The organism is Lagierella massiliensis, from assembly GCF_001407835.1.
Lineage (GTDB): Bacteria > Bacillota > Clostridia > Tissierellales > Peptoniphilaceae > Mediannikoviicoccus > Mediannikoviicoccus massiliensis.
Genome location: NZ_CYUO01000004.1, coordinates 1 through 115,343 on the forward strand (window position 1 = coordinate 1; position 115,343 = coordinate 115,343).

Genomic DNA, 115,343 nt, shown 5'->3' on the forward strand with positions numbered 1-115,343 from the left:
ATCCTTCCGAAGATGTCATTTCGAGGTTCATCGTTCGACTTGCATGTGTTAAGCACGCCGCCAGCGTTCGTCCTGAGCCAGGATCAAACTCTCTATTAAATGTTTGATCAGCTCTTTCGCTGACTTTATTATTTTTTCACCGAATTATTGTTTGGTTGTACTTACTCAAAAGTTTTTTACACTTTTTACTTGTTTAGGTTCTCTTTGCACTCTTCTTGAGTGACAACTATTTTATATTACCATTGTTAAAATATATTGTCAAGTACTTTTTAAAACTTTTTTGAAGACTCGCTTCTTTTCAAGCATTTAAAAAGGCACTTCCCTTGAGTGCCTAATTATAATATCAAGTTATTTTACTTTTGTCAAATGTTTTTTTATTTTATTTTAATCTTCTTATATTTCTTGTTCCTACTTATATATAAGGCTATTTTAATTTAAAGTCGAATCCCTGTTCTTTAATTGTATTTAATATTAGGGTTCTCTTTTGTAATGTGTTTTCAAATCTTTGTATTAATTGTTCACTAAAGGAGTCCAATGGTTTGTCTTTTTGTCTAAGGTCATAATAGGTTTTCATCTCTTCATCATAATCTTTTATTTCTTGTTGATAATTGTCGAAAATTTTGTATTCGTCTTCAAAAAATCTTAAATCCATATCCATTCTTGGTTTTAGCATTGGTTCTTGGTCTGGATATCCAAATGCAACTCCGAGAACAGGGAATGTGTATTTCGGAAGTTTTAAAATATTTATTATCTCTTTACTATCATTTAAAATGGATCCTAAAAACACTCCGCCCATATCTTTTGATTCTATGGCATTCATTAAATTTTGCGAAGCAAGGGCCGCGTCTGTAAAGCCTTGGAAGAATTTTTCCATGTCGTATGCCTGTTCGTAGCTTTTTCCTGTCTTCTCTTTTACAATTTCATTGTTTCTATAGCAGTCCACAATAAAAATAAATAGTTCTGGTGATATTTCTACGTAGTCTTGCTTACAAACTTCTGCTATCCTCTTCCTCTTCTCTTTGTCTACTACTCTTATTACTGAATATGATTGTACTCCAGTGCTTGTAGCTGTCCTTTGTATCACTTCTTTAAAGGTATCTAAATCTTCTTTTGAAACTTCTTGGTCTTTAAATTCTCTTATGCTCCTATGTTTAAGTTGATGTTTAATTGTTTCGTTCACTATATCACTTCTCCTGTTATTATAACTGGTAGGCTTACTTTTTCGTCAAAATCTTCGCCTTTAAAGTTTCCATATATTTTTATGTTTTTAAAGCCCACTTTCCGCATTATGCTAACTATTTCGTCTTTTAAAAGCGGAAATAGCATTTCATTATTTTCTATTATAATGTCATTTACTATTAATTTGGTGTTAAATCTTATATGGTCTTTTTCTTTAAAATAGCTTCTATAGAATGTGAATTCATCTTTTTTTATTTGTGGTAGGTCTCCCAAATATCCATCTGTATCTTCGTTCTTCAAGAATTTTTCAAAGTTTATAAATTGTATTACAATTCTTCCATTTGAATTTATTCTTTCATAGGACTTTTCTAAAAATTTTCTAATTTCATCGTAGTCTTTTAGATGGGCGATTGAGTTTCCAACACAATATAGCAAGTCAAATTTTTCTTTTATCTCATCAAGTTCTAACATATTTAATTTTTTAACATCAAGATTTTTTTCCTTTGCCATCTCTACAAATGTTTCATCTAAGTCAATTCCTGAAACTTTTATGCCTTCGTCTTGAAGCGCCTTCATTGTCTCTCCTGTTGCGCAGGCAATGTCAAGGGCAGTTTTCGGATTACCCTTCATTAAAAATTTTACTTTTACAGGACCAACGGGAAATATTTCCTCATAGTAGTTTGCTATTGAAGTATAAAATTTACTCACAGTATCACCTCTACTTCTTTATACCCATTCACAAATAAAAAAGTAGTCTCGGAATTTCCGAAACTACTCACTTGTTATTGTAATGATTGTGCTGCAGTTATTAGGGCAATTTTATATATGTCTTCTTCTACACATCCTCTTGAAAGGTCTGATATTGGTTTGTTTAGTCCTTGTAAAATTGGTCCAATAGCTTCGTATCCTCCAAGTCTTTGTGCAATCTTGTATCCGATATTTCCAGCTTGTAGGTCTGGGAATATAAATACGTTGGCTTTTCCTGCAACTTCTGAGCCTGGTGCTTTTTTCTTAGCAACTACTGGTGAGATTGCAGCATCAAATTGCATTTCTCCATCTACTACTAAGTCTTTGTCAAGTTCTTTTGCAATCTTTGTAGCTTCTGCCATCTTTGTTGCAAGGTCGTGCTTAGCAGATCCTTTTGTTGAGAATGAAAGCATTGCAACTTTTGGATCTATTCCAAATATTTTTGCGGTTTTCGCTGAACAAACAGCAACTTCTGCAAGTTGTGAAGCCTCAAGTTCTATATTGATTGCAATGTCTGCAAACACATATAGTTCTTCATTTGGTCCAAGCATAAGCATTGCCCCACTGGTTCTTGAAATTCCTGGCTTTGTCTTTATGATTTGAAGAGCTGGTCTAACTGTATCTCCCGTTGAATTTACAGCTCCACTTACAAGTCCAGAGGCCTTTCCTGTGTGAACGAGCATTGTTCCAAAGTAGTTTGGAATCTTAAGCATATCTTCACATTCTTCTTTTGTATTCTTACCCGCTCTTCTTTCTTCAAGGGAACTTAATAATAAGTCTTTTTCAGCATAATTTTCCATGTCTAATATTTCAAGTTTTGAAATATCCAATCCATTTTCACTTGCAACTTTTTTTATTTCAGCTACATCTCCAAGTAGTATTGGGTGAATGATACCTTCTTCTTGTAGTCTAATTGTCGCATTTAATATTCTTAAATCTTCCCCTTCAGGAAATACTATCTTTATATCTTTTCCCTTGATTTGTTCTTTTACATTTGTAATTATGTCCAATTTAATCTCCTTTATTTTAAAGCCATTTCCAAAGCGGCTTTTTCCTCTTCTGATAAATCTTCAGAAACTTTTCCCTTTTCTACAACTTTTGAAAAACTCACGGAATTGTCTCTTCCATAAATACTTGTTAGTATAACTCCATTGTCATTTCCGTCTAAAAGAGCAAGTGAGAAAGAAAGCTTGTTCCTAAGTTCAGGAAATGCGTCATATCTAACATATCCAACTTTTTGTACAGTTTTATTTATAACCGATTCTAAAGCGTCCTGTCTTTGTTTTATCTGTTCTTGCGATATGATAACTTTATCTAAGTCCTCTGAGTGGGACAATAATATCTCTTCAAGGTTAAGCTCTCCTCTTCCTCTTAATATGTTGTCATATCGTCTTTTAAGTCTATTAATTTTTTTATTGAGCTTAAATATATTCGTGAAGGCTACAAACATAAGTAGTGCCAGCAATATGAATAAAAAGAAGCTTCCTGTCTGTACTATTGTCTTAAATGTTTCCACTTTTTACCTCGTCGGATATATTTTTTAGAGCCTGTATTCCCTTATCTATTTCTTCATTAGTATTAAAGGAAGAAAAGCTAAATCTTACAGCTCCTTTTTCTTCTGTTCCAATTGCCTTATGTGCAAGGGGAGCGCAGTGAAAACCTGCTCTTGTAGCAATTCCGTACTCTTGATCAAGTTTATATGCAAGGGCAGAAGAGTCAATCCCCTCTATATTTAAAGAAACTACTGGTCCTTGCCTTTCATCTAAAGGTCCATAAGTTTCAATGCCTTTAATATTTTTTATTCCGTCTACAAAACGAGCTCTATGCATATTCTCAATGTCTCTTATCTTTCCAAGCCCAATTTCATTAATATAATCTATCCCATATCCAAGGCCTACTATTGCAGGTCCATTTAGGGTACCTCCTTCAAGCTTATCTGGATATATGTTAGGCATATTCAGATTTTGTGAAAAGGAACCTGTTCCTCCCTCTTCAATGGTATTTAAAACTCTTTCTGTGTTGACATAAAGTCCTCCTGTTCCCATAGGTCCAAGAAGTGACTTGTGTCCAGGAAAGCAGACTATATCTATATTTTGTTTTTTTACATCTATATCTAAGTATCCTGCACATTGAGCGGCGTCTACAATAACAAAAATATCTTTTTCTTTAAGCACTTTGATTATTTCATCAAGGGGTGTAATACTTCCAACTAAGTTTGACATTCCAGTTATTACACAAAGATCTGTGTTATCCTTTATCGCCTTTTTAAAATCTTCTGGATTAAGCACACCATTTTTATCTGCATCAACTATTGTAAGCTCAATATGTCCCTCGTCCCTTAGATGAACCAGCGGTCTTAGTACAGAGTTATGTTCCATAGCAGAAGTTATCACATGGCTCTTTTCTCTATATGCGCCTTTAATAGCTATATTTAAAGCATCTGTGCAATTTTTTGTAAATATTAAGTTAAGAGGATTGTCTCCTCCAAAAAACTCAGCAACCTTTGCTCTGGCACTAAAAATTTCCCTGTCCATCTTTAAAGACATGGCATGACCACTTCGCCCAGGGTTTGCCCCGAACTCTTTCATTGCCTCCATTGTCTTTTGATAAACTATTTCAGGCTTAGGCCAAGAAGTAGCGGCGTTGTCAAAATAAATCATCTATTTCATCTCTTCCAATCTGGTATAACAGCTATTCATAAGCTCTTCATGAAGTTCTTTAAGTTGTCTTTGGTAGTCCTCAAGTCTTTTTACTACACTGTCTTTATATTCACCTGGATTAACTGATTTTAAGTTTATGATTACATTTAAAAGAACTGCTTCTCCACTGCCATAAAGAAGGGATGTTCCAGCACCTTGGTCAGTTATCGCCCAAATATTTCCATATTTCGCAAATGACTTTTGAAGCTTCATGCAATCCAATATCAATTCACAAGTTTTTAGAGGTACTTCAAGAGCTGTCTTATAACCTTCTTGCATCTTTTCATCCCTAATCTTCTTTTCTTCAGGAGTTTCCTTTGGTAATTTCATAGCGTCAAGAACTGCGTCAAAGGACTTAGCGTCAGCTTCAACCATAAGCTTAAGCTCTTCAATTTTATTTTCCATCTTAACATAGTCAGCTTTAACAAGTTCTTTTATTTCCTCATCAAGCTTTTCAAAGGACTTCTTTCCAAAACTTAGATTTGCAACCATAAGGGTAAGTGCTGCACCAAGTGCTCCAGTGTAAGCTACTACAGCTCCACCTCCCGGCATTTCAGGTCCCTTAACTTTTTCTAAAAAACTAACTAAATCCATGTCAATATACATTTAAATACCTCCCAAAATTTCTAATATCCTATCCAAATCCTCATTGTTCATATATAGGATTTCTATCTTCCCACCTTTTTTCTTAGGTTTCAAATTAACTTTGGTTCCAAAAAAATCTACAAGTCTCTCTTCGATTTCAATTTTGTAAATATCTTTTGGTCTTTTATTTGTTGTTCTCTTCTCCACTTCTCTGACAGAAGACTTGTTTAGTAGTAACTTTTCAAGCATTTTGAAACGCTCTTTCTCGTCCTTTATAGAAAGGAGAGTTCTCGCTTGAGTAGAAGTTATTTCCCCTTGTTTCAAATATTCTAATATCTTAGGGTCAAGCTTTAAAAGTCTAATGGTATTTGCAATATAAGACCTTGACTTACCAAGTCTTTTTGCAAGCTCTTCTTGAGTATAATTATAACTTCTTAAAAGTTCTTCATAGGCAGTTGCCTCTTCATAGGGATTTAAGTCTTCCCTTTGAATGTTTTCAATAACGGACATCTCCATAATTTCTTTGTCCGTGGCGTCAATTATCCTAACAGGAACCTTTTTTAAATTTGCCAATAGAGATGCTCTATATCTTCTCTCTCCTGCAACTATTTCATATTCTGAGTCGACTTTTCTAACTATAATCGGCTGAATTATACCAAACTCTTCTATTGACTCCTTTAGTTCAAATAAACTCTCCTCGTCAAATTCTTTTCTTGGCTGGTCGTGTCTTGGATATACCTTATCTATATCAAGCTCAAGAATTTCCGAACCTAAATCAGAATCCATCAGGGACTTTTCTATACTGTCTTGGGGAATAAGTGAACCTAAGCCTCTTCCTAAACCTTTTCTCTTAGTCATCTAATCACCTGTTATTATTTATTATCTCTTTAGTCAAATCTTTAAAAGCTGCTGCTCCAAGAGAATTTTTATCGTAAGTAAAAATCGATTCACCGAAACTTGGCGCCTCTGCAAGTCGTACATTTCTTGGAATAATCGTAGAAAATACCTTGTCTTTAAAGTACTTCTTAACTTCCTTTTCAACTTCAACGGCAAGGTTATTCCTTCCGTCATACATTGTCAAAAGCACTCCCTCAATCTCTAAAGAGCTGTTCAAAGACTTCTTAACAAGATTAATCGTTTCTATAATAAGGCTAAGTCCTTCAAGAGCATAGTACTCAGACTGAATCGGAATTATAACAGAGTCAGAAGCCACAAGGGCATTTATACTTAAAAGCCCCAAAGACGGTGGGCAGTCTATAAAAATAAAATCATATTCATCTTCCAAAGACTCTATTGCCTTTTTAACATAAAACTCCCTTTCTTCCATGCTGATAAGTTCGATTTCTACACCTGATAACTGAATATTTGAAGGTATTATATGAACATTTTCGCTTGATGTTTCATAAATCAAATCATTTATGTTATGAGTAGATGAAGAAAATAAATCATATATTGAATTGTCCAAATTGTTTTTATCCAATCCAAGTCCTGAAGTTGTGTTAGCTTGGGGATCCATATCTAAAACCAAAACCTTTTTTCCCCTTATCCCCATACCACAGGACAAGTTTACAACAGTAGTTGTTTTCCCAACTCCACCCTTTTGATTAAAAATACAAATTGTTTTCATAATACCTTCCTTTCTTAGTTTATTATAACATAGAAATAGTGGCTTTTTCAGCTTAAAAAATTGTGCATAAAAAATACCCACCTTCACAGTGGGTATGATAAATTATTTTAAATTATTTAAACTGAAATTTTCATCATAGGCCTTTTGAATTATCTCTGGTGAAAGCCCAGAAGACTTCAAAGCACTTTCATATATCTTTACAATGAGCTCGTAGGCTTTGTCTCCTTTTTTTAATGCTGCACTGCCTTGTTTCTTTTCTCCATTGTCGTACTCTTCAATGTTTATAGCAAGCTCTTCAGCATCTGTTGGAAAGTCAAAGTTAATTGATTTGTTTTTATGAATAAGAGTAGTGTATCCAATACATTTATAGTGGTTATCCACCTTTACTTTATCAAGTTCTTCAAATAATTCCTCTACATCATCTTCATGACCTTCATAGAAAAGGTTAAATCCAATATGGCCCTGTTCTGCACCAAGGAAATTTAATCTTAGTTCATCTTTTCTTATCTCATCTGTTGAGGTTTTAGAATCTGTATTATTTAAATCCTCTGTGGCACTTACTGAGCTTTTTGAATTCGAGGTATCAACTCTATTTACATCCTTGTTGCTACATGATGAAAAAATAAACATTGCTAAAACTAAAATACCTACACCAAGTCGTTTCATTTTATTCCTCCTTATACTTTTTAAAGAAAATAATCGTCTTAAACAAATCACCATCTATTTCCATATTGAAAACTCCACCCTGTCCTTCCACAAATGATGTGGCAATTGAAAGTCCAAGACCGTTCCCTTCGGTGTTTCGAGATTTGTCCGCCCTTATAAACCTCTGTTGCAATTCTTCTGGTGAGATATCCAGTTCGAACTTGGAAATATTTTTAAGGGTTATTCGAACCTTGTCTCCGCCGTCATCAAGGGTTATATAGACCCGAGTGTTCTCCTGTGCATATTTTAATATATTTGTGATCAAATTTTCAAAAACTCTATATGTCTTTTGTCCATCAAGCAGACAATATATTGGATATTCTGGTGTGTTTAGTATAAGCTTCATTCCCTTTTTATCAAAATCATCTCTAAACTCTCCAGTGACTTGATTGATAAATGCCACAATATCTATTTTTTCTTTATTAAATTGTATTGAGTTACTTGTGATTTTGCTAATTTGAAACAAATCTTCAATAAGATTATTTAACTTAGTCGCCTTTTCATAGATAATGTCAACATATTCTTCTTTCATCTCTTCAGGAGTTTCGTCTTCTTTAAGTAGCGCCGAATACGAAATTATAGATGTTAGTGGAGTCTTTAAGTCGTGACTTACATTCGCAATAAGGTCCGTCTTTAACCTCTCCGCCTTAACTTTTTCCTCTACGGATTTATTTATATTGTCTCCAATTGTGTTGAAGTTTTTTGCAATCACTTTGAAATGTGGCACGTCTTCATCTACTTTTTCATCGAAGTTGCCTTCTGCAATCAAACTGCTTTGATGGTTTATCTTTGAAATACTCTTTGACCATTTGTATATTTCTTTCCCTATAATATATGCTGTTATTGGAATTACAAGTCCTCCAATTCCAATATATTGTGCAAAGAGCATAATACATAGATAGATTAGGACTATCACTGAAATCTTACTTAATGAATACTCTCCAATATCACCTTGGAGGGTTTTAATTTTTTCATTTAATTTTTTTACTCCAACTTTTGAATAGTCCTTTGTTTTTGAAACTATATTAACAATTATTGAAGTCCCCAAAAAAGCATCTTTAAATCCATATCTATAGATTAATTTTGCTTCAAGTATAATTGAACGTTCAATCAATATAATTGCAAGGGAAAATAATATTAGTGATGCCATTGATGAAATGTAGCTTATGTTTATATAGTTTATATCTCCAAGCCTTACTGGATAATTTAACCCCACTCCTGATATGAAAATAAGCCCTATCCAAAATAGAATTTTTATTTCAATCGGCGTTTTTCTAAATGCCCTTACAACTGGAAGATTTTTATATCTGTCAAAATCAGAAAAAGAATCATAAATTAAAAACAGAAATGCCATAACTAAAAGCCCTGGTAAAAAACCATATGAGAACACAAGCTTAACAGGGTGTCGAATAATTGGATTGTTTTCATATTTATCCCTGGTCATTCCAATGTTAAAGCTTTCTAAATTCGCCGTTTTATATTTTGGAGTTATTATATTTACTCCAACCACTTCTTCCCCGTCATCTGCATAGATGTATTCAATTTCAGAATCTTTAGAATTATTTAACTCATTAAACTTCTTATCGTTAAAGTCGGGACTACTTTTAGGAATATATCTGGTTTGATTTTCATATATGGTATTTATCATATAGCTATTTACGATTGGGATGATAGCTTTTTTATATTCCTTATTCAATTTTTTGCCGTCAAAAATAAGTTTCCCATCTTCTATATGACCCTTGGACAAAAATACAAAGTCATTATCATTATAATAGGACTCAAATCCGTCGATGGTTTTTTCTTTAATATTACTTAGTACAGAGTAGTCTTCAGGCTTTGCATCTTCAAACATCTCTCCACTTTCATACTTCGTTTCAATAGGATGGCCCATTGAATCTGATGAAAAAAAGTCCCCATATTTAAAATAATAGTCTATAAACAAATCAGTATTATAATTGTTCATAAGCTTTTCGTTATATCCTTCACTATCAATATAACTTCCAAAACTGTTATTTAAATAGTATGGAATAACCTCATCTTCATCCAATTTCCCATATCTATTATAGAAAAAAACTCCTGTCCCACTCGATATGGCAAGGATTAATAGGGCTATAATAGTCCTTTTAATAACTAACCCTATATTAACTTTTAAATTTTTATCTTGATTGACTTTAACTTGCTTCAAATTTATAACCTACTCCCCACGCTACCTTTAAATACCTTGGATTTTTAGGATCAATCTCTATCTTCTCCCTAATTCTCCTAACATGTACAGAAACAGTCTTTGACTCTATTGCAGGTTCATTCCAAACCCTTTCGTAAATTTCATCCATTGAAAATATCCTCCCCGGGTTTGACATAAGTAACTTTAATATGTCAAATTCAAGGGAGGTGAGGTGAACTTCTCTACCGTTTATTTCAAGTATCTTTTTATTTACATCAAGGACTGCATCAGAAACTTTTATTTTATCATCACTACTTTCATCTTCAGTGTATCTATAAAATCTTCTTATTGCAGAGTTTACCCTTGCCACCAGCTCGTTTGCATTAAAAGGTTTTGTAATATAGTCATCCGCTCCAATATTAAGTCCGTTTACCATGTCCTCCTCTTCAGACTTCGCAGACAAAATTATAATTGGAACATAGGAGTCCTTTCTAAGTTCCTTTATGGCTTCTTCCCCACTCATCAAAGGCATCATCAAATCCATTAATATAAGATGAATAGTTTCCTCTTCAAAAATCTTTAGCGCTTCAATTCCATTTTCTGCATTAAAAACAGTGTATCCCTTGTTCTCCAAAAAAATCTTTATAGAGTTTCCAATACTCTTGTCATCTTCGCAAACTAAAATATTATAATTCTTCATAAAATCCTCTTTTCTTGTTGATACTTTAATTATACACAATCTCTATCCAAGAAAGATTCTTTTTTCCCTTTTCTCCAAAAACTTGTGAACTTTTATTAGGAGATGTTACATCAGAACTATTAACCTTGTTGTCCTTTCCCATGACTTTTGTGCTGTGTTTGTACTTACATACAAATCTTGAAACTATTTTATTGTTTTCAATTTTGTACTCCCAGTTTGAGACAAGAGATGCCATATCAAAATTACTCAAGTTCTTCTCAGGCTCACAGTCACTATTTGTAATAAGCTTTCCATTTTTTATATCTTTAACAATAAGTTTATCTCCAGGATTTAATTTAACATATGAAAAATATTCCTTGCCACTGTTATCAATCGCCTTCAAGCACCACTCATCCTTATCATCCAAATTTTTTAAATTAAAGTAGTAGTTCTTAGAATGATCAATTTTATTTTCTCTAACATCAGATAATATGCTCGCCCATGATCCATTATATAGCCCGATGTTTTGAAAATCGATATTCGTTCTGTTGTTTACAGTTAGGTTTGCATCCTTTGGAATATCTCCTTCATTCCCATATAGAAGGTAAGATCCCACCAATGTAGAACCAATTATAAGTAAAAGTAACAATGTTTTTTTCATAACTCTCTCCCCTTTATCATTACTTTATTTTTTAATTATCTTTGTCTCTACTATTAGTATACAACCCAATTATTTCAAAATTATTACATAACTATTACAAAATTCTTACAATTTGTAAAAAAGCAAAAAATTAATACAAAAAAACGAGGTCCCATGCACAAGCATAGAAACCTCGCTAAAATAATTATTAATTTTTATATTTTTATTCCGCCTTGTCAACATAATCTTTTAACTCAGACTTAACTAAAAGCCTCTGATAGTTATAAGGATATGGATGACAAGACATTAAATAAAGCTTTGCTTTATCCTTTTCTCTAACAAATCTACTCCAATCAGTTGAGTCAATAATTTCATATCCATATACTTCATAATATAAAATTTGATTTTCTGTAGTTATTTTAATCTTAGAGCCTTCCTTTAGTTTGTCAATATTCATAAAAGAAAAGTTGTCATTTCTTCCACCTCTATGACCAGATAAAACTGATATCGTATCCTCTTTATCAGATGGAACATCAGTGTCATCAAGAACTCCACATCCTTCCAATAAAGAATCTTCATCAGTATTACTAAAAATAGGCATCACAACATCAATATCATCAATTCTAATTACTCCAATCGCATTGCTGTCATCAATTCGATCTGCATCTTTTGCATATAAATTAGGTTTAGACTTATTTTCCTTGTCATGCTTATTCTCACCTTGAAGCTTACTTTCTAAAGCAATTGCTCTATTCTTTTTTGTTTCCAATCTATTGGAATTTATAAAGAGAAGTGCTAATGAAGATATCATTAGCACCGCTCCTAAACTAATCAGAAGAACTGATTTTTTCAATAATCTAATCCTCTTCTTTCCTTCTCTTAAGTCCAACCGCCATTAACACAGCTCCTGTTGCCAATAATATTACCGCATAAGTTGAAGCATTAAGTCCATCACCTGTCTTAGGCAATGTTTTTGGTTTGCTATCTCTTTCTGTGTTATTAGTGTTAGTTCTATTATTGTTTGCAGGTTTTGGTTGACCTTTTGCTTTGTATACATATGTTACATATTGGTTTCCCTTTACAACTTTTCCATTTGCTGGAGCTGAACCATCTAACATCTTTACAAATTCATATCCATCAAATTTCTTTTGGTTAGTTTTGTATTCTTCACCAACTTTAGCATCTTTCTTTACTATTTTTTCTTCAAGAACTTTGCCGTCTTCTGTAACGTATTTTACATATACATTTCCTTTTTCATCTTCATTAGGAGTATTAGGTTTTGGTTGTCCCTTTGCCTTGTATACATATGTTACATATTGGTCTCCCTTTACAACTTTTCCATTCGCTGGAGCTGAACCATCTAACATCTTTACAAATTCATATCCATCAAATTTCTTTTGGTTAGTTTTATATTCTTCACCAACTTTAGCATCTTTCTTTACTATTTTTTCTTCAAGAACTTTGCCGTCTTCTGTAACGTATTTTACATATACATTTCCTTTTTCTTCTACAGGTGGTGTTACTTGTTTTTTCTTGTATACGTAGGTTACGTGTTGAACGCCTTCTTTAACTTCTCCATTTGCTGGGGCTGAATTGTCATCCATTTTTACAAATTCATAGCCGTCAAATGTTTTTTTGTCTGTTGTATATTTTGTTCCAACTTCTGCGTTTACTAAGACTTCGCTTTCTGCTTCTAATACTGTTCCGTCTTCTGCTACGTATTTTACGTATACACTTCCTAATTCTGGTTGTGGGTCTTCGTTTGGTATGAATTCCCATACACCTACAAATTCTTGGTCTTTTCCTTCAATTGTTGCAGCTTTTTTGTCGTAGCCTTTGAATGTCCATGTTCCTTCTGCTGTTGTTACTTCTTTTTGTGTTGGTTCTGTTGGTACGACTGTATTGCCATCTACTTTTCCTGTTTGGCTTTCTGGCAATAATGCTTTTACTTCGTCTGGTAATTCTTTACCTGGTGTACCTGATTTGAATTCGTGGGTTACTTTGTATTCTGTTGCTGGGTCTGGTTTATTTTCTTCAAATACCCATGTTCCTACGAAGTGTTCGTTTGCTTTATCTATTGTTGCTTCTGCTTTATCGTAGTTTTTGAATACCCATTTTCCACCTTCTACAGGTACTTCTGTTTTTTCTGGTTGAGTTGGAGTTACTTTTTCTCCATCTTTTTTACCTTCTTGGTCTTTTGGCAATAATGCTTTTACTTCGTCTGGTAATTCTTTTCCAGTTGTTCCTGATTTGAATTCGTGGGTTACTTTGTATTCTGTTGGTTGTAGTTCTTCATCTTTTGTGAATTTCCATGTTCCTACTACGTGTTCGTTAGCTCCATCGATTGTTACGCTATCTTTATCCCACGCTTCGAATGTCCATGTTCCTTTGTTTTCTTCGTCTTTTACTGGAGTAAAGTTTGTTGGTGATGGAACTGCTGTACCATCTTTTAGGTTTCCTTTTGCTTCTGGAAGTTGTTTTAATACTCCTTCTGGAAGTGTTTCTGGTGATCCTTTTGATGGTTTGAATTCATAATCTACTTTGTATTCTTTTTCTACTGGTCTGTATACGTAGGTTACGTGTTGGTCACCTTTTTTAACTTCTCCATTTGCTGGGGCTGAATTATCATCCATTTTTACGAATTTGTATCCGTCAAATGTTTTTTGTTCTGTTGTATATGGTGTTCCAACTTCTGCGTTTACTAAGACTTCTTTTTCTTCTTCTAATACTGTTCCGTCTTCTGCTACGTATTTTACGTATACGCTTCCTGTTTCTGGTTTAGGGTCTTCTTTTGCTGTGAATTCCCATGTTCCTACAAAGTGTTCGTCTGCTCCGTTTATTGTTGCTTCTGTTCTGTCGTAGCCTTTGAATGTCCATGTTCCTTCTGCTGTTGTTACTTCTTTTTGTGTTGGTTCTGTTGGTACGACTGTGTTGCCATCTACTTTTCCTGTTTGGTTTTCTGGCAATAATGCTTTTACTTCGTCTGGTAATTCTTTACCTGGTGTACCTGATTTGAATTCGTGGGTTACTTTGTATTCTGTTGCTGGGTCTGGTTTATTTTCTTCAAATACCCATGTTCCTACGAAGTGTTCGTTTGCTTTATCTATTGTTGCTTCTGCTTTATCGTAGTTTTTGAATACCCATTTTCCACCTTCTACAGGTACTTCTGTTTTTTCTGGTTGAGTTGGAGTTACTTTTTCTCCGTCTTTTTTACCTTCTTGGTCTTTTGGCAATAATGCTAAGACTTCTTTTGGTAGGTCTTTATCTTTTGTTCCTGATTTGAATTCGTGAGTTACTTTGTATTCTGTTGGTTGTGGTTCTTCATCTTTTATGAATTCCCATGTTCCTACGAATTTTTCATCTGCTTTATCTATTGTTGCATCTGTTCTATCGTAGTTTTTGAATACCCATTTTCCACCTTCTACAGGTACTTCTGTTTTTTCTGGTTGAGTTGGAGTTACTTTTTCTCCATCTTTTTTACCTTCTTGGTCTTTTGGTAATAATGCTTTTACTTCGTCTGGTAATTCTTTTCCAGTTGTTCCTGATTTGAATTCGTGGGTTACTTTGTATTCTGTTGGTTGTGGTTCTTCATCTTTTGTGAATTTCCATGTTCCTACTACGTGTTCGTTAGCTCCATCGATTGTTACGCTATCTTTATCCCACGCTTCGAATGTCCATGTTCCTTTGTTTTCTTCGTCTTTTACTTGAAAGANCTTTTGGTGAGTCTACTTTTGCACCATCTTTTAGGTTTCCTTTTGCTTCTGGAAGTTGTTTTAATACTCCTTCTGGAAGTGTTTCTGGTGATCCTTTTGATGGTTTGAATTCATAATCTACTTTGTATTCTTTTGTTTCTACTGGTCTGTATACGTAGGTTACGTGTTGGTCGCCTTTTTTAACTTCTCCATTTGCTGGGGCTGAATTGTCATCCATTTTTACAAATTCATAGCCTCCAAATGTTTTTTGTTCTGTTTTGTATGGTGTTCCAACTTCTGCGTTTACTAAGACTTCTTTTTCTTCTTCTAATACTGTTCCGTCTTCTGCTACGTATTTTACGTATACGCTTCCTGTTTCTGGTTTAGGGTCTTCTTTTGCTGTGAATTCCCATGTTCCTACAAAGTGTTCGTCTGCTCCGTTTATTGTTGCTTCTGTTCTGTCGTAGCCTTTGAATGTCCATGTTCCTTCTGCTGTTGTTACTTCTTTTTGTGTTGGTTCTGTTGGTACGACTGTGTTGCCATCTACTTTTCCTGTTTGGTTTTCTGGCAATAATGCTTTTACTTCGTCTGGTAATTCTTTACCTGGTGTACCTGATTTGAATTCGTGGGTTACTTTGTATTCTGTTGGTTGTGGTTCTTCATCTTTTGTGAATTTCCATGTTCCTGTTACGTGTTCGTCTGCTCCATTGATTGTTGCAGTTTCTTTATCCCACGCTTCAAATGTCCATGTTCCACCGTTTTCTTCGTCTTTTACTGGAGTGAAGTTTGTTGGTGATGGAACTGCTGTACCATCTTTTAGGTTTCCTTTTGCTTCTGGAAGTTGTTTTAATACTCCTTCTGGAAGTGTTTCTGGTGATCCTTTTGATGGTTTGAATTCGTAGTCTACTTTGTATTCTGTTGGTTGTGGTTCTTCATCTTTTATGAATTCCCATGTTCCTACGAATTTTTCATCTGCTTTATCTATTGTTGCATCTGTTTTATCGTAGTTTTTGAATACCCATTTTCCACCTTCTACAGGTACTTCTGTTTTTTCTGGTTGAGTTGGAGTTACTTTTTCTCCATCTTTTTTACCTTCTTGGTCTTTTGGCAATAATGCTTTTACTTCGTCTGGTAATTCTTTATCAGCTGTTCCTGATTTGAATTCGTGAGTTACTTTGTATTCTGTTGGTTGTGGTTCTTCATCTTTTGTGAATTTCCATGTTCCTGTTACGTGTTCGTCTGCTCCATTGATTGTTGCAGTTTCTTTATCCCACGCTTCAAATGTCCATGTTCCACCGTTTACTTCGTCTCTTACTGGAATGAAGTCTTTTGGTGATTGAACTGCTGTACCATCTTTTAGGTTTTCTTTTGCTTCTGGAAGTTGTTTTAATACTTCTTGTGGAAGTGTTTTTGGTGTTCCTTCTGCTGTTGATGGTTTGAATTCGTAGTCTACTTTGTATTCTTTTGCTGGAACGATACCTGCATCTAAATTTCTAATTTCTCTATTTGGTTCTAATGTAATTACATCTGTTTTACCTGTTGCTGGATCTATATCTGAATTTGTATCAACAGTTCCTTGTCCCTTTGTTGTGAGAGTTTGTCCTTCATTTGGAACTACTTGAACTACGTATTCACCTGCTGGTAAGTTCTGAAATTTGTAATTACCATTTGCATCTGTCACTTGGTCTGGAACTTCGTTTCCGTTAAAGTCTTTTACCGGATTTCCTTCCTTATCAAGAAGTTTTACAGTTACTCCTTCAACTCCTTTTTCTCCAGCATCTTGTATTCCATTGGCATTATCATCTAACCAAACTTTATCTCCAATAGATGAAGTCTTTGGAAGTCTTAATGAAGCTCTAAATAAATCCCAGTTTTGATCACCGTTAAAAGATTGCCCTCCAATACGAACACTTTCAGGGTTTATTACGTTCATTCCATTGATTCCGTCTCCATGAGATGGATCTTGACCTGCATGATTTGCAAAATATGAAAAATGAGTCTTATATTCTGCTTGTGAGAACTTTGAATATGGTGTTGCTTGATGATATAACTTAAAAGTTACTTCATCAAATGTTCCCTTTAATTTAACACTTCCTGTTCCTGCTGGTGCAAGTGCAGGACTATTTACATTGTACTGTCTTCCATAAGCATCATAGAATTGAATCCAATTGTATCCACCATTATCTACTTCTGCTCTTGTATAAGTATTTCTGTCTTTTACTTGAATAATGTTATTATCCGCAGTTAGATTTGAGTTGGACGCTACATTTTCTAAAGTAATTCCTTCAGTTGCAAGATGTAGGTTTGTACTGTTAAATGATCCCATACCTACAAGAATCATTTGTCCATTGTAAACATATGAACCAACCCTACTTACATAGCCACCAAGTCCTGATAAATCTAATATTGGATCTGTAACTTTTCTATCAAATTTAAAAGTTACACTACCCACTTCAAATTCTCCATCAGCGTTGTATTTTGCCCATGATCCTAAAGGTCCGCCACATCCGTTACTTGCTTGTGTATTAATACCTAAAGCAGGAATAGATGCTGGATTCGGATTTCCATAAAGCATATTGGATTTTGCGCCATAAGATGATTGATTCTCTCCATTTGCAGATAAATACGATGCTCCATCATTTCTATCAGCTTGTTTAACAAATGTTGCTGTTACGGCTACATTTCCAATTGTAGCTTTCCCTGTAGAATAGGCTCCAGCACCATTCTTAACTGTAAAGTTAGTTGCTATGTTGTCTGACATAGTCCAACTTGTGTTTACGTCAAAATCTTCTGCTGATACTTCAGCATAAGCCTTGTTTAATCCCGTAAATCCTAAACTGGTTAAGATTATTGCAAAGGATAAAACTAAAGCTACGAGTCTTTTTCTTTTTGCCATCTCTTTTCTCCTTATTAAAATAAATTAACTAACTGCCAACCAAAAAAATTAATTCTTGACGCCACCTCCAAATATGAATTTAGATTTCCCATGTAAAAATAAATTTACCTATTCAGCAATTAAGCAAACTTTTCAACATTTTCGTATAAGATACATTACTTAATAGCGAAGAATTTTACGTAAGGAATCATAAATTATAAATTTTTACATTTTACTTCTACCTATATTATACTACATTTATTAGACTTTTTTTCGTTTATTTTTTTTTTTTTTATAAATCATACTTTACCATTTTTCTCAAAAAGTCATCTTCAAAATAATTCTTTATTCCCTATATTATTTTTATTTAATTTCTATGCCTTGAGTTAAATTTTACAAACTAAAAAGGCAATCCATCCCGTCAACCTATTTATGCTGTTTTAGTTGACATGTTTCTTATGTCATTTAGATTGATAAAACTGTTTAAATTTCAAAATTATTGTTCACTTTTTATGCTCCATACTTTTAAAAATTGTTCTTTATTGCCCTCACTTAGAAATTTTTTTAACACGCTATTTTTTACTTACCTAACTGCAATAGGCACTCCTTTAATCTCTCCAAAACGATAAAATATTTTTCCCAATTAAACTACATTAAAATTATTTTATTCTCTCAACCCTTGTAACTTCTCTTACTCACTAAACTTCATTACATAGTTTTTACTCCTTCCAATCCACTTAGTTTTTTTGCTTAATAATATTATTTTCAAAAGCCATCTTTCCTTGCACGCTACAAAGACAATCCATTCTGTCAACCTGTTTATATTATTTTAGTTGACAGGTTTGCCATGTCGTGGGAATATATAATAAAGAATTGAACTGTTGAACTAATTAAGATTTAACGAATAAAAAAATAAAACTGAGCTTAAAATAAAATTAATAGTTAAAGTGAAATGATTAGCAAAAATAACACAAAAGAACTACTACACTTAAGCTAAAACAAAATCGAGAAATAAAAAAATAGTAGATGAAAATGGAATTGAATTAGAAATTAAATTAAGATTGAAACAAAAGGTAAAACTATATTATAAAACAAAAGGTAAAACTATATTATAAAATGAAAGGTAAAACTATATTATAAAATGAAAGAAAGAAATAAGATGACTACAAAACAACATTAATCTTTCTGTTTTCAAAATTACGCCAAGGACTATGATATTTTTCATTTACATAAATACTGATAACAAGTTCTACCTTTGCATACTTAGCCTACCCACCCTGACAACTTGTTTGCAATATTTTGGTTGACATGTTCGCTGCGTCAAGGGATATATTAAAGAACTGAACGAAGAAACTAATCAAGATATAAAGAAATATAAATTAAGATTGAAACAAAAGGTAAAACTAAATTATAAAATGAAAGAAACAAAATAAGATGTCTATAAAACAACATTAATCTTTCCCTTTTCTAAAATCACGCAAACAACTATAGTATTTTTCATTTACATAAACATCTATAATAAGTTCTACCTTTGTATACTTCGCCTACCCACCCTGTCAACCTGTTTGCAATATTTTGGTTGACAGGTTTGCCATGTCGTTAGAATATATTATAAATGAGAGAGCTTTTGAACTAATTACTATGTAATGAAATACAAAATGAAAAATAGGAAAAAATTAGAAGTAATAGGAAAATTAGAAGTAATAAAAAAATTTAGAAGTAATAGAAAAATTAGAAGTAATAGGAAAATTAGAAGTAATAGGAAAATTTAGAAGTAATAGGAAAATTTAGAAGTAATAGGAAAATTAGAAGTAATAAAAAAAATTAGAAGTAATTGGAAAATTAGAAGTAATTGGAAAATTAGAAGTAATAGGAAATTAAAAGTAATAGAAAAATTAGAAGTAATAGGAAATTAAAAGTAATAGAAAAATTAGAAGTAATAAAAAAATTTAGAAGTAATTGGAAAATTAGAAGTAATAGAAAAATTAAAAGTAATAGGAAAATTAGAAGTAATAGGAAATTAAAAGTAATAGAAAAATTAGAAGTAATAGAAAAATTAGAAGTAATAGAAAATTAGAAGTAATAGAAAATTAGAAATAATAGAAAATTAGAAATAATAGAAAAATTAGAAGTAATTGGAAAATTAGAAGTAATTGGAAAATTAGAAGTAATAGAAAATTAGAAGTAATTGGAAAATTAGAAGTAATTGGAAAATGAAACTTATAAATTAAATGGAAAGAAAAGCTACTACAAATAATCTAAAACTAAATTCAATAACCAAAAATTATACTGGATGAAGTTGGGGGTTAAATTAAAATCAAAAAAAATTAAATAAAGATTGAAGCTATCCATGTCTAAATCAATTAGCAAATCACATACTAATTTTAAATGAAGATAAATTCTAAATGGCAAAAATACATAAAATGATTTTATTAAGGGGTGGGATTAAATGAATAAGTCAATGGACATTGCTTTAATGGGAATGTTGTTGGGAATTATGGTTATCTCCTCGTGGATATCCATACCAATGACTGTTCCTTTTACTCTACAGACTTTTGCAATCTTTCTAACTATTCTTCTCCTTGGAACATGGAGGGGATTTTTTGTAGTGCTTTCTTATATTGCCCTTGGACTTTTTGGTCTTCCAGTTTTTTCTGGTTTTAAGTCGGGGTTTGCAGCAATAGCAGGACCAACTGGTGGATACATCTTAGGATTTTTATTAACTGCAATCGTCACTGGAAAGCTTCTGGAGTTTTTGCCTGATAAAAAAATTTATAGATACCTTTCCATGTTTATTGGTCTTGTTGTATGCTACGCCTTTGGCACTTTTTGGTTTGTAAATATGTACACTAAAGCCGCCATAAGCTTTTCAAGGGCCCTGTCCCTTTGTGTAATTCCTTTTATAATTCCTGATGTTTTAAAGATTCTATTGGCTGATTATATTGCAAAGCTGTTAAAGAAAGTTGGTTAGATATGAAGGTAAGAGATGAAGTTTTTAAACTCTTAGAAAAAAATATAAATAATTTTATTCCAGGCACCAAGATGGCGCTGGAGCTTCAAGTTACAAGAAATGCCATTTGGAAGGCAATTGAAGAGCTTCGCAGGGAAGGCTTTGAAATAGAGGCAAAAAATCAATATGGCTATCGTCTTTTAAATAAGAGCAGGGAAAGTTTTAGGAAGGATATTTTATCTTTATGTGAAAATAAAATCTCTCTTGAATACTTGGAAGAGGTTTCTTCTACAAATGATTATTTGAAGGTGCTTGCTAATAAAAATCATCTTGAGTACTATACTGTTATTGCAAACAGTCAGTCTGGTGGTAAGGGCAGACAGGGCAAGTCCTTTTACTCACCTGGTTCTACGGGAGTATATTTATCTATGCTCCTTCGTCCAAAGTTTTCTATGGAGAAGGCATTGAACATTACAACTTCCGCTGCTGTTGCCGTTTCTAAAACCATTGAAGAGTTTAATAATAAGGACACCAAAATAAAATGGGTTAATGATATCTTTATTGATAATAAAAAAGTCTGTGGCATTTTAACGGAAGGCTCTATGGACTTTGAACAATTAAATCTGTCTTATGCAGTCCTTGGTATTGGGGTAAATCTTTTTAAGCCAAGGACTTTTCCAAACGATATTTCAAATATCGCAGGTTATGTGATTGAAGACTTTGATGAAGAATTAAAAGCAAAGTTTATTGCAAGGCTTATTGATAATGTAATCTACCATTATAAAAATATTGATTCTAAAGAATTTAATGAGTATTATAGAGAAAAGTCGTATCTTAAAGGTCGTACCGTTACTTTCGACTATGAAGGAAATCAAGAAATAGGCAAGGTACAGGATATTGATGAAAATTATTCTCTTGTTATTGATACAAAAGACAAAGTGATACATCTTAAAACTGGAAGCGTGGAACTTAAGGAGGACATATGTTAATTAAAAATGGTCATGTAATTGATCCTAAAAATAATGTGGATGAAGTGTTGGATATTAGAATTAGTGAGGGCAAGGTTGTAGAAATTGCCAAGGACTTAAGGGAAGATGGAGAAGAAGTTATTGATGCAAAGGGGCTTGTGGTTTCCCCCGGCCTTGTGGATGTGCATGTTCACTTTAGAGACCCTGGGTTTACTCATAAGGAAGATATATATACTGGCGCAAATGCAGCTGCAAGGGGCGGCTTTACCACAGTTGTTTGCATGGGAAACACCAATCCAACCATGGATAATGAAGACACATTAATGGATTTTATTGAGCGTTCAAAAAAATGTCCCATAAACGTTAAGACCATTGCCACCGTAAGCAAGAAGTTAAGTGGTAAGGAGTTTACAGACTTCGAAAAGCTAATTGAACTTGGTGCCGTTGGTCTTAGTGATGACGGTGTTGTAATTAAAGACGGAAAGTTTTTAAAAGAAGCACTGGACAGGGCATATAAATTAAATGTTCCAGTAAGTCTTCATGAAGAGGACTCAGATATGCTTGGCTCTCACGGAGTAAACGAGGGCGAAGTTGCAAAGGCTTTTAATGTAAAGGGTGCATCAAAGGCTTCGGAATATTCACAAATCGCAAAGGACCTGGCAATAGGACTAAGTACTAAGGGTCACATCCACATTCAACATATATCATGCAAGGAGTCGGTTGAAATAATAAAATTATTTAAAGAGCTTGGAGTAAATGCAACTTGCGAAGTGACACCAAACCACTTTAGTTTAAACGAGGAAGATGTTTTAAAATTTGGAACTCTGGCAAGAATAAATCCACCAATTAGAACAGAAGAAGATAGAATCGCTCTAATTGAAGGTTTAAAATACGGTACAATCGACATGATTGCAACGGATCACGCTCCCCATACCATGAAGGAAAAAGAAAGGGAATTTGAAAGGGCACCAAGTGGAATCCTTGGACTTGAAACTTCACTGTCCCTATCCATAACAAATCTTGTAAAAAAAGGACACCTAACACTTCAACAGCTTATTGAAAAGATGTCTTTAAATCCTGCAAAATTATTTAACTTTCCTGCAGGAGAAATAAAAAAAGATTTTCCTGCGGATATAACAATCTTTAATCCCGATGAAGAGATAATATATGATGAATTTGTTTCCAAATCAAAAAACTCCCCATATGTGGGAATGAAACTGCAAGGTGTTGTTAAGTACACCATCTGTGGTGGAAAGGTTGTTTATAAAGATTAAAATAACCCCCTTCGATTATGAAGGGGGGCATTTTTATTTAATACTTGAAGTACCACCAAGTATAATAATATTTTCAATCTTGTTATTGTTTAAGAATTCTTTTAGAGACGAAGGTGCTTCATCATACTTAGTTAGAAGTAGTGGTGTATTTGCTCTTTTTGTTACTGCACCGCCAACCAATGCGTCAATATAGTTTGAACCATTAGCTAAGAATACGCTGGTAGGGTTTGGATATGCATAATTTGAAACCTTTACCGCTGTTTCATAACGATCTTTCCCAGAAAGTCTTATGGCTTCAAGGCCAGTGTTTTCCACTTCTTCCTTTGCTGATTCCGATACAGAAGAACTTCCACCTATGATTATAACTTTCTTCACATTCCAAGTTTCAATTGCTTCCTTTGTCTTTGCATTAAGTTCATTTTTTCCTGTTAGCAAGATAGGAATTTCTTGTTTTCCTGAAATGTTATTAGCTGACAGTGAGTCCACCAAATTTTCTCCAGAAGATAAAACCACTTCAGAATTATTTCCTGTGTGCTTTCTTAACTCCTCGCCAAGTTTCACCGCTGTTTCATATCTATTGATACCTGAAATTCTTGTAACGTTGTATCCTCTATTGCTTAAATCCAACTGTACATCCATTGACAAAGTGCTGGTTCCTCCAACTAAAAGTATCTTAGATGCCTTTAGTCTTTCTATTTCTCCTAAAGTGATTTTAGGAATGCTTCCCTTGTTGGATAATAGTATTGGTGCATTTATCTTTGAAGCAAGAGGAGATACTGTTAGTGCATCAATAAATTCTTCTCCAGAAGCTACTATTACAGTTTCTGATTTTTCGAAATATTTTTTACTTATTTCTACTGCGGTTTCATATCTATTCTTGCCAGATATTCTGCTTGTTTTAAAATTACGATATATATCCCCAAAGGATTCAACTTTTTTATCCTCGCTATCATCAGATGGTTTTGTTTCATCTGGCACTGATGGCACTTCATCATTTGGAAGAGATGGTACTTCGTCCTCAGGTTTTGGATTTTCAGGCTCTGAAGGCGTTGGATCAACTGGTTTTGTGTCTTCATCTAATTTTTCAAAACCAAGTTTTTCCCTATATTCTCCCTTAATGCAAGAAACTCTAAGGGCTCCTTCTTTTACTCCATCTTCAAACCAGAATAGCTTTCTATTGCCATCCTTATCACTTTCTCCAATTGCAAATCCCTCAAGGTTTTTAACAGGTAAGTCTACTGGAGGTATCACATGAACAATAGTAGGCTCATCAGTTCCATTAAATTCCATTACAGCTCTCATGTTTCCATATCCATCATCAGCGCTTACCCAAAGAAGTCTTTCCTCTTCGTCATAGTCAAGGCTCATAGCTCCTCCTAATTTTGAATCAATATCAAAAATAAGACTTGAGCTTTCATCATCATTTAGAACAAATCCATATACATGTCCATTGTCTTCAAGGGCAACTGTAAAAATTCCACCTCCAATTGCATTTGGATATGAATTTAAATCTATGGGCTTGCCTGTATTTTTGTCTATTACCTTGCCTTCAATATGATCTCTTGGAATCCATTCAATGGCTTCAATTCCCATGTTGGCTGAAACTTGTGGAAGTAGACTGGTTAAATCCCATTCCTTTAGAGCAACTAAATCTCTATTTGAATCCCTAGGGTCAATCATCAATACGGAGTTAAAGTTTACTCCCTTGTCACTATTGTCCCTTTCTGAAGCAATATACACCATTCCACTTGAGTCAACTGCTATTCCTTCAGCATCCGGACCTTTAGCGTCTGGGTTTTCTGAATCCTTTTTAAATCTAACTCTCTTTTCAGTTAAAATGTTTAAGCTATTATCCTCTTTAACTTCGACTATCCAGAATATGCCCGTTCCGTTGTCAACTGCATAGAGTTTTCCATCACGGAAGTCAAGTCCTGATGAGTCTTCTAAGAATGTTTTTGTTTCATCCAGAATTTTTACAGGGCAAGTTTCCAATGCATCAAATACATCTGGAATTCCTGCGAATTTGTTTTTAGAACCCTTTGTCTCTTCCAAAGTGTTTCTATATTCAACGCCTTTTTCATCTGGATATAGTCCCCAAGTTGGATTTGTATGGCCATCCCAATTTGTGCTTTGAATAAGAAGGTCATTTTCAAAAATCCTAACCATATCTGATTTTCCAAGTCCAAATCCAAATTCATCCTCTGTTATTACTAAAAACCCATTTGGTTCGATAACAGTGCCTTCAGGGATTACATATGAATGCTTATAATCGTCATCCTTTATAACTAATCCTGATATGTCAAGGTCTTCGTCTGTTGGATTTGCAAGTTCTATCCAGTCCGGTCCCCCATTTGGATCTTTAGATTGAATTTCATTTAATACAACTGGGTTTTTCTTTATATTCGCCGCATTTTTAGTCGCTGTATCAAAATTTACAAATTCTCCAGTACCATCGGGAATTCTCGCATACACTCCATTTGCATGGCCAGTCCATGAATAGCTGTCAACTATAGCTCCCCCTGGAATGTGTAGTGTGGCAGAGTCTTCCTTGCCAAGTCCAAAACCAAAATGTGTATTTTGTTCAAATACAAAAAACTCTCCTGGATTTAAAACACTTCCCTTTGGTAGCCCTGTGTAGTCGGAAGCATGTCCCACTGGGTCGTTGTCCATAATGTACCATCCTGAAATATCCACAGGAGTTTTTCCTATATTTATTATTTCAACCCAATCATTAACATCACCATTGGATTCAATTTCATTTATCTTAACCTCTGGCTTGTACCACTCATTTGCCCTGCCCTTAGTCTCTGGCATAAGTACAAAGCCTCCAGTTCTATCCACATATCTACCAAGGGATGCCTTTGAAGCATCACCATCAACAGCCGCATGTTCAGTCCAACTATAGCTGTCAATTAGATTGCCATTTTTGTCATATAGTCTGATTGAATCTCCTGATCCAATTCCAATTGCGGATTCAAAAGTTCCAGGAACAAATTTATTTTCGCTTTGGTCGTAGACTAGTCCGTCAGTCTTTGCATCAATTACTAAAAAGTCATCCTTGTTTATGATTGTTCCATCTTTAAATCTCCATCTATGATCATCAGAATTATCCCTTATTTCATATCCGGAGATATCTATGGAGTCTCCACCATACATGGTTATTTCCACCCAGTCATCGGGAGCTGAATTTATTTCGTTTATTTGAACCACGATTTCTTCTTTAGTAACCACATTAGAAGATCCTAAACTTGGATCTATATCAATAAATTCTCCTGTTCCATCTGGATACCTTCCATAGGTTCCCGCCGCATGTCCTTCCCATGCAAAGCTATCTACAAGAGACTTACTATTGTCATATAGTTTTACTTCGTCATTTTTTCCAAGACCAAAATCAAACTCTACTCCTTCTGTTAAAACTATAAACTCTTTAGGATTTAAAACAGTTCCTTCAGGAAAAGGAGTTGTCTTGTTTTCTTCAAGCCTAGTATCCTTGTCATCTGTAATATACCATCTAGATATATCTACTGGCTCAGATCCCTTGTTATAAAGTTCAACTTGGTCTGGCCCTTTAGCCTGTGCGCTCGATTCAACTTCGTTTATTACCACATTATAACTAGCCGCTAAGCTGATATTTGGTATGGGTAATAAAGAAAATACTAACAATAGTGAAAGTAAAATTTTAAAAAAGTTTTTCTTCATCAAATCCTCCTAATTATCTTGATTAAGTCAAATTTTATCATCCCACTGTTAGTTAATTGTAAATTTTTTATTAAGGAAAAGTTATATGTTATTTAATTTTATCCAAAAAAATAGCACGGAGTGCTTCCGCGCCATTTATGTTATTAAGTTTTATTTCTTTTCAGATTCCTTTACTATCTTTTGTACACCTTCATCTTGTTCCATTTTTTCCACAAGTGTATTTAAATCTCTTCCACTTGAGCGTATAAAACTTCTATTACTTTTGATAAGATGTCCAAAGGAAGTTTTTCAACAAATTTATATCCCCTCGCATTTAAATCCAAAGTCTTTACATGTTCACACAAAATTACACCGGTTGTTTCTGTCCTATCATCTAAAGGTATATGCAATGGAAATTTATTATTGGTATTTGTTATTGGACATGCTATAACCAGATTGGTTTTTTGGTTGAAAAAATTATTACTCACAATCAAAGCTGGTCTATAGCCTGCTTGCTCATGACCTCTTTGTGGATTGAAATTAACCTTTATTATATCTCCTTGCTCTACCATATCTCTTCTCCAACAGCTTCACCCCAATTTACATCCACGCTTTTATAATCTCCATCAAAGCCTTCAAAGAGTTCTTTGATATTCTTTCTTTGCTCAATTTTTTCTATTAATATTTTGTTGTCTTCTACTTTTATTTCTAACTCATCTTTGTCGCTTATATTAAGTTCATCAAGAATGACTTTTGGTATTCTTATGCCTTGGCTATTGCCCCATTTTTGAATTTTTATTGTCACCTTAATCCCTCCTTGTATATACCAAGTATAAACTTCATTCAAAGTTTTTTCAATACTAAAAAAGAGTAATGATAAGAACTCACTATTAAAAGTTCATATTCTTTTCATTACTCTAATTTTTAAATTCTATTCAAAGATTTTAATGGTTCAAAAAACCATGGTCTATTAAATGTTCTATAAGTATCTTAAACCCAATAAAAATTAAAATACATCCACCAATAATTTCTGAACTCTTTTTAAACTTATCTCCAAATTTAAATCCGATGTAAACTGCCACAAAAGAAAATGCAAATGTGGTAAGTGCTATTATACTTGATGGTTTCAAAATATTTACCTCAAATGCAAGTAGGGAAAGTCCTACTGCCAAAGCGTCAATACTTGTTGCAACTGCAAGAACGAGCATCTCTTTCATATCGAATTTTACTTCCACTGGACATATATATTCTGTTTCTTTTTCAGATGTAAGGGATTCGTAAACCATTTTAGCTCCAATAAAGAACAAAAGTATAAATGCCATCCAGTGATCAATGTTTTTTATTAGGTCTATGAAAGCATAGCCTACATAGTATCCTAAAAAGGTCATCATCCCTTGAAAAAATCCAAATAGAATTGCAATTTTTGTGGCATATCCTCTATCAAATTGGTTTAGACAAAGCCCCTTGCATATTGAAACTGCAAATGCGTCTGCAGAGACGCCCACTCCCAAAAGTAACATATCTATTGTTGACATATCTTCTCCTAACTAAATTTAAAAGCCCACAAGGGTGGGCTCTATTATATTAAAATTAATGAAAGATTCTGTGAAAGTTTAAAGACGAGATTCTTAAGTTTCTTACGCTCCACTATTATGACAGACTAAGTAATTTTGTTGCACTTGAGTTGTAATACTCCTCGCCATGTCATTCTGAGCGAAAATTTTTGGAACAAAAATTGAAGTCGAAGAATCTCTCTTTTCTAACCTCTTACTTTTCACTTCTACTAAACTACATCTTTTCAGGTGCTTTTATTCCAAGTAGGTCGAGTCCTTTCTTTATTACATTCTTAACTGTGTAACAAAGTAAAAGTCTTGTATTCTTTAACTTTTCATCTTCGTCAAGAATTGGCACTCTATTGTAGAACTTGTTAAATTCTTTTGCAAGTTCTACTACATATCTTGTTATAAAGAAGGGTTCCATCTTCTCATGTGCATCTATTACGGTGTCTGTAAAGTTATATAGCACTCTAAGCACATTTATCTCTTCTTCTGTCTTTAAAAGTGATGGATCAAATTCCATATCCAAACTGAAGTCCCCTTTTTTTAGTAATGAACAGATTCTCGCATGTACATATTGTACATATGGTCCTGTTTCTCCTTCAAATGACAAGGTCTTATCCCATGAGAATACATAGTCTTTTATTCTTTGGTTGAATAGTTCTTGGAATTTAACTGCACCTATTCCTATTTCTCTTGCAAGCTCTTCTTTGTCTTCTATCTTTATACCCTTGTCTTCTTCTCTTTCGGTCAAAATGTCGTCAACCTTGTCAATAGCACGGTTAAGTACATCTTCAAGGTATACAACTCTACCCTTTCTTGTTGAAAGTGTTCCCTCTTCCAAAGACACCATTCCAAAAGGAACATGGGTAACTTCGTCATACCAATCATATCCCATTTCCTTTAGTACATATTTAAGTTGTTGGAAATGTAGATTTTGTTGTGACGCTACAACGTAAATATTTTTGTATGGTTTGTAGTTGTCATGACGATACTTTGCTGCAGCCACATCTCTTGTAATATAGATTGTAGATCCATCAGATTTTATAATAAGCGCAGGTGGTAGGTTATACTTTTCAAGATCGACTATCTTTGCCCCTTCAGAGTCCACAAGGATTCCCTTTTCTTCCATTCTCTCAACCTGTTCTGCCATCTTGTCAGAATAGAAGTGTTCTCCTTTGTATGAATCAAAGTCAATGTCTAACATTCTATAGACTCTTTTAAACTCTTCTAATGAAATATTTCTAATCCACTCCCACATTTTAACTGCTTCTGGATCTTTATTTTCAAGATCTACAAAGGCATCTCTACACTCTCTGTGAAGCTTTTCGTCATTTTCAATTTCTTCGTTTATCTTCACATAAAGTTTTAGTAATTCAGGAATAGGATTGTTTTCAATTTCTTTTAAATTACCCCATTTTTTTATTGCGACTATAAGCATACCAAATTGAGTTCCATAGTCTCCAAGGTGGTTATATCCAATTGCATTATATCCTAAGAATGAAAAAATTCTCTTTAAAGAGTCACCAATAATTGTTGTTCTTATATGTCCAATATGAAATGGCTTTGCAATATTCGGAGAAGAGTACTCAACGATTATATTTTTCCCTTCACCTATATCTACACGACCAAAGTCTTCTCCTTTTTCAATGGACTCCTCAATAACTGTTTGTGCCAGTTTTTCTTTGTTGATAAAGAAATTTAGGTAAGCTCCCTTGGTTTCAATCTTTTCAAACATATCTGATTCTATTGATTCCTTTAATTCTGTTGCTATTACAGCTGGATTTTTCCTAAATACCTTTGCTAATGGAAATGTTGGAAACGCAAAGTCTCCCATATCATAGCTTGGTGGAACTTCAATGTTTTGAAATATTTCATCTTTCGATATTTCACTTATCTTTTCATTTAACATCAAGGCTATTTCATTTTTAAAATCTATCATTATATTCTCCCTCTTAATTCACTGTTTTACTTGCGACAAGATACATTTATGTATCAATTCTATCATAACTTAGCCTATTGATTAAGCTTTTATAGATAAATCTCCTGTAAAGTTTAAAACCATTAAAACAGGGTAAATTAATATAAGATAGTAAATAATATTATAAGGAGATAAAATGATTAAAACAGTTACACTAAACCCCTCCTTAGACTACATTGTAAATGTTCCAAATTTTAAAGCTTCTGCTATCAATCGAAGCAATGAGGAAAGATTTCTACCTGGAGGAAAGGGGATAAATGTAAGTCAAGTCTTAACCAATTTAGGCTTACCAAATATTGCACTTGGGGTTGTTGGTGGCTTTACAGGAGATTACTTGGTAAAACTTTTAAAGGGAAAGAAAATCAATGAAGATCTAATTTTTCAAGAAGATGTTTTGACAAGAGTAAATGTTAAAATCCGTTCTAATAGTGAAACTGCAATCAATGGACAAGGTCCAGACATATCCGAAGATACAAAAAATAAATTACTTAACCAAATCAAAAGTCTAAACAAAGGTGACTACTTGGTTCTGGCGGGAAAAATCCCACCTTCTATGCCATCAAATTTTTATCTTGAAATAATGAAATCAATAAAAAACAAAGATATAGAGGTTGTAGTAGATGCAGAAAAAGAACAACTTAAAACATCTCTTTCCTATAGACCTTTTTTGATTAAACCTAATGAAGAAGAGTTAGGTTCAGTTTTTGATGTAGAAATCAATTCAAATAGTGATGTTATACATTATGCAAAAGAGTTACAAAAACTCGGTGCAAGAAATGTTTTAGTGTCTCTTGGCGAAAAGGGTGCTATACTAATTACTGAGGGTAATAAAGTTTACTTTGGAAATTCTCCTAAAGGAGAACTTATAAACTCAGTTGGTGCTGGCGACTCTATGGTGGCGGGTTTTTTATATGGCTATCTAAAAGAAAATTCTTTTGAAGAGGCTCTGAAATATGGACTCTCATGTGGAGCTGCATCGGCTTCTTCAGAGGAGCTTGCCACAAAAGACGATGTAATGAAACTCATTAAAAATATAACTATAAAAACTTTGGAGGAATGATTATGAAAATTACTGACTTACTAACTAAAGACAGTATTTTGATTGGTCAAAGTTTTGAAAATAAAACTGAGGCCATTGATACTGCAATTGATTTGATGAAAAATCTAAACAATTTATCAGATGTGGAAGAATTTAAGAAACAAGTTTTTATTAGAGAGGATTTGTTCTCTACTGGAGTTGGTAAAGGAGTTGCCATTCCCCATGGAAAGTCAAATTCTGTCACAAAACCTGGTCTTGCTGCAATCACAATCCCAAACGGATTGGAATTTGATTCTCTAAATGGAGAACCTGTTAAGTTAATCTTTTTAATTGCAGATCCTGAACATGACACAAATATACATCTTCAAATTCTTGCAAGACTTTCTACAATGCTTATGGATCAAAGTTTTATTGATGAACTTGTAGAAGCAAAGGACAAGGATGAATTTTTAGAAATAATAAATAGAACTGAAAAAGAAAAATTCAAAGACGAAGGCTTTTCCGAAGAAAAAAATAAAGAAATTTCTGGAGCAAAAAATGTAGTTGCAGTTACAGGCTGCCCTACTGGTATTGTACACACTTATATGGCTGCTGATGCTTTAGAAAAAAAGGCTAAAGAGCTTGGATATAATATTAAGGTTGAAACAAGAGGCTCTGCAGGTGCAAGAAATGAACTTACAAAAGAAGATATTGAAAAAGCATTTGGTGTAATCGTTGCATCTGACACTAAAATTCCTATGGAGAGATTCAAAGGTAAAAGACTTGTTGTGTGTAAAGTAACTGATGGAATTTCAAATCCAACTCGCCTTCTTGAAAAAGCTCTTTCCGAAGACACTTCCGTTTTTGATGGAAATGTTCCAAATGAAGATGAAAACGAAAAAAGTGGCAACTGGATATATAGACATCTTAAAGAAATTTTGAAAAAATAGACGTATTTTCTATTATTTAAATTAATTACTAAAGGAATAGCACTATCTTGGATTTGGATAGTGCTATTTATATAAAAGGTTGTTTGAAAACCTTATCATCTTGTCGCATGATAATATTAAACGGAGGAAGGATATGAAAATTACCGACTTACTTACAAAAGATAGCATTTCAATCGGGATAAGTCTACAAAATAAGAGTGATGCGATTGATACTGCAGTTAGTCTTATGGATAATTTAAACAATTTAAAAGACTTAGAAGTGTTTAAACGACAAGTTTATCTAAGAGAGGAAAAAGGCTCTACAGGAGTTGGAGAAGGGGTTGCCATCCCCCATGGTAAGTCAAGTGTTGTCACTAAGCCAGGGCTTGCAGCAATGACAATACCTGATGGTGTAGAGTTTGAATCCTTAGATGGAAATCCTGTAAATTTATTATTTTTAATTGCAGCACCGGACAATGATTCAAATGTTCACCTTGAAATTCTTGCTACACTTTCCAAATTGCTTATGGATGATAAATTTATAAAATCTCTTGTAGAAGCGAAGAGTAAGGAAGAATTTTTAGAAATAATCGACAATGCTGAAAGGAAAAAGTTTGAAGAAGAGGCTCCTGTAGTAACTAAAGAAGTTTCAAATGAAACTAAAAATATTGTTGCAGTTACAGGCTGCCCTACTGGTATTGCCCACACCTACATGGCGGCAGAAGCTCTTGAAAAAAAGGCGAAGGAACTGGGATATAATATAAAAGTTGAAACAAGGGGATCTGGTGGTGCCAAAAATATTTTAACTGACGAAGATATTGCAAAGGCAGATGGTGTAATAATTGCATCTGATACCAATGTTCCAATGGATAGATTTGCTGGTAAAAAAGTTATTGAAACTCAAGTTTCCGACGGAATTTCAAAACCAGATGTTTTAATTGAAAGGGTGCTTTCAGAAAATGCACCAATCTACAAGGCAAAAGGTGGAAATTCTGTAAAGGAAAACAAAGTTGAAAATGAAAGTGCAGGACATAGAGTATATAAACATTTGATGAATGGTGTGTCACATATGCTTCCATTTGTAGTTGGAGGAGGAATACTGATTGCCCTTGCATTCTTGGTTGACAGTTTATCTGTAGACCTTGGTTCACTTACAGTAGAACAAAGATCAAATCTTGGTACAATAACTGAAACTGCAAAGACACTTAAAACCATCGGTGGTCTTTCATTTTCATTTATGCTACCGGTACTTGCAGGTTTTATAGCTATGAGTATTGCGGATAGACCAGGTCTTGTGGCAGGTTTTATCGGTGGAGCCATAGCAGCTTCTGGAACTTCTGGATTCTTAGGAGCCTTAGCCGCAGGTTTTCTTGCAGGTTATATTGTAAAGGGTTTAATGAAGATAACAAATCCACTTCCTAAGAACTTAGACGGAATAAGAACAATTTTAATATACCCTGTGTTTGGTGTTTTATTTACAGGTCTTGTAATGACACTTGCCATCGAGCCTGTGGTTGGGAAGATAAATGTAGGACTAAACTCATGGTTAGCTGGACTTCAAGGAACAAGTAGCCTTGTACTTGGATTTATAGTTGCAGCTATGATGGCTGTAGATATGGGTGGACCTTTCAACAAGGCCTCCTATGTATTTGGTACTGCATCCATCGCTGCAGGTAACTACAATATTATGGCGGCGGTTATGATTGGTGGAATGGTACCTCCAATTGCAATAGCCCTTGCATCACTAATCTTTAAAAATAAATTTACAGAAGCACAAAGAAAGTCTGCGCCTGCAAATATAATAATGGGCCTTTCATTTATAACTGAAGGTGCAATTCCATTTGCAGCACAAGATCCTGCAAGGGTACTTCCTTCATGTATAATTGGATCTGGAGTTGCAGGAGCATTGTCCATGTTATTCAACTGTACTCTAATGGCTCCACATGGTGGAATATTTGTAGTTCCTGTAATTGGAAACCCTCTTATGTATCTACTTGCACTTGCAGTTGGTACTGCAATTTCCACAGTACTACTGGGAGTTTTAAAGAAAAATATTAAATAGCAATAAAAAAATGTTGAGGTGTATCATGCCCCAACATTTTTTATTCTTCTGTAATAAACTCCATGTTCCTGTAGAGTTTTCCATTTATAAAAAGTAAGATTATTGAAATCAATATGGCAATTACAGTTGTAAAATAAAATCCTATATCTTCAATATTTGAAAATACTTCTACCGCAGTTCCTATTCCTAAGCTGATTCCTGAAAGGATTATTCCAATTATTACAAAGGCAAACATTCCAAAAGTTCTTCCAAGACGAGATTCTAAGATTTTAATTATTCCCTTACCTAAATAATTGAAGATAAGTGAGATTGAATTAAACATTAGCACTGTTCCAAGTATTCTTACCACACCCTGTCCAGTTATTATAAAAAATGGAAGGAATAAACAAATTGAAACCACCAATGTTTTTATATTTCCTAAAAGACCTGAGTAAAAAACTTTTTTACCCATGGTATCTGGAATTAGATAAAATGAATAGTGGTTATATTCACCATCCACGGATAAAAATCTAAATGATATTAGGTTTATATATATTGAGATAGCTCCTAATACTGCAGAAAAGCCTCCGTCAAATTTTTCGTCACCAAAGATAAATACAAAAAATAACGAAGCTATAACCGCAAAACCTGGAAGTTTTATTTTATCCAATAGAGGAAGTTTTTTATATTCATTTACTTGCTTTTCAAAAATTGCCTTTGCGTAGTTTCCCTTAATGGTAAACTTAGCATTTTCTATAACCTTTTGTTTCTTTCCAACTCTATGGGATTTTCCAGTTTCCTTATTCTTTTTAACTGCAATTCTATAATCTTCTGAAAACTTTATTGCATCTTCATAGTACTCTCCAGTGGAGGTACATTTTTTTGCCAAAATTACCAAGATGATTGTAGTTACAAAACTTAAAATTGTAGAAACAAGCCTTGGTAAAGTGTATCCTTTTATAATTAATGAAACAACTCCTATTTCAAAACCATATATTGGTACAAACATAAGTGGGTCTGAGTTTAACATTTTTAAAATTCTTCCACTTACTGGCCCCGTTCCTCTAACCACAGTCTCTATCATATAAACTGCAACTGCTATTAACAGTCCATAGGCGACATAGCGAATGATACTTTTATGTTTTTCAGTTAAGTCCTCTGAAGCATATATAATCACTGCTATTGCAAAGTCTGAAGCAAGTGACACCGTAAGTTGTATCACAAATATTAAAAGCACCTGCCACAGTTTCAAATGAAACACGAAGTAGCCTCCAACTGCCATGGCAAGTTGTAATATTAGTCCATAAAAGGCATTTAGTGTAAAGCCCTTTAAAAGAATTTGTTTTGGTGTAAAAGGAGCTATAAAGTCAAAGTTTACATTCTCCTGTTTAAAAATTATTCCCCTTCTCTTTAAATAACTTAATGTTCCAGGGATTCCAAAGTAAATCATAAGAACTGCAAAAACTGCAACATAACCTTCCGGTGAGTCAAAGTTTATATTTTTAAAATTTTGCTGCAAAATAAATGGAAGATTTATAAAATAAAGTAGTATAAGAAGTTTCCCAATTACCTTTAGAGGTTTATATCTAAGCTGCTTTACTCTGTTTATTAAATTTCTCTTAATATAGTAGACACTTGAACTATACATCTTCATCACCGGTTACTTTGAAGAAGATTTCTTCCAAGTTCTTTCCTTCTGCCATGTCCTTATCAAATTGTCCCATTACTTTGCCATTTTTAAGTATAACTATGGTATCCCAAAGTCCCTCTACCATTTCAAGCATATGGGTTGATATAAGTATGGTTGTACCTCTGTCCTTAAGCTCTAAAATCATCTTCTTAAGCTCTCTAATTGCCTTTGGATCAAGACCAATCATCGGCTCATCAAGCATAAGTACCTTTGGCTCTATGATAATAGCGCAGCAGATTGAAACTTTCTGCATCATCCCCTTTGAAAGCTCATCTCCAAGTTTGTTTTCCTTGTCCTTAAGTTCAAAGGTGTTTAATAAATACTCTATTTTTTCTTCATCAATTGGAAGCCCATATGCCTTTAAAGTGTATATTATATGTTCTCTAACGGTTAAAAGGGGAAACATTGTAGGAATTTCTGGAACATATCCAAAGATTTTTTTCGCTTCTATGCTCCTGTTTTCAAAACCCTGTATACTTATTTCTCCAGTGTATCTTAAAAGCCCAGCGATAGATTTTATGGTAGTAGATTTTCCTGAACCATTTGGTCCCATAATAACACCAATCTCCCCATCGGGTATAAAGAAAGATACATCATCAATGGCTTTAACTTTATTATATTGTTTAGTGAGTCTCTTTACGTCTAACATAACTACCTCCTTAGTACAGTATAGCAGAGTAGTATTAAAAGGTAAAGATTATTTTTCATATTTTAATTCAACCAATACTAACTCAGGCTTGTTAAAAATTCTTATAGGAACTACTGAAGTTCCTATTCCAGAAGAGACTATCATCATACTATCTTTCTTTTTGAACGCACCCTTGTCATATGCTGGTAACACCCCTTGATTTGGAACAAAAAGTGCACCAAGAAATGGAATACGAACCTGTCCACCATGGGTATGTCCAGTGAAGATAATGTCGTAGCCTGCATTTACATACTCATCAAATATCTCTGGTCTATGAGATAAAAGGATATTTAAGTGTCCATCCAATTTCTTCTCTTTTAATACATCTCTAATAGTCCATATTGTCGTTATACTTGGATCATCCACGCCGACAATATTTATAAAAGAGTCACCCTTTCTAAGAAGAAACGATTCCTGTCTAAGAACTGTAACTCCAAGCTTTTTACAGTCATCAAGAAACTTTTCTATTCCCTTTACTCTACCCTCATGGTTTCCTAAAACATAATAAATTTTAGTAACTGGTATGAGTTCTTCTATTATATGAAGAGCATATTTAAAATCGGGCTTTCTTGAGTCAACAAAGTCTCCAGTTAAAAAAACTACATCTGGTCTTTCTGTTATAACCGTTTTTACAAAAAATTCTTTTCTGTGAAATTTCTTATTGTGAAAATCACTTATCTGAATTATTCTAAAGCCATCAAACTCCTCTGGAACCTTTGGGCTCTTGAACACCTTCTTATTTATGACTATATTAAAAAAGTTGTATACATTGTATATAACAAATACAAGTAAAAGTATTGCCAAAAGCAATTTAAATCTTCTTAACATAATTTTCCCTCTCAAGATTTAATAAAAAATTTTTATTATCCAATCCTATTTTAAAACCTCCAACCTCTCCACTCTTTTTTATAACCCTATGACATGGAATTAGAATTAGTATTGGATTTTTATTAAGCGCATTTCCCACAGCCCTTGCTCGAGAAATACTTCCTATACCTTTTGCTACTTCACTATAACTTACTCTGTTTCCATAGGAAATTTTTCTTACATATTCATAGACTTCCTTTTGAAATTTGGTTCCTCTTAACTTTATTGGAATGTCAAAATCGGTTCTCTTATGATTAAAATATTCTTCAATTTCAGCGATGGTTTTTGATATGACATCTGTTTTTCTTCTTTCACCGATTGGTTTTTCAAAAGAAATATCTATTACAAAACCATCTTCTTCTCCAATATATAGTGTTCCAATTGGACTTACAAATTCAAAAAAGTTTTTCACCCTCTAAGTCCTTCTACCCTGTTTACACTGATGGCAAAAGTTACTACCTTTTTATTTTCATCTGTGTTCATATCTTCATTAATTGCATCTACAATCTCATCTGTCGTTGCACATGGGCTGATGATTAACACTACTTCTTTTTCAGGTTCAACCACAAGTTCTAAAATAGGATTTCTCTTTTCATATCCCGAACCTTTTGCATTAAGTACAGTTGCACCAATACTTCCTGCCCTTTCAGATGCCAAGATAACATTGTCACTATATCCATGGTCAACTATTGCAAATATTGCATCGTAAAGAAAACCTTCTTCTCTTCTGTCTGTATTCATATCTTCTTCCTCAAATTTTTCTATATCAATATCGAAGGCAATTCCTCGTAAATCCTTACCAAGACCCATATCATTAATTAAAAAATCATACATAGCCTCTAAATTATCTTTTGAAACTATAAAAGACATAATATCTTTTTTAATATCGTAAAGCTTTAGCAGGTAATGTAGTCCACCAGAAGATGTTCCAGTGCCTTCAAGTAAAAATACATCTTTATATAAACTGTGATCAACACTTTCCAATATCTTCTTGCCATACTTGCTGCCCACGATGACTGTAAGAATTTTATACATAGCTCCTCCTTAACTAATATTTCTTAACTACATTGTAACAACAAAGGGCAATATTTTCCATATATTATTAAGTGGTTTTTTATCTTATTGGTAATTTGACTAAATTTCTACATAATGTTACATTATAGAGGATTGAAGAGATTATAAAAATACTTTTTACAGGAGAAAAAATGAAAATACTTCATATAATTGCCCAACTTCCTGCAAAAACTGGAAGTGGAGTTTACTTTTCAAATTTGATAAGAGAGTTTAAAAAACATGGAGAAAACTATGCCATATATGGATTTGATGAAAGCATAGGCTACCCATTTACAGAACTTCCAAAAGAAAATTGCTATCCAATACATTTTAAAAGCGATAAACTAAACTTTCCAATAGTTGGTATGTCCGATGTCATGCCCTATGATAGTACAAGGTATAAAGATATGACAACTGAAATGGTAGAGGATTGGAAATTTGCTTTTAAAGAACAAATACTAAAGGCATTTGATGAAATCAATCCAGATATAATCGTGTGTCACCACCTTTGGATGTTGACTTCATTTGTTCTTGATTTACTTTCAGATAAAGGCAAACAAATCGTTGGGATATGCCATGGAACAGACATTAGACAATGCGTTCAAAATAGTATTATGAAGGAAAAATATGTGCACAATTTAAATAGACTTGACCTTGTATTTGCCCTGTCTAAAAAACAAATAGACGAAATTACACAAACTTATGATATTGATAAAAATAAAATATATTACACTGGTGGAGGATACAATCAAGAACTTTTTTATCGTGACGATGAATATAAATATGAAGAACACAACAGCTTTATAAATGTGGTATTCGCTGGAAAGATAGACAACTCAAAGGGCGTCTACCAGATGATAGATGCATTTAAATCCCTTAACTATAACTCTGATGTAATATTGAATGTTATCGGCACGCCGGTTGGGGAAAATATAAAAAAAATCCATAGCGCCATTGAAGGAACAAAAAATATTAAACTATTCAACGCCAAAAACCAACGTTCCCTTGCAGATATGTTTAGATATTCAGATATCTTCATCCTTCCGTCTTACTATGAAGGCCTCGGTTTAGTTGCTATTGAAGCCCTTGCATCTGGATGCTTTATAGTCGCATCAGAACTAAAACCTCTTATAGAAGTACTTGGAGAAAAAGTAAATAACTCCATTGCAATAGAATATTGTCCACTTCCAAAATTAAAAAATTTGGACACACCTGTTGAAGACGAGATACCAACCTATGTAAATAACTTGGCAAAATGTATAGATACACAAGTTAAAAGAGTAAAACTTGGAAAAAGAATCCCAAAGGAAGTCTTTGATGAAGTTAAAGTTAATTCATGGGAAAATATAGCAAATAGAATGTTCGAAATAATAAATCAAATCTAAAATTATCTTAGAGAATTGAACAATTATGCAAACTCGGGAGGTGGATTTTGTTAAAAGTATTAAAAAAAGTATTAATTGCTATACTTATTATCGTATTATTGCTATCTATAGGTTTTTCAATTTTTATGGGAAAAGAAGTTTTTAAAGGCTTTACAAATATTATGCCTGTAGAAGAAACTATTAAAAACGCCAAAACATACCAGAAATATTTTGATGCCTTTGCAGAAGATAAGGTTGTGGAAGAATTAAATATTCCTTCAAGTAAATATGACCATAAAATACCTGCACTGCTTGTAAGAAAACCAGGAAATAAAAACATTGCCGTTTTAGTGCACGGCTTAGGTGGAACAAAGACATCCATGCCTCATATAATGCGTATATTTTTAAATTTAGGCTATGATGTAATTGCTATTGACCAAAGAAATTCTGGTGATAATAAAGCTCTATATAATACATTTGGAGTCTTAGAATCCTTTGACGTTTTAGATGCCATTAAGACCGCTAAAACTAAAATAGATGATGACGGAAAAATTGTCTTATGGGGAGAGTCCTATGGAGGCGCAACCGCTGCAATAGCTGCAGGACGAGATGACAGTGATATAGATTATCTCATTCTGGAATCTCCCGTATCTGACTTCAATGAAATGTTAGACTCTGAGCTTAAAGAAATTGAAAAATCACAAGGAATCCCTTTCTCCTATATGAAATGGACTGGCAATATCTATACAAAGTTTAAACTTCACTTTGCTTATAATGATATAAACGCCTGTGAATGGATAAAAGATGTTTCAGTTCCAGTTCTAATAACTAATTCTGATATAGATAAAGTTACCCCACCTCACATGGGAGAAGATTTATATAATGCCATATCTCACGACCGAAAAAAATTATTCACAGCAAAAGGATTTGAACATACAGAGTTTCCGAAAAAAGAAGAGGAAGAATACAAAAATTTAGTAAATAATTTTTTAGAAGCGTATAAATAAATTTATATTGTAATACTTATAATGGACCTCATGATTATTGTTAGTAAAAACTAATCATGAGGTTTTTATACACAAAATTTTACACAGTATATGAAAAAATGTATCAACCCTTACCCTTTTATCATGATTTAGGTTGATACACAAAATTATTTACATAACGAAAAAGGCAATGCGATTTCTCACATTGCCCTTCTTACACTAATTTAATTCACATTAGCAATACTACTGTCCCCACCTAAGATTATAGAGTCTTTTATCTTCTTTTCTCTTAGGTATTCTTTTACAGATACTGGTACGGTTTCTTTTTCTATCAAGATTATTGGTGCGTTTTCTTTCTTTGATAGGTATGATGCTATTAGTGCATCTGCGTAGGTTCTTCCGTTTGCAAAGATTACTTTTTCTGGGTTAGTGTTAACTCTCTCTGCTAATTTTAGTGCTGTTTCTACTCTTGTTCTTCCTGCTATTCTTTCTACTGATAGTCCATCTTTTTGTAGTTTTGAGATTACTCCTTCTGATACTTGTTGGTTTCCTCCTACTACGATAACATTTTTTATTCCCCATTCTTTGATGGCTTTTTCTGTAATGCTATTTAATGAACTGTCTCCTGTTAATAGTATTGGTATGTTCATCTTTGCTGCTAAGCTTCCTGCTGTTAATGCGTCTATGAAGTTGTAGCCGTTTGCAAGGATGATGTCTGTCTTGTTAGTAGAGTTTCTTCTTATTTCTTCTCCAAGTTTTACTGCTGTTTGGAATCTGTCTTTTCCTGCTGTTCTTTCTACTTCTACTCCCATTTGTTCTATTTGTTTTTGTACTTTTTCTGAAATTACTGAGTCTCCTCCTGCGATTATTATCTTCTTTGGTTGTAGTCTCTTTATTTCTCCAAGTACTTCTTGAAGTATTGTGTCTTTTTCTACAAATAGTGTTGGTGCGTTTATTGCTATTCCAAATGGTGATGAGGTAAGTGAGTCTATCATTTCGCTACTTGATGTTAATACTATAGTGTCTGCTTGTTTGTATAGTCTCTTGCTTACTTCTACTGCTGTTATTTGACGATTCTTTCCTGATATCCTTGTTGAGTTTATTTTTTCAAATACTTCTTTGAAGGTATCGGTGTTTTTGATTTCGTTATCTTTTTGTTCTGGTTCTGTTGGTGTTGGTTCGCTTGGTTCTGTTGGTTTTGTTGGTTCTGTTGGGTCTGTTTCTTCAACTTTTTCAACTACTACTGGAACTTCTACTATTCTCTTACTTCCATTAGGGAAGGTTACTTCAACTTTTCCTGTATATTCTCCAGCTACATTTGTATCTATATTTGGTTCTGTTATGTCTTTTACTTTTGAACCTTCTGGTAGATTTTTAATGTTGTCTGTTAGGTCTATCTCTTCTCCCTTTTTAACTACTTCTTTTTCGATGTCGGAAGCTTTTATTTCTGGAATTTCTTCTATTGGAGTTCCTGGAATTACTATCTTTTCAACTACTACCGGAACTTCTACTATTCTCTTAGTTCCATTAGGGAAGGTTACTTCTACTTTTCCTTTGTATTCTCCAGCTACATTTGTATCTATATTTGGTTGTGTTATGTCTTTTACTTTTGAACCTTTTGGTAGATTTTTAATGTTATCTGTTAGGTCTAGCTCTTCTCCCTTTTTAATTACTTCTTTTTCGATGTCGGAAGCTTTTATTTCTGGAATTTCTTCTATTGGAGTTCCTGGAATTACTATCTTTTCAACTACTACCGGAACTTCTACTATTCTCTTAGTTCCATTAGGGAAGGTTACTTCTACTTTTCCTTTGTATTCTCCAGCTACATTTGTATCTATCTTTGGTTCTGTTATATCTTTTACTTTTGAACCTTCTGGTAGATTTTTAATGTTGTCTGTTAGGTCTAAATCTTCTCCCTTTTTAACTACTTCTTTTTCGATATCTTCTTTCTTTATTTCGGGAATATTATCATCTTTAAATACAATAGCTATCTTTTCAACAATTATAGAATCTAAATCAAAAGATACTATATTTTTTGATTGGGTAAATTTTAATTCTTCTATTTCGTTATTCGGTTTAACTCTATAAACATGCTCAACTTCTTTTTCTGTAAGCATATCTCTATTTATTTTGAAATTACCTAAAGCTAATTTAGATATTTCGCATCTGAAAGGATTTATTACTTTTAATTGTAATGTTTGAACATCTTTATTTGCTAATTCATCTATTTTTTTTGTATCAAATATATTTGTATTAAGTTCAAGGTTTTTAAAGTTTAATCCTGTAACCTTTGTTCTTCCTGTACTACAAACTATTGTTGTATCATTCTTATGTTCTTGCCCTTTATCAACTAATTTAAATTCTACTACTTGATTGCAATTTGTATGATCAAAAGGGAATTTCCCTATTTTAGTTTCCCAATAAAATCCATCAGCAGGTTGCTTATCCTTTACTACTAAAGGAAATGATTCTATCGCATACTTATCGGATTCAACTATCACCATATAGGTAACATCCTCTATTAAATCTGTCTCAACAAAGCCTTGTTGATTACTTGTTAGTTCTAAAGTTTCAAAATCACTTACAAGTTTAAATTTTAAATTAGGTATAGTTTCTCCATTGTATTTGGCTGGAATTCTTATTGGGTGTCTATAAGAGATATTCTTTCCTTCTTTTTCGAAAACTGTTAAATAATTTATTTCCCCATTTTTAAAATCTTTAATTATTGAATTATCTTCATATTGCTTGATGTAAAGATTTTTCATATGATAAACATCATCTTTTAATGAAAGAATGTATTTATTTCCCTCTATTAATTCCAATTCTGGTAAATATTGTACTCCATTTTCATTTATTGATTTGAATTCTTTTACGAATTCTTGATTTGTTGAATCAAACAAAGAGAAATTAAGTGACTTTTCAGTTTTTAATTCTTCGTTATTTATTTGAGCTCTTATTGGAGTTTTCTTTGTTTTTACTATAATATCACTAAAAACACAAGTTCCATCTCCACAACCACTATCATGTCCTGGGTTTTCTTCTTCTGAAGTAATCAGCGATAAATTTAAAATTCCTCCAACAGGACATCCTACAAGTAATTCCATAGGATCTTCTTTAGATATGGATTCCGAAGCAAATGGTATAGATATCTCTATTTTGTTTTTTATCTTATCCTTAGGAATTGTTATTATTAAGTCTTCATTGTTAGAAGTTACCTTAATATTACTCTTATCTAATTTTTCAGCAGTTTCATTATAGATATTTACAAAATCTTTTATTTCTCTAAATGTTCCAAACAAACTGTTTAAGTCGTTTATCTCAAAAACTTCTTCGTTAAAGCTTAACCTTTTAGAAGAATCTATTCCTATTCTTTCTCCTCCAACAGAAAACATAGGATTTGCTATTTTATATTCAATAGTTTCATTATTTTCCTTAACTTCATTTGCAACTATCGCTTTATTGATTTTTTGATTAACTGCAACAAAAAGTCTAGGTGTTTCACTATCTATTTGTGCTTTTAAAGAAGAAAAATCAATAATATTATTATCTGAAAGTTCCATTTGTTCTATTAGACAATCTTGTAAAGAACTAACATCTTCTATATTATTATCTTTTCCTTTTAAATCATTTAAATTTGTTAAGGATTTGATAGGTCTTATATCTTTAACAAGGTTATTTGAAAAATCTATACCTTCAAGTTTATTTAGTGAGCTTAATGCACTTAAATTTTCAATTTTATTGAATGAAACATCTAAGTATTCTAAATTTAAAAGGTTCTTTAAAGCACTTATATCTTTAACAGAATTTTTGTGAATAGATAGAAAAGTTAACTTTTTAAGATTTGTTAAAGCACTTATATCCTCAATAGAGTTTTCTCTTAAAGTTAAATCAGTAAGCTGTGTGAGCCCTGATAGAGAATCTATATTTTGTATCTCATTATTATCTAAACTTAAATCTTCTAAGTTAGTAAGTTTTGAAAGAGGTCCAATATCTTTAATTTTGTTATTATTTAAATGAACTGTTGTTAAATTAATAAGTTTTGATAAGGGTTCAATGTTTTCAATATTATTTTCCCTAATATATAATTTTTTTAAGCTTACTAAATCTTTCAAAGAGCTTATATTCTTGATTTTATTATTATCTAAGTACATCACTTCTATATTATTTAATCCCTTAACTGAACTAATATCTTCTAAGTTTTTATCAGATACATTCAGCCTTTTTAAATTTTGAAGACTTTCTACTCCTTGTAAGCTAACTAACCCATTATTATAAGAAGAAACTTCTTCTAAGTTTTTTAAGTTATTTATTATATTAAGACTTTCTAAATTGAGTCCACTTAAATAAATTTTATTTAAATTTGTTAACCTACTTATAGCACTTAAGTCTTTGCTATTAACTCCTGATACCTGTAAATCTTCTAAATTTGTTGCACTTTCAATGCCTGATAAGTTTAATATTTCAACAGAATTATTTAATCCATCAGTAATACCTCTTAACGAAAGCTTCTTCAGATTTAGCATATCAGCCTTAGTTGGATTATAATTTGATTTAGTTTCTTTTGGTAAGACTTTACTCTTATCAAATAGATTGTTTTTACGTTTTAATTCACTTACAACTTGCATTCTTACATTGTCATCTCCAAAGACAACTTTGTCATCAACAGGATCTTCAGCAGCTTTAGAGACAGATACTCCTATTAAGCTAGGTAAAATCATTGCTAAACTTAATAGGATAGACAGTAATCTTTTTTTCATTCTATATGTTCCTCCTTTAAAATTAAATTTAACAGCTCCTCATACGGTATGTTTTTTTAATTATTATATATTTATGATAGAGCTATTTTATTACTCTTTTATTTTATCACCAAATACATTCGAATTCCAATTTAATGCAGATAATTCCACAATTTGCTAACTACATATCAAGTTATTATTTTATTCGTTAGAAAACTTAATTCCCTAAGGTCATTAATTTAATAATAATCCCACAGCATAGCCAGGGTTTCACATGCGTCCCAAAAAGCCTGCAATACAAGCCCCGCCTCAAAGGCGTTGGTCGTCTGCCACTTGCAGACTTTACTTGCTACCCTTAAAAAGGGTCAACTACATCAAATGTTAACTGCTCGCTTAATTGGTCTGTCTTAAGTTGATTTCTTATATATTCTTCTATTTTCTTTGCATTCTTTCCTGCTGTATCTACATAATATCCTCTACACCAAAATTGTCTTCCCCTGTATTTGTATTTTAAGTTTCCCCACCTTTCATATATCATTATGCTACTTTTCCCTTTCAAAAAACCCATGAAGCTTGATACTGATATTTTTGGTGGTATCTCCAATAACATATGAATATGATCGGGACAAACTTCTGCTTCTATGATATTTACTTCTTTCCAACTACATAATTCTCTTAATATTGCTCCTATTTCTAGTCTTTTTGATTCATAAAATTCTTTTCTTCTATATTTTGGTGCAAATACTACATGATATTTACAATTCCATTTAGTATGTGATAAACTATGAGTGTCATTTAACGATGTCATTCAATACCTCCTTGATTTTTTATTTTGCAGTTGGCAGACCGCAATTTTATTATATCACTGAGGTATTTTTGTTTGGTTATCATTGCTAAAGCTATACTGAACCCCCAGTCTAACTGGGGGTTTTCTTATACAATAAAAACCCACCAGTGAGGTGGGTTTTAAAATTCAAAAATACAAAGAAATTTAAAATAAGTAGAATGTCTTTCTTAGTTGTGGATTTGGTTCAATTATAAACTTTTTACAATTCATAAATCTCATTTGCAACTTCGTTCAAAAATTCTATATCATGGGAGACTACAAAAATCATTTTATCTTTATTTCTATATTTTTTGATTAATTCCGATATTTTTATCATATTTGAATAATCCATACCACTTGTAGGCTCGTCGAAATAGAGAAACTGAGAATCTTTACACATAACAGATGCTATTGCAAGTCTTTGCTTTTGCCCTCCCGATAAACTCATCGGATGTCTTTTGGTAAATTCATCTATACCTAAATCTTTTAATATGATTTTTGCCTTTTTCTCGTCAAAATTCTTTACTCCTAAGCTAAGCTCGTTGAATACTTCATCTGTAAATAATTGATGGTTTACGTCTTGCATAACAAGTGAAGAGTTTTTTAGTCTTTCTTTTTTAGATAGCTTCTCTCCCTTAAAATAAATTTCTTCTTTTGATTTTTTCTCAAGACCTATTAAACATCTTAAAAGCGTTGATTTTCCTTGTCCATTGAATCCTATTATGCCATATATTTTACCAAGTTTAAACGAAATGTCTTTTAAGCTTAAACACTCATCATCAGTAAATTTGTACCTAAGATTTTTTATCTGATACTCTCCGCCTTCTTTTAAATAAGGAACTTCTAATTTACTTAATTCTTTATCTCTTAAACTTAAAGCTTTCAATTCATTTTTATCAAACTTTAAAAATTCATTTATTGTATAAATTTTTTTAATCTTACCTTTGTCAATTATAAAGACACGATCAACTACGTCCATCAAATAATAAATTCTATGCTCAGCTGCAATTATGTTTATTCCTCTCTCTTTTAGAATTTTAAGCATCTTCGTCAAAACATCTATGCTTTTAATATCCAAATTTGATGAAGGTTCATCCATAACTATGATCTTTGTGCCTGCTATATAAGAAGCGGCAATGCAAAGTATTTGTTTCTCACCGCCGGATAGATTAAATATATTTCTGTTCAAAAGATTTTTTATCGGGAATATCTCAAGCATATCCTTCAAACGCCTGTCCATCTCTTCTCTTGCAAGACCAATATTTTCTAAATAGAACAATAATTCTAATGTCGTATTAACATTAAAGAAATATGTCTTAGGGTTTTGAAAAACAGTTGAGACAAGCATTGAGATTTGATAAAGCTCCAAATCTTTTATATTTTTACCATCAATAATTATTTCGCCCTTTGTCTTTGCGTTATCATACCTTACAGCTAAGCCATTGATTGAATTTATTAAAGATGACTTACCACTTCCACTTTTTCCTGTAAATAGCACGCACTCTCCCTCGGCTATGGATAGTGATATATCATCTAATATATGCTCTTCACCATAATCAAGACTTAAATTTTTTATTTTTACCATATTAAGCCTCCTACAATAAGTCCAGCAACCGCTAATATATAAACAAAATCAATTAGCTGTATCTTTACAGGGATATATCTGGTCTTAGCAACTGGACTTTCTATTGCCTTTGTTTCTGCCGATTTTGCAATGTCATCTGCAATGTTCGAAGATATAATTAGTAGTGGAACTGAAACATATTCAAGATATCTAATTGGATTTTTAAAATTTATCCCTCTTACTCTCATAGCCATTTTTATGTTCTTCTTCTCTTCTTTAAATGATGGGAAAAATCTAAACATAACCGCAATAGGTATGGATACATTCTTTGAGATCTTAAGCTTATCCATTGACGAAATTATTGTGCCTACGTCAGAAGTTTTTATCATAAGACTAGCAGCCATAAATGGCAAAATAAACATCCTAATCACAATAGGTATACTTAAAAACATCTTAAGTAAAGGGTTTAATGTGGATAGAACCATAAAATTTGGTAGCGAATAAAGTATCCCACATAAAACTATCCATTTTAAAAGTGTTTTTTTGTATCCATTCAAATAAAGCAAAATACCAATAAGACAAACAATCGCTAGCTCAAAACGAATGTTTATGCTATGCATAACAGTTAATCCAGTAAAGAATACAACTAAAATTTTACTGATAGGATTGGGATTAAAATAGGTCTTTGAATAAGCAGGCATTATACAATGCCCGCTTTACTAAAGTGTTTTTTCAATAAAGCCTTGCCTATATATGCTCCAATAAATCCCCCTACAATTGCTCCTAAAGCTACTAAAACCATATGAGGATATGTTATTAGTTTTTCCAAGGCTACTACATAGTCATCCCCCATCATCCTACAATACTCTATATATACTTCTTTTGCCAAAAGCATTTGCATCATAGAACTACAAATCCATGTGCTAAAAATGGTATAAGATATCATATTGTATTTAAATGAATTATAGTTTCCAATCTTTCTAATTAACTCTGCTATTATCATTACTATAAGCGATAGAACTAAAACTACGTAGGTATGACCAGCTGCAAACATCACAAGTGGTGATATCATTCCGAAAATAAATAATGCCCATGGCTTTTGAACTTTAGTCATAAATAACATAACTACAGTTCCTGCAATTATGCCCAGAACTGCCGGATATATTAAAAACAATATTGGAATCATTCCCATCATGCCAATACCAAACATCAAAACGAAATAAATTACGCCAAAAACACCGATAGTTACTAAATCTTTCACATTTAATTTTTTATTATCCATTTTATACCTCCTAATAAATAAATTCTTCTGCCATTTTTGTCTTTTTTATTAAATTCTTGTAAACTTTTGATTTTTGTAAAAGCTCTTCATGTTTGCCTTCACTTTCTACTCTTCCGTTTTCAAGAACTACTATCTTGTCAGCATTTTCTATGGATTTCATTCTGTGTGAAATGATTACAACAGTTTTATCTTTAATTAAATTATTTAAAGACTCTTGAATTTTTTTCTCATTGTCAACATCAAGGCTGGCTGCTATCTCATCTAAGATCAAGATTGGTGCATCTTTTAAGAAGGCTCTGGCTATTGATAACCTTTGTCTTTCTCCTCCTGATAGCTCAGCTCCGTTCTCACCAATAACTGTATCGAAACCCTTATCCATTTTTTCTATAAAATCTGTGCAGTTTGCAAGTTTTGCTGCTCTTTTAACTTCTTCGTCACTTGCATCTTGCTTTCCGATTCTAATATTTTCCATAACGCTTTGATTAAAGAGAACCACATCTTGGAAAACAATAGACACCTTATCAAAAAGAGATTCTGTTGATATTTCTTTTATGTCTTTACCATCAATTAAGATTTGTCCATCTTCATAATCATAAAGTCTCGATATAAGTTTCAAGATAGTTGTTTTACCGCAGCCACTTGCACCTACCAAAGCAGTAACCTCTCCCTGCTTAGCTTTAAAGCTTACACCATTTAAAACTTTTGCGTCTTTATTGTAGTCAAACTCAACATCTTTTAGATCAATATCGAATTTTTTTAATTCATAGTCTTCGCCTTCTTGAAGATTTTGATTTTGAATTTCTTTTAATCTTTCTATTTTGGGCGATAAATAAAATATTTCCATCAAGCCCTCTTTAGATGCATCTAGAGAGTCTTTTATCTTTATAGCCGCTAGTAAATATCCTACAAGGTAGAGAGCACTTATCTCTTTATTAATAATTAGATTTACGCCAACAAATATTACGACAGCAAGGGAAATAAAGCTAAATATTGATGACAATGACATAGTTAAAATAAGTCCTATTTCTGTCTTTAAGTGCACTTTTTCACTTTTATCCATTTTTTCATATAGCTTTTCTTTCATTTTCTCTGATAAGCCATAGGCTTTAATCTCCATTTGCATTTCTATATTTTCTTGAAAGCTTTCTGAGTTTGCTCTCAAGACGTTATAATATTCTTTCTCTCCCTTAACTGAATGTTTTTTAGACAAGGGGATAAATATAAAACTTAATATAGTTGGAATAATTACAGCTAAACCCATCTTGACATTGCTAATTAGCATCATGATAGATATTAGTGGGAAGAATAATACCATGCCGCCCACTTTTGGTATTGCGTGGCTCATTGCATGCTCTATACCTTCAATATCAGCCATGATTGTTTGTGATAGGTCGGAAATATCATGCTTAGAAAAGTATGACAGAGGTAGTTTTGATAAATTCTCTGCTGTCCTTATTCTTAAGTCCGCACTTTCTTGATAGGTTGTGCTATATAATTTATCGTATTCGATAGAAAGCAAAATATACATTGCTATCAAGGTCAAAACTGAGAATACTATATAAAATCCCTTGCTTTTGCCCATATTTTCCAAAACTTCCTGAGCAAAAATCATAAGTAATATGGCAGGAAGCATGTTTATACAATAAACGAAAAATGAGGACAGTGTTGCTTTAGTTAGATTTCTTGCTCCCTTATCTGTAAGAGCAAATCTTTTTTTATAAAACTCCTTCATTTGAAACCCTCCATTCATTCGCACTGTTAAACATCTCTTGCAGCCTCTTATAGCTTGTATCTCTTGACATTAATTCTTTGTCAGAGCCTCTTTCTATAATTTTTCCACTATCCATCACAATAATTTCATCAAGATCTTTAATTGTAGATAGCCTGTGTGCTATCATGATAACTGTTTTATCCTTCATAAGATTTTTGAAAGCTTTTTGTAGTTCATACTCGTTATCTGGGTCAATTGATGCCGATGCCTCATCCATAATAATAATTTTGGAATCCTTTAAAATCGCTCTAGCAATTGCAATTCTTTGTTTTTCTCCACCAGATAAATAAACTCCTTTTGAACCTATAATTGTGTTTTCTCTTTCTGGGAATTTATCTAGTATCAAATCGCATCCTGCTAGTTTTAAGGCTTTCATAACGTCATCTCTTGCCGCTTCTTTATTAGCTAAAGCTACATTGTCATAAATGCTTTTCTTGAATAATTTTGAATCTTGAAAAACAAAGGAAATGGCTTTAATTAAGGCTTCGTCAGAATATTCACTTATTGCTATGCCGCCTATCTTTATGCTTCCTTCGTTAACATTGTAAAAACCTGATATAAGTTTTGCTACCGTTGATTTGCCTGATCCAGATGAACCGACTAGTGCATAAGACTTTCCCTCTTCTAATTTAAAGGATAGATTTTCAATGACAGCTTTATCATTATAAGCAAAGCTTACATTCTCAAATTCTATATTATAGTTTTTAAAATTATTGACATTACCATGCACTAATTTATCTTTTTGCATATCCTCGTATAGTGCCTCTAAAGTATCTACTGCATAATTGCCTTGAGAAATGTACATAGAGTACCACATCATTCTCATAAATGAAACAAAGAGAACTCCTGATAAAAATAAAATCATTATAAGCTCAAGTAATATCATCTTGGTGCTGCCTAAACTAGTCATAAAATAAACTATAGGAATAATTAAAATTGCAATTAAACCAAAAAATAACCATTGATACAAAACATAAGGTTTTTTACAAGATAGTGAATAATCATAAGCATACTTTGAGTAATCTTTTATCGCCTTATAAAAGCTTTTAAATGACTCTACATTTGCTCTAAATATCTTTACTACCTGCATCCCTCTAACGTATTCAACAGTTTCAGCGCTTAGTTTAGATAGAGCTTCTTGGTATATCTGCATAAATTTTTGCTCGCCCATCATTGCCCCTAAAATTAAGCCGCCAATTATTGTAAGAGCAAGCAAGGTGATGCCAACCCTTATGCTTACTATAAAGCCAAGTGCAAGTACAAGCACGGGTGTAACTATTGCCTGAGAGCTATCAGGTATCATATGGGCTACTACTTGATGAGTTTGTGCGGCATTGTCATCTATAATCTTTCTTATTTGACCAGATGGGTTTAGGTCAAAGAACCTAAAACTTGCTTTCTCTAAGCCATCAATCCCTCTTTTTCTTAAATTTGTTTCAAGCCTAAATCCCAAGATGTGTGAAAACGTTGCTGAAACAATATAAAATATTGCTCCACTGGTTAGTGTAATAACTGATTTTAATGCTAAGCTCTCTGCGCCGGATAAATTTGAATTAATTATTAACTTATCTAGAAATTTGTAGATTAAATAATATCCATATACCGTAAGTACAGCAGATATGGCAGAAAAAACCATAGCTAAAACCCCAAGATGTTTTTTATCCTGTACATAAGCAAATAGTTTTTTGTAAATCTTCATAATCTTATCTCCTTTCTTTGATATTCCTTTTAGATTGGTTTTAGTATAATGATATCAATTATCATTCCATTTACAGTATACATTTGGTATAATCAGTAATGCAATAACTTGCTAAATATAAGGCTAATTGGAATATTGTCTAAAAGGGATAGTGTATTATGACTTATTATGATTTTGTAAGAGAATATATGGAAGTAGATGAATGTAAAAACAATAGGAAATATTCAAGTGCAGGGTATACATTTTGTTGGAGTAAAGATGATTCAACTTATGCAGAAGGGCTTTATTGGTTTTATGAAGGAGATGGATTTATTATTGATGTCCATGATTTTTATATCAAAGAAGAAGTAGTTCAAAATAGTACCTATAGTATGGCGGATTATGTTTCAATTTATTCAAGTTACATTGTCAGTGCAAATGGAGAAAAGTTTAATCCATATCAAACACTTACTGCAAACTCATTATGTACTTTTGACTTTGACAATATAAAAGACGATTTTGTTTTTTTATTACACGAGAATTGTTGTTATCTTGCTGTTTCCATTGGTTTTAAAAAAGAGCTAATAGAAAAACATTTATCATCTATTAACATTAATCCAGAGTCATTTTATGGGGCTTTACTTCAACCAAATCAAATAATTCTTACAAAATCCTTAGAAAAAGTGGCAATGGAAATATTAAATTGTAAGATGGACTCTCCAGCCGCTGATTTTTTCTTTAAAGCCAAAGCAAATGAATGGGTAAGTATTGTAATCGACACCTACTTAAATAGGAAAAAATATAAAATTGAATCTGATGATAATAAAGCACTTGAAGATGTGGCAAGATTCTTGGATGATCATTTCGCCATGAATGTAAATCAAGAAACCCTTGAAAAAATATCTAAAATGAGTGGAACTAAATTAAAAAATTTATTTAAGGAAAAATATTGTCAAAGCATTACAGAATACACCCAGAGAAAAAGAATGAATGTGGCTGAGACTCTTCTCTTAAATACCGAACTACCTATAAAGGAAATAGCTGAATCTGTTGGATACACATCCCATAGCAAATTTTCTATTTATTATAAAAGATACAAGGGAAAGCTTCCTAGCGAGGTACGTGATTTAACTTGCAATCATCATAATTTAAAATGCGAGTACTGTGATTAATAAAAATTTAGTTTACCAGTTACACACCCATATCTTATGTGCGTCTAAATATATATATTGGTGTGTAACTCTACCCTATTAGGAACAATAAATAAGACCTTTAAGTCATTGTCCTCTTAGTCTGATGCTAAAAATAGCTAAATTTATCAATATTAAATCATATCTTTCAACCTCCATTTCTTTCTATTATTTTATTTTAAAACTCTCTCAAATACTTCCTGGTTTAATTCTAGAAATATTTATTTTTAATCAATAAAATTACTACCATAATTCAACTTAACTTTTTTATTCCCATCCATCTTCATCCATAACCATACATATTTTTAAACTTTAATTGACTTAATAGGACTTTAAAAGTATAATATAGTCATTAAGAGTCTTGTTTTTTATATTAATAGGTCATTTAGTGACTTGAATCAATTTTAATTGTAAATTAGGACTTAGTGAATAAAGGAGGATGAGTATGAACTTTGCCACAAAATTAAAGGACTTAAGAATAAAAAAGAACTTAACTCAGGAAGAACTTTCTAAAAAATCTGGAATCTCTATAAAATCCATATCCAGGTATGAACTGGGTGAAACTGTTCCCCGTTCTGAAAAATATTATGAGAAATTAGCCAAAGCTTTAGATGTTGATAGCGACTATTTTCTTTCTCAAGAGACCAATTTTTTACTTAATGTTAAAAAGGAATTTGGTTATAAGGGTGCAAAGGATGCTGAGGACATAGTCAATGGAGTAATTGGACTAATGGCTGGTGGAGAACTACCAGAGGAAGACAAGGCAACCATATTAAATGCTATGCAGGAAGCTTTTTATATGGCAAAGATTGAAAATAAGAAGTACACGCCGAAGAAGTTTAGAATTGAAGAAGAATAAAATTGAAGTATTGTTGAAAGGAGGGTTTCATGAGTAATCAAATATCAACAATATATGATGATGTACAAAATTTAATAAGCTTGCATGGCACCAGGGACCCTCAAATTATTTTGCAAGAAAGAAATGTAACCCTTATTCCCTTCAAGGAAAAAACGAAGTTATTGGGAATGTACAAGGTCATTCTTAGGAATGAATTTGTGTTTTACAATCCATATGTTGATGAAAGGATTTTAAATATGGTCTTTGCCCATGAGCTTGGACACAATGTCTATCATGGCAATTTTGCTAAACATAAGGAAATTTTTGAATATGAACTTTTCAATATAACTAACTCCACTGAGCTTGAGGCAAATATTTTTGCTGCACATCTCTTAATTGACGAAGAGGAGCTTATGGAACATATTTTACTTGGCGAAGATTACGAAGCTCTATCAAAAATTTTCAATGTAAACATCAATCTAATGATCTTTAAATTAAATGAAATGTATAGAATGGGCTATCCAATTAATCGGTTAGATTTGCCTAATAATAATCAGTTCTTTACTAAAATTGACGGAACCGATAAGAAAAACGAAGAGCTTTTTTAAAAGTAGTAGAAGGAGGGGTTATGGGTATTATAGATTATTCTTTAGAACCAAAATCTGATATTGCTTTTGTGGATATGAAAAGTTTTTATGCCAGTGTTGAATGTGTTAAAAGAAATCTAAATCCTCTTACTACATCCCTTTGCGTAATGAGTAACTCAGACAATTCTTCTGGGCTTACCCTTGCCAGTAGTCCCACTTTTAAAAAAGTTTTTGGTAAGAAAAATGTTGGTAGAGCCAGGGATCTCCCCTTTGATATCCAAACGAGAAAGTTTTCTTTTGAAAATGCAAAAAATCAAAAATTGGATATTACAAGGGATTACATTGACTATGTGGAAAGATGGGCAGAAAAGACTTTGATTGTCCCTCCTCGAATGAGCTTATATATTGAAGAAAACTTAAAAATTCAAAAAGTTTTTCAAAATTACGCTCCAAAAGATGAAATACATCCCTATTCTATTGATGAGTCATTTCTTGATTTAACAGGGTCTTTAAATTATTTTGTACCTAATAGGAACATGACTAAGAAGGATAAATTGGACTGTGTTTCTGCAAAGATTCAAAATGAAATTTGGAAGGAAACTGGTATCTATTCAACGGTTGGAATGAGTAACTCTAATCCATTACTCGCTAAGTTGGCCCTTGATAATGAAGCTAAGACCACAAGGCAGATGAGGGCAAACTGGTCCTATGAAGATGTGGAAACTAAGGTATGGAATATTAAAAATCTTACAAGCTTTTGGGGAATTGGAAGTAGAACTGCTACAAGGTTAAATAGACTGGGAATTTATTCCATTAGGGACCTTGCCAATTATAATGTGGATATTTTGAAAAAGGAATTTGGTGTAATCGGTGTGCAGCTTTGGTTTCATGCAAATGGTGTTGATGAATCTAAGGTAAATGTCCCCTATATAGCAAAGTCAAAAAGTTATGGCAATTCACAAGTACTACCAAGGGACTATGATAGTCAAAGTGAAATTGAAATAGTTTTAAGGGAAATGGCTGAACAAGTTGCCACAAGAATTAGAAAAAAGAATAAAAAAACTGGTCGAATTTCCATTTACATTGGTTTTTCATATAAGGAAGACATGAAGTCTATTAAGGCTCAAAAAAGTATAAATCCAACAAATTCTACAAATGTTTTATCGAATGAAGTAATAAAACTTTTTAGAGAAAGGTATAGAGGTGGTGCCGTAAGAAATATTGGTGTGACCTATGGCAAATTAGTCGATGACAGTTTTTTTAATTATACTTTTTTAAATGATGTGGAAAAATTACAAAAACAAGAAATTTTGGATAAGACATTTGATGAAATAAGAGATAAATTTGGTTATACTTCTATCCTTTCTGGATTTTCACTAATGGAAGGATCAAGAGTTATTGAAAGAAGTAAATTAATCGGCGGCCATGCCGGTGGAATGGACGGTATTATATGATTGTAAGAGATTATCTTAACTATGAATCAGCAAGGAAATATGTGGATAGAGGAATGGCAAAATGGATGGGCTTTTTCATTTCTGAACACACCAGTGCCCTATTACAAATGGGAAATGAAATAAATTTTTCAAATCAGATGAAGGAAGAAGAAATCCTTATGCTCTTGAGGCAAGTCTACCTAAATAATCTTGAAATTATTTTATATACTAACGAGAGCTATAAACCATATATTGGCAAAATAATAGATCTGGAAAATTTAAGCATCTACTTTAGAACTGAATCGGCAGTTAAGAAGATTCTATGTAAAAACATCATCAGATTAAGACTTTTGGAGAATGAATCATGAATGAATTACAAAAAAATAGTATTCAATTTGATTACTTTTCAAATAATTATGAGAAATTTGAGAAGGATTTTTATGAATTTGTAGATACAAACATTCCCCTTACTTTTTTAGTTGACGATATTCTCCACTGCTTAAGTTCATCCAATAAAAACTATTTTATGCTTAATAATAGGAATTCAAAGGATAAAAAGGAACATTACTTTTTCTTTAAGAGAAATCATATTGAGGAAAATAAAAATATTATCGTATATTCTTACTTAGGCCATCAATGTAGATAGAAACCCACCAATAGGTGGGTTTTTTATATGGAAATACTTTTTGTGAAGTAATTTTCGCTAATATGTTTATGGTCGATTATAATTACTGTTTTTGATTCTAAGTATTTCATAATATCATCAAATATTTCATAGAAAAGAATTTCGTCAAGTCCTGTACTTATTTCATCAAAGATATATAATTCACAGTCTTTATACAATGCCCTTGCTAATAAAACCCTTGTCTTTTCTCCACCTGATAGAGTACTATTATCAAATCCGATGTTGTTCGTACAATATTTTTTAATAACTTCATCTAATCTACAAATTTTAATAATCTGATTCAATTTATCTTCGTCTATATTGGATTTAAATGTAATGTTATCTACAATCGACATATTAAATAATTTATTTTCTTGAAAAACTGCTGACAGAGATATTGTTTTATTTTCTTTTCCATCAACATATATATTGCCAGTAGTTGGTTTGTACATATTGGTGATTAATTTTGCAATAGTTGATTTACCTGATCCCGTTCTTCCATTTATCTTTAATTTATCTCCTTTATTTATGATTAAATTAAAATTTTCTAAAATGTGATTATCTCCATAATTTAATGAAACATCTTTAAATTCAATTGTAGTAAAATCGTCAATTAAATTTATATTCTCTTTCTCTATGATTTCAAAGGTATCATCTATTCTCTTAACGGAATTCTTAAAAGCAGAAATTTCTTTTTGATTTTCTATTATATTAAATATAGGATCAGTAATCATTGATGCATATAAAATTATTGCAATTAATGCACCAACAGATAAACTACCTTGACTAACACGCATTCCTCCAATAAAGATTAAAATAGCCATAATAAGATTAAACAGTAAACTGACAAGTGCTTGAGATACATTTTTAATGTTTACAATTTTTTTATCCAGCTTATTTAACTCATAGTTTTCTTTGAGAAATTCACTGGTAAAAACTTTCTCTTTGTTAAATAATTTAATGTCCCTGGCACCTACAATTATGTCAAAAAATTTATTTATAACATTAAGCCTTTGAATTTGACTATTTTTAGATGCTATTTCTGAATTCTTTAAAATTTTTTGAATTACAATAGTTGAAATGGCAGAAATTAAAATCATAGCAAATAACATAATGTAGTCATATTTTATTATTATAATCGATCCGATTACAAAACTTGATATTGAAAAACCTAATTCAAAAACAAGAGGTATAAGTTTGTCATCGAGGGATTTTAAATCATCAATAAGAACGTTAAAAACATTGCTTTGACCAGCTTTTTCTAATAGATCAATCTTTGTGCTAAGAATGCTTTCAACAATCTCATTCCTTATATCTCTATTCAGATTAAGTTCAAATTTTGAACCAAAGTTGACAAGAATAATCCTAAACATATTAACAAAAATATATACCAATGAATAAAATATTATATTTTTTATAAAATCACTTGTGTTACCCATTGTTAAGTAATCTATTACCTTTTGAATGAAAATCATAGGAAGTATACTTAAACTTCCTACGACTATCCCTGTTAAAAATAATAATAAAATTTTAGAAAAATTATTTTTATATTTATCTCTTATCATAATTTCCTCATTTAACTATATAAAATCATGTACCTTTTATATAGATGCGAATGTTCTACTGTTTATATTCATCTTCATCCCATGGAACTATTACATCTTCTAAAATATTTTCCCTTTCAAATCTGTAATGCCCTGTTATTGGGGAGCGTTTAATATAGTCGTCTTCTCTCTTAAGCTGTCCTCCATTATGAAATATAAATGGAAATCCCTCGCTATTTCTATTATCAGAACACATTCCTATGTGAAAATCATTTGGTCCAAATATTATTATATCTCCTGGTTGGAAGTCCTTTGGATCCTTTACTTCATTTGTCAAAACCGTGCAGTAATTTTCAAAAAATGGTCTTAATGTCTTAACTCTTCTAAAGTCAATGTTGTTGTCGGGTTTTTCAACCATTGGGTAGCGCTCTGGGGACCTTTCAATATCTTTATTTAACATGGATCTTAAAGAGTAACCTGCTTCTCTAAATGCTCTCCATATAACATCGGTGCAAACGCCGCTATTTTCATCTGGGTAGCCATTGTTGTCCTTTACATAGTCTGGAACATATTTTGGATGGTTTTTTGCATCTTTTCTTGCTCCATTTACAAAGTCTCCGTAGTCATCTACTCCATTTTCATTGTAATCGGAGTTTGATTTTATATTTAGTTTTTTAAATTCTTTATTTTTCCCATCTTCATATAGAACATCCTTTAAAATAGGACCATTTAAAATAACTTTTGCATTTTCACTTTTGTAAAGAAATAGTACAAATAGGGCTGCTATTATTAAAACGGGAATTATAATATATCTTTTTTCTGTTTTCATTTCACTCACCTTTTCTTAGCTCTATTTTATACTTTTTTACATTATATTTCACTAACTTTGACATATTGTAACAATTTTTCACCCTTTTAATGTTTTTATATTCGATGTAGAATGTATGAGAGGAGATTTGTATGGATGAAAATAATATAGAAGATGTGTACTTAACATGTGAAGAGCCCTTTATATATAAACTATTAATCACTGTGGGAGGCTTTTTTGGAGCATATACATTTATACTTCGTGGGGGAGTTTTTTGTAATGCACAAACTGCCAATGTAGTGCTTTTTGCCATAGCTCTCGGAAAAGCCGATTGGACCAGAGCACTACATCTACTCTTGCCGATTTCCGTTTATTTTTTTGGTTCCTTTTTGTCGGAACATTTAGGAAGAACTGTAAAAAAATTTTTCTTTTTACGATGGGATACCTTATTAATTGGAATTGAAATCATAATTGTATTTATTTTAGGTTTACTACCAAAGTCTGCACCAGACCAAATATGTCAAGTTGCGTTAAATTTCATTTGTTCAATGCAGTTTAACACATTTCGTCAAGTTCGGGGAACACCGGCGGCTACAACTTTTGTAACAAACCATATTCGTCAAGTTGGTTCAAACCTTTCGGTTTATTTGAGAAAAAAAGATGATTACTCTAAGAATAAATTAAAGATCCATGGATCTATGATTTTTTATTTTATTTTGGGAACTGTGCTTAGTACCATAAGTATTAAATTTTTTAATTATAAATCAATTTGGGGAGCTTGTATATTACTTTTGATTATCTTTATAAAACTTTTTTATGCAGATAGAGTTATTGAAAGGGAAATGTTTAATAGAAAACCCCATGGACATTAAAACACCGACCTTATGGTCGGTGTCTTTATAGAAATTTCATTCTACTTGGATCAATATCTCTTTCTATTTCGTGAAATCCTTTAATGACAATGTCATTTTCTTTAATGATTTCTTCAATCTTCTCCTTGTCTTCTATGTTGTCATAGAGAATTGATATTCCACAACACACATCTAAAACTCTTGGAGTTGGTGCAATAGTTGCTTTAATATTGTTTTCTTTTATTAAGCTATAGAGTTTTTGACCATTTTGTACATCTTCAAATAGAATGTAGTTTTGTTTACTTTTCATTTTCAATCATTTCAACGAATGCTTCTATTCTTGTCTTTAGTTGTTCAGCATCTTCATCAGTATAGTCTGTTTCTATTCCAAGTACAGGAATGCCTGCTTCTTTAAGTTCTTTTTCTACTATGTGACCTTCTGTATCATATATGTTACAGAATTTAAGGTTAACGTCTATAACTCCATCTACATTATATTCTTTTGCAAGTCTTATAATATCTTCAACTCTTTCGTGATTTGGAGTATAACAAGCACAGTTGATTCCCTTCATATATCTATCTGTTAGATGTGAAACCATTTCGTCTATAGTTTCGCCAGATTCGTCAACTGTAAGTTCGAAATATCTTGAACCTGTACACATTTCTTCACATACTACAGCTGCTCCACTGCTTTCTATGATGTGATGTAGTTTCCAGTTTGGAATTGAAAGTGGTGTTCCTGTAAGCATAAGTCTTGTAGCGCCTTTTTTGTAAACAGAAACATTTTCTTCTTTTCTCTTATCAAGTTCGTCACATAGTTCGTTAACCATTTGTGCAAATCTTGTTGGGTCGTCATAGAATGCAATTTGAGAAATAAGTAGACAGTCTTTACCGCTTATTGGTACATTGTCTAACTTTCTAAATTCCCAAAGTCTTTGCATTGCTCTTCTCTTGTTGTTAATAAGAACTATTGCATCATGTAGTGATTCTGCAGTAAGTTTGTTTCCTGTAAGCTCTTCGATTCTGTCTATGTATCTATAAACTTCGTCCTTAAAGAACTCAACGTCTTTATCTCTCTTCATTTGTGGTAAGTCAAAAACGTACATTGGTGCATCTTTTGATAAAATTTCCCATGCCTTTTTCTTACCGTCACATGTAGTTTCTCCAACGAATAGGTCTGCTATTCTGAAAAAAGGACAAGTTCTTTCAAATCTTGCACCTAATGATGCTTTTATTAGTGGACAAGTTGCTGTTGGAAGATGTTTTTCTCCTCCTGGTACCCAGAATTGTGATCCTGAGCAAAGTCCAGTGTTAATTGCTCCACAACCAAATACTACTTCATCAGGAACGTGAATACAGAATGTTCCTACTACCTTTCCTCCATTTTTTTGGAACTCAATAAGTTCTGCTGGTCTTATTCCATGGATTTCTGCAACAACCATGTTAAAGTAATCCATTTTTTCTGGTCTGTTTTCTTGTGATAGATAAACGTCCCCAAATGCTTGTGGTAAAACTTCACATAAAACGTCATGAGTTTCTACGTCCATTCCTAAATCTTCCCACATTTTTCTGTAATCTGCCATGAATTATTCCCCCTTTAATATTTTATGGTTTTATAATCAATATCAAATTGGTTACAGCCTCGAATTATATAGTCGGGTTCTAAATTAAATTTTCCATATTTTTCTTTTATAAATTCAAAACCGCTACTTTCGTAGTCTTTATGAAGTTCTCCTTCACAAAAGTAACCCTCATTGATTAATTGAACTATTTTTTTATAAATTCCAGCTCCCGCTTGTATTTTAGCTACTTCCTTCTCTCTAAAACTTTCATCAATATGTCCCCTAATAAATGAAAGTCTCTCGTCTACATCAAAGATAAACTTAGAAAAGTATTCTACTTCGTATATCCTTTTCTCATCCACATCACATTTTCTTAGCTTACCTATTGCACTTGAAATCTGTTTTGATTTTTCCACAATATCCACAAATTTATCCATATTGAAAGGCTCTTTTGACTTTTCTTCCATAAACTTAATTAGGGATTTGTAATCGTTGTCTTTGTAAATATAAACTTCTTTGTCCGTCTTCTCCTTTAATTTTTCATATCTTATTTTACAGTTATCATCCACTATAAAAAACTTTGAAGAGAACATAAATGGACATTTTCCAAGTTCTAAGTATGCAAATGATGAGTTTAACATATCACAGTAGTTATTGTCGTCATACCCTTCTGTTACATGCTTATCAATTCCATAGGAGTATAGTCCTTTGTATCCAAAGCTTTCTACTATCTCCCATGGAACTCTCCCCCAAAGCGAAATAACTTTACCTGTTTCACTTAAAGTTAATGCTTCAATATAAGCATTTTTTCTTATATCTAAATATTCCATTACTTTGCAAGCATTGCAGCTCCTATCGCTCCTGCAAATCTGCCATCTTCATGGGTACTAACATCTGCTTTTAGAAGTTCTTGCAAATGTTCAACCATGTAATCATTTCCTGCAAAACCACCTGTTAAGAAATATTGGTCTGATTTTGGAATTCTATTTACTAAAATTATTACTTTATTAATAATGGAGTGAATAACCCCACATGCAATGTCTTCCTTTGGTGTTCCCTTACCAATTAATGAGATGATTTCAGTTTCTGCAAATACGGTACACATAGATGATATCTTTATATCCTTTCCCTTTCTTGCAAGTGCAAACATCTCGTCAAGATCCACACCAAGCCTTCCTGCCATTACCTCTAAGAACTTTCCTGTTCCTGCAGAACATTTGTCGTTCATCTTAAAGTCATCTACAAAGTTGTCTCTAAAGCTTATAACTTTTGTGTCCTGTCCACCAATATCTATAATTGTAATATCTTTTCCAGGATTAAAGAAACTCGCTCCTTTTCCATGACATGTTATTTCTGTTATAACTTTGTCAGCAAAAGGCACAGAAACCCTTCCATATCCAGTGGCAACAACTTTTCTATTGTCCTCTGTTACTCCATTTTCTAAAAGCCATTCTTCAATATCTCTACTGGCTTGAACTGAACTCCAGCCAGTAGGCATGACTTTTTTATAAAGTATTTCTTTTTTTGAATCGTCTAAGACAACAACTTTTGAAGCTGTTGAACCTATATCAATTCCAACATTATACATATACATCACCACCTAAATTATATCACCAAATATCGATTTTGAAAAATTTATTAATAGTATAAATAATTTTTCCACTAAGATGAGTTTTATCTATCGATAAACTTAACGAATTAAAACTAAAAAACCCTCCTTACACATCGGTAAAGAGGGTGTATTGTATTTTTTTATTATTTTACAAATACTTCATATGCCTTTGAAGTCATATATGCATCTGCCTTTGAAAGAAGTTCTATAGGTGCGTGCATTGAAAGCATTGCTGTTCCAATATCAACAACTTCTGCGCCATAGGCTGCAAGTATATATGCAATTGTTCCACCACCACCTTGGTCTATCTTTCCAAGTTCTCCTGTTTGCCAAATTACACCATTTTCATTAAATAATGTTCTAAGTTCTTGTAAAAATTCTGTGTTTGCATCATTTGAACCAAACTTTCCACCTGAACCTGTATATTTTGCAAGTGCAACACCATGACCTACAAGTGCTACATTATTCTTTTCTGTAACTTCTGCAAAATTAGGATCAAAGGCAACTGTAACATCTGCTGAAAGAACCTTTGAATTTGCAAATGCTCTTCTTAAAAGTACATCTGAGTAGTTTTCAACTTGATTGTTCAATACTTCTGCAACCATATTTTGGAAGAAGTTTGCTCCCATTGATGCATTACCTACAGAACCTATTTCTTCCTTGTCAACAAATAGTGAAACTGCTGTTTTCTTTGGATTTTCAACTTTTAGTATAGCTTCAAGTGATGCATAAGCACAAACTTTATCATCGTGACCATATGAAGCTATTAGAGATCTGTCAAATCCAACATCTCTTGCTTTTCCAGCTGGAACTATTGTAAGTTCTGCAATTAAAAAGTCTTCTTCTACAAGTCCATATTCCTTATTTAAATATTTTAAAACACTGTCTTTGATAGGATTCTTTTCTTCATCTTTAGTTTTATATGATCTATGTCCTATAATTACATTTAGTTGTTCTCCTGTAATTCCTTCATCCATAGATTTCTTTCTTTGATCTTTAGAAAGATGGATTAAAAGGTCTGAAATATAAAATACAGGATCTTCTTCTTTTTCTCCAATCACAATATCAAGTTTCTTTCCATCTTTTGTAAAAGCTGTTCCATGAAGTGATAGAGGAAGTGTTGCCCATTGATATTTCTTAACTCCACCATAGTAGTGAGTCTTGAAGTATGCCATATGACCGTCTTCAAAAATAGGATTTTGTTTTAGGTCAAGTCTTGGAGAGTCTATATGAGAACCAAGTATATTCATACCTTCTGTTATATCTTCTCCAACAATCATCATAACAACTGATTTGTTCTTGTTGTTTAAATAGATTTTATCTCCCTTTTTAATCTTACCTTTTAATGCTTCTTCTAAACTTATAAATCCATTTTCTTTAGCTTTTTCAATTATTGTAACTGTAGCTTCTCTTTCAATCTTTGAATTATCCAAGAATTTTTTATATCTTTCTCCATATTCAAAAATTTCATTAATTTCCTTTTCAGAAAGTTCTTCCCAGATATTCTTCTTTTCATAATTTAATTCCATCTCAATACCTTCTTTCTATTCTTTAACCTACAGGATCTTCTTTAGGATTTCCTATTTCTTCTGGTCCTCTTATTTGATCTTTATTTATTACTTCTAACAACTTATCAGGTAGTGAATTAGTACCTCCAACTACTATAAGCCTTGTTACATCTCCACCTTTAATATAATTTACTATATTTTTATCTATGGCTTTTGAAGATGATAATAGTATTGGTCCACTTACATATTTTGCAACATTTGATGCGCAAAGTGCATCTGGAAAATCTTCTCCACTTACAAGAACTACAGTACGAACATCACTAAATCCCTTTTCTGCAACATCTAAAGATGTTAAGTATCTGTTTTTACCTGAAAAGTTAGTCTTTTCTATTCTTTTAAGATTGTTATTTGATAAAATATTAGGATTTATAGATCCCTTTCCTCCTACTACAATCCCCTTTGTTATTCCAGAGTTTTGTATATAGTTTAAGTTTTCTCTTTCTAAAGAATTTCCACCTGTGAGTAATAGTGGAATTCTTGTTGTAGCCAAATAACCACTTACTGAAAGTGAGTCAGCAAAATTTTGACCATTTGCTATTGCAAAATATCTTTTATCATAATTATTTCCTGAAGCTTTGATAAAATTTGCAACCTTTGCTGCAGTATCAACTCTATTTTTACCAGATATTCTCTTTACATTATACCCATTTAACTGTTTTAATGCATTTTCTTCAATTGCACTTGTTCCACCAACTATATATACATTTTTAACTTGTAGTCTTTTAAGTTCATCTTTAACTTCATTTGGAACTTCTGTTTTTGACATTAAGAGTACAGGACCGTTAAGTACAGAACCAAGTACCCCTCCTGCAAGTCCATCCGCAAAATTATCTCCACTTACTAGGACTGCATTTATAGTCTTTTTATAAGAAACCTTACTTGTTTCTACAGATGTACCATATCTACTCTTTGCAGATATTCTATATAAATACACTTTACTATTTGCAAGAGCTGTTGTAGGAAGACTTATCATACAAATTAAAAGTAACATTAAAATTTTTTTATTTTTTATCATGTATGCCATCCTTTTCAAATTCTTCTCTAAATTTTTCCAAAGCTTTTTTTTCAATTCTGGAAACAGACATTTGACTTATGTTTAATGAATTTGCTATGGAAATTTGAGTTCTCTTTTCAAAGTATCTCTCTATAATAACCTTCTTTTCAAGTTCATTAAGTTTTTCCATAACTCTGTCTATCAAGTCTTTTAATTCAACTTTTTCATAGTCTTCGTCTAAAACTCCGATAAGTTCCTGAATATTTACTTCCTTATCATCATTTTGTGAATCATAGGTAATTTCAAGTGATGAAGGTGCATAAACTTTACTACCTTCTATAGCTTCTATGACTTCTTCTTCTGTAACCTCCAGATAATCTGCAATATCACCAATTGTAGGAGTTTTTTGAAGATGTTGAGAAAGTTGTGTCTTTGCTGTATTAACCTTTTTTGACATCTCTTGAATTCTTCTTGGAACTCTAATTACCCAACCTTTGTCTCTAAAATATTTTTTTATTTCTCCAACTATAGTAGGGGTAACATAACTTGAAAATTCAAATCCTCGAGATACATCAAATCTATCTATAGCCATAATGAGCCCAAGGCTTGCAACTTGAAATAAATCATCGTACTCTATTCCTCTATTGGCATATTTCTTCGCAAGGATTTCAGCAATATAAATATGTCTTTCAATGAGTTCTGTCCTTATGGCCATATCTTTATTTTTATCATATTCTTCAAAAAGCTCTTTTGTATCAATATTTTTAAGTTCTTTTTTATCTCTGGTCATAGTTTTTAGTCCTTAAGCTTTTTACTAAGTTTAATTAATCCTTCCTCTATTTCAACTTCATCCATAAGAGTTTCTAAGATAATTCTTGCAAATTTATTTGGTTCTTCTGTTTTATTCTTATCTGGATTTATAGCTATAACTTCAATGTCCAGTTTGTTTTCTGATGAAAAGAACACAATCTTTACTTGTTCTGCACTTCCAAGCAAAAGATTTAAAGCTTCATTTAGAGAAACTTTAATATCTTCTACTTCTTCAATATTAAATCCAACTTTATTGGCAATAAATGACACATTAAGTCTTGCAAGTGCAAAATTCTCTGGCGTGTATTCAAAGGATAAATAATATTTTTTCATATTCTACTCCTTAATATTGAAGAGCTTATTTAATTCAGTTATCTCGAATATTTGTTTTACATTAGGTTTTATTTCTTCAATACTTATATTTTTATCTTGCTCTTTAATTGTATTATAAATACTTATCAAACTTCCAAGACCAGTGGAGTCAATAAAATTTAACTTTTTAGCATTTATAAGTATATCTTTTGAAGATGATACTTTTTTTAATACAGCTTCCTTAAATTCATCACTTGAATAGGCATCTAAATCTCCATCTAAGGAAATTTTAATTAGATCTTTTTCTTCATTAATATCATAATTTAAACCCATATGAACCTCCTATTATTCGATATCTTCTATATATTTTGCGACAGCTACAATCTTATCGCCTTCATCACTTACTTCTCTAATTTTAACTCCCATAGTATCTCTGCCCTTTGTTGAAACTTGTCTAACCTTAAGTCTGATAACATCTCCCTTGGCAGACATAAGGATTATTTCGTCATCAATTTTTACAAGCTTTGCTGATATGATATCTGAAGTTCTCTTTGAAATCTTGTAGGTTATAACTCCCTTTCCACCACGATTTTGAACTTTATACTTATCAACTAAAGTCTTTTTACCATATCCATTTTCTGAAACAATTAATAGATATTCATTATCTTTTACAATGTCCATAGCAACAGCTTCATCATCTTTATTTAGAGTAATTCCCTTAACACCTTGAGCTGCTCTTCCAATTGCTCTTATATTTTTTACTTTAAATCTAATACATTGTCCCTTCTTAGTTACAATCATAGCTTCTTCGTCTTTTCCAATTGACCTTACTGAAATAAGTTCGTCATTATCTCTTAAAACTATAGCTATAAGTCCTGATTTTCTAAGATTTTTGAACAAATTAATCTTTGTCTTTTTAATAAGACCAGATCTTGTTGCCATTAATAGATAGTGATCATCTTCATCTTCATTAAATGGTATTGCAGCTTGTACAATTTCTCCCTTTGAAATTTGAATTAGATTTACAAGAGCCTGTCCTCTTGCCTGTCTACTTCCCTCAGGAATTTCATAAGCCTTAAGAGTGTATACTCTACCTTTATTTGTAAAGAATGCTATCGTACTGTGGGTTGATGTTACAAATAGTGAGTCTACATAATCTCCGTCTTTTAGGTTAAGTCCCACTACTCCCTTTCCACCACGATTTTGAACTTTATATGAGCTTGCAGGAATTCTCTTTACGTAACCGTGCTTTGTTACTGTTATAAGAACATCTTCTTCTTCAATAAGCTCTTCTATATCTATCTCATTGTAATTAGGTTTTATTTTTGTTCTTCTCTTGTCACCAAACTTTTCTTTTATCTCTATTAATTCATTCTTAATTATATCAAGAAGTAATCTCCTATTTGCAAGTATTTCTTCAAGTCTTGCAATTTCTTTTATTAAATCTTCATATTCAGTTTTAAGTTTTTCTCTTTCCAAGCCTTGTAGTCTTCTAAGTCTCATATCAAGAATGGACTGAGCTTGTACTTCAGAAAATCCAAATCTTTCCATAAGTCTTTCCAGTGCATCTGAATAGGACTCTCTTATTATCTTTATAATTTCGTCAATATTGTCTATTGCTTTTAAAAGTCCTTCTACAATATGGGCTCTGTCCTTTGCCTTTTTAAGATCGAACTCTGTTCTTCTTGTAATTACTTCTTCTTGATGTTCTACATAGTACTTAATGAGTTCTTTTAAATTTAATATTTTTGGAACTCCATTTACAAGTGCAAGGTTTATTATACCGAATGTAATTTGCATTTGACTATATTTATATAGATTATTAAGAACTATTTGAGCATTTGCATCCCTCTTTAATTCAACTACAATTCTAAGTCCTTTTCTATCTGATTCGTCTCTTAAATCTGAAATGCCCTCTATTCTCTTATCCTTTACAAGTTCTGCAATCTTCATTATCAAATTGGACTTATTTACTTGATATGGGATTTCTGTAATTACAATTCTTTCTCTCTTGTGGTGTTCTTCTATCTTAGCAACTGCCCTTAGAATAATCTTTCCTCTACCTGTGTTATATGCATCAATAATTCCCTGCTTTCCCATAATATTTGCACCTGTTGGAAAGTCAGGTCCCTTAATATGTTCTCTTAATTCATCTATTGTAATATCTCTGTTGTCAATGTATGAAACTATACCATCTATAACTTCACCTAAGTTATGAGGAGCCATATTTGTAGCCATACCTACTGCAATACCAGATGATCCATTTACAATTAAATTTGGAAATCTTGATGGAAGCACTACTGGTTCAAGTTCTCTACCATCGTAGTTCTCTTGAAAATCTACAGTTTCTTTATTTATATCTCTAAGCATTTCAAGACAAAGCTTATTCATTCTAAGCTCTGTATACCTTGGAGCTGCGGCTCCATCACCATCAATCGATCCAAAGTTACCTTGACCTTGTACAAGTGGATATCTCATATTGAAGTCTTGTGCAAGTCTTACTACAGCGTCATAGATTGCTGAGTCGCCATGGGGGTGAAACTTACCCATTACATCCCCAACAAGTCTTGCAGACTTTGTAAATCCTCTATCTGGGAACATACTTTGCTGTTGCATAGAATATATTATTCTTCTATGAACTGGCTTAAGTCCATCTCTAACATCTGGTAAAGCTCTTGAAACTATAACACTCATTGAATAATCCAAGTAGGACTTTTTCATTTCTTTATCTATATCAACATCTATAATATTGTCATGACCTTTTATTAATTCACTCACTTTACCACCTCCTATGCATCAATATTTTGTGCATATACTGCGTTTTCTTCAATGAACTCTCTTCTTGGTTCAACTTTATCTCCCATTAGAATATTGAAAGTTTCATCAACTTCAACAAATTCGTCCTCATCAATAGAAACTTTTAAAAGTATTCTATTCTCTGGATTCATAGTAGTTTCCCAAAGTTGGTCTGCGTTCATTTCACCAAGACCTTTATATCTTTGAACTTTTAAATTTGAGCCTCTTCCAAGCTCATCAAGTGAAGATTCAAGTTCTTCCTCTGTATAACAATATCTTACAACCTTAGTACCTCTGATAATTCCATAAAGTGGAGGTTGAGCAATGTAGATATGACCTTCCTTTATTAAATCTTTCATATATCGGAAGAAAAATGTAAGGAGTAGTGTTCTTATGTGAGCACCATCAACATCCGCATCCGTCATAATTATTATCTTTCCATAACGAAGTTTTGAAATGTCAAATTCTTTTCCGATTCCTGTACCAAATGCCGTTATCATAGCCTTTATTTCATTTGAAGAAAGTGCTCTGTCAAGCCTTGCCTTTTCAACATTTAAAATCTTTCCTCTTAAAGGTAAAATCGCTTGATACTTGTTGTCTCTTCCACCCTTTGCAGATCCTCCAGCGGAGTCACCTTCCACAAGAAATATTTCATTTACAGAAATATCTGATTCTATACAATCTGCAAGTTTTCCAGGTAATGTTGTATTATCAAGAATTGATTTCTTTCTGGTTAAGTCCCTTGCCTTTCTCGCAGCTTCCCTTGCTCTTGCTGAGGACTGAGCCTTTTCAATTATTATCTTTGCAACTGCTGGATTTTCTTCTAAAAATATTGAAAGACCTTCATAAAGTGTAGTTTCTACATCACCTCTTGATTCTGAATTTCCAAGCTTTGACTTGGTTTGTCCTTCAAACTGCGGGTTGGATAATTTTATAGAAACTATAGCTGTAAGACCTTCTCTTGTGTCATCACCTTGAAGATTTTGATCTTTTTCCTTAATTAAATTATATTTTCTTCCATAGTCATTTAGAGATCTTGTAAGAGCAGTTCTAAATCCAATTAAATGAGTTCCACCTTCTGTTGTATGGATGTTATTTGCAAAAGGTAGTACATTTTCAGAGTATGAGTCTGTATATTGCATAGATATTTCAACAGTGCTCTTTTCTCTTTCTGCTGTAATATATATGGGTTTTTGGTGAAGTACATTTTTATTTCTATTTAAGTACTCTACAAATGAATTGATTCCACCTTCATAGTGAAATTCTATCTTTGTATCATCTCTTCTATCTTCAAAGATAATTTTTATTCCACCATTTAAAAATGCCATCTCTCTAAATCTACTTATGAGAACATCTTTTTCAAAATTTATTGTCTCAAATATCTCTTCATCTGGCATAAACTGAATTTTTGTACCAGTCTCATCAGTTTTTTCACCTTTTTTTATTTCTTTTGTAACCTTTCCTCTTGAAAATTCTTGAGTAAATACATATCCATCTCTCTTAACTGTAGCTTTTAACCATGATGATAGAGCATTTACTACAGAAACACCTACACCATGAAGACCTCCTGAAACTTTATATGCATCATTATTAAACTTACCACCTGCATGAAGAATAGTAAGTACAGTTTCAAGAGTTGACTTTCCAGTTTGAGGATGTTTTTCAACTGGAATTCCAGATCCATTATCTTCAACAGAAACAGATCCATCTTCATAAATAATTACGGTTATGGTATCTGCAACTCCTGCCAGTGCTTCATCTATACTATTGTCAACTACTTCGTATACTAAGTGATGAAGTCCCTTTGGACCAGTAGATCCTATATACATCCCCGGTCTAAGCCTAACAGGTTCCAGGCCTTCTAATACCTTTATATTCTTAGCTCCATAATCTCTATTTTGAGTCATATATTATCCTTTCATCTATCTATATTTCTTTACTTTAAGTTCATTATTATCCAGTTCAAAAATTCTATACTCTCCATTATAGTCATCTATAAAAGATTCTGATGTTGCAGTTATTATACTTTGATAACCTTTAATTTCATTTAAAATAAAATTTGTCCTGTCCTTATCAAGTTCTGAAAAAACATCATCAAGGAGTATAACAGGGCTTGTTTCTTTTATTTCATAAAATATCTTAAGTTGAGATAGTTTTAAAGTCAGTATAAGCGTTCTCTGCTGCCCTTGTGATAAAAATATTTTTGAATCAAGATTATTTACAAATATTTTTATATCATCTCTATGTGGCCCCACTGAACTAAATCCTCTATATAGATCTTTTTCAAGAGAATTCATCATTTCTTCATAGAGCATTTCAAAATTTTTTTCAGTATCTTTATAACAATCCTCATACTTTCCATTGTAAAAAATACAAAAATCTTCACTTTCATCAGTTAGTCTTTTATGAATATTTTTTGCAACTTCTTCAATAATCCTGATATATTTCGATCTGATTTTTAATATCTTTGCACCTTCTTCAGCCATCTGCTTAGTTGATGCTATAATCTGTTCCTTAAAGTATTTTTCTTTATTCTTGTTTTTGAGAATATAATTTCTTTGATTTAAAATGTTATTATATTTTATTAAAATAAGGTTGAATCCTGGAATAATTCCACAAATTACATCATCTATGAAGTTACGTCTATATGATTTAGTTTCCTTTATTATTTTTATATCTTCTGGTGTAAAAGTTACTATATCAAAAAAAGTTCGTAACTCCTGCATTGTATCTATTTTATTTTCATTTATTCTTATAACTTTTTGTCCGTTTTTAGAGATTTTTACTTCTATTTTTTCCTCAAGTCCATCTGACTCTGTATCAGTTCTTATATAACTTTCAACTTTGTCAAACTTTATTAAATTCTCCTGACTTACCGACTTAAAGGACTTTCCTTTTGAACTAAAATATACACCTTCAAGAATATTTGTCTTACCAACTGCATTCGGACCAGTTATAATATTTATTTTGTCTAAAAATTTGATATTCAAATTATCGAAATTTCTAAAATTTAAAAGATAACAGTTATTTATCTTCAAAACTTTCACCTATTTTATAATATAAACATCTTTTTCATATTGAACTTTGTCGCCTGGTCTAAGTTTCTTTCCTCGTCTTGTCTCAACTTCTCCATTTACATAGACTTCTCCATTTTGTATGATTTCTTTTGCAATACCACCTGAAGAAACTATATTTACGTATTTTAATAATTGTTCAAGTTTAATAAACTCTGTTTCTATTTTAATTTCTTCCATCATTGTCTCCCCAATCTAACTGGTAGTACCAGGTAAAGATATTCATTTTCTTCATCTACAGGATTTATAATACAAGGCTTTAAGCTATCAGTTAAATTAAGTGTGCATTCTTCTGAATCTATTACCTTTAATCCATCAAGTAGATATTTAGCATTAAATGCTATATCTAAATCATTTCCATCTTTTTCGCAATATATGTTTTCTGACACATTTCCATACTCAGAATTTGATGTAATGTGAATATTGTTTTCAGTTATTGATATTTTAACAAGATTTGCCTTTTCTTCTCGTGCTAAAAGAGATGCTCTTTCAAGAGCGTCTTGAAAATCCCTTTTTATTACATTTACTTTACAAGTTGAAGGTGAAAATATTATTCCTTTATAATCAAAAAAGTTTTTATCTAAAAGCCTTGAATAAATTAAAGTATCACCCAAATCAAACACAATATTGTTTTTCACAAAACTAAGTGTGATATCACCTTCTTCTGGCATTATTTTATTAAGTTCGTTTAATGATCTTGATGGAACTATTTCCTTGATATCTTCATGAATTTCACTATCATATCTCATAAGAGCTATTCTAAAACCATCAAGGGCAACAAAATTCAAATAATTTTCTTCCACTTCTATCATCACACCTGTTAAAGAAGGTCTTGACTCGTCTATAGAAGCTGCGAACACTGTATTTCTTATTGCTTTTTTCATGACTTCTACAGGTATTTCTATCTTTTTTTCTATATCTATATTAGGAAGTGGTGGATAATCATAAGAATCAAATCCTATTAGATTGAATTCAGAATTTGCACAACGGATTTGTATATTTTCACCTGTAATATTAAATTTTATGGTAGAATCAGGTAACTTTCTTACTATATTACCTATCATTGCTGAATTTATAACTATTTTTCCCTCTTCTTCAACCATGCAATCTGTTGAAGTCTTTATTCCAAGTTCCAAATCTGTCGATTTTAATGTAAGTTTATTATCTTCTACTTCAAAAAGAATTCCTTCTAATATAGGAAGAGTTGTTCTTGAAGAAATTGCTTTTTGAGCAATGTTTATATGTTTTAATAATTCTCTTTTTTCTATTTCGAATTTCATTTTTTTCTCCTAATAAAAATAATAATAAGTTAGTAGTAGTCGTAGTAGTACTGTTTATTATGTGGATAAGTATAATTCTTTTGATATTACATAGGTAAATCATCTGAATATCTCTGTGAATAATTTCTGTATAAATTCAAAGTTATAAACATTATCCACATAAAAAAAGTAAAATTTTAAATTTTAACTTTATCAACATTTTATCCACAGTGTTATCAACAAGAAATTGTGGATTACTCTCCTTTTATAATTTCAATTAAATTATTTATATCTTCAGCTAAGTAAGGATCATTAGTAATATCTGTAGTTATCTTATCAACACCATGCATAATTGTTGAGTGATCTCGGTTAAAAGAATCTCCAATAATAACAAGTGAAAGATCTGTAAGTTGTCTACATAAATACATTGCAATTTGTCTTGGGTATGCAATTTGTCTTGCTCTATTTTTTGATGACATATCTTTTAATTCAAGATTATATTTTTCGCAAACTGCTTTTTGAATAGACTCTAATGTTATAGGTTCTTTTTCACTTTCTTCTATAACTTTTTTTAAAGCAAATTTGGCATGGTCTAAATCAATATTTCCATTTAAAAGCTGTGAATGAGCAAGTACTGTCATAAGTGCTCCTTCAAGCTCTCTTATATTTGATTTTATATTCATGGCGATGTATTCTAATATATCATCCGATACATATGAATGTTCTGTTTTTAATTTAGCTTTAAGTATTGCAACTCTTGTTTCATAATCGGGCATTTGAATATCTGCCATAAGTCCCCATTCAAATCGTGAGACCAGTCTCTCCTCTAAGGTTTCTATCTCTTTTGGAGGTTTATCAGAAGATAGAATTATTTGTTTGTTTTGGGCATATAAATCGTTAAATGTGTGGAAAAACTCAAGCTGTGTTCCTACTTTTCCTGCAATAAATTGAATGTCATCAATTAGAAGTACATCTATATTTCTATACTTATTTCTAAATTGGCTGTTTTTCTTACTTGATTTGTCACCTATTGAAGATATAAGTTCATTTGTAAATTTTTCACTACTTATATACATAACTTTAAGTTCTGGATTGTTATCCATTATTTCATGAGCAAGAGCTTGCATTAAGTGAGTCTTTCCAAGTCCTGGTCCTCCATAAATAAATAATGGATTATAAGCGGTTGCAGGATTTTTTGCAACTGCCATTGCTGCAGACAGGGCAAATTCATTAGATTTACCTTTTACAAATGATTCAAATGTATATTTCGGATTTAGCATCTGCTCTATTTTTAATTTTTCAATATCTTCTTTAGTAGTGCTTACTTCTTGTTTATTGTCATAAAAATATTGTTGTCCTCCAGGTTGCACCTTTACTTGGTATTGTTTGTAGTTGGAATCAGTAGGAAGTACAATTTTTATTGAGGCTTCACTTTTTAATATAAAACTAAGTATCTCTACAATATCATTCAAGTATCTTTTTTCAATCATCTTTTTTGTAAAACCATTTGGAGCAGATAGTATAAGCTCTGAAGAGGTTAATTTTATAGGTTTTAATGCCATTATCCAAGTTTCAAAGACAACAGTATCCATATTAACTTCAAGAACAGATAGTAATTCAGACCATAAAGTATTAAGATCCATAATTCACCTCCGTTATTAACATAATAATCCACAATATTATGATATGTTTTTATTGTAATGTACAACTTATATCAAGTTATCAACAAAAATATAAAGTTATCCACATTTTTTTGAAAAAATCTAAAAATACTTAAAAAAAAGAGAGAATAAGCCATTTCAATCGTACAAATTCCCTTTCAAATGTGGGGTTATCCACAAAAGTTTTTTAAAATTGTGAATTAAAATTATTTTTTTCTGCTAATATTATACCAAATAGAAGTATTTACTTCAAATTAAAAACTGTTCTTAACACATTGATTTTTCAATGGAAATTTCATTTATCCACAATGATTTTCATAAAAATTAAAATTTCATAAAAAATTCTGATTTTTTTTAATGATTTTCTTGACAGTTTCTCGTCTCGTTTATATAATCATCATAGTGTTTTGTATTATTTTACGGAGGTGAAAAAGTTGAAGAGAACATATCAACCAAATAGAAGAAAAAGAAGTAAAGATCATGGATTTAGAAAAAGAATGTCTACTAAAGGTGGAAGAAGAGTTTTAGCAAGAAGAAGAAAAAGAGGTAGAAAAGTTATTTCAGCTTAGGCCATTTTTATGGTCTTTTAATTTATTTATGGAAAAAGATAAAAGATTGAGAAGTAATAGAGATTTTAGAAATGTTTACAAAAAAGGAGAAGGCTATTTCAATAGGAACTTCACTTTTGTTGTAAAAAAGAATAATTTACCTGGATCTCGTGTTGGTTTCTCTATTACTAAAAAATTTGGAAATGCCGTTACAAGAAATAAAATAAAAAGAAGACTTAAAGAGATTTTCAGGTTAAACTTTGACTCGTTGATTCAAGGCTACGATATTGTAGTAATACCAAAACAAAACACTAAAGAGTTAAGTTATGAAGAACTTGAAAAATCATGTATGCATCTTATAAGAAAAATATCGAAAAGAGTGAAGTAATGAGATATATACCAATATTCATAATAAGATTATATCAAATATTTATTTCCCCATACCTTGGGCAAAATAAATGTAAATATTATCCGACATGTTCCGAATATGCTATTCAGGCATATAAAAAATATGGTGTATTTAAAGGAACTTTACTCGCTTTGTGGAGAATTTTGAGATGTAATCCTTTTAGCAAGGGCGGCTATGATCCATTAAAATAAGATTAGGAGAGTATATGACAAAATTATTGAGTTCGATAATTGGTAAGATTCTTGAAGTTATTTATCTTACTGTATCGAAAATAGGAACTGAACCTAAGAGCATTTCATATTTTGCTATATCAATTCTTATACTTACATTGATATACAAATTGGTAATGATGCCGGTTACAATTTCTAACATAAAAATGCAAAAGCTAAATGCAAAGTTTCAACCAGAACTTAAGAAGCTTGAAGCAAAATATAAACATGACCCTCAACTCTATCAGCAAAAGGTTATGGAGTTTCAAAGGGAGATGGGTTATAATCCACTTGCTTCCTGTTTGCCTATGCTAATACAAGTTCTTATTATTTGGGCACTTTTCCCAGTTATGAGAGAACCTCTTAAGTATTTAGAGTTAAGTAAGGATATTAACCTTAATTTCTTCTGGATTAAGGATATTACAGTAGCTAATTCAAAAGATTTAATTCTTCCTATACTATTAGCACTTACTCAATTCTTATTTACAAAGATGATGACTCCAAAAATGCCACAAGATGATAATAATAATCCTATGCAAGGTATGAACTTTGCAATGCAATATGCAATGCCTATAATGTTCTTTTTCTTTGCAAGAAATTATCAACCGGCACTATCTATTTATTGGATAACAGGAAATATCATTGAGATGATATTTAGATTTTTTATCATGAAAAATGATGATGAAGAAGAAGTTGTATTGAATAATAAGGACAGTAAAAAGGGTAACAAGAAATAGGAAGGAGCTTAGATGAAATCGACAGTTAAAGTGGCAAAGACCGTTGATGAAGCGGTAAAACTTGCTATTGAAGAATTGAATTGTTCGAAAGAAGAAGCTGTTATAGAAGTAATAGAAGAACCTAAATCTGGTATATTTGGACTTTTTGGCGCAAAGGATGCCATGGTAAGAGTTTCATGTGAAGAAGATATAGGTCAGCTTTTAAATGAAGTAATATCTGATAATAGCTCCAAAGTAGACACAGAAGTTAAGAAAGAGACTAAATCAAAAGAAGTTTTTGAAAAAGAAAATAAAAAAGAAATTGACAAGGATTCTAATAGGGAAGTTTCAGATAGAGATTTAAAAACTAAAGAAGTTGAAAAATTTGAAGAAGTTAGTTCTTCAGAAGAGAGCACAAAACCTGTTGAAGTGGATGAAGAATTTAAATCTAAAGTTAGGGAATTTTTAAATTCTGTAGTTGAAAAGATGGGTATTGAATCAAATATTGAAACTTTTCATGATGAATTTGGCATCAAATTTAATATAGTCCCAGTAAATGAAAATGACATTGGAATTGTTATTGGAAAAAGAGGGGAAACACTTGATGCAATTCAATATATTGTAAACCTTGTTGCCAATAGAAACTCTGATAAATACATCAGAATTTCTGTAGATTGCAATGGATATAGAGATAAAAGGATTAATTCTTTAAAATCTCTTGCAAAAAAAATGGCAAATAAAGCGTTAAAATACAATAAAAATATGAGATTAGAACCAATGAATCCATTTGAAAGAAGAGTAATCCATTCAAGCCTTCAATCCTTTAAAGGAATTTACACTGTAAGTGAAGGAGAGGAACCTTTCAGAAGAGTGGTTATAAAAGTAAAAAAAGATTAAGAAAGATTAAAAGTCTGCAGTTGCAGGCTTTTCTTTTAGTCTTTTTCATATGGTATAATCATAAAAAAGGATGTGACTAAATGGAAGATACAATTACAGCTATTTCGACTGCAACTGGAGAAGCAGGAATAGGAATTGTAAGAATGAGTGGTAAAACAGCATTTGAAGTAGCTAATAAAATTTTTAAACCTAAGTCTACAAATAGAGATTTTGAAAATAGAAAACTTATTTATGGTCATATTTATGACAAAGAAGATATTATAGATGAAGTATTAATCAGCTTTATGAAGGGACCTTCAACCTATACAAGGGAAGATATGGTTGAAATATACACCCATGGTGGTATTATCGCCGTTAGAAAGGTGTTGGACCTAACCATAAGAGAAGGAGCAAGGATAGCTGACAGAGGAGAATTTACTAAAAGAGCTTTTTTAAATGGAAGGCTTGATTTATCACAGGCAGAGGCAGTAATAGATTTGATTAAGGCAAAAACTGACAAGTCCTACGAAGCCTCTATAAACCAACTGGGAGGCTCTCTAAAAAATGAGATTAAGGAACTTAGAGATAAGTTATTGGATGAACTTGCCAGAGTTGAATATACCATAAACTTTACAGAAGATGGTCAAGAGGAGCCAGACAAAAATATCATTCTAAGAGAAGGTAGAGAAGTTTTGGAAAGGCTTGAAAAGTTATATAATTCATCCAACAAGGGGAAGATTATAAGAGATGGTATAAATACAACAATTATAGGAAAGCCAAATGTTGGAAAATCTTCATTACTAAATTCTCTCGCAAAGGTAAATAAGGCAATAGTTACAGATATTCCTGGAACTACAAGAGATGTTATAGAAGAGTATATAGATCTTGATGGCATTGTGCTTAAGATTTCAGATACTGCAGGTATTAGAAATAGTGAAGATATTGTAGAACAAATTGGTGTGGATAGGTCCTTAGACTATGCTAAGACGGCAGATCTTATAATTGCAATATTTGATCTTTCAAAGCCAATGGAACCAGACGACAAGAGAGTTATGGATTTACTTTCCAAACGTAAATCTATAGTTCTACTAAACAAGTCAGATTTAAAAAGAGAGTTTGACATCAATCACTTAAATATAGATAGTGATATTCCTGTGGTTGAAGTTTCCATTAAGGAAAACAAGGGAATTGAGGCTTTGGAAAAAGAGATTATAAATATGTTTTACCAAGGAGATATAAAGTCTTCTTCAGATTTGTTGGTTACCAATGTAAGACATAGAGATATAATAAAAAAGGCTATGGATTATCTAAAGTCATCTATGGACGACCTTGAAATGGGAGTTCCTATAGACTGCATAGAACTTGATTTGAGATCTTCATGGGAAATTCTTGGTGAAATTACTGGAGAAACCATTGAAGATGATGTATTAGATAAGATATTTAGAGATTTTTGTATTGGGAAATAGGATTATGGAAATAAAAAAATATAAAGAAGACTCAGTTGATGTATTAGTTGTAGGTGCAGGACATGCAGGAACAGAAGCTGCTCTTGCAACTGCAAGACTGGGACTTAAAACAGTTATAGTAACAATGAGTTTGGATTCCGTGGCTGACCTTCCATGTAATCCAAATATTGGTGGTACAGGCAAAGGACATCTTGTTAGAGAGATTGACGCCCTTGGCGGACAGATGGCTCTAATCATAGACAAGACATTTATTCAGTCAAGAATGTTAAACACATCTAAGGGACCAGCTGTACACTCCTTGAGGGTACAAGCGGATAAGCCTGCCTACCATAGAGAGATGAAGAAGGTACTTGAAAACACAGAGAATTTAGACTTAGTTGAAGGTGAAATCACAAAGATAAATGTAGAAGACAAAAGAGTCGTTTCTGTAGAGACTTTAAATGGTGCAATTTATGAAACAAAAGCGGTAATTCTTGCTACAGGAACATATTTAAAGGGACTTATACTTCAAGGAGAACTCCAAATAGAGTCTGGTCCCCATGGTTTAAAATCATCAAAATACCTTTCTAATTCTTTAAAGGAACTTGGCATAGAACTTAGAAGATTTAAGACTGGAACGCCTGCAAGAGTTCACAGAGATAGTTTAGATTTTTCTGTAATGGAAGTTCAACCAGGAGATGAAGAAATTATACCATTTTCATTTATGAATTTTGGTAAAGATATTAGCAAGAAGCAAGAAAATTGCTATCTAACATATACAACAAAGGAAACTAAGAAGATAATTGAGGACAATTTGCACAGAAGCCCAATGTATGCAGGCATTGTAAAGGGAGTTGGGCCAAGATATTGTCCATCAATTGAGGATAAAGTCGTTAGATTTAGCGAAAGAGACGAGCACCAGGTATTTGTTGAGCCTGAAGGTCTTGACACAAAAGAGATGTATATTCAGGGGGTTTCTTCAACTTTACCTGAAGATGTTCAAAAAGAGATGTATAAGACCATTATAGGATTCCAAAACATGAAATTTATGAGGTCAGCCTATGGAATAGAGTATGATTGCATTGATCCGACAATTTTAAAGAGAACCTTGGAACATCAAGATATAGATGGGCTTTATTTTGCTGGTCAAATCAATGGCTCATCAGGATATGAAGAAGCTGCAGCACAGGGACTTATGGCAGGTATAAATGCATATTTAAAAATAAAGGGGAAGAAACCTTTCATACTGGACCGTTCAGATGCATATATAGGAGTTTTAATTGACGACTTGGTAACAAAGGGAACCAACGAACCCTATAGAATGATGACATCAAGGGCAGAGTATCGTCTAACACTTAGACAAGATAACGCTGATTTTAGACTTACAAAATATGGCTATGACATAGGTCTTGTCTCAGAAGATAGAATGGAAAAGACTAATAAAAGGCTTAAAGCCGTTGAAGATGAACTTAAAAGGCTTGACTCCATAAAAGTAAATCCAAGTGAAGAAAATAATAAAATTATTGAAAGTCTTGGTTCTACAAAGCTTCAAAAATCACTTAGTTTGACAGAGCTTATTAGAAGACCAGAACTTGACTATGAAAAAGTGAAGGTATTTGACGAAGAAGCTTCAAAACTTGATAGAGAAATAAAAATTCAAGTACAAACCCATATTAAATATGAAGGATACATTGAAAAACAAAAACAACAAATCGAAAGATTTAAAAAACTTGAAAGAAGAGATATAAGCTTTATTAATGACTATAGTGAATTAAAAGGTCTTTCTAATGAAGCTGTACAAAAATTAAATCAAATAAGACCTGATTCACTCGGACAGGCAAGTAGAATTTCTGGTGTTAGTCCCGCAGACATAAATGTAATCCTTATTTACCTTGAAAGCAGAAAGAGGAATAAACATGAACAGTCTAAATAAAGTAATGAATAAAGAAGGCATTGAGTTAAAAGAAGACTGTTTAGAAAAGTTTGAAAACTTTAGACAAACACTTCTTGAGACCAATAAGTATTTGAATCTTACCTCAATAACAGATGAAGAAGAAGTAAACTACAAACACTTTTTAGATTCGCTTCTTCCATTGCAAAAGATAGAATTTAAAGAAAATTCAAAAGTTATAGATATAGGAACTGGTGGAGGATTTCCTGGACTTCCAATGAAATTTTATAGAGATGATTTAGAAATAACTCTATTAGACTCATTAAACAAAAGAATAAAGTTTCTAAAAGATACTATATATAAAATGAAATTATCCAATATAAAAGCAATTCATGGGAGAGCTGAAGAACTTGGAAGACAAAAAGAATATCGTGAAACATATGACTATGCAATTTCAAGAGCGGTTTCAAGACTTAACACATTGGTTGAGTATAGTTTACCATTTGTAAAAGTTGGAGGATATTTTATATCTATGAAAGGACCAGGAGGAAGAGAAGAGGCTGAAGAAGCAAAAAATGGGATTAAGTTGTTAGGTGGAGAAATCACAGATATAATTGAATATCAACTTGATTATGAAGACTCTGATAGAACTCTTGTTGTAATAAAAAAAATATCCCCCACCTCAAAAAAATATCCACGAGGTGGAGGAAAACCAAAAAATAAACCATTATAATATTTACTGCATTAAATAGACCCTCAAAGGAAATTCCTTGAGGGTTATTTTATTCTAAAGGAGAAAGATTTTTAAAGTCAGGTCCTTTAAGTAGAGAAATAAAAGATCGCTTCAATTTATCAATGGATGAATAATATAAAAATACTGTATCATCCTTTACCATAAAAGTAGACTTATAAATTAGCCAATTATCAAAACTTGCTTCAGAAGGGTCCAAAATTTTAATAGGGTTTATGAAATTAATTCCATCCTTTGAGGTAAGAACAAATAATGAAGAAGTATCCATTTTGCCATCAGGACAGTTCATAGTTAAACAATAATAAATATTTTCTATTTTTTTTACTTCCAAATGCCAAGGATTGTAGTTTGTCCAAGATCCCTTCTCCAAATTCATTGGTACAACTGGAGTAAAAGTTTTTAAATCCTTTGACTCAGTATAAACATAAGCATCCTCCCCTATGTTCATATTTTTACGATAATATATCTTATAAATACCATTTTCATAAATGACTGATGGAGCTCCAAGACCATATCCACTTGTTCCAAAATCCATTATAACCTCGGGTTCTGTAAAAGTTTTTAAATCTTTAGTAGTTATTCGCAAAAGTCTTGAAAGCCTTGTTTTTTTATTGGATTCTCTATACCATAGTTCTAAAGTATCATCTCTTTCAAATAGACACACATCGGAGAGATGGCAGTCGTTTTCAGGTAAGGCAAGAGGATTTCTAACATCTAATAGAGGTTTAAAATTAATTCCATCATCAGATACTACAATACTTGGGTTTTCAGTAGAATCGTTTAAAAAACTATATGGTGTAAAAGCTAAAATATATTTATATCCAAATTTGCCATCTGAGTCATAGACGATAGATGGATGGATTGCCTGGTTATTTGATTCAATATATGTAGGAATTTCCAAATGACTTTTTGCATTGAGCAAAAGAGCGTCATTAACTAATTCAGACCCTATATAATTCTTTTCATCTTCAATGACTTCTTCCGTAGGTAAAAAGTTAGAAGGCTCTAAGTTTTTTTCAGTTGTATTAACATTAATAATGCTATTATTTCCAGAATGAATTGTACTATATTTATTAATGTAGATAGTAGCCCCAATAATAGCCAAGGATAAAACGCATATAAATAAAAATTTTATTTTTCCCAAAAGTATCACCCATTAAAGAATACCATATTATAGTGATTTTAAATATTACAAATTTATTACAATATAGCAATTGTGGATAACTATGTGGATATCATTGTGGATAAGTTTGGTTGTAGATACTTAAAATAACTTAAATAAAAGAGTGAGTTGAAAAAAATCAATTAAAATTCTTGGAAAATAGCCATTTAATTTAAATGGAAAACTCATAAGAGCTAAATAAAAAAATTTAGTTAAGAACTTTTAAAATTAAAATTTTGTGGATAACTGGTTCATTTTTAAGAGAAAAATATGTATGAACAATTCGTCTTAAATTGACAATTCAAATTTTAATTTTACAATTAATGATTATAAAGTAATATTTCACGTGAAACAATAACGAAAATGCAAATAAAAAAATCATTATAAAGTTTTTTTACATTAAAATGTTTCACGTGAAACAAAAAGTCCTATACTGAATATACTTTTCCAATATTAAGTTTGTATCCTTCATACTCTGTTATAACCTTATGACTTAAATAAAATGAAAGATTAACAACATTATGCCTAACTTCGTTTCTGGTACCTTTAAGCATTAATTTATAAATTTTTTCAATTTCTTTATATTTTATTCCAAGATAAACTAAACCACTATTTTCACCAGGTCCTGCATACCCTGTTGCAATTATATTTAAATCTGATTTTGAAATTTCACTTAATCCATGTAACATTTCCGCAGCTGTTTGAGCACTTACAGCGGTATGTTTTGACAGTGTTTCACGTGAAACATTTAATAGTCTCGTTTTAGTTTCTTCTGTGTAAGTTACAGCGCCCATTTCTAATACATTACTTGCTCCTGCTATATTAGCTATGGATGCAGCGATTAGTCCAGCTGTAAGTGATTCTCCAGTAGAAATAGTTATATTATTTTCTATTAGAAATGGAACAAAATTTTCTTCCAAATTTATTTTATTTTCTACTTTATTAATCTCCTTAATCACATTGTATTTCATTTTATCACCCACATAGATTATAACCCAATTAATTTGATTTAAAAACCTTTGTTATATTGACTGTCATGTTATATAATGGTGAATGGACAAAATAGGAGTTGATAGAAATGAAGTTCACATCACTATCCAGTGGCTCTTCAGGAAATTCCCTATTAGTAGAAACAGATAAAACGAGAATTTTAATAGACGCGGGTTTTACAGGTAAAAGACTTGAAACATTAATTAAAAATGCTGGAGTATTACCTGAAACGATAGATGCAATACTTGTTACACATGAACATAATGACCATATTAAAGGGGCTGGTATTATGAGCAGAAGGTTTAATATTCCAATTATTGCAAACGAAGAGACATGGATTGCTATGATTAAAAAAATAGGACCAATTGATGATAATAATATATTAGTATTTAAAAATGATTATGATTTTACTTTGAAGGACTTAGATATACACCCGTTTAGTACATTTCATGACGCTGCAAACAGCTGTGGTTTTACAGTCAATCATAAAAAAAATAAGATTTCGATAATGACAGATACTGGTACGGTCAATGAAAGAATAAAAAGGCAGTTATTTGGCTCTGATGTTATTTTTATTGAATCTAATCATGATCCAATTATGCTTATGAATGGACCATATTCACCAGCTTTAAAGAGAAGAGTTGCTTCAACAAAGGGTCATCTTTCAAATCTTGATTGTGCGCAAACTCTTGAAGAAATACTTAGTGGAAATGGAGAAAAGGTAATTCTTGCACATTTAAGTGGTGAGAATAACACTGCAGATATTGCACTTAATACAGTCTCGAACCATCTTATGGATTTGGGTCTTGATTTAAATCGAGATATTTCACTAAATGTTGCAGATAGAAATGGCGTAAGCAATAGGATTGAGTTATAATATATGAATGTTAAAGTAATCACAATAGGAAATATAAAAGAAAATTTCATAAAAGATGGAATTAATGAGTTTAAAAAGAGAATTAAGCCCTATGCAAACTTAGAAGAAATTGAATTAAAAGAAACGCTAATAACTGATGAAAATACTTCCAACATAGAAAAGTCATTGGATGATGAAGCTGATAAAATATTATCAAAGATTAACAACAGAGACTATGTTATAGTTCTTGATATAAATGGAAAGCAATACGATAGTGTAGATTTTTCTAAAAAGCTCGAGGAGCTTAAAATTGATGGTTATAATGATTTTGCATATGTAATCGGCTCATCGTATGGGCTAAGTAAAAAAATCAAGAATAGAGCCGATTTAAAGCTATCTTTTTCTAAGTTTACTTTTCCTCATCAGCTGATGAGATTAATATTATTTGAACAAATTTATAGATGGATTAAAATTTCTAAAAATGAGCCCTACCACAAGTAGGGCTTGTTTAGTTAAAGCATTAATTCGTGGTATACTTATATTGAGGTGTTAATTTGGCTAAAAATGGTTTACAAAATGGCTTTTGTCCTCAAATGGTTGTAACTGAAGAATTAAAATCATTGGAAGATATTGAAAGAGCTATTATCAAAAGATATAGGAAATATATATGGTCTAAATTTATAAAGGCCATTAAGGAATACGATTTAATTCAGGATAATGACAAAATTGCCATAGCTATATCTGGAGGAAAAGATAGTTTACTTTTGGCAAAACTATTTCAAGAGTTACAAAGGAATGGCAAGAATAACTTTGAACTTGAATTTATTGCAATGGATCCAGGTTATCATGAAGATATAAGACAACTTTTGGAGGAAAATTGTAAGTATTTGAATATTCCCGTTACAATTTATGACTCTGATATTTTTAAGGTTGCAGATAAAATTTCTTCAGATTATCCATGCTACATGTGTGCAAGGATGAGAAGAGGTTCATTATATGCAAAGGCAAAAGAGCTTGGATGCAATAAACTTGCCCTTGGGCATCACTTCGATGACGTTATAGAGACAAATATGTTAAATATACTATGTGCTGGTAATTTCAAGACTATGATGCCAAAATTAAGGGCACAAAACTTTGATAATATGGAAATTATAAGACCAATGTACTTTATAAGAGAAGAAAGTATTATTAAGTGGATGAGCTATACTGGACTTATGCCGATGAACTGTGCATGCATGGTGGCTGCAAAAAAGATTGGGTCTACAAGATACAAGATAAAGGATCTGATAAAACAGCTTGAAAATGACGGGTTTAAAAATGTTGCAATAAATATATTTAGATCCTGTGAAAATGTAGATTTAAACAGAATACTTGGGTATATAAATGAAGATGAAAAGCATTCATTTTTAGATAATTATTAGGAGGATATTTATGAACAGTATATGTAAAGAAATCCTATCAGATTTGTACTATATAGGTGCAAATGATAGAGAAACAGAGTTATTTGAAAATATGTTACCACTACCAAGAGGGGTATCATATAACTGTTATCTAATCAAAGACGAAAAGACAGCACTTTTGGACACTATTAGAATCAACAAGTCTGGTGGGTTCATTGAAAATGTTAGAAATATTTTAGATGGAAGAAAACTGGATTATCTTGTAGTTCAACATATGGAACCAGACCATTCAGGTTGTATAAAAGAAGTTTTAGAAGTTTATCCTGATGTAGTAATTGTTGGAAACAAGAGGACTAAGACTATGTTATATGACTTACTTGAACTTGAGCCTTCAGATGACAAGTTTATGGAAGTGAATAATGGAGACGTTTTGAAACTTGGAAAGAGAGAGCTTAACTTCGTGATGACTTCAATGGTTCACTGGCCAGAGTCAATGGTAAGTTATGAACCAAATGACAAAGTACTATTTTCACAAGATATATTTGGTGGCTTTGGTACATTGGATGGAGCAATTTTCGACGACCAAGCAGATTACTCAATCTACCAATCAGAAACAAGAAGATACTATGCAAATATTGTTGGAAAGTACTCAATGGTTGCTTCAAAAGCAGTAGATTCAGTAAAAGATCTTGATATTGATATAATTTGTCCAGTTCATGGTTTCGTATGGAGAAAGAACCCAGAAATAATCATAGAAGATTATAGAAAGTGGTCAAACTATGAAACAGAAGAAGGTGTTGTTATAGTTTATGGCTCAATGTATGGAAATACAGAATCTATGGCAGACCACCTTGCACAGTTTTTAGCAGAAGAAGGAGTTAGAAATGTTCAAGTATTTGACTGTTCAAAGACTCACTTCTCATATATAGTTTCAGAAATCTGGAAGTACAAAGGACTTATATTAGGTTCAGCAACATATGACAACTCAGTATATCCAAATATGTATAATCTACTAAATCTATTGAAACACAATAAGATTAAAAACCATGCTCTTGGAATATTCGGTTCATATGGATGGAGCGGTGGAGCAGTTAAGGACCTAAAGGCATTTGCTGAAGGAAGTGCTTTTGACTTAACTGAAACCGTTGTAGAAGCAAGAGGAACAATGCACGAAAAGGAACTTGAAGGACTAAGAAAAATGGCCAAAGAAATGGCTGAAAAAGTTCTTGAAAAATAATAAAAAACTTAGGGAGATAAACGCTATCTCCCTAAGTAAACATTTCAAAATATTCATTTTTTAAAGAGTCTCTTAAATTTAAAATATTAGAGATTTCAATATTATTTTGTAGAAGTATCCCTAATACATCATTCAAATTCTTATTACTAATTATTAATTCATTTTCTATTTTCAACAAATCTTTTGACTTAAGCAAATCAATTGATTTTAAATCGTTATCTGTAATCAATTTCAAAGAATCTAATGCATAAGAGTGGTATTCTATTATTTCTCCATCCTTTAAAAAAAGTATATCTTCGGTTAAATCATTTACATCATCTAAAATATGTGACGATAAAATTATTCCTTTAGTTTCAGCTAATTTTAGCAATAGAGATTTCATTTTCTTTACAGACCCTGGATCAAGACCAGAAAGAGGCTCATCCAATAAAACATATTTTGTATCTGGAAGAATCGACAACGCTATCATAGATCGGTTTTTCATGCCTAAACTATAGGTTTTAATCTTATCATTACAAAAATGTGATACATCTGTTAGGTCCATTATCTCTTTAATTTTATTTTTAGATATTCCATAGATCTTAGCAATATAATTCAAATAATCATATAAAGTCATTTCCACATCTAAAATTGTATGGTCACCTAAAAAAGTTAAATGCTTTAAAATCTCTCTATTATTAAAGTCTTTTCCGTTAATCATAATATTTCCCTTAGCTGAAAGTTTCTGAGAGATACAGTTTAGTAATGTTGTTTTACCTGCGCCATTTGGAGCTACTAGAGCTTTAATACCTCTATCTAAATCAAAAGATACATTTGTCAAAACTTTTTTATTTTCATAGTTAAAATTTAAATTTCTAATTTCAAGCATACATTTCTCCTTAATTTTTTAATGCTAAGTAGATTCAATAAAGCTGAACAAAATATAAGTATAACTAAACCTAAAAGAAAACTATATCCATTGGTACCATGATATGATCTTAGGAAACCTGAAAGGATAAAGTCGCTATCCAAGTAAGTTGTAGGTAGTATAAGAGAATATTTTGTTAAAAAGCTTATAATTATCCCAATAAGAACTATGGAAAAGTAGATTCCAATAGTAGTTTTATTATTAAAAATTAAGCTGAAAAACACTAGCAATGAGTTAATCACTAAAATTACTACGGTGGAAAATAAAGCATTTAGTAAAATGTACTTTCCAACGGAATAAAATTTGAAGCTATCTTTAAAAGTTATCGCAACAGGATAATTTAAGTATCCTATTTTATAAAATATTCCTGACAATATAAATATTAGTCCCATAATTATGAAATATATAACAACTCCAGGAATAAAACTTCCAACAAAAGCTTCTATATAACTTTTTATAAAATCTTTTTTCAAAGAGATATTGAAGACTATATGATTCTTTTTCCATAAAAATATAGAAGTGAATAAAGGAATAGTTAGTACTAATAACAAGTTTAGCTTTAGATGGTAAAAATTATAAAGATTTCCAAAGGAAGAATTATCTTTAATAGTACCATAGTCTAAATATTCTCTAAATAAATAGTCTAAACTCAAATATCTACTTGAGTCAAAGTTAGAAAATATTGGAGTTAAAAATGTATCGGGAACAGGAGCGTTCCTCTTCTCATATTCGCTAACAAAACTTTTATTTAATTTTAAAGTATTATCAGAGAAAGTCCTATCTTTTAAAAAAGGATTAAATTTCAAACTCGAATCTTTACTTAACGCGGTTTTTTCCATATAATAATATTTTTTTGGGTCATTAAATCGATTTTTAAAAGATAAATAATGATCCAGACTCATTTTTGAATCTTCTACTATAGATTTTTGAGTTTGTATTTCACCTTCTTCATAGTAATCCAATTCCAATTTGCTATCTTCATCAAGATTTTCCCTTTCCTCATCTGTTAGATTACGAGAAGAGTTGAATAATTCATGATAATTATCAAGGTTTTCTTTTTCATTATTATAGGCATTATTATAAAGTTTGAAATTTATGTTAAAGTAATGGTTGAAGTTTTCAATATATTTTTGGTTATTTAAAGAAACTCCTCGTATAAAAAGAAGGGATATTAATAACAAATATGGAAAACTTTTAACAATAGGATATTTTACATAATAATTTAAAGTAAAAGGATTTTTCAAATAAATGCCTTTTAAGTTTGACATAAAGTCTTTAATTTCAAGCTTAACAGATACAAATAAGATGATTATCGCAAAAGTAAAGCATAATACAATAGTAATAATATTTCCTCTACTCAAACTTGAAAAATTATAATTATTCAAAAGATTAAAGAGATTTAGTTTAATTAAAGAAAAGTTCAGTAACCTAGATTTTGATATCTGTTCAATTGCTATTAAAGCTGAAAAAATTAAAACCAAAACTTTAAAATATAGTTTATTTAAAAGTTTAAAAAGGAAGTTAAGAAATATTGAACAGATAGTGGTAAAAATTATGAATATTGCACCTTTATATAAAAATATATGAAATGGTTTTTCGGTGATGTACACAGTGTTTCCATTTATAATCTGTGGATTAAAATAGTAATAATCAAATTTTCCAGGTCCATCTCCAAAAATATATGTCAAGAATAGAATAAAAAACAACACACTTAAGCTAAACAAAATAAGTGTAATTATATAAAATATTAGGGCTTTAAGTTTAAGTAAAAACAAATTATTATTAAGCCTTAGTGAAATTTTGTCTTGGTTCAACATATAGGCGCCAATCAATGATAATAGTATTAAAAGTGGGAGATTAAATATTTTATTGGATTTTGAAGCAATCAATGAGTTAAAGTATACTTTATTTTCGTCAACAACTTGAAAATCATTAGATTCTAGATTATCATATCTCTTTATGACAAAGTCCATAAAGTTTGAATCGAGAATGTTATATTCTTTATCAGAAGTATCTTTATAAAGATCAATAAGCTCTCTTTGTCCTTTTACGAAATCTTCCTTATCCATATCCGATGCTGGAACAGCATCAGCAAATTTAGACGCAGGAACTTCCTCACTTGAAAAAGAGGATTGAATATATGATAACATCTCTTTTAGAGTTAAATAATAATCTATTTGTTCAATTGTTTTAGAATCTTCTTTTTTGTAGTCAGGACTAACATTTTCATATCGCCCAAAGACAATGGAGTTTAAATCATTTTGGGACAGATTTTCTTGAAGAAAATTATAGACTTCAATTTCTAATAATAAATAGACTTCGTTTTCTTTAGAAGCAAAATTATTTTTTTCTAAAGTGAACACAAAAGAACTTAAAATAACAGATATTATTAGAAGATAGATATGTATCTTGTTTTGAAAAAATCTTTTTGTAATCATAATTTCTCCTTGTTTTTCAGGATAGAGAAAATATCCTACATATTATGCTGATTAAATATTATCATAATAAGAAAAAATACAAAATAAATTGTTGAAACAAAACTGTCGAGATATCCCGACAGCTTTATTTTATTCTGTTACAAGTTCAACGTCGTCCAAATAATCTGGTAATACTAAATTATCTGGTTCGTGATCGGACTTTTTAATATTTACCGCCGCAACTTTGTATTCTGCAGTCTTTGTAATTGGATCGTAAGCGTCGTTTGTAAGCTCATTAACTGGAGACTCCCAGAAGTGGAATGTCATCCAAAGCATACCTGGTTTAACTCTGTCTGTAACTGTAACTCTTGTCCAAAGTTTTCCCCTTCTTGACTTAACTTCTATTACATCATGTTCAACAAGTCCATATTCTTTAGCGGTTATTGGATGAATTTCTGCAAGTTCACATGGTCTGATGTTGTTTAATGTATCTGACTTTCTGGTCATAACATTGTAGTGGTATAACATTCTACCTGTTGCCAGTAAGATAGGATATTCGTCGCAAACTAATTCTGCAGGGTCCTTGTGTTCTGCTGGCATTAATTTTCCAACGCCCCTTGCAAAGATACCCTTGTGTAGATATTTTGTTCCAGGATGTTTAACTGTTGGACATGGCCATTGTAGACCATTTTTGTCTATTCTTTCATAGGTCATACCTGCATAGGATACGGCAGCTTTTCTTAGGTCATTGAATACATCTTCTGATGTCTTAAAGTCAAAGCCGTTAACTCCCATTGCTTTTGCGATATCTGATATAATCTTCCAGTCAAGTCTTGCTTGTCCAGGAGGATTTACTGCTTTTCTGACTCTTTGAACTCTTCTTTCAGTATTAGTGAAAGTTCCGTCTTTTTCTGCATAGCAAGTTGCAGGAAGAACTATGTCAGCATGAGTTGCTGTAGGAGTCATAAAGATATCTTGAACAACTAAGAAGTCCAAATTGTCAAGGGCAGCCTTTACATGGTTTGCATTAGGGTCTGATAGTACTGGATCTTCTCCCATTATATACATTGCCTTGACGTTGCCTTTGTGGGCATTGTCGAACATTTCAGGAATTCTATATCCTTTATTTCTGGTTAATTTTGTATTCCAAATCTTTTCATATTTTTGGATGGTATCTTCATCGTATGCATTTGCATATCCTGGGAAGTTGTTAGGAAGTGCAGCCATATCGCAGGCACCTTGAACGTTATTTTGTCCTCTTATAGGGTTAACTCCCGCTGATTCAAATCCTACATGGCCTGTTATAAGGGCAAGGTTTGAAAGGGACATAACATTCTCTGTACCATTTGTATGTTCTGTAATACCTAATGTATAGAAGATTCCAGCCTTTTTAGATGATGTATAGATATGGGCAGCTTCAACAAGCTTGTCATAGTCTATTCCAGTTATCTTTTCAACTTTTTCTCTATCGTATTTTGAAACTACTTCTTTTAATTCTTCAAAACCTTCAACTCTTTCTTCAATGTATTCATGATCAATTAAATCTTCATCTATGATTATCTTCATAAGACCGTTGATTAAAGCTACATCAGAGCCTGAGTTTAAAGGCAACCAAACATCTGCCATGGATGCAAGTTCGGTTCTTCTTGGGTCTATTACAATAAGCTTACAGCCATTGTATTTAACAGCCCTTTTCATCTTATTACCAATAATAGGATGAGCTTCTGTTGCATTAGATCCGATTACGAAAAGCACATCGGCATTGTCGATTTCTTCAATGGAGTTAGTCATGGCTCCACTACCAAGTGTTGTTGCAAGACCTGCAACTGTAGGAGCATGTCAGGTCCTTGCACAGTGGTCAACGTTATTTGTACCAAGGGCAACTCTCATAAATTTTTGGAATGCGTAGTTGTCTTCGTTGGTAGTTCTTGCAGAAGAAAGCCCTGCAAATGCGTCTCCACCGTATTCTTCTTTTATATCTAAGAATTTATCTGCAATTGTGCTTATGGCTTCGTCCCAAGAGATAGGTACAAATTCCCCATTAACTTTTTTTAGAGGAGTCTTTAATCTGTCGGGACTATTTATTAAGTCGATATGGCTTCGTCCTTTAACGCATAGTGAAGTTCCATTAACAACGGCATCAGCAGTAGGAGTTACGCCAATTACCTTACCATCTTTAACATTTAAGTCAAAAGTACATCCAGTACCACAGAAAGGACAGGTTGTTCTAACTTTTTTATCTATTTCCCATGGTCTTGTTCCTATGAAGTGCTTGTTTATAATAGCACCTGTAGGACATACTGATATACATTGACCACATAATCTACAGTTTTCATCTGAAAGAGGTAGGTCAAAACCTGCTGCTATCTTTGAGTTAAAGCCTCTTGAAACAAAGTCTATTGCAGTGGTAACTTGTACTTCTTTACATACTCTTACACATTTACCACATAGTATACATTTTGATTGATCTCTTAAAAGTACAGGGTTTCTTGCCTCTACTTCATAGTGTTTCTTTTCTCCTTCAAAAGTTGGTCTTACATCAAATTCATAAGCCAAATTTTGAAGTTCGCAGTGGCCTGTTTTATCACAGGTTAAGCAGTCTTCAACTGGATGGTTTGAAAGTAGTAAGTCAAGTACGGTTCTCCTTGTCTTTTGAACAAGTTCTGTATTTGTCCTAACTACCATTCCGTCAGTTGCTGTAGTGCAACATGTGGCTACGAGATTTCTAAAGCCCTCTACTTCAACGACACACATTCTACAACCACCGAAGTGGGATAGGTTGTCGTCGTGGCAAAGAGTAGGGATTCTCGCGCCAGCTTGTCTACAGGCGTCAAGCAGTAAAGTGCCTTCCTTAACCTCGATATCCACTCCGTCAATATTGAGTTTTATCATATTCTCACCTTACCAAATTTCTCTATAACCTACATTTATATACATTTCTTCAAGTCTTGTCTTGTGAAGTTTTTCCATGTTTTTTAAATTTGTAAATACTTCTTTCTTTTCCTGTTCATGAGCTGAATCTCTTAAAGCGCCATACATTAGCATTGCATCTTCTTCCCTTTTTATAGCAAGAGCTATTGCATCAGGGAAACTCATGTCGACACTAAGTTCAGGAGCGTCAAGTGTTTCAGCGATTTCATAATCAACAGGTTCGCTTAGACTCATTGATTCACCTTCATTGTCCCTATAGGCTTCTAAGAACTTTTTGTGCTCAAGTTCTTCATTTGCCAAATCTACAAAGGTTTTGTGAAGGAGTTTATCTTCTATTTTATCAGCGGCTTTCATATAGAAGTCATAGGACTTTTCTTCTTCGCCGATTGCAAATTCTATAACTTTTTTAAAATCTTCTCTATTCATTTTCTACCTCATCAAGTTTGTTCATCTTTTCATAAACATTGTCTAAATTTAAAGCCTTTGCCCAAGTAACTTGTTCAAATTCGTTACCTTCATCATGGTAAAATTTCTTATATGGCTTTTCAGGAAGGTCAACATATTCAAGTTCTGTTAATAGTCTTCCCTTTAAGCAAAGAGGTCTTCCATTTTGTGGGCTTGCAGCTTCAACAGCAACGACCTTGTTTTTATCCATAATAAGTTTCATATTACAGCCATAGTCACAGGATTTACATTTAACTTCCTTAATAGTTCTTTCCCATGTTCTTCCCTTGCGGTAAGCTCTTCTGTCAACAAGAGCACCAACAGGACATTCTACAACACATCTATTACAGGAAACACAACCTGATTTTTCAAGACTTGTGTCATAGTCTGCTATTATTTTTGTAGAAAAACCTCTGTTTCCAAACTGTAAAATATTTCTATCTGGAACTACTGCACAAGTTCTAACACATCTTCCACATAGAATACACTTAGATTCGTCCCTTAAGATATATGGGCTGGAAGTGTCAGTAAACTCTGCCTTTTCGCTACCTCTCCTTGCACCATCGTGAACTCTAAATTTAACATCATATCTATATGCAAGGTCTTGAAGTTCACAATTACCATTTTTAGAACAGGTTAAGCAGTCAGACGGATGATTATCCAAGTAAAGCCTTAGTAAATTCTTTCTAATTTGTACAATCTCTTCAGTTTCCGTATGAACTACCATACCTTCAGTGGCAGGAGTTGAGCATGCTGTTACAAGCTTATTAAAACCTTCTACTTTAACAAGGCACATACGACATGAAGAAACAACTGGAAGCTCTTTGCTATAGCATAGAGTTGGGATTTTTATGCCAGCTCTTTTTGCAGCTTCTACTAAATTAGTTCCCTCTAAGACTCTCACAGGCTTATCATCAATAGTTAAACTAATAAATTTCATATTTATCACCTATTTAAAAACAATAGCTTGTTTAGGACAAACTTGTTTACAGTTGCCACACTTTATACATTTTTCTTGATCTATAACATGAAGTTTTTTAACTTCTCCCTCTATACAGTCAACAGGACATTCTCTCTTACATCTTGTACATCCTATACATGCATCAGTTATGAAGTAATTCAACAGGTTTTTACAGTGATGAGCAGGGCATGTATGATCTACAACATGGGCTTCGTACTCATCTCTAAAGTATCTTAAGGTTGAAAGAACTGGGTTTGGAGCTGATTGACCAAGACCACAAAGAGAAGATACTTTAATTATATTTCCAAGTTCTTCAAGTCTGTCAATGTCTTCAAGAGTTCCATTTCCTTCAGTAATCTTTTCTAAGATTTCAAGCATTCTCTTAGTACCTTCTCTACATGGAGTACATTTACCACATGATTCATCAACAGTAAATTCAAGGAAGAATCTTGCGATATCAACCATACAAGTGTCTTCGTCCATTACGATCATTCCACCTGAACCCATCATAGAGCCAAGAGCTGTTAAGTTATCGTAATCAATAGGAGTGTCAAGGTAGTCCTTAGTTATACATCCACCAGAAGGTCCACCAGTTTGAACTGCCTTAAATTCTTTATCATTTATAATACCGCCACCGATATCGTAGATAATCTCTCTTAAAGTTGTTCCCATTGGAACTTCTATAATACCAGTTCTCTTAATCTTTCCACCTAAAGTAAATACTTTTGTACCTTTAGATTTTTCAGTACCAATCTTGTTAAACCAGTCTGCGCCTCTAAATATAATTTGAGCCACATTTGCATAGGTTTCAACGTTGTTGATAAGGGTTGGTTTACCCCAAAGTCCTTCATTTGCAGGGAAAGGAGGTTTGTTTCTTGGAATACCTCTCTTACCTTCAATTGATTCTATAAGAGCCATCTCTTCACCACATACGAAAGCTCCAGCACCAAGTCTAAGTTCAAGTTCAAATGAGAAGTCAGTTCCCAATATATTCTTGCCCATTAAGTTGTGCTCTCTTGCTCTTTCAATACTCTTTTCAAGTAGTGCAACAGCTGATGGATATTCGGCTCTAATGTAAATATAACCTTGATGTGCACCAATTGCATAGGCTGCTATCGTCATTGCTTCAATAACTGCATATGGGTCACCTTCAAGGATGGATCTGTCCATGAATGCACCAGGGTCGCCTTCGTCAGCGTTACATATAACGTACTTGATGTCATTTTGTGCATCATGAGTGAATTGCCATTTTAAACCTGTAGGGAATCCACCGCCCCCACGACCTCTAAGTCCACTTTCTTTGATTTCGTCTATGACTTCTTGAGGAGTCATCTTAGTTAAAGCCTTTTCCAAACCTCTGTAACCGTCTAAAGCTATGTACTCTTCTATAGAGTTAGGATTTACTAAACCACAGTTTTTATGGGCGATTTTCTTTTGCTTTTTATAAAATGAGGTTTCATATATTGACTTTAAAACATCGTCAGTTAAAGTTTCTTTATAGATAAGTTCCTCTACAGTTTTTCCACCAAGTAAGTCTTCTTCAGCTATTCTTGTTCCGTCACCTTCTTTAAGATATGCATAGAACTTTCCACCAGGATATACTATTGCAATAGGACCAGCTTCGCAAAGACCAAAACATCCAACCCTTACAACGTCAATGGATTTTTCTTTTCCAGCTTTTGAAATAGCTTCACGTATTTCCTTTTCAATAACTTCTGAATGGGAAGATCTACATCCAGTATCACCACAAACAAGAACTTGTTTTTCATAAATACTGTTAACATCCTCAAAAAGATTGGATCTTAAAGCCATTTGAGGTAATGTCTTATCCTTAATTTCTAACAATTCTTTTAAGTTCATTAACTATTCACCTCTTCTTTTTCTCTATAAGAATCCAAAATCTTTTTCACATCGGAACTTTTAAGTTTGCCATAAACGTCTCCGCTTATAGTCATAACAGGTGCAAGCCCACAAGCTCCTATACATCTTGTAGCTTGAATAGAGAAGTTCAAGTCAGGAGTTGTTCCACCTACTCCAATACCTAAGTTATCACAAACTTCATTTAAAATACTTTGAGCACCCCTAACATAGCATGCGGTACCAAGACAAACTCCAATATCGTGTTTACCTTTTGGAATCAAAGAGAATTGGGAATAAAAAGTAACTACACCATATATCTCCGCAATGGGAATACCTGTCTTTTTTGAAATGATTTGTTGAATCTCTATAGGCAAATATCCAAATAAACTTTGGCCCTTATGTAGTATGGTCATAAGAGAACCCTTTTGTTTCTTCTTTTCGTCAATAAAGCCTTCAAACTCTACTAACTTTTCAGCATTTGCTTCATAGTCAAATGCAAAGTTCATAAACACCCCTCCTATATTGTGAAAATGTTTTCAAAGTAAATGCATTAATGAAACATTTATCCCCTACTCACTATACATATTATTTCACAAATTATAAAATTTATCAACTACCTTTAAGTTAATAAAGTGAAAATAATACTAATAAATTGATAAATCCTGTATAATATAAAAAGAGGTGAAATATGGAAAAGTATTTTATGGCAATAGATGCTGGTACGACAAGTAGCAGGTGTATATTATTTAATGAAAGAGGAGAAGTGAAATCAGTTTCACAAAGGGAAATAAGACAGATTTTTCCACATCCTGGATATGTGGAACAGGATCCTACAGATATATGGGCTACCCAAGTAAGTTGTTGCGTGGAAGCAATGTCAAAGCTTGGAGTAACTTGGAAGGATATTATATCCATTGGCGTTTCAAACCAAAGAGAAACTACCATATTATGGGATAAAAATACAGGGGAGCCAATTTATAATGCAATAGTTTGGCAATGTAGACGGACTGCAGATTATTGTGATGAGCTAAAAAAAGAAGGCTATACTCAGATGATAAAAGACAAGACTGGACTTGTTCCCGATGCATATTTTTCCGCAACAAAGATAAAATGGATTCTTGATAATGTTCCAGGTGCAAGAAAAAAGGCGGAGAGAGGTGAAATACTCTTTGGTACAGTTGATTGCTATTTAATCTGGAAACTAACTGGAGGAAAGGTCCACAAGACTGAGAAATCAAATGCCTGTAGAACCATGCTATACAATATAAAGGAACTCAAATGGGATGAGGAGATATTAAAACTCTTGGACATACCAAAGGAAATTCTTCCAGAAGTTGGAACATCAGCAGGAGACTTTGGATACTGTGACAAGTCATATATGGGAGGAGAGATTCCAATAACTGGAGTGCTTGGTGACCAACAGGCATCCTTGTTTGGACAAAACTGTTTCCAAAAAGGGGATTGTAAAAACACCTATGGAACAGGTGCCTTTTTACTTATGAATACTGGAGATACTCCAGTTTATTCAGACCATGGACTGGTTACCACAATTGCCTGGGGACTTGAAGACAGGGTGGACTACGCCTTAGAAGGTTCGATTTTCGTTGCAGGTTCAGCAATACAATGGCTAAGGGATGAACTTAGAATTATCGATACATCAGAAGACTCAGAATACATGGCGTCAAAGGTTGAAGACACCAATGACTGTTATGTAGTACCTGCCTTTACAGGACTTGGTGCACCATATTGGGACCAATATGCAAGGGGAGCAATAGTTGGAATAACAAGGGGAGTAAATAAATATCACATCATTCGTGCAACCCTTGAATCAATGGCGTATCTTTCAAGAGATGTTATAGAAGTAATGGAAAAAGATTTAAAGGACAAAATCCATCTTTTAAAAGTTGATGGTGGTGCAAGTAACAATAATTTTCTTATGCAGTTTCAAGCTGATATTCTTGGGGTAGATGTAATTAGGCCAAGCCTTACAGAGACTACCGCACTGGGAGCAGCTTTAATCTCTGCCCTTGGTAAGGGATATTATAAAAATCTTGACGAGATAAAGCAGACGGACATTAAAGAAGTAATATTTAAACCGAATATGAGTGATGAAATTAGAATGGAAAAAATAGAAAGATGGAGAAAAGCTGTGACATATTCTTTATCTTGGGCTAAAAAATAAGAAAATTAGTAGTATAATATATAGTGAAGTAATATTTGATTTGATAAGGAGAGGAAAAAATGGCAAAGAGTATTAAGACAAACTTAGATATAATAGAATCTCTATTATATTTTTGGCAAGCAAGTAGCGAAGGAGAAAAGACAGGAGAAGACTACATTAGATCAGTAGCTTCAATGGATGACATGAAGTATGTTTACAATGATGAGTTTACTGAAGAAGAAGCAAGAAGAGTTCTTTCTTCAATTTCAAACAGAGAGCTTTTATCTGACACTACAAAATCAGAAAGAAAATTCTGGAACAACAATATGTGGATGATGGAAGATTTAGGATTTACAGATCTTATGGTAGCACCTGTAAAGCAACTTCACTCAGACAAGTTCCTTGAAGTGGTAAACAAACATCCTAACAAAGACAGATACGAAAAAATAGAAATAGTATTTGTTCCAGGACATTTAGATGAATATTATATTGATGAAAACCGTCTAATTATAAACTTCTTCAAGATAATGGTTGACATCTTCGACAATGAAAAGATTACAATTGCAGGAAAGCCAATGGATGACTATATTGAAGAAAAATTGATAGAGCTATTAGAAAAATAAAGATTTAAAAATAAAGCACTCGGTATCAGCCGGGTGCTTTGTTAATGTAATAAAATAAGTTGATTCTACATTGACAAAAAAATATTGTGGGGTATAATAAATATAAATAAAAAGGTAGGTATTTTTATTAGGATACCCAAAAAAGTTCATAGTAGAAAGGTATTACAATAGGATTATAGGCAGTAGATATTAAAAACGGAGGACAATATGGAAATTTTAGTAGTATTTATACTTATTTATTCCCTAATAGCCATAGGCCTTGGAGGATCTCACTTATTTAAAAATAGGGATATGAAAACCCCTGAGGACAATATAATATTTCTATTGAACTTAATACTGTTGGGGATAGGTCTTATAGGTTTTGCATCAAGTATAGGAATTTTTATTCCTTAAATATTGATTATTAAAAAGCACCAGGTCATAACGCCAGGTGCTTTACTTATATATTTTTTAATTTAACTCAATATAATTTACGTCTTTATTTTTTTCAATATAGCTATCTATAAATTTCATTTTATCTACGAATCCACGATACTCTATTTCAAATACATATCTATATTCGTTAGTACCATTATTCATGATATTTTCCATAGTATAATTTTTTATTTCACTGTGGTATTCCTTTAAAAAAGTTTCCAGATTATTTCTATTAATTTTCTTTCCCTTGAAACTAATCTTTAGTCTCATTATTCCTCTATTTAGTTTTTTATGATTCAACACTGTTAGTATAAGGATTAAAAATCCACTTCCAAGTAGAGATACCACATATTCGCCATATCCTACGGCTATACATATACTTGCAACTGACCACAGTGAAACTGCAGATGTCATTCCATCGACTGTTATTTTATTTCTAACTAAAATAAGACCGGATCCTAAAAAGCCGATACCTGATATGATTTGGGCAGTAAGTCTTGCAGTATCTGCACCGATTACACCAATATATTCAGGATTTTTCATGTTCCACCTAATGGCCTCTTCTGTCATATCTACTTGAACCAAAGTTATTACACAGACACCAACTGCAAGTATCATATGAGTTCTTACTCCAGCTGATGAGTGTTTTTCTCTATCAAGTCCAACTATAAATCCTATTAGTGAACATATTAAAAGTCTTAAAATAATTTCTGTTGGGGTTAGTACTACATCCATTTTTATCCTCCTTTGTTTTATATTATAATAGTATCACAAGTTAAAGGCTAAATTGTATAATATTTAGTAAAACCCTATGATTTTATAAAAAGAGATATAGAAAATATCTAACTTGAGTATAAATTCTCTTGTTTACTTTAGTCACATAGTTTTATTGATTTGCCTGTTCTAAATCCTTTATATTATCTACAGCAATCATAGTTGCGACAATTAGTTCTTCAAATTCTTCATTGACTATATTTAAGGTGTAACAGTCTCTAAGTCTAAAAAATCCTTTTTCAATATATCCAATTAGCTCTTCGTCTTTTAGAATTTGAAAATCGAGGAAGAAAACATCTCCTTCAATTCTAATATTTTCAGAACAAGGTAACACATATATTGATTTTTTGAAAAATGCCAATTGTTTTTGTAAGGTAATCTTCTTTTTATTTGGAAAAGTTACGTTATACTCTGGAAGGAAGAAACTAATTTGTTTTTCTATTGTCGTAACTTCGCCGGTTTTATTATTGGTAATTTCAAAATATTTTTTTAAAAATCGAAATTCTTCATCAACATTATAAACAGGACTTTCATTTTCATCAAAGATTTCATAGTGATCTTCTATTTTAAATATCTTTTGCTCTAAGTAAAGCTTTTTCATAATATCCTCCTGCTTATTTTTACCCAAAAAAAGCCGAAGAATTAACTTCGACTTTAAATATATATAGGATTATTTTCAAATACTGATTCACAGGTTGCTTGGATTCCAAGTTTTTTGAATAGCTTCTTATCCACTGAACCAAGCATCGCAGATATGTGAACTTGAGCATTTTTCAGCTTAGGTATTTGGTCCAGAGCAAGTTGTGCTTTTTTATCATTTGCTGCTGATATAGAAAGTGCTATTAGTGTTTCGTCTATGTGAAGTCTTGGATTTTTGCTTCCAAGATAATCTATTTTCAGCTTTTGGATTGGTTCAATTGCTTCAGGCGATATAAGATGCACTGGATCGTCAATTTCTGCAAGATACTTTAGTGCATTTAATATAAGTGCTGCAGAAGGACCGAGCAAATCAGAAGTCTTTCCTGTAATTATATGGCCGTCAGAAAGTTCCATTGCAGCGGCAGCAAATCCTGTTTCAGAAGCTCTTTTCATTGCCGCTGTAACAACAGGTCTGTCTTCAGGGGTAAGCTTTAGCTGTTTCATTAAAAGTTCGGTTCGATAGACCACAGAATGATTTATTCTACCCTTAGCATATTCATTTAAAGCTTCATAGTATCTTCTGATAATCTCCTGTTTTGAAGCTTCTTTACAAGCCTCGTCATCTGATATGCAAAATCCTGCCATATTCACGCCCATGTCAGTAGGGGAATAGTATGGAGAACTTCCGTATATCATTTCAAACATGGCCTTTAATACTGGGAATATTTCAACGTCTCTATTGTATGACACCACTGTTTCGCCGTAGTGTTCAAGGTGATAGGGATCAATCATATTTATATCGTTAAGGTCTGCAGTTGCCGCTTCATATGCCAAGTTGATTGGATGTTTTAGTGAAAGATTCCATATTGGAAAGGTTTCAAACTTTGCATATCCCGCCCTAATACCTCTTTTTTGATCATGGTAGAGTTGTGAAAGACAGGTTGCCATCTTTCCACTTCCAGGCCCTGGTGCAGTTACAACGATTAAAGGCTTTGTTGTCTTTATATATTCGTTTTTTCCAAATCCCTTTTCGCTCACAATATTTGTAATATCGGAAGGATAGTCTTCTATAATATAGTGAGTGTATACATCTATGCCAAGATTTGTAAGGCGTTCTTTAAAAAGGTCCGCTCCTGGTTGTCCAGTGTATTGGGTAATAACAACTGAACCAACGTACAGTCCATATTTTTCAAAGCAGTCAATAAGGCGCAGTAGTTCAATATCATATGTGATACCAAGGTCACCTCGAACCTTATTCTTTTCAATATCCTTAGCATTAATGGTTATGATTATCTCAATTTCTTTAGAAAGTTCCATGAGGAGTCTAAGTTTTATATCTGGTTCAAATCCAGGCAAAACTCTGGAGGCGTGGTAGTCATCAAATAGCTTTCCACCAAATTCAAGGTAAAGCTTGTTATCAAACTGCTCTATCCTCTTTCTAATATTTTTCGATTGTAACTCAATATATTTATCCTTATCAAAACCGATGTTCATATGTCCCCCTAATATTCAAAATACATATTAAGTTTACTACAAAACGCTAAATTGTACCATTGTTATTTGAAGATATAGCCTTCAAAATATCCTAATCCATAATCTTCAGATTCGGCATTATAAGGGACATTAAGTTCTGTTAGAAAAACTTTTACGTTTTCATTTTGAACAAAATCTATTTCAAATGGTTTTTCTCCACTTAATTTTTCAAGTATTTTTGAAAGTTCATCAATGTCATATGATAGTTCCTCGCCGTTAAAACTAAAAATGACCTTTTCATCTTGAACATCTACCTTAAATTCACTTACGGCATCACTTGAAACCCTCTTCATCTCCTTGAAAGAAGATATATCCATGGAGTCAAGTCTTGAATAGTGATAAATTTGATAATTTTCCATAATTATTTTTTCGCCAACTTCTCTTTGAAGTTTAGTAAGATCTATCTTCCTATTCTCTTGTAACCTACCAAGCTCATCCCTATGCTTAAAATAATTCAAAATTGAAGACAAATTATTTTTATCTGCCTTACTAAGCTTAGAAACATCAACATCACTCTTATCTAAAGAAATATTGTTATCTTTAAGAATTTTATCAAAACGCTTAGCTTGACTATTTAAAGCCATGTTGTAGCTATTTATTGGTCCAAGGGTGGTTATTAGTATAAATATAGAAAGTACAGCAATAGAAATCACATTACTTTTTCTATTAAAAATCATGTTATAAACCATAAACAAAGTTAGGTATATTCCGATAACTATAACATAATATCTGTTTTCTGTAAGACCGAAGTGAGCTATTCTATGACCCATGGTGTAGTACATTAGCCCTAAAAATACAAGAGAAGTAACAGGTAAATAAAATCTTATAAGTTTATTTGAATTCTTTCGTCTTTCCGGGCTGAAAAATATTATAAAGAAGGCGAGTATTCCATATACCAAAGCCAAGTAGCATACAATTCTAAGGGGCATAACACCTTGAGAAATAATCTTTATAAAGTATGCTATAAGAACAAAGCTAAAGATAATTTCGATTGGAATTAAAATATTATTTAAAATCTTAAGTCCAAAACTTGGCTCTTCCCATAAATCTTCATTTGACTCACTTGGGAAATTGTTTAAAAACATCCACAAGTTCAAAGTGCCAAGTGTTAGCGCCATGGCCTTTAAAATGTATTCGTCCATTCCCCTTAATCCAAATAGCATGAATATAGAAAATATTATTAGTGACACTCCAAGCCAAACTACAATAGAAAGTAGTGTTGAAATAAAAAGTGAACGGATAATTCTATACACATAAAACTCATGGTTTTTAGGGTTGTTATACTTTTCAGCAATCAGACTAAGTGAGATAAAGAAAAAACATAGTCCAAAAAAGTAAATATAGTTTTTGGAAAATTCAAAATCCCAAGTCCTTCCCATAAACTGGTATGTCAAAAATACTATGACAATTCCCGGAATATAACTTAACATTCCAGAAAGTTCGGTTGGTTTTTTGTTAAATTTTCCATTTAAAATTTCGATAAAAATAAACACAAATAGTCCGACTAAGGATGTCGTAACATATCCGATTAGTTTTTGTGAAAATGAGTAGTCATCCATCACTAAACAAATTAGCACACCGATTACAAGTCCCATAAAAGTTGACACAGGGAATCGTAAAAGAGTATTCTCAAAATTCATAAAATTTTTCTTTAAAAAATTTTTCATATTAGTCCTCCACATATTCTAAAATATCTCCAGGCTGACAGTCTAAAGCTTCACAGATTTTACTTAAGGTATCAAAGCGAACTGCTTTTGCCTTGTCATTTTTCAAAATGGATATATTTGCCATGGTTATACCCACCTTTTCAGAAAGTTCAGTCACAGACATCTTTCTCTTCGCAAGCATCACATCAATATTTACTCTAATCATAGTATCACCTAAATAGTTAAGTCACTGTCGTCTTGAAGATTAACAGCGTCATACATCAAGATGCAAATAAGTGACAGGGCAGCATAAGACATTGCTAAAATAAGCAAAAAAGTTATATTAATAATCAACAAATACATATTTTGTAACGAAAGCACTCCAGCAAGCAGGTTACATATAAGAACAATAAAAATATTGACAATTATTGTAAGCCTTATGATTTTTAATTTATTAAGGTTTTCCGAAGTAAAGACTTTTCCATTATGAATATTTTCATAAATACATATACACATATATCCACAGTAGAGGATTGGCATGAGTTCAATCCATGCAACTATGTTCCAAATAAGTTTACCTCTATAACTATTTTTAAAAACCAAGTCAATTCCTGCGGGCAAAAGCTCTAAAAGAGAAAATGCTATAAAAATTATTAAAATAATAGATATCAGTTGTAAAGATCTACAGTAAAGTTTTTTCATAAGAACCTCCCTTTTATTAAATTATAACAAAAATTTATCGTAAGTCAATAAAAAGTTGCCGAAAAAGGATAAAATATCGCAGTAGATAAAGGTCAATTAAAATCTTACATACTTTTTACAATTCTTTCAAAGTACTTTTACACATAAAGGTAATAATATATAAAAGGAGGTAAGGAAGATGAAGACCTTTAAGCTGGTTAGCGAAATAATGATATTTTTTGCAGTAATAGCAGTATTTTTGGAAATATTATATTGAAGAGGTGATAAATTGAATAACGATTTTATATGTGACAGTTTGAAGGGTAGAGTAAACTTTAATCCGGAAGAAAAAATCTTTTTAACCGTAGATGGAGAGGAGATACTCTACAGTGAGTTTATAAAAGAATGTAGTAAAAACGGCAATAGATTTGATTTTAGAGAATTAAAAAAAGACTTTGAAGTGGCTTCGAATCTTGATATAGAAATGGCCATTAACTCAAAAAATCCATGCAAAATTGCATTGGCACTTCTTGATAAGAGACTTAGACTACAGGATTTAAAAAAACTTAAAGAAGAATTTGAAAACGAAGAAGGGCTTCTATCTTTTCTATACAACTTAAGATATCAAGCGGAGGGATTCTATTTTTAATTGCAAGTAGAGTCCTTTTATTATATTCTTTTACATAGGTGATAAAATGAATCTTATTATAGAAAAGGCAAAGCCACAACAAGCACAGGAAATTTTAGACTGCATAAAAAAAGCAGTAACAGAATCAGATAATTTAATAGTAACCATGAGTAATTTGAAAAACTATACAGTTACAGAAGAAAAGTTTTTAATCGAAGGTTATAACCATTCAAAGACGGGACTTATGTTAGTTGGAGTTTTAGATGGGAAAATAGTTTCAGTTGGTACATTACAGGGAAATGATATAAATTCAAAATCAGGACATAGAGTAACATTGGGAATTTTTGTACTAAAAGATTATTGGAATATGGGAATTGGAAGACAGATGATAACAGCCATGTTAGACTACTGCGTGGAAAATCCATATATTGAAATCGTGGATTTAGACGTAAGGGCGGACAATAAAGCTGCCATTGGACTCTATGAGAGATTTGGATTTGATAGGATTGGATATTATGAAGATTACTTTAAAGACCAAAACGGAAATTATGGTGATGCCATACTCATGGCGCTTTACCTTTAATTAATAAAAAAGTACATCCTTATTCTTTCATTTTAAATTTAATGATATAATTAATAAAATAAGGATGTGAGAAATTGACTAAACAACTCAGCAATAGAATGATACAAAAGAGAAGAATGTATCAGATTTTCATAGATGCAACTACAGATATTATCGACAACGAGGGTATAGATAATGTGACAATTAGAAAAGTTGCAGACAAAGCAGGATATAATAGTGCAACTATATATAATTATTTTAAGAACTTAGATGAGCTAAAGTTCTTTTCAGTAATGTCATATATGCAAAAATACTTAGAGACATTATCATATACCCATGAGGAATTTAAAGACCCTATCAGCAAGTACAAATATGTATGGGAAGTATTTGCCCTACAAGCTTTTAAATATCCAACTTATTTTAGAATAATTTTCTTTAAACAGATTTATGAAGATATAGAACCAGTTTTAAAAGAGTATTATGAACTATTTCCAGAGTCAATACCTGGAGAGATAAATACACAAAGAGAAGTTATTGAAAATATGCTTAGACAAGGAGACCTGTCATCAAGATCCATGGTTTTAATGAAAGACATTATAAAAGGTGGACTTATGAATGAAGAAGAGGGTAAACTCGTAGACTCCATGGTGATACGCTTATTTAAAAGTCTATTGGACGAAGTAGAAAAAAATGAGGAGATAGGAGAAGAAAACTTAGAAAAATTTAAAAAATATTTGGATTTTTTAATACCAAAAAAATAGAATTTATAGAACTCAGAGAACTACTCTGGGTTTTTTCTTTGCCATAATTATAGAATAAAAAATTCTTTTAATACTTTACATAACAGGAAAACCTTTATTTATCAATGTAATATATTACAGCATTAAAAAATAAACGTGATTATTTTATAATCGCTATTGCATTTTGATTAGAACAATGGTATATTAATATCATAATCATGATTATATATTAATCGCTGATGGCGAAGTCGTAAAATAAAGAGGAGGTTTCTAATGAAAAAACTTGAAATAGGCAACTTCCATGTAAAGGATGTTGTGTTTGGTGATGAGACCAAGTTTGAAAACGGTATCCTCTCAATTAACAAAGAGGAAGCGGAAAATTTCATCAGAGAAGATGAATGCATAACAGAAGTAGAAATTAAAATTGCAAGACCTGGAGAGAGAATTAGAATAGTTCCGATTAAAGAAGCTGCTGAACCAAGGGTAAGACTTGATGGACGTTCAGTATTTCCTGGAGTAACTGGAAAAGTTGAAAAAGCAGGGGAAGGAGTTCTTCATGCACTTAAGGGAGTTTCTGTCATGGGTGTCGGAATGCACATGGGAAGTTTTGGTGATGGACTTGTAGATATGTTTGGAGAAGGACAAAAGTATACCTACTTTGGAAATCTTATTAACATATGTATCATAGCAGATACTAATGAAGACTTTGAAAGACATGAACAACAAAAAAAGAATCGAGCTATAAGACTTGCAACCCACAAACTTGCAGAATATTTAGGAAAGACAGTTGTAGACAAGACTCCAGAAGATGTAGAAGAATATGTATTTGAAGGTCTTGCATGTAAAGATGAAAAGACTGATTCACTTCCAAGAGTGGCACTTGTAATGCAACCTCAATCTCAAATGGAAGCAATGGGTTATAATGATTTACTTTATGGATGGGATTTAAATCACTTTGTTCCAACATATATGAATCCAAATGAAGTACTTGATGGTGCAATCATATCAGGATCATTTATGCCATCTTCTTCTAAATGGGCAACATATGATATGCAAAATTTCCCTATTATAAAAGAGCTTTATAAAGAACATGGGAAAACGATAAACTTCATTGGTGTAATTATGTCAAATTTAAATGTATCCTTGGAACAGAAAGAAAGATCAGCAATATTTGTATCTAACTTAGCGGAAGCCCTTGGAGTTGACGCGGCAATCGTTACAGAAGAAGGTTACGGTAATCCAGATACAGATTATGTAAGAGTAATAGCTGGACTTGAAGATGTTTCAGTTAAGACCGTTGGTATTTCCAATGAGGCTACAGGTAGAGACGGAGCTTCTCAACCTTTAGTAGTGCTTGATGAAAAAGCGGATGCTCTTGTTTCCACAGGAAATGTCTCTGAACTTATCGAACTTGAAGCTGCAGATGAAGTTTTTGGAGAGCTTGAATCTTTAGGAAGAGACGGACTTTCTGGTGGTTGGGCAGATGACGAAAAGTTGGGACCTTCAGTTAGAGAAAATGGTTCTATAATAATGGAAAACAATGCTATGTTCTGTGGCGATCAAATTGCAGGTTGGTCACCAAAGACCATGAAAGGATTTTAGGTGAAGAGATGAAAAAAGTAATACACTATATAAATCAATTTTTTGGTGGACTTGGAGGAGAAGATACAGCTTCAGTAGCTCCAAAGCTTGTTGAAGGAGCAGTTGGTCCAGGTCTTGCTTTTAATAAAAATTTAGAAGATGCAGAAATAACACATACTATCATTTGTGGTGATAACTACGTTGCAGAAAATAAAGAAAAAGCATTTAAAGAAATCATCGAATTGATAAAAGATTTGGATTTTGACATGTTAGTTGCAGGACCAGCTTTTCAAGCAGGAAGATATGGTTTTGCTTGTGGTGGAGTATGTAAAGCAGTTGAAGAAGAGCTTAAAAAACCAGCTATAACTTCAATGCATGAAGAAAATCCTGGAGTTGAAATGTTTAGAAACACATTGGTAATCTTTCCAGGAGGAAACTCTGCAGGAAGTATGAGAAAAGATGTTAAAGCAATGACTAACTATGCAAATAAATTGCTTAAGGGAGAAAAAGTTGGAGGTTATAAAGAAGAAGGATTCTTTAGACACAAGGTTAGACATCAAGTATGGCTTGAAGAACCAGTAACAGCAGCAGAACGTGGAGTTCAAATGTTGATTAAGAAAATTAATGGAGAAGCTTTCCAAACAGAACTTCCAATCGAAATGAAAGAAAGAGTTCCAATTGCCATACCGATAAAGGATTTATCAAAAGCGAGAATTGCTCTTACAACTACTGGAGGAATAATTCCAATAGACAATCCTGACAGAATTCAATCTGCCTCTGCAACAAGATGGGGACGTTATGATATTTCTGAAATTGATGATTTAAAAGCAGGAGTATTTAAAACAACCCATGCAGGTTTTGACCCAGCGGCAGCTGACGCAGATCCAGACGTAATTATGCCAGTTGACGTTATGAAAGATATGTTAAGAGACAAAGTTTACGGCTCATTACATCCATACTTCTATTCAACAGTTGGTACAGGAACTACTGAAGGAGAAGCCAGCAGAATGGCAAAAGAGATGATTCCTCTAATGAAAGAAGATAACGTAGATGCAATTCTAATGGTATCAACCTGAGGTACTTGTACACGTTGCGGTGCAACAATGGTAAAAGAATTTGAAAAAGCAGGATTTCCTGTAGTTATGTTATGTAATTTAGTGCCAGTAGCTAAGACAGTAGGAGCAAACAAAATCGTACCTACCATCTCAATTCCATATCCATTTGGAGATCCTTCAACATCAAGAGAAGATCAATACAAATTGAGATACAAATTAGTTAGACGTGCATTGGATGCATTAACTGAAGATGTTAAGGAACAAACAGTATTTGCAGTTTAAGAGGGATAGGTGCTTTATTAGCACCTTGTCCTCATATATAAAATAGAAAGAGAGATAAAAATGAAAAAGAATAAAAATAAAGTATTTTATATATCCTTAGTCATAGTAGCTCTTATAGCATTTTTTGGAATCGTATTCCCAAATCAGTTTGGTAAAGTAGGAGCTTCAGTTCTTGATTTTTTGACAACAAAGTTTGGATGGTTTTATCTTCTTTCCATGTTTGCCTTTGTTTTGTTCGTCTTCGGAATTGCATTCAGCAAATATGGTAAGGTTGTATTGGGGAAAGACGGGGATAAACCAGAATATTCAAACATAACTTGGTTTGCAATGCTATTTTCAGCAGGTATGGGAATAGGACTTGTATTCTATGGAGTTTCAGAACCAATTTCCCACTTTATGAAACCAATTGAAGGAATAGTACCAGGCAGTCCAGAAGCTGCAAACTTTGCACTTTTTTCTTCGTTTATGCACTGGGGTATTCACCCATGGGCAAGCTATACAATAATAGCACTACCACTTGCATATATGCAGTTTAGGAAAGACAAACCTGGACTTATTTCGTCGCTTCTTATCCCGCTTATAGGAGAGGAAAAAGCAAAGGGTCCAATGGGACATATAATTGACATACTTGCAATATTTGCAACAGTAGCAGGAGTAGCAACTTCTTTAGGACTTGGAGTATTACAAATAAACTCTGGATTAAACTTCCTATTTGGAATTCCAAACAACAATCTTTTTGCTCTAATAACTATAGTTTTACTTACAATTATATTCGTGTGGACAGCAGTTGCAGGAATAGAAAAAGGTATATCTAAAGTTTCAAATCTCAATATAATAGTTGCAGGAGGACTTATGTTATTATTATTTATCATAGGTCCAAAGATTCAAATACTTAATTCACTTGTAAACACTATGGGAAATTATATTTCAGGAGTAGTAAGAGAGAGCTTGAAGATAGATCCGTTTGGGGATAATACGTGGATTAATGGATGGAGAATATTCTACTGGGCATGGTGGATTGCATGGGCACCATTTGTAGGAATTTTTATTGCAAGAATTTCTAAAGGTAGAACTATAAGAGAGTTTGTTACAGGTGTTACTACAATTCCAGCACTTGGATCCTTTGTGTGGTTTGCCATATTTGGTACAACTGCCATTTCACAAGGCACAGAAATTGCTGCAAAGGCAGTTAAATCGACAGAGACAGCACTATTTGTAGTCTTTAAACAGCTTCCACTTGGAATATTGATGTCAATTATCTCAATAGTATTGTTGTATACATTCTTTATAACAAGTGCAAATTCAGCTACATTCGTATTGGGAATGTTAAGCGAAAATGGAGATTTAAACCCATCAAATAAAACCAAGATACTTTGGGGAGTTATACAATCCGCACTTGCATATGCATTGTTACTTGCAGGCGGACTTCAAATGTTACAAACAGCTTCAATAACAGTAGCATTTCCATTTGCAATCATAATGATACTTGTAATGGTATCCTTTATGAAAGTGCTTCGACAAGAGAAAAAATAATAATAAGAAAGGTGCCTAAGTCTATCTTAAGCACCTTTTAAATTACTTTTCATATAAATATCTTACAGTTTGTAAATCGTGATACTTCCAAGAATATACTCTTGAGTATTCTTCAATTATAAATCCACCAGCAAGTGTTGCATGAGCAGTCATTGGTCTTCCACCGTTTTTACCGATGTAGATTGCACCGTGATTATATTGTCCGGCTCTTCTTGCAGAGTAAGGAAGGTCTCCAGGAAGTAGGTTGTTAAAGTCTGTCTTAATATATTTTCCACCATACTTTGGAGCTTGTTTATATTGAACTTCTACCATCCTGTATCCGCCGTCTGCCTTTACATCACAATCTTTAGGTCCTGGAACTGCAATTCCATTTTCTTTATAGGCAGAGTAAATTGCACCAACGCAGTAAACTCCAGATTTGTCATTTAAGTCGAAGCCATACCATTTGAAAGGAATTCCAGCTCTTTCACAAGCGTAGTTAGAAATTTTTTGTCCAAGGAATCTATTTTGTTGGTTTGAACCTTCAAGCCAAGTATTTTTTAAATCTTCAGCAGTAGGCATGTACCATTTAACAGGAGTGTCTTTTTTAAATCCAGACATTCTGGTTCCTTCTTTTATAGCTCCGTCATCACCAAACCAATAGCATGTAAGTCCAGTATTTCTTGGTCCACCATGGTACATATAATAATCTACAGGATCAAAGTAATATATCTTTTGACCTTCTTTTAAAAATCCCCTTGCAAGACCAGTTTCAGCCTTTGCATAATAAGTATTAGAACCTTCTTTAATAAAACCAAGTTTTAAAGAACCGTCTTCATTGATTAAATATCTATGTCCGTCAATGTCTACAATTCCCTTATTGTTTTCGTCCTTTACAATTACTTCACCAGTTTCAACATTTCTTAAATAAGTTTTTGATCCGTCATCAACAACTTGAACTTCGCCAAAGTCCTTAACTATTTTTTCGTAATAGCCATTAATAGCAAGTTCCATAGCTTCTTCAGAAACTGAAGAGTTACCACCAACTACAAAGATTTCTTCTGCAGCTTCACATAGTGACATTGTTCTTTCGCTCTTTGCCCTTGGAGCAAACACAACGTCAACGCCCTTGGCATTTACAACGTTTACAGCTGAAAGTGCATCAGGGAAGTCTGCTCCATTTACAAATGCAAGGTTATAGCTTTCAGTAGCTTCTGCAATCTTTAAAGCTGTGTCATATCTATCCTTACCAGCAAATACAGTTTCAGCAGCAACGTCAACAGATGACTTTCCACCAAAAGCGTATTTAACAACAACATCTTCTACAGGAAGTTTATTTGAAGGAGGTACAAGCACAAGACCTGCATTATTTTCCTTTAATAAACCAGTTGAAGCTAAAGCGTCGGCATAGTTTTCTCCACTTGCAACCCCAACTTCTTGAAGTTCAGATTCTTCAATAGTCTTTGCATTTGTCAAATATCTATCTGAACCTGAAAGTCTCTTAACCTCTGCAGAAGTTACTTTTAAATTTTCTTCAAACTTCTTAGAAATTGATGAAGTTCCACCGATAATATAAACTTCTTCAATTTCATTTTCCTTAACGAAATTAGAATAATCTTCATTTCCGTTAACTAATATCAACTTACCATTTTTAGTAGTACAAATGTTTACAGAAGAAAGAGCATCTGGGAATTGTCTTCCATTTGCAAATACTAAAGTGTTTGACTCAAGCATCTGCGCAGCTTTTATTGAAGTTTCGGTTCTGTCTGCACCTGCTATTCTTGTCCATGATGTAGCAGCATGTGAACTATTAATAGATAGAGCAGAAAAAGTCACAGCTAAAGCTACAGAGAAAAGCTTTTTACCAAAAAAATGTTTTTTCATAAGTCCTCCTTGCAAATTATTTGAGAACATTATACTGCAAAGTTATAAAAATATCAATGTGAAAATTTATAAAATAAAAGAAAATTTAAAGTATGAAAAAATATAATAAAATATTTAAAAGTTGGAAAGTTTAGAGTAATTTGAAGTTAAGATTTAATTTGATATAGACTTCACAAAATTGAGTTATATTTATATACATGATAAAATTATTAAAACAAAAGGTTTAATAAAAATAAGAAATTTTTAAATTATTTACTGTTTCGTTCCAAGCCTTTGAAGTGTAAAAATAAGTAGATGGAAGAGGAGGTTAGAATAAATGAAAATTATAAAAAACATTTTCCTTTTTTGCTTTTTGATATTTGGATTTATTATGCAATCGGAAGTTTTTCAAAGTGAACTTTTTAATTTTTCGACAGCTTATTATAAAGCGTCTAACTTTGAAGTTTCAACCGAAAACATTCAAGATTTTTTAGAGGATGCACAGAAGGCTTCATCTAAAAATAATGTAGAAGTATTTTCTTATTATACAGAAATAAAAAGCAAGTTTCGCTTCACGCTCC

At 32.3% G+C, this 115,343-nt stretch carries 101 protein-coding genes, 1 rRNA gene and 1 pseudogene (1 of these 103 running past the window's edge); 37 read left to right on the plus strand and 66 right to left on the minus strand.

Going from position 1 to position 115,343, the window contains the following annotated elements; genetic code table 11:
* The 16 genes and pseudogenes from BN2746_RS00040 to BN2746_RS00115 form a co-directional block, all read right to left on the minus strand.
* A 16S ribosomal RNA gene (locus tag BN2746_RS00040) occupies positions 1–99 on the minus strand; the annotation flags it as partial.
* Between the two features lie 325 nt (positions 100–424).
* Entirely contained in the window at positions 425–1,180 is a 756-nt protein-coding gene (locus tag BN2746_RS00045; protein ID WP_055077824.1) for an NADPH-dependent oxidoreductase, read from the minus strand.
* Positions 1,180–1,887 carry a class I SAM-dependent methyltransferase gene (locus BN2746_RS00050; RefSeq protein WP_055077825.1) on the minus strand — a complete coding sequence of 236 codons (708 nt, stop codon included), beginning with the start codon at positions 1,885–1,887 and terminating at the stop codon, positions 1,180–1,182. Before BN2746_RS00050 ends, BN2746_RS00045 begins: the two co-directional genes overlap by 1 nt.
* A 74-nt stretch (positions 1,888–1,961) precedes the next feature.
* Complete coding sequence (pta, locus tag BN2746_RS00055; protein ID WP_055077826.1) at positions 1,962–2,936, minus strand: phosphate acetyltransferase; 975 nt, start codon at positions 2,934–2,936, stop codon at positions 1,962–1,964.
* An 11-nt stretch (positions 2,937–2,947) separates the two neighbouring features.
* Positions 2,948–3,442, minus strand: a complete 495-nt coding sequence (locus tag BN2746_RS00060) for a DUF4446 family protein (RefSeq protein ID WP_055077827.1) — start codon at positions 3,440–3,442, stop codon at positions 2,948–2,950.
* The gene (locus BN2746_RS00065; RefSeq protein WP_055077828.1) at positions 3,429–4,586 is read right to left on the minus strand and encodes an aminotransferase class V-fold PLP-dependent enzyme; all 1,158 of its coding nucleotides are present in this window, start codon (positions 4,584–4,586) and stop codon (positions 3,429–3,431) included. Before BN2746_RS00065 ends, BN2746_RS00060 begins: the two co-directional genes overlap by 14 nt.
* Positions 4,587–5,231: a cyclodeaminase/cyclohydrolase family protein gene (locus tag BN2746_RS00070; protein ID WP_055077829.1), complete on the minus strand. Its 645-nt coding sequence runs from the start codon at positions 5,229–5,231 to the stop codon at positions 4,587–4,589.
* Positions 5,232–6,068, minus strand: a complete 837-nt coding sequence (locus tag BN2746_RS00075) for a ParB/RepB/Spo0J family partition protein (RefSeq protein ID WP_055077830.1) — start codon at positions 6,066–6,068, stop codon at positions 5,232–5,234.
* A 4-nt stretch (positions 6,069–6,072) separates the two neighbouring features.
* On the minus strand, positions 6,073–6,837 hold the full coding sequence (locus tag BN2746_RS00080) for a ParA family protein (RefSeq protein ID WP_055077831.1): 765 nt from the start codon (positions 6,835–6,837) through the stop codon (positions 6,073–6,075).
* A gap of 102 nt (positions 6,838–6,939) precedes the next feature.
* Positions 6,940–7,503, minus strand: a complete 564-nt coding sequence (locus BN2746_RS00085; protein ID WP_055077832.1) for a hypothetical protein — start codon at positions 7,501–7,503, stop codon at positions 6,940–6,942.
* 1 nt (position 7,504) lies between these two features.
* A complete protein-coding gene (locus tag BN2746_RS00090) occupies positions 7,505–9,727 on the minus strand; it encodes a HAMP domain-containing sensor histidine kinase (protein ID WP_055077833.1) in 2,223 nt (740 codons plus the stop codon).
* Positions 9,714–10,406: a response regulator transcription factor gene (locus BN2746_RS00095; protein ID WP_055077834.1), complete on the minus strand. Its 693-nt coding sequence runs from the start codon at positions 10,404–10,406 to the stop codon at positions 9,714–9,716. Before BN2746_RS00095 ends, BN2746_RS00090 begins: the two co-directional genes overlap by 14 nt.
* A 25-nt stretch (positions 10,407–10,431) precedes the next feature.
* A complete protein-coding gene (locus BN2746_RS00100; protein WP_055077835.1) occupies positions 10,432–11,046 on the minus strand; it encodes a hypothetical protein in 615 nt (204 codons plus the stop codon).
* Between the two features lie 202 nt (positions 11,047–11,248).
* A complete protein-coding gene (locus BN2746_RS00105; RefSeq protein ID WP_077064892.1) occupies positions 11,249–11,914 on the minus strand; it encodes a class C sortase in 666 nt (221 codons plus the stop codon).
* Positions 11,883–14,708, minus strand: a pseudogene (locus tag BN2746_RS00110) (SHIRT domain-containing protein); the annotation flags it as partial. The gene BN2746_RS00105 and the pseudogene BN2746_RS00110, both read right to left, overlap by 32 nt.
* Positions 14,680–17,613: an SHIRT domain-containing protein gene (locus BN2746_RS00115; protein WP_055077838.1), complete on the minus strand. Its 2,934-nt coding sequence runs from the start codon at positions 17,611–17,613 to the stop codon at positions 14,680–14,682. The gene BN2746_RS00115 and the pseudogene BN2746_RS00110, both read right to left, overlap by 29 nt.
* A gap of 2,428 nt (positions 17,614–20,041) precedes the next feature.
* Here BN2746_RS00115 and BN2746_RS00120 point away from each other — a divergent pair.
* Genes BN2746_RS00120 through BN2746_RS00130 form a run of 3 tightly spaced genes read left to right on the plus strand, consistent with a single transcriptional unit; the run spans position 20,042 to position 22,784 of the window.
* Positions 20,042–20,563: a biotin transporter BioY gene (locus BN2746_RS00120; RefSeq protein ID WP_055077839.1), complete on the plus strand. Its 522-nt coding sequence runs from the start codon at positions 20,042–20,044 to the stop codon at positions 20,561–20,563.
* A 2-nt stretch (positions 20,564–20,565) separates the two neighbouring features.
* Entirely contained in the window at positions 20,566–21,531 is a 966-nt protein-coding gene (locus tag BN2746_RS00125; protein ID WP_055077840.1) for a biotin--[acetyl-CoA-carboxylase] ligase, read from the plus strand.
* Positions 21,525–22,784 carry a dihydroorotase gene (locus BN2746_RS00130; protein WP_055077841.1) on the plus strand — a complete coding sequence of 420 codons (1,260 nt, stop codon included), beginning with the start codon at positions 21,525–21,527 and terminating at the stop codon, positions 22,782–22,784. The genes BN2746_RS00125 and BN2746_RS00130 overlap by 7 nt, the downstream gene beginning before the upstream one ends.
* A 33-nt stretch (positions 22,785–22,817) precedes the next feature.
* Here the strand turns inward: BN2746_RS00130 and BN2746_RS00135 are convergent, their stop codons facing one another.
* The 5 genes from BN2746_RS00135 to argS all read right to left on the minus strand — a co-directional run bounded on the left by BN2746_RS00135 (position 22,818) and on the right by argS (position 29,960).
* On the minus strand, positions 22,818–26,483 hold the full coding sequence (locus BN2746_RS00135; protein WP_055077842.1) for a cell wall-binding repeat-containing protein: 3,666 nt from the start codon (positions 26,481–26,483) through the stop codon (positions 22,818–22,820).
* 221 nt (positions 26,484–26,704) lie between these two features.
* On the minus strand, positions 26,705–27,034 hold the full coding sequence (locus BN2746_RS00140) for a type II toxin-antitoxin system PemK/MazF family toxin (RefSeq protein ID WP_055077843.1): 330 nt from the start codon (positions 27,032–27,034) through the stop codon (positions 26,705–26,707).
* Entirely contained in the window at positions 27,028–27,267 is a 240-nt protein-coding gene (locus BN2746_RS00145; RefSeq protein ID WP_077064893.1) for an AbrB/MazE/SpoVT family DNA-binding domain-containing protein, read from the minus strand. Before BN2746_RS00145 ends, BN2746_RS00140 begins: the two co-directional genes overlap by 7 nt.
* 139 nt (positions 27,268–27,406) lie before the next feature.
* Entirely contained in the window at positions 27,407–27,997 is a 591-nt protein-coding gene (locus BN2746_RS00150; RefSeq protein ID WP_055077844.1) for a manganese efflux pump MntP, read from the minus strand.
* A 253-nt stretch (positions 27,998–28,250) separates the two neighbouring features.
* Complete coding sequence (gene argS / locus BN2746_RS00155) at positions 28,251–29,960, minus strand: arginine--tRNA ligase (RefSeq protein WP_055077845.1); 1,710 nt, start codon at positions 29,958–29,960, stop codon at positions 28,251–28,253.
* A 175-nt stretch (positions 29,961–30,135) separates the two neighbouring features.
* On the opposite strand from argS, the gene pfkB reads away from it, so the two are divergent.
* The 3 genes from pfkB to BN2746_RS00170 all read left to right on the plus strand — a co-directional run bounded on the left by pfkB (position 30,136) and on the right by BN2746_RS00170 (position 34,008).
* The gene (gene pfkB / locus BN2746_RS00160) at positions 30,136–31,059 is read left to right on the plus strand and encodes a 1-phosphofructokinase (protein WP_055077846.1); all 924 of its coding nucleotides are present in this window, start codon (positions 30,136–30,138) and stop codon (positions 31,057–31,059) included.
* 2 nt (positions 31,060–31,061) lie between these two features.
* On the plus strand, positions 31,062–31,967 hold the full coding sequence (locus BN2746_RS00165; protein ID WP_055077847.1) for a fructose PTS transporter subunit IIA: 906 nt from the start codon (positions 31,062–31,064) through the stop codon (positions 31,965–31,967).
* Positions 31,968–32,100: 133 nt separating this feature from the next.
* Positions 32,101–34,008 carry a PTS fructose transporter subunit IIABC gene (locus BN2746_RS00170; protein WP_055077848.1) on the plus strand — a complete coding sequence of 636 codons (1,908 nt, stop codon included), beginning with the start codon at positions 32,101–32,103 and terminating at the stop codon, positions 34,006–34,008.
* A gap of 40 nt (positions 34,009–34,048) precedes the next feature.
* Here BN2746_RS00170 and BN2746_RS00175 read toward each other — a convergent pair whose 3' ends face one another.
* The 5 genes from BN2746_RS00175 to BN2746_RS00195 are packed head-to-tail and all read right to left on the minus strand — an operon-like array spanning position 34,049 to position 38,267.
* Positions 34,049–35,635 carry a putative ABC exporter domain-containing protein gene (locus BN2746_RS00175; protein WP_055077849.1) on the minus strand — a complete coding sequence of 529 codons (1,587 nt, stop codon included), beginning with the start codon at positions 35,633–35,635 and terminating at the stop codon, positions 34,049–34,051.
* Entirely contained in the window at positions 35,628–36,326 is a 699-nt protein-coding gene (locus BN2746_RS00180; RefSeq protein ID WP_055077850.1) for an ABC transporter ATP-binding protein, read from the minus strand. The genes BN2746_RS00175 and BN2746_RS00180 overlap by 8 nt, the downstream gene beginning before the upstream one ends.
* Positions 36,327–36,374: 48 nt before the next feature.
* Complete coding sequence (locus BN2746_RS00185; protein WP_055077851.1) at positions 36,375–37,193, minus strand: metallophosphoesterase; 819 nt, start codon at positions 37,191–37,193, stop codon at positions 36,375–36,377.
* Complete coding sequence (locus tag BN2746_RS00190; protein WP_055077852.1) at positions 37,177–37,644, minus strand: methylated-DNA--[protein]-cysteine S-methyltransferase; 468 nt, start codon at positions 37,642–37,644, stop codon at positions 37,177–37,179. The genes BN2746_RS00185 and BN2746_RS00190 overlap by 17 nt, the downstream gene beginning before the upstream one ends.
* Positions 37,641–38,267, minus strand: coding sequence for a P-II family nitrogen regulator (locus BN2746_RS00195; RefSeq protein WP_055077853.1), 627 nt, complete (start codon positions 38,265–38,267; stop codon positions 37,641–37,643). Before BN2746_RS00195 ends, BN2746_RS00190 begins: the two co-directional genes overlap by 4 nt.
* A 170-nt stretch (positions 38,268–38,437) precedes the next feature.
* On the opposite strand from BN2746_RS00195, the gene BN2746_RS00200 reads away from it, so the two are divergent.
* Together BN2746_RS00200 and BN2746_RS00205 are read left to right on the plus strand one after the other, a co-directional pair.
* Complete coding sequence (locus BN2746_RS00200; protein ID WP_055077854.1) at positions 38,438–39,670, plus strand: glycosyltransferase family 4 protein; 1,233 nt, start codon at positions 38,438–38,440, stop codon at positions 39,668–39,670.
* Between the two features lie 47 nt (positions 39,671–39,717).
* Positions 39,718–40,656 (plus strand): alpha/beta hydrolase, encoded by a 939-nt coding sequence (locus BN2746_RS00205; RefSeq protein ID WP_055077855.1) that lies wholly within the window; start codon positions 39,718–39,720, stop codon positions 40,654–40,656.
* 203 nt (positions 40,657–40,859) lie between these two features.
* On the opposite strand, the gene BN2746_RS00210 is transcribed toward BN2746_RS00205, so the two are convergent.
* The 7 genes from BN2746_RS00210 to BN2746_RS00240 all read right to left on the minus strand — a co-directional run bounded on the left by BN2746_RS00210 (position 40,860) and on the right by BN2746_RS00240 (position 52,513).
* Positions 40,860–45,392 (minus strand): cell wall-binding repeat-containing protein, encoded by a 4,533-nt coding sequence (locus BN2746_RS00210; protein WP_055077856.1) that lies wholly within the window; start codon positions 45,390–45,392, stop codon positions 40,860–40,862.
* Positions 45,393–45,726: 334 nt separating this feature from the next.
* Positions 45,727–46,179, minus strand: a complete 453-nt coding sequence (gene tnpA, locus BN2746_RS00215; RefSeq protein ID WP_055077857.1) for an IS200/IS605 family transposase — start codon at positions 46,177–46,179, stop codon at positions 45,727–45,729.
* 238 nt (positions 46,180–46,417) lie between these two features.
* Positions 46,418–47,782, minus strand: a complete 1,365-nt coding sequence (locus BN2746_RS00220) for an ABC transporter ATP-binding protein (protein WP_055077858.1) — start codon at positions 47,780–47,782, stop codon at positions 46,418–46,420.
* Positions 47,776–48,462, minus strand: coding sequence for an energy-coupling factor transporter transmembrane component T family protein (locus BN2746_RS00225; protein ID WP_055077859.1), 687 nt, complete (start codon positions 48,460–48,462; stop codon positions 47,776–47,778). The genes BN2746_RS00220 and BN2746_RS00225 overlap by 7 nt, the downstream gene beginning before the upstream one ends.
* Positions 48,462–49,043, minus strand: a complete 582-nt coding sequence (locus BN2746_RS00230) for an MptD family putative ECF transporter S component (protein ID WP_055077860.1) — start codon at positions 49,041–49,043, stop codon at positions 48,462–48,464. The genes BN2746_RS00225 and BN2746_RS00230 overlap by 1 nt, the downstream gene beginning before the upstream one ends.
* A 10-nt stretch (positions 49,044–49,053) precedes the next feature.
* Positions 49,054–50,775, minus strand: coding sequence for an ABC transporter ATP-binding protein (locus BN2746_RS00235; RefSeq protein ID WP_055077861.1), 1,722 nt, complete (start codon positions 50,773–50,775; stop codon positions 49,054–49,056).
* The gene (locus BN2746_RS00240; protein ID WP_055077862.1) at positions 50,759–52,513 is read right to left on the minus strand and encodes an ABC transporter ATP-binding protein; all 1,755 of its coding nucleotides are present in this window, start codon (positions 52,511–52,513) and stop codon (positions 50,759–50,761) included. Before BN2746_RS00240 ends, BN2746_RS00235 begins: the two co-directional genes overlap by 17 nt.
* A gap of 158 nt (positions 52,514–52,671) precedes the next feature.
* Here BN2746_RS00240 and BN2746_RS00245 point away from each other — a divergent pair, with 158 nt between their 5' ends.
* The 6 genes from BN2746_RS00245 (at position 52,672) to BN2746_RS00270 (ending at position 57,186) form a co-directional block, all read left to right on the plus strand.
* Positions 52,672–53,664 (plus strand): helix-turn-helix domain-containing protein, encoded by a 993-nt coding sequence (locus BN2746_RS00245; RefSeq protein WP_055077863.1) that lies wholly within the window; start codon positions 52,672–52,674, stop codon positions 53,662–53,664.
* Positions 53,665–54,127: 463 nt separating this feature from the next.
* Positions 54,128–54,541, plus strand: coding sequence for a helix-turn-helix domain-containing protein (locus BN2746_RS00250; RefSeq protein WP_055077864.1), 414 nt, complete (start codon positions 54,128–54,130; stop codon positions 54,539–54,541).
* A gap of 29 nt (positions 54,542–54,570) precedes the next feature.
* Positions 54,571–55,128, plus strand: a complete 558-nt coding sequence (locus tag BN2746_RS00255; protein WP_055077865.1) for an ImmA/IrrE family metallo-endopeptidase — start codon at positions 54,571–54,573, stop codon at positions 55,126–55,128.
* 20 nt (positions 55,129–55,148) lie between these two features.
* Positions 55,149–56,561 carry a Y-family DNA polymerase gene (locus BN2746_RS00260; protein ID WP_055077866.1) on the plus strand — a complete coding sequence of 471 codons (1,413 nt, stop codon included), beginning with the start codon at positions 55,149–55,151 and terminating at the stop codon, positions 56,559–56,561.
* The gene (locus tag BN2746_RS00265) at positions 56,558–56,908 is read left to right on the plus strand and encodes a hypothetical protein (RefSeq protein ID WP_055077867.1); all 351 of its coding nucleotides are present in this window, start codon (positions 56,558–56,560) and stop codon (positions 56,906–56,908) included. The genes BN2746_RS00260 and BN2746_RS00265 overlap by 4 nt, the downstream gene beginning before the upstream one ends.
* Entirely contained in the window at positions 56,905–57,186 is a 282-nt protein-coding gene (locus tag BN2746_RS00270; protein ID WP_055077868.1) for a DUF5960 family protein, read from the plus strand. The genes BN2746_RS00265 and BN2746_RS00270 overlap by 4 nt, the downstream gene beginning before the upstream one ends.
* Positions 57,187–57,209: 23 nt before the next feature.
* Here BN2746_RS00270 and BN2746_RS00275 read toward each other — a convergent pair whose 3' ends face one another.
* Both BN2746_RS00275 and BN2746_RS00280 read right to left on the minus strand, forming a co-directional pair.
* On the minus strand, positions 57,210–58,769 hold the full coding sequence (locus tag BN2746_RS00275; RefSeq protein ID WP_055077869.1) for an ABC transporter transmembrane domain-containing protein: 1,560 nt from the start codon (positions 58,767–58,769) through the stop codon (positions 57,210–57,212).
* Between the two features lie 55 nt (positions 58,770–58,824).
* Positions 58,825–59,577, minus strand: a complete 753-nt coding sequence (locus tag BN2746_RS00280; RefSeq protein ID WP_055077870.1) for a DUF1287 domain-containing protein — start codon at positions 59,575–59,577, stop codon at positions 58,825–58,827.
* Positions 59,578–59,708: 131 nt separating this feature from the next.
* Between BN2746_RS00280 and BN2746_RS00285 the strand changes: the two genes are divergently transcribed.
* Positions 59,709–60,428, plus strand: a complete 720-nt coding sequence (locus tag BN2746_RS00285; protein ID WP_055077871.1) for a YoaK family protein — start codon at positions 59,709–59,711, stop codon at positions 60,426–60,428.
* Positions 60,429–60,453: 25 nt separating this feature from the next.
* Here BN2746_RS00285 and BN2746_RS00290 read toward each other — a convergent pair whose 3' ends face one another.
* From BN2746_RS00290 to dnaA, 15 genes are all read right to left on the minus strand, one after another.
* Positions 60,454–60,717, minus strand: a complete 264-nt coding sequence (locus BN2746_RS00290; RefSeq protein ID WP_055077872.1) for a DUF3343 domain-containing protein — start codon at positions 60,715–60,717, stop codon at positions 60,454–60,456.
* Complete coding sequence (locus BN2746_RS00295) at positions 60,707–61,990, minus strand: double-cubane-cluster-containing anaerobic reductase (RefSeq protein WP_055077873.1); 1,284 nt, start codon at positions 61,988–61,990, stop codon at positions 60,707–60,709. Before BN2746_RS00295 ends, BN2746_RS00290 begins: the two co-directional genes overlap by 11 nt.
* A 14-nt stretch (positions 61,991–62,004) precedes the next feature.
* Entirely contained in the window at positions 62,005–62,799 is a 795-nt protein-coding gene (locus tag BN2746_RS00300; protein ID WP_055077874.1) for a 2-hydroxyacyl-CoA dehydratase family protein, read from the minus strand.
* Positions 62,799–63,557 carry an acyl-CoA dehydratase activase gene (locus tag BN2746_RS00305; RefSeq protein WP_055077875.1) on the minus strand — a complete coding sequence of 253 codons (759 nt, stop codon included), beginning with the start codon at positions 63,555–63,557 and terminating at the stop codon, positions 62,799–62,801. The genes BN2746_RS00300 and BN2746_RS00305 overlap by 1 nt, the downstream gene beginning before the upstream one ends.
* A 167-nt stretch (positions 63,558–63,724) precedes the next feature.
* Positions 63,725–65,110, minus strand: coding sequence for an aminopeptidase (locus BN2746_RS00310; protein ID WP_055077876.1), 1,386 nt, complete (start codon positions 65,108–65,110; stop codon positions 63,725–63,727).
* Between the two features lie 22 nt (positions 65,111–65,132).
* Positions 65,133–66,164 carry a cell wall-binding repeat-containing protein gene (locus tag BN2746_RS00315; RefSeq protein ID WP_055077877.1) on the minus strand — a complete coding sequence of 344 codons (1,032 nt, stop codon included), beginning with the start codon at positions 66,162–66,164 and terminating at the stop codon, positions 65,133–65,135.
* Positions 66,151–66,933: a SigB/SigF/SigG family RNA polymerase sigma factor gene (locus tag BN2746_RS00320; RefSeq protein WP_055077878.1), complete on the minus strand. Its 783-nt coding sequence runs from the start codon at positions 66,931–66,933 to the stop codon at positions 66,151–66,153. The genes BN2746_RS00315 and BN2746_RS00320 overlap by 14 nt, the downstream gene beginning before the upstream one ends.
* Positions 66,934–66,938: 5 nt before the next feature.
* On the minus strand, positions 66,939–67,286 hold the full coding sequence (locus tag BN2746_RS00325; RefSeq protein ID WP_055077879.1) for an ATP-binding protein: 348 nt from the start codon (positions 67,284–67,286) through the stop codon (positions 66,939–66,941).
* A 3-nt stretch (positions 67,287–67,289) separates the two neighbouring features.
* Complete coding sequence (locus BN2746_RS00330; protein ID WP_055077880.1) at positions 67,290–67,598, minus strand: STAS domain-containing protein; 309 nt, start codon at positions 67,596–67,598, stop codon at positions 67,290–67,292.
* 12 nt (positions 67,599–67,610) lie between these two features.
* Positions 67,611–70,043 (minus strand): DNA gyrase subunit A, encoded by a 2,433-nt coding sequence (gyrA, locus tag BN2746_RS00335; protein WP_077064894.1) that lies wholly within the window; start codon positions 70,041–70,043, stop codon positions 67,611–67,613.
* Positions 70,044–70,054: 11 nt separating this feature from the next.
* Positions 70,055–71,968 carry a DNA topoisomerase (ATP-hydrolyzing) subunit B gene (gene gyrB / locus BN2746_RS00340; protein ID WP_055077881.1) on the minus strand — a complete coding sequence of 638 codons (1,914 nt, stop codon included), beginning with the start codon at positions 71,966–71,968 and terminating at the stop codon, positions 70,055–70,057.
* 15 nt (positions 71,969–71,983) lie between these two features.
* On the minus strand, positions 71,984–73,099 hold the full coding sequence (recF, locus tag BN2746_RS00345) for a DNA replication/repair protein RecF (RefSeq protein WP_055077882.1): 1,116 nt from the start codon (positions 73,097–73,099) through the stop codon (positions 71,984–71,986).
* A gap of 9 nt (positions 73,100–73,108) precedes the next feature.
* Positions 73,109–73,315: a S4 domain-containing protein YaaA gene (gene yaaA, locus BN2746_RS00350; RefSeq protein ID WP_055077883.1), complete on the minus strand. Its 207-nt coding sequence runs from the start codon at positions 73,313–73,315 to the stop codon at positions 73,109–73,111.
* On the minus strand, positions 73,315–74,415 hold the full coding sequence (gene dnaN, locus BN2746_RS00355) for a DNA polymerase III subunit beta (RefSeq protein ID WP_055077884.1): 1,101 nt from the start codon (positions 74,413–74,415) through the stop codon (positions 73,315–73,317). The genes yaaA and dnaN overlap by 1 nt, the downstream gene beginning before the upstream one ends.
* A 233-nt stretch (positions 74,416–74,648) precedes the next feature.
* The gene (gene dnaA / locus BN2746_RS00360) at positions 74,649–76,037 is read right to left on the minus strand and encodes a chromosomal replication initiator protein DnaA (protein ID WP_055077885.1); all 1,389 of its coding nucleotides are present in this window, start codon (positions 76,035–76,037) and stop codon (positions 74,649–74,651) included.
* A gap of 452 nt (positions 76,038–76,489) precedes the next feature.
* Between dnaA and rpmH the strand changes: the two genes are divergently transcribed.
* The 8 genes from rpmH to rsmG all read left to right on the plus strand — a co-directional run bounded on the left by rpmH (position 76,490) and on the right by rsmG (position 82,882).
* The gene (rpmH, locus tag BN2746_RS00365; protein WP_055077886.1) at positions 76,490–76,624 is read left to right on the plus strand and encodes a 50S ribosomal protein L34; all 135 of its coding nucleotides are present in this window, start codon (positions 76,490–76,492) and stop codon (positions 76,622–76,624) included.
* Positions 76,625–76,652: 28 nt separating this feature from the next.
* Entirely contained in the window at positions 76,653–76,991 is a 339-nt protein-coding gene (gene rnpA, locus BN2746_RS00370) for a ribonuclease P protein component (protein ID WP_055077887.1), read from the plus strand.
* Positions 76,991–77,203, plus strand: coding sequence for a membrane protein insertion efficiency factor YidD (gene yidD / locus BN2746_RS00375; protein WP_055077888.1), 213 nt, complete (start codon positions 76,991–76,993; stop codon positions 77,201–77,203). The genes rnpA and yidD overlap by 1 nt, the downstream gene beginning before the upstream one ends.
* A 14-nt stretch (positions 77,204–77,217) precedes the next feature.
* Positions 77,218–77,958: a YidC/Oxa1 family membrane protein insertase gene (locus BN2746_RS00380; protein WP_055077889.1), complete on the plus strand. Its 741-nt coding sequence runs from the start codon at positions 77,218–77,220 to the stop codon at positions 77,956–77,958.
* Positions 77,959–77,970: 12 nt separating this feature from the next.
* The gene (gene jag / locus BN2746_RS00385; protein ID WP_055077890.1) at positions 77,971–78,834 is read left to right on the plus strand and encodes an RNA-binding cell elongation regulator Jag/EloR; all 864 of its coding nucleotides are present in this window, start codon (positions 77,971–77,973) and stop codon (positions 78,832–78,834) included.
* Between the two features lie 80 nt (positions 78,835–78,914).
* Positions 78,915–80,279, plus strand: a complete 1,365-nt coding sequence (gene mnmE / locus BN2746_RS00390) for a tRNA uridine-5-carboxymethylaminomethyl(34) synthesis GTPase MnmE (protein WP_055077891.1) — start codon at positions 78,915–78,917, stop codon at positions 80,277–80,279.
* 4 nt (positions 80,280–80,283) lie between these two features.
* Positions 80,284–82,191, plus strand: coding sequence for a tRNA uridine-5-carboxymethylaminomethyl(34) synthesis enzyme MnmG (gene mnmG, locus BN2746_RS00395; protein WP_055078458.1), 1,908 nt, complete (start codon positions 80,284–80,286; stop codon positions 82,189–82,191).
* The gene (rsmG, locus tag BN2746_RS00400; protein WP_055077892.1) at positions 82,175–82,882 is read left to right on the plus strand and encodes a 16S rRNA (guanine(527)-N(7))-methyltransferase RsmG; all 708 of its coding nucleotides are present in this window, start codon (positions 82,175–82,177) and stop codon (positions 82,880–82,882) included. The genes mnmG and rsmG overlap by 17 nt, the downstream gene beginning before the upstream one ends.
* 49 nt (positions 82,883–82,931) lie before the next feature.
* On the opposite strand, the gene BN2746_RS00405 is transcribed toward rsmG, so the two are convergent.
* Positions 82,932–84,044: a glycoside hydrolase family protein gene (locus tag BN2746_RS00405; RefSeq protein ID WP_055077893.1), complete on the minus strand. Its 1,113-nt coding sequence runs from the start codon at positions 84,042–84,044 to the stop codon at positions 82,932–82,934.
* A 446-nt stretch (positions 84,045–84,490) separates the two neighbouring features.
* Positions 84,491–85,033, minus strand: coding sequence for a CinA family protein (locus BN2746_RS00410; protein WP_055077894.1), 543 nt, complete (start codon positions 85,031–85,033; stop codon positions 84,491–84,493).
* A 107-nt stretch (positions 85,034–85,140) separates the two neighbouring features.
* On the opposite strand from BN2746_RS00410, the gene BN2746_RS00415 reads away from it, so the two are divergent.
* The 4 genes from BN2746_RS00415 to BN2746_RS00430 all read left to right on the plus strand — a co-directional run bounded on the left by BN2746_RS00415 (position 85,141) and on the right by BN2746_RS00430 (position 88,545).
* The gene (locus tag BN2746_RS00415; RefSeq protein ID WP_055077895.1) at positions 85,141–85,929 is read left to right on the plus strand and encodes an MBL fold metallo-hydrolase; all 789 of its coding nucleotides are present in this window, start codon (positions 85,141–85,143) and stop codon (positions 85,927–85,929) included.
* A 3-nt stretch (positions 85,930–85,932) separates the two neighbouring features.
* The gene (gene rlmH / locus BN2746_RS00420; RefSeq protein ID WP_055077896.1) at positions 85,933–86,409 is read left to right on the plus strand and encodes a 23S rRNA (pseudouridine(1915)-N(3))-methyltransferase RlmH; all 477 of its coding nucleotides are present in this window, start codon (positions 85,933–85,935) and stop codon (positions 86,407–86,409) included.
* Positions 86,410–86,501: 92 nt separating this feature from the next.
* Positions 86,502–87,329: a tRNA 2-thiocytidine biosynthesis TtcA family protein gene (locus tag BN2746_RS00425; protein ID WP_055078459.1), complete on the plus strand. Its 828-nt coding sequence runs from the start codon at positions 86,502–86,504 to the stop codon at positions 87,327–87,329.
* 10 nt (positions 87,330–87,339) lie between these two features.
* Positions 87,340–88,545 carry an FprA family A-type flavoprotein gene (locus BN2746_RS00430; protein WP_055077897.1) on the plus strand — a complete coding sequence of 402 codons (1,206 nt, stop codon included), beginning with the start codon at positions 87,340–87,342 and terminating at the stop codon, positions 88,543–88,545.
* A 31-nt stretch (positions 88,546–88,576) separates the two neighbouring features.
* Here BN2746_RS00430 and BN2746_RS00435 read toward each other — a convergent pair whose 3' ends face one another.
* The 7 genes from BN2746_RS00435 to BN2746_RS00470 all read right to left on the minus strand — a co-directional run bounded on the left by BN2746_RS00435 (position 88,577) and on the right by BN2746_RS00470 (position 98,571).
* Positions 88,577–89,413 (minus strand): ATP-binding cassette domain-containing protein, encoded by an 837-nt coding sequence (locus BN2746_RS00435; RefSeq protein ID WP_055077898.1) that lies wholly within the window; start codon positions 89,411–89,413, stop codon positions 88,577–88,579.
* Positions 89,392–91,890, minus strand: a complete 2,499-nt coding sequence (locus BN2746_RS00440) for a hypothetical protein (protein WP_055077899.1) — start codon at positions 91,888–91,890, stop codon at positions 89,392–89,394. The genes BN2746_RS00435 and BN2746_RS00440 overlap by 22 nt, the downstream gene beginning before the upstream one ends.
* Positions 91,891–92,019: 129 nt before the next feature.
* A complete protein-coding gene (fdhF, locus tag BN2746_RS08915; protein WP_082420154.1) occupies positions 92,020–94,761 on the minus strand; it encodes a formate dehydrogenase subunit alpha in 2,742 nt (913 codons plus the stop codon).
* A gap of 9 nt (positions 94,762–94,770) precedes the next feature.
* Positions 94,771–95,226 carry a ferritin family protein gene (locus BN2746_RS00455; protein WP_055077902.1) on the minus strand — a complete coding sequence of 152 codons (456 nt, stop codon included), beginning with the start codon at positions 95,224–95,226 and terminating at the stop codon, positions 94,771–94,773.
* Entirely contained in the window at positions 95,219–96,184 is a 966-nt protein-coding gene (locus BN2746_RS00460; protein WP_055077903.1) for a 2Fe-2S iron-sulfur cluster-binding protein, read from the minus strand. Before BN2746_RS00460 ends, BN2746_RS00455 begins: the two co-directional genes overlap by 8 nt.
* A 9-nt stretch (positions 96,185–96,193) precedes the next feature.
* Complete coding sequence (nuoF, locus tag BN2746_RS00465) at positions 96,194–98,065, minus strand: NADH-quinone oxidoreductase subunit NuoF (RefSeq protein ID WP_082420155.1); 1,872 nt, start codon at positions 98,063–98,065, stop codon at positions 96,194–96,196.
* Positions 98,065–98,571, minus strand: coding sequence for an NADH-quinone oxidoreductase subunit NuoE family protein (locus tag BN2746_RS00470; protein WP_055077904.1), 507 nt, complete (start codon positions 98,569–98,571; stop codon positions 98,065–98,067). Before BN2746_RS00470 ends, nuoF begins: the two co-directional genes overlap by 1 nt.
* Positions 98,572–98,753: 182 nt before the next feature.
* On the opposite strand from BN2746_RS00470, the gene glpK reads away from it, so the two are divergent.
* From glpK to BN2746_RS00485, 3 genes are all read left to right on the plus strand, one after another.
* Positions 98,754–100,247, plus strand: a complete 1,494-nt coding sequence (gene glpK / locus BN2746_RS00475; RefSeq protein ID WP_055077905.1) for a glycerol kinase GlpK — start codon at positions 98,754–98,756, stop codon at positions 100,245–100,247.
* Positions 100,248–100,306: 59 nt separating this feature from the next.
* Entirely contained in the window at positions 100,307–100,849 is a 543-nt protein-coding gene (locus BN2746_RS00480; protein ID WP_055077906.1) for a TDE2712 family protein, read from the plus strand.
* Between the two features lie 207 nt (positions 100,850–101,056).
* Positions 101,057–101,242: a hypothetical protein gene (locus tag BN2746_RS00485; RefSeq protein WP_055077907.1), complete on the plus strand. Its 186-nt coding sequence runs from the start codon at positions 101,057–101,059 to the stop codon at positions 101,240–101,242.
* A gap of 57 nt (positions 101,243–101,299) precedes the next feature.
* On the opposite strand, the gene BN2746_RS00490 is transcribed toward BN2746_RS00485, so the two are convergent.
* The 6 genes from BN2746_RS00490 to BN2746_RS00515 all read right to left on the minus strand — a co-directional run bounded on the left by BN2746_RS00490 (position 101,300) and on the right by BN2746_RS00515 (position 106,560).
* Positions 101,300–102,001 (minus strand): MgtC/SapB family protein, encoded by a 702-nt coding sequence (locus BN2746_RS00490; protein WP_055077908.1) that lies wholly within the window; start codon positions 101,999–102,001, stop codon positions 101,300–101,302.
* A 151-nt stretch (positions 102,002–102,152) separates the two neighbouring features.
* The gene (locus BN2746_RS00495; RefSeq protein WP_055077909.1) at positions 102,153–102,641 is read right to left on the minus strand and encodes an LURP-one-related/scramblase family protein; all 489 of its coding nucleotides are present in this window, start codon (positions 102,639–102,641) and stop codon (positions 102,153–102,155) included.
* A gap of 53 nt (positions 102,642–102,694) precedes the next feature.
* Positions 102,695–104,173 carry a DUF1846 domain-containing protein gene (locus BN2746_RS00500; protein WP_055077910.1) on the minus strand — a complete coding sequence of 493 codons (1,479 nt, stop codon included), beginning with the start codon at positions 104,171–104,173 and terminating at the stop codon, positions 102,695–102,697.
* A gap of 62 nt (positions 104,174–104,235) precedes the next feature.
* A complete protein-coding gene (locus tag BN2746_RS00505; protein WP_055077911.1) occupies positions 104,236–105,879 on the minus strand; it encodes a DUF4153 domain-containing protein in 1,644 nt (547 codons plus the stop codon).
* 1 nt (position 105,880) lies between these two features.
* A complete protein-coding gene (locus tag BN2746_RS00510) occupies positions 105,881–106,084 on the minus strand; it encodes a helix-turn-helix domain-containing protein (protein ID WP_055077912.1) in 204 nt (67 codons plus the stop codon).
* A gap of 8 nt (positions 106,085–106,092) precedes the next feature.
* Complete coding sequence (locus BN2746_RS00515) at positions 106,093–106,560, minus strand: DUF2975 domain-containing protein (RefSeq protein WP_055077913.1); 468 nt, start codon at positions 106,558–106,560, stop codon at positions 106,093–106,095.
* A 268-nt stretch (positions 106,561–106,828) separates the two neighbouring features.
* On the opposite strand from BN2746_RS00515, the gene BN2746_RS00520 reads away from it, so the two are divergent.
* From BN2746_RS00520 to BN2746_RS00550, 6 genes are all read left to right on the plus strand, one after another.
* Positions 106,829–107,188: a hypothetical protein gene (locus BN2746_RS00520; RefSeq protein ID WP_055077914.1), complete on the plus strand. Its 360-nt coding sequence runs from the start codon at positions 106,829–106,831 to the stop codon at positions 107,186–107,188.
* 46 nt (positions 107,189–107,234) lie between these two features.
* A complete protein-coding gene (locus BN2746_RS00525; protein ID WP_055077915.1) occupies positions 107,235–107,750 on the plus strand; it encodes a GNAT family N-acetyltransferase in 516 nt (171 codons plus the stop codon).
* 74 nt (positions 107,751–107,824) lie between these two features.
* On the plus strand, positions 107,825–108,490 hold the full coding sequence (locus BN2746_RS00530; protein WP_082420157.1) for a TetR/AcrR family transcriptional regulator: 666 nt from the start codon (positions 107,825–107,827) through the stop codon (positions 108,488–108,490).
* A gap of 252 nt (positions 108,491–108,742) precedes the next feature.
* Positions 108,743–110,071, plus strand: a complete 1,329-nt coding sequence (locus tag BN2746_RS00535; RefSeq protein ID WP_055077917.1) for a glycine/sarcosine/betaine reductase component B subunit — start codon at positions 108,743–108,745, stop codon at positions 110,069–110,071.
* An 8-nt stretch (positions 110,072–110,079) separates the two neighbouring features.
* Positions 110,080–111,387: a glycine/betaine/sarcosine/D-proline family reductase selenoprotein B gene (locus tag BN2746_RS00540; protein ID WP_082420158.1), complete on the plus strand. Its 1,308-nt coding sequence runs from the start codon at positions 110,080–110,082 to the stop codon at positions 111,385–111,387.
* 60 nt (positions 111,388–111,447) lie between these two features.
* Complete coding sequence (locus BN2746_RS00550) at positions 111,448–112,920, plus strand: glycine betaine uptake BCCT transporter (RefSeq protein ID WP_055077920.1); 1,473 nt, start codon at positions 111,448–111,450, stop codon at positions 112,918–112,920.
* A 42-nt stretch (positions 112,921–112,962) separates the two neighbouring features.
* Here the strand turns inward: BN2746_RS00550 and BN2746_RS00555 are convergent, their stop codons facing one another.
* Complete coding sequence (locus tag BN2746_RS00555) at positions 112,963–114,783, minus strand: cell wall-binding repeat-containing protein (RefSeq protein ID WP_055077921.1); 1,821 nt, start codon at positions 114,781–114,783, stop codon at positions 112,963–112,965.
* A 316-nt stretch (positions 114,784–115,099) separates the two neighbouring features.
* Here BN2746_RS00555 and BN2746_RS00560 point away from each other — a divergent pair, with 316 nt between their 5' ends.
* Positions 115,100–115,343, plus strand: partial view of a DUF1430 domain-containing protein gene (locus BN2746_RS00560; protein WP_055077922.1) — the 5' end (the start) only. Its footprint extends 1,703 nt past the window's final position; the window shows 244 of its 1,947 coding nt (coding positions 1–244); the start codon lies at positions 115,100–115,102; the stop codon falls past the right edge of the window.

Bases quoted from the DNA above. Each gene is read 5' to 3' on its own strand.
- rnpA (WP_055077887.1), top strand. From the start codon at position 76,653: ATGGAAAAAGATAAAAGATTGAGAAGTAATAGAGATTTTAGAAATGTT.
- BN2746_RS00135 (WP_055077842.1), bottom strand. From the start codon at position 26,483: ATGAAGAAAAACTTTTTTAAAATTTTACTTTCACTATTGTTAGTATTT.
- pfkB (WP_055077846.1), top strand. From the start codon at position 30,136: ATGATTAAAACAGTTACACTAAACCCCTCCTTAGACTACATTGTAAAT.
- BN2746_RS00245 (WP_055077863.1), top strand. From the start codon at position 52,672: ATGACTTATTATGATTTTGTAAGAGAATATATGGAAGTAGATGAATGT.
- BN2746_RS00265 (WP_055077867.1), top strand. From the start codon at position 56,558: ATGATTGTAAGAGATTATCTTAACTATGAATCAGCAAGGAAATATGTG.
- argS (WP_055077845.1), bottom strand. From the start codon at position 29,960: ATGATAGATTTTAAAAATGAAATAGCCTTGATGTTAAATGAAAAGATA.
- BN2746_RS00455 (WP_055077902.1), bottom strand. From the start codon at position 95,226: ATGAATAGAGAAGATTTTAAAAAAGTTATAGAATTTGCAATCGGCGAA.
- BN2746_RS00280 (WP_055077870.1), bottom strand. From the start codon at position 59,577: ATGAAAACAGAAAAAAGATATATTATAATTCCCGTTTTAATAATAGCA.
- BN2746_RS00285 (WP_055077871.1), top strand. From the start codon at position 59,709: ATGGATGAAAATAATATAGAAGATGTGTACTTAACATGTGAAGAGCCC.
- BN2746_RS00415 (WP_055077895.1), top strand. From the start codon at position 85,141: ATGAAGTTCACATCACTATCCAGTGGCTCTTCAGGAAATTCCCTATTA.
- gyrB (WP_055077881.1), bottom strand. From the start codon at position 71,968: ATGACTCAAAATAGAGATTATGGAGCTAAGAATATAAAGGTATTAGAA.
- rsmG (WP_055077892.1), top strand. From the start codon at position 82,175: ATGAACAGTCTAAATAAAGTAATGAATAAAGAAGGCATTGAGTTAAAA.
- BN2746_RS00320 (WP_055077878.1), bottom strand. From the start codon at position 66,933: ATGACCAGAGATAAAAAAGAACTTAAAAATATTGATACAAAAGAGCTT.
- BN2746_RS00085 (WP_055077832.1), bottom strand. From the start codon at position 7,503: ATGAAACGACTTGGTGTAGGTATTTTAGTTTTAGCAATGTTTATTTTT.
- BN2746_RS00210 (WP_055077856.1), bottom strand. From the start codon at position 45,392: ATGAAAAAAAGATTACTGTCTATCCTATTAAGTTTAGCAATGATTTTA.
- BN2746_RS00495 (WP_055077909.1), bottom strand. From the start codon at position 102,641: ATGAAAAAGCTTTACTTAGAGCAAAAGATATTTAAAATAGAAGATCAC.
- BN2746_RS00410 (WP_055077894.1), bottom strand. From the start codon at position 85,033: ATGAAATACAATGTGATTAAGGAGATTAATAAAGTAGAAAATAAAATA.
- BN2746_RS00300 (WP_055077874.1), bottom strand. From the start codon at position 62,799: ATGGAATATTTAGATATAAGAAAAAATGCTTATATTGAAGCATTAACT.
- BN2746_RS00440 (WP_055077899.1), bottom strand. From the start codon at position 91,890: ATGATTACAAAAAGATTTTTTCAAAACAAGATACATATCTATCTTCTA.
- BN2746_RS00290 (WP_055077872.1), bottom strand. From the start codon at position 60,717: ATGAAAAGTAAACAAAACTACATTCTATTTGAAGATGTACAAAATGGT.
- BN2746_RS00505 (WP_055077911.1), bottom strand. From the start codon at position 105,879: ATGAAAAATTTTTTAAAGAAAAATTTTATGAATTTTGAGAATACTCTT.
- BN2746_RS00525 (WP_055077915.1), top strand. From the start codon at position 107,235: ATGAATCTTATTATAGAAAAGGCAAAGCCACAACAAGCACAGGAAATT.
- BN2746_RS00380 (WP_055077889.1), top strand. From the start codon at position 77,218: ATGACAAAATTATTGAGTTCGATAATTGGTAAGATTCTTGAAGTTATT.
- BN2746_RS00270 (WP_055077868.1), top strand. From the start codon at position 56,905: ATGAATGAATTACAAAAAAATAGTATTCAATTTGATTACTTTTCAAAT.
- BN2746_RS00120 (WP_055077839.1), top strand. From the start codon at position 20,042: ATGAATAAGTCAATGGACATTGCTTTAATGGGAATGTTGTTGGGAATT.
- BN2746_RS00075 (WP_055077830.1), bottom strand. From the start codon at position 6,068: ATGACTAAGAGAAAAGGTTTAGGAAGAGGCTTAGGTTCACTTATTCCC.
- jag (WP_055077890.1), top strand. From the start codon at position 77,971: ATGAAATCGACAGTTAAAGTGGCAAAGACCGTTGATGAAGCGGTAAAA.
- BN2746_RS00425 (WP_055078459.1), top strand. From the start codon at position 86,502: ATGGTTGTAACTGAAGAATTAAAATCATTGGAAGATATTGAAAGAGCT.
- BN2746_RS00180 (WP_055077850.1), bottom strand. From the start codon at position 36,326: ATGTTAGACGTAAAGAGACTCACTAAACAATATAATAAAGTTAAAGCC.
- BN2746_RS00330 (WP_055077880.1), bottom strand. From the start codon at position 67,598: ATGGGTTTAAATTATGATATTAATGAAGAAAAAGATCTAATTAAAATT.
- BN2746_RS00220 (WP_055077858.1), bottom strand. From the start codon at position 47,782: ATGGTAAAAATAAAAAATTTAAGTCTTGATTATGGTGAAGAGCATATA.
- yaaA (WP_055077883.1), bottom strand. From the start codon at position 73,315: ATGGAAGAAATTAAAATAGAAACAGAGTTTATTAAACTTGAACAATTA.
- BN2746_RS00310 (WP_055077876.1), bottom strand. From the start codon at position 65,110: ATGGAATTAAATTATGAAAAGAAGAATATCTGGGAAGAACTTTCTGAA.
- BN2746_RS00150 (WP_055077844.1), bottom strand. From the start codon at position 27,997: ATGTCAACAATAGATATGTTACTTTTGGGAGTGGGCGTCTCTGCAGAC.
- yidD (WP_055077888.1), top strand. From the start codon at position 76,991: ATGAGATATATACCAATATTCATAATAAGATTATATCAAATATTTATT.
- BN2746_RS00470 (WP_055077904.1), bottom strand. From the start codon at position 98,571: ATGAACTTTGCATTTGACTATGAAGCAAATGCTGAAAAGTTAGTAGAG.
- BN2746_RS00510 (WP_055077912.1), bottom strand. From the start codon at position 106,084: ATGATTAGAGTAAATATTGATGTGATGCTTGCGAAGAGAAAGATGTCT.
- BN2746_RS00170 (WP_055077848.1), top strand. From the start codon at position 32,101: ATGAAAATTACCGACTTACTTACAAAAGATAGCATTTCAATCGGGATA.
- BN2746_RS00165 (WP_055077847.1), top strand. From the start codon at position 31,062: ATGAAAATTACTGACTTACTAACTAAAGACAGTATTTTGATTGGTCAA.
- BN2746_RS00275 (WP_055077869.1), bottom strand. From the start codon at position 58,769: ATGATAAGAGATAAATATAAAAATAATTTTTCTAAAATTTTATTATTA.
- BN2746_RS00130 (WP_055077841.1), top strand. From the start codon at position 21,525: ATGTTAATTAAAAATGGTCATGTAATTGATCCTAAAAATAATGTGGAT.
- BN2746_RS00070 (WP_055077829.1), bottom strand. From the start codon at position 5,231: ATGTATATTGACATGGATTTAGTTAGTTTTTTAGAAAAAGTTAAGGGA.
- mnmG (WP_055078458.1), top strand. From the start codon at position 80,284: ATGGAAATAAAAAAATATAAAGAAGACTCAGTTGATGTATTAGTTGTA.
- BN2746_RS00315 (WP_055077877.1), bottom strand. From the start codon at position 66,164: ATGATAAAAAATAAAAAAATTTTAATGTTACTTTTAATTTGTATGATA.
- dnaN (WP_055077884.1), bottom strand. From the start codon at position 74,415: ATGAAATTCGAAATAGAAAAAAGAGAATTATTAAAACATATAAACATT.
- BN2746_RS00460 (WP_055077903.1), bottom strand. From the start codon at position 96,184: ATGAAATTTATTAGTTTAACTATTGATGATAAGCCTGTGAGAGTCTTA.
- BN2746_RS00500 (WP_055077910.1), bottom strand. From the start codon at position 104,173: ATGAACATCGGTTTTGATAAGGATAAATATATTGAGTTACAATCGAAA.
- BN2746_RS00435 (WP_055077898.1), bottom strand. From the start codon at position 89,413: ATGCTTGAAATTAGAAATTTAAATTTTAACTATGAAAATAAAAAAGTT.
- BN2746_RS00305 (WP_055077875.1), bottom strand. From the start codon at position 63,557: ATGTATAATGTTGGAATTGATATAGGTTCAACAGCTTCAAAAGTTGTT.
- BN2746_RS00555 (WP_055077921.1), bottom strand. From the start codon at position 114,783: ATGAAAAAACATTTTTTTGGTAAAAAGCTTTTCTCTGTAGCTTTAGCT.
- BN2746_RS00080 (WP_055077831.1), bottom strand. From the start codon at position 6,837: ATGAAAACAATTTGTATTTTTAATCAAAAGGGTGGAGTTGGGAAAACA.
- rlmH (WP_055077896.1), top strand. From the start codon at position 85,933: ATGAATGTTAAAGTAATCACAATAGGAAATATAAAAGAAAATTTCATA.
- BN2746_RS00295 (WP_055077873.1), bottom strand. From the start codon at position 61,990: ATGGCAGATTACAGAAAAATGTGGGAAGATTTAGGAATGGACGTAGAA.
- BN2746_RS00485 (WP_055077907.1), top strand. From the start codon at position 101,057: ATGGAAATTTTAGTAGTATTTATACTTATTTATTCCCTAATAGCCATA.
- BN2746_RS00490 (WP_055077908.1), bottom strand. From the start codon at position 102,001: ATGGATGTAGTACTAACCCCAACAGAAATTATTTTAAGACTTTTAATA.
- BN2746_RS00260 (WP_055077866.1), top strand. From the start codon at position 55,149: ATGGGTATTATAGATTATTCTTTAGAACCAAAATCTGATATTGCTTTT.
- BN2746_RS00140 (WP_055077843.1), bottom strand. From the start codon at position 27,034: ATGGTAGAGCAAGGAGATATAATAAAGGTTAATTTCAATCCACAAAGA.
- BN2746_RS00480 (WP_055077906.1), top strand. From the start codon at position 100,307: ATGGCAAAGAGTATTAAGACAAACTTAGATATAATAGAATCTCTATTA.
- BN2746_RS00095 (WP_055077834.1), bottom strand. From the start codon at position 10,406: ATGAAGAATTATAATATTTTAGTTTGCGAAGATGACAAGAGTATTGGA.
- mnmE (WP_055077891.1), top strand. From the start codon at position 78,915: ATGGAAGATACAATTACAGCTATTTCGACTGCAACTGGAGAAGCAGGA.
- BN2746_RS00430 (WP_055077897.1), top strand. From the start codon at position 87,340: ATGAACAGTATATGTAAAGAAATCCTATCAGATTTGTACTATATAGGT.
- BN2746_RS00175 (WP_055077849.1), bottom strand. From the start codon at position 35,635: ATGTATAGTTCAAGTGTCTACTATATTAAGAGAAATTTAATAAACAGA.
- BN2746_RS00535 (WP_055077917.1), top strand. From the start codon at position 108,743: ATGAAAAAACTTGAAATAGGCAACTTCCATGTAAAGGATGTTGTGTTT.
- BN2746_RS00255 (WP_055077865.1), top strand. From the start codon at position 54,571: ATGAGTAATCAAATATCAACAATATATGATGATGTACAAAATTTAATA.
- glpK (WP_055077905.1), top strand. From the start codon at position 98,754: ATGGAAAAGTATTTTATGGCAATAGATGCTGGTACGACAAGTAGCAGG.
- BN2746_RS00550 (WP_055077920.1), top strand. From the start codon at position 111,448: ATGAAAAAGAATAAAAATAAAGTATTTTATATATCCTTAGTCATAGTA.
- BN2746_RS00515 (WP_055077913.1), bottom strand. From the start codon at position 106,560: ATGAAAAAACTTTACTGTAGATCTTTACAACTGATATCTATTATTTTA.
- BN2746_RS00235 (WP_055077861.1), bottom strand. From the start codon at position 50,775: ATGAAGGAGTTTTATAAAAAAAGATTTGCTCTTACAGATAAGGGAGCA.
- BN2746_RS00225 (WP_055077859.1), bottom strand. From the start codon at position 48,462: ATGCCTGCTTATTCAAAGACCTATTTTAATCCCAATCCTATCAGTAAA.
- dnaA (WP_055077885.1), bottom strand. From the start codon at position 76,037: ATGGATCTTAATACTTTATGGTCTGAATTACTATCTGTTCTTGAAGTT.
- nuoF (WP_082420155.1), bottom strand. From the start codon at position 98,065: ATGAACTTAAAAGAATTGTTAGAAATTAAGGATAAGACATTACCTCAA.
- BN2746_RS00100 (WP_055077835.1), bottom strand. From the start codon at position 11,046: ATGAAAAAAACATTGTTACTTTTACTTATAATTGGTTCTACATTGGTG.
- BN2746_RS00195 (WP_055077853.1), bottom strand. From the start codon at position 38,267: ATGTATAAAATTCTTACAGTCATCGTGGGCAGCAAGTATGGCAAGAAG.
- tnpA (WP_055077857.1), bottom strand. From the start codon at position 46,179: ATGACATCGTTAAATGACACTCATAGTTTATCACATACTAAATGGAAT.
- BN2746_RS00185 (WP_055077851.1), bottom strand. From the start codon at position 37,193: ATGTTAAGAAGATTTAAATTGCTTTTGGCAATACTTTTACTTGTATTT.
- BN2746_RS00240 (WP_055077862.1), bottom strand. From the start codon at position 52,513: ATGAAGATTTACAAAAAACTATTTGCTTATGTACAGGATAAAAAACAT.
- BN2746_RS00200 (WP_055077854.1), top strand. From the start codon at position 38,438: ATGAAAATACTTCATATAATTGCCCAACTTCCTGCAAAAACTGGAAGT.
- BN2746_RS00325 (WP_055077879.1), bottom strand. From the start codon at position 67,286: ATGAAAAAATATTATTTATCCTTTGAATACACGCCAGAGAATTTTGCA.
- BN2746_RS00250 (WP_055077864.1), top strand. From the start codon at position 54,128: ATGAACTTTGCCACAAAATTAAAGGACTTAAGAATAAAAAAGAACTTA.
- BN2746_RS00125 (WP_055077840.1), top strand. From the start codon at position 20,566: ATGAAGGTAAGAGATGAAGTTTTTAAACTCTTAGAAAAAAATATAAAT.
- BN2746_RS00230 (WP_055077860.1), bottom strand. From the start codon at position 49,043: ATGGATAATAAAAAATTAAATGTGAAAGATTTAGTAACTATCGGTGTT.
- BN2746_RS00065 (WP_055077828.1), bottom strand. From the start codon at position 4,586: ATGATTTATTTTGACAACGCCGCTACTTCTTGGCCTAAGCCTGAAATA.